This window comes from Streptomyces natalensis ATCC 27448 (assembly GCF_000935125.1).
Lineage (GTDB): Bacteria > Actinomycetota > Actinomycetes > Streptomycetales > Streptomycetaceae > Streptomyces > Streptomyces natalensis.
In genome coordinates, this window is the sequence record NZ_JRKI01000017.1 from 1 (window position 1) to 114,983 (window position 114,983).

Consider the following 114,983-nt stretch of genomic DNA (forward strand, 5'->3'; position numbering starts at 1 on the left):
CCATCAGTCTCGGTGGCCGGCACGGAACATCTCCGCGTGCGCGGAGCGGACACAATGCCGTCCCCCATGGTCTGGGCGTTGGGCGGAACATCTCCGCGTGCGCGGAGCGGACCTCTCGAAGCCCCAGATGCCGTTGGTGGTGAGCGGAACACCTCCGCGTGCGCGGAGCGGACTCGACGGGGAGCTGCGGCATGCACCCGTCGGGCGGAACATCTCCGCGTGCGCGGAGCGGACCTCGCACAGTTGAAGAAGGGGCTGGCCGGCAACGGAACATCTCCGCGCGCGCGGAGCGGACAGCGGCGAGCCGGAGGGCCCGGCGAACGTGTCCGGAACATCTCCGCGTGCGCGGAGCGGACATGAGCGCGGCGCCCATCGCCGGGATGCGCCGCGGACCATCTCCGCGTGCGCGGAGCGGACCCGTCTGCCCTCCACGCGGTCTCGGCGGCGTTCGGACCATCTCCGCGTGCGCGGAGCGGACACGGTCACGTAGACCGTGGCGCCCGTGCTGTCCGGACCATCTCCGCGTGCGCGGAGCGGACGACCGCGCGGGCTGCCTGACCCTGAACTCGTATGGACCATCTCCGCGTGCGCGGAGCGGACCCTTCGCGACCTGCACCATTGGGGGCACTTTGCCCATTCTTTACTTATTGAGGCGGGCGAGGGTGAGGAGTCCGCAGCCGTAGGCGCGGCCTTGGCCGATGCCGGTGGTGAGGAGGGCGCGGAGGGCTTGGGGGTCGGTGACGTCGAGGGCTCCTTCGTAGGTGGCGGTGGTGAGGGCGACCCGGATGGGCTTGTCCTTGTGGTCGCGTTTGCCGAAGGTGTTTTTGCCGCGGTGGCGGAGCTGGAGTCGGAGGGGGACTTCGCCGTCGGGGCCGATGTCGTCGGGTGCGCCGGCTGGGGGGATGGTGAAGCCGTGTTTGAGGGCTTTGTCGGTGAGCCAGCGCAGTTGGTGGCGTGCGGTGGTGTGGGGGAGGCGTCGTCCGCGCTGGTCGGGTGCGGGGGATGCTGTGCGGTAGGTGGGGGATGCAGTGAGGCGGAAGGCGTAGCGCTGGCCTGTTTCGATGCGGTCGAGGAGAGGGGTGTAGGGCTTGCTTTCCCACTGCGGGGTCTGGGCAGCGGGCCAGCCCGCGTCTTCGATGAGCTGGGTGTAGTCGGGGCGGGTGGGTGAGACGGTCCACAGGACCGGGCGGCGGACGTCGTCGGCGTCCAGGCGCCACAGGACGCGTGGGGGTGTCTGGCCTGGGGGTGTGGGCGGTTGGTCGGGGAAGCAGCCCATGATCAGTGCGTGGAGGGCGCGGGGGTTGCCCAGGAGTTTGATGGCGCCTTGGCGGCGGGGGTTGAGGTAGGCGCGGGTGAGGTACATAGGGCGGTCCTGTCAGCCGAGCAGGTCGAAGGGGTCGTGGGTGGCGCTATCCGGTAACAGGGGCAGGGTGATGTGCCCGTGCCGGATAGAGCGTTTGGTGTAGCGGTGGCGGAACGGCGGCGCGGAGGCGAGGGGCTGGTCCTGGAGGACGTCGGTGCCGGCCGGGTCCTCGGTAACCGTTTCCAGTAGGACGCTGGACTGTCCCCGTGTGCGGTGGCGGGCGATCTCGTGTGCACCGGCCTGCCAGGTGGTGGTGCGCAGGGCGTGGTCGAGGTCGCTGTCACGCTCGACGCTGAGGAACAGGGGTTTGCTGGGTGGGCAGGAGCGGCGGCCGAGGAAGAGCGGGAAGCGGGGCCGGCGCAGGGCGTGGGCGGCCTTGGCCAGCAAGTCGGTGTCGCCTTCGAGGTAGGCGGTGAAGACAGCGTCGGTGCGGTAGTGCCGACGGGTGATCTTCGTGGAGTCTTTGACCTGCAGGCTTCCGTCATCTGCGGTCGGCAGGCGTTGGCGCGCTGGCTCGGTCGGGGCGTGGGAGGCGCCGCTGACGGTGTGGTAGTCGACCAGCAGCTGTCCGGGCTGGTCCGCGCGGACCGCCAGGCGCAGGGCGGCCAGCTGCGCCAGGGTGACGTCGGTCGTTTCCGAGCGGGTGCCGTCGCGTGGGATGCCGCAGGCGGCGGCCAGGAGTCCGACGATGCCGGACTTGCTGGGGTAGGGCAGTGTGGTGCGGATGTTGTGCCGGCTACTCACTGCCCAGGACTGCAGCGGCCCGGCCAGCCGCATGGTCAGGACGCTCACTTCGCCTGCGCCTCCGGGAGGGCCTTCGCCAGAGCCTCTTCCGCCTGCCCCAGGGCCGTCTTCCAGGTGACGCGCTGCGGGAGCTTCGAATCGCTGCCGTCGGTGGGCTGGTGTGCCAGGACGGAGGGGTAGATGGCGGCGGTCCAGGCCGGGGTGTCGCCCCACTGCTCGTCGGCGTCAGTGATGTGTGTGAAGAGTGCGGTGGCGGAGGCTGCGAGGTATCCGTCACTGGTGCGCGGGACGGGGCGTTCGAAGGCGTCGATGTGGCTGACGGGGCGGTCCTTGCGCAGGCTCAGGACGATGACTTCGGGCCTGGTGTGGTGGGCGAAGGTGTTGGCCTTGCCTGTGGGCATGCTGGCGGCGAAGGCGCGGATGAAGCCGATCGCGGACTTCAGGGTGCTCTCGTCGTGATGATCGTGGTTGCTGTGCAGGGTGCGCAGGTCGATCGTGGCGTAGCGGTAGAGGGTGGCGGAGTTGAATTCGAGCGAGCCGATCATGCCGGCGCCCTTGTTCTCGTCCTTCTGCTCGTCGTCGACGGCGGTGAAGTAGTCGAATTCCGTGATGGCCTCGTGGGTGGAGATGGCGTGCGCGACCTGGCAGCCGGCATCCACCCCGGTGTCGGGGGAGTTGGCGACCATCCGTCCGAACAGCGCCACGGAACCGGGGTGAGCGGTCACCCCCAGCTCCTTAAGGCCCAGCCCTGCCAAGAGGTCGACCAGGTCCTTGTCGGTCTCCGCGTCGGCCAGCGATTGGCTGTGCGCCGCGAGCGTGTCGACGACCTTGTTGATCTGCGTGCGGCCGAGGAAGAGCAGGTATTCGGTGACCGGGCGCTCCTCGACCGGCTTGCCGTCCTCGCCCTTCTTCTTGGGCTTCTTGGCTGCGACCTTGAACATCGCGGTGGCTGCCGCCATACCGATGGCATCGGCCTTGCCCTCAAGGTCCGGGACGCGCTCGGCGAGCTGGTCGGCGATCATCTGGGGCAGGTGGCGAGTACGGACGGCGTCCTCGCCCGCCAGGGCACCGTCGGCCTCGAAGGCGGTGCGGGTGGCCCGCTTCCATGCCTGAGAGGAGACGCGGGCGCGCTTGACGCCACCGAAACGGGCGGTTTTGGGGCTTCCGTCCTGGTCGCGGTTGATGTTGGAGGGCGGAACGTTCTGCAGGATGTGGATGTCGAGGAAGGCCATGGTGCTACTCCTTGGGCGATTCGGTCGTGTTGCTGTCGGTGGTCTTGGACGGGGTGCGGCGGAAGTCCATACCCCAGTGGCGTACCAATCCCCGGCGTCGTTCGGGCTGCTCCCAGGTCGCAAGGCCGTCGGCGAGGGCGACGTAGTCCAGCGCGATGTCATAGGTGCGCAGCAGAGAGACCAAGAAGCGCAGGTGGCTGGTGAGTTCGGTCATCGAGTCGGCGCTGATCGCGGCGCGGAAGCGTTGGGCGGCGCCGTCTTTGGACGGCATCGCCGTCTGGAGTTTGCGGGCGGCGGTGCCCAGGGAGATGCCGCGCCGGTGCATAGGGGCGGACTTCGACTGCATGTGGCAGGCGTAGAGCGCCAGGCTGTGATGCACGGCCGCGGTCACCGCCTCGCGCTGCCCGAGCGGGACGTACTCCGAGAGCGTGGTGTCTTCGTCGCCTTCGAGCACGTAGGTGATCGGCGCGTGCATGTCGATTTCGTCCAGCGGCTCGGTGTTGCGGCCTCGCCGGCACGCCGCGGCCAGGGCAGGGTCGCGGTCGATCTTCTTGAGCTGCTCGGCGAGGCGGGTGTGCCAGGCAGGCGGGCCGCTCTCTGTGCGCCGCTCAGCGACGGTGGTCGTCATTCGGGGTGCTCCAGGTCGGTGGGATCGTCGTCGGGGCCGTCGGTGTCGGTGTCGGTGTCGAAGAGTTCGCGCAGGGCCTTGTGCAGGGCGCGGTGGAAGAAGATCTCGGCGAGGAAGGCGTCCATGACCTGGGCGTCATCGCCCGCGCCCGATGCCTGGCCGTGGAAGGCTGCTGGGGATGTGGAGGCGAGTAGTTCGCGGGCCTGGCTGCGGATGATCTGCTGCACCTCGTGTGCCCATCGATCCAGAGCCTCGTCAGGATCGGCGTCGTCGGCGAGGAGGGCGAGCCAGCGCCTGAAGGGAGCGTCCAGCTCGGCGTAGGCCGTCTCGCGGGCCCGTTCACGATGGCCGGCCAGCAAGCCCTCCTCCGAGGGGCGACAGCCCGAGGCCACCGCGAGGTTCTCCGCCAGATATGCCAGGGCACGCACGGCACCTTCAGCTGCCGCCACGGCGTCCAGTACAGCGTTGCGCCAGTCGTCGTCCTGGGCCGAGAGAACAGCGATGGGCAGCGGCAGCTCATCGCCGTAAGCTTCGTCGATCACCGCGCTCTGATTGCCGTATTCGAAGCCGACCGCCAAGACCCGCAGCGGCATCCCCTTCAGCGCCGACAGCCGTTCCCGAGTGCCCAGCTGGGCCAACACGGCGGGACCCCGCAGCGTGGGGGCGTCTTTCCCGGCCGCGGTGGACGGTAGCTCGGCTCGGGCCAGCAGGGGAGCGAGCCCGCGCCACAGTTGCCGCTCGACGCGGTGGCGCACCGGCCAGTACACCAGCGGGAACTTGCGCTTGCGCTCCAGGTTCTCGCTGCGCTTCCACGCCGAATGCGGCTCGCTGCTCATCCAGCCACGCAGCTCCTGGCCGGTGGTGAGCGCGATCCGGTCCCCGCCGCACACCACCACCTTCCGCACCGCGACCCCACCGGGCAACCCGGCGTCCGGCTCAGGGATCAGCCGGATGCGGCGCGCAGGCCAGGTGTACAGCTCCAGCCGCCCCTTGGGCATCCGCTCCGCCCACTGGCCCGTCAACGGCGGGCGCTCCCACACCGGCAGGTCGCCCCCGGCTGCCGCCTCCGTGGGTAGCAGGTTGCACATGAGGGTGTGCCACAGGGTCGGGCCCATGGGCATGATCACGCCCAGCTGGCCCAGCGCTCCGACGGGGTTACCGGTCGTCTTGCCGGCCTTGGCCTTCTTGTCGCCGACGGCACCGGTCTTGATCGCCGCGGTGTCCCAGGCATGGGCGTGCAGCAGCCACCGCGCTGCCTGAGCCGGACTCAATGCATCGGGCCGGGCATCACGTTCGGCGGAGAACAGCGGCACGTTGTTGCCGCTGGCCACGTGTGGCACGAGCAGGGCCGCGGTCTTCGTCTTCCCGTTCAACGCCTGCAGCCCACCGCCCTGCATGAACGGGGCCTGCGCGTCGAACAACCCGAACCGTGAACGGTACTCATCCAGATAGGAGTTGATCACCGTCTCGTTGAAGGCGGCCTCGTCCCACCAGGTCCGCCACTGCTTCTCATCCGTCGGCCCCGCAAGGGCACGATGCGCGACAGCAAGCAACAACCGCACCACCGGCGGTACTTGCGACGGCACATCCAAGGCCAGGCTGCGTACCTCGTGGGCGCGCACCAGCACCTCGCGCAGCGAGAGCTCCCCTGGGCTGCCGTCCGTGAAGACAACCGGGAGCCAGTCGTCGTCGACCAGATTGAATTCCATAATGCTCCACCACGTAGGCATGACGGGTCACCCGGCGCCGCGCAGCGGTTGGTGCCCGGCTCCGACTCCATACCTACAGCCCCCCACTGACAACGCACGCTGACCTTGACAAATCTCCTGCGCCACGGCTGCGCCGTTGAGCGCCACGAAGGGTGACCCTCAACGGCAGCTATGAGGCACCAGCTCTATTCGCCCAACCACCGGTGCAGAGAGCCGATCGAGACGAGGGTGGAGGTGAGGCCAGCGCCCAGGCCCCACGATTGGGCAGTCAGGGCACCAGCGCCACCTGCCAGGAGCAGAATGACCAGCCCTCGGACCCCCACTACGGCTCGATGAGCAGTCGTCCCTGCAGGCGGCGGTGACTGTCGATTCATGGAACCTCCTCGCGCGTCGATGCTGGGTGGATAGCCAACCAGATCGAACCTCTGAATACTTGGAAGGAGCGTAGCGAGCCGAACACCTCGGCCCGCTCTCACTCAGCTCAACTGACCGCAACTTGGCTGGACTTATTCCATGTGGCCGAAACCGGAGGCCCTGGTGGCATGCTGGTTAGGATTGATCACGCGGGTTCGCTCCGCGCACGGGAGATGCTTCCGCCGCACAGACGTGGCACATTCACCCTGAACAGTTCGCTCCGCGCACGCGGAGATGCCTCTTATTCAGAGGTCCGACTCGGGTAAGTTGCACATTTCGCTCCGCGCACGCGGAGATCACCCGCGCAGACTGTCCCTGCGCCTCGTCCACGCACGAGCGAAGGGCATCAAACCTTTCTGCATCTCGGGGCATTTGTTGGTCAAACAACCGTGAGGCCCTCCCGCGAGCAGTACGTGAGGCTCTGTCCTCCCAGTCGCAAAGCCCGACCGTCGGCGGGCAGCAGCAGGACTCGGACCGAGCCGAGCCAGGCGGAGTCCTTCCACGCCTCTGGCGTGAAAGCGGCCTCCTGGGCTGCGTCCGTCAGCTTCTCTGACCAGCCCGGGAGCCGGATCGCCTGATCCAGGACCGTCTCGACCATCGCCGCATCTGGCAGCCGGTCCAACGGCACCGGGGCATCTGCGCCCTGGGAGACGGAGAATGTCGTCCCGTCCGTGTCTCCGGCGCGCAGCAAGATGACCTCCAACGACGGCTGTCCGAGTCGGACCAGCGCCTGCACCTGTGGCGTGTTCTCGTCGTCATCGCCGCTCAGCGCGCCAACATCGTGCAACTCCGCGAGGGTCTCCACCTCGTGCGGATTCTTCAGCGCAATGTGTCGGGCCTGGCCGGCCATCCGCTCCCGTTTGTCCTCGTCCGCCCGTGCCGCGGCGACTAGCTCCTCCTGCCAGGAGTCCGGCCCCAGCGTCTCGGTGCCATAGACGCGGTTGACGAGCTCCGGAATGTCCCCGGGCAACTCCAATGTCGCGTAGTCGGGCAGTGCCGCCGCGGTACGCCACAGCAGATGCTCCCCGTAGACCGTGCGCGATCCCCTGGGCACCTGCGGCGGTGCGTCCGGGCGGTTCTGGAAACCGGTCACCACGACCTGAGCATCCTTCATCAACTTCGGCCGGTTGATGGCCGGATGGCGGTGTTCGCGGCCGATCCGCTGGAACAGCAGGTCGATCGGGCACAGGTCGGTGATCAGCGCGTCGAAGGAGACATCGAGCGACTGCTCGACCACCTGGGTGGCCACCACGACGTGCGGCATCGGCCGCGCACCCCCAGGCCCGAACTGCTCCACCAACCATGTCTCCAGGCGCCGGCGGTCCGCCACCGTGAACCGGGCATGCATGAGCGTGACCGCCTCATCGCCCAACGCTTGCCTCAGCTGCTCAGCCAGTTCCTGTGCGCGGGCGACCGTGTTGCGGATGACCAGCAGGCAGCCGCCGTCCGCCAGCAGCTTCTTCGCCTCGTCGGCGACGGTGGTCACGTCCGGCTCCGGCAGCATCGTCACCTTCACCGGCAGACGGCGGTCCGTCGTCGCCGCAACGACCCGAGGCGCCTCCCCCTTTCCTGCCGGGCCGGGCGCGTCCGTCCAGGTCAGACGTGGGTAGGCGGCATCGTCCTTCAGCTCCGCAGGCCGCCCGGCATACGCTTGCACCAGTTCAGCGCGCTGCTTGGCCGGGAGCGTCGCCGACAGCAGGACCACCGGCACGCCGCAGGCCCCCAGCCACGCCAGCACCCCGTGCAGCAGTCCCGACATGTAGGCGTCGTAGGCGTGCACCTCGTCCAGGACCACGACCTTGCCAGCCAGGCCCAGCATCCGCACCGACACATAGCGCGAAGCCAGGCCCGCCAGCAGCAGCTGGTCGACGGTGGCAACCACCACCGGCGCCAGTAGCGCCCGATAGCGCCCAAGAATCCACTTCGAGCCGACCGCGCCCCCGCCACACTCGTCCGCCCCCGCAGCGGCGTGCAGCAACGCCCGGTAGTCCTCCTGCCGGGCCGCCTTGCCGTGCGCAAGGGCCACCGTCGTATCGGCGCCCTGCCGCTTCAGCCACTTCAGCACCCGGCGGAAGATCTGGTTCGCCGTGGCCTGCGTCGGAAGACCGAAGAAGACGCCATTACCACCCAGGCGGGCGGCAAGCACCTCCGCCGCCCCCAGAGCGGCCTCGGTCTTGCCCTCCCCCATCGGTGCCTCGATCAGCATCAGTCCCGGCCCGGTCACCGAGCACGCCAGGTCATAAACCGCCGTCTGCACATCCCGCGGTGCCTCCACCCCGAAGCGTGAGCCGAACAACCCCTGGGCGCCCATCCAGGCACTACCGGAGTCCGGTGTCCAGGCCGCCCGTACGCCCATGACTTCGCCTGCGCGCCCCACGCGGACCGCGGATGTGTCCAGGTAGCCGTCCTGCAGCGGGCCCTCGTAGGGGAAGAGATCCTCGTTGCTGGCCAGCCAGTCCGCCAAGGTCACCGCGCCGGCCTGCACCAACTGCGCCGCCACCGACGGCAGGCTCTTGCTCCACTCCCTCTGGTACAGCGCCGCTCCACTGCCCACCACAGCCGCCTCGTGGACCTCGGCCTGCAACGGCTTCCACGCCCCCGTCCCACGACGCTTCGCCTTCACCCTGTCCCCCAGCCACCCCACACCGGGGAAGATGCCGTGATGTCCGGCCAAGGTCAGGGCCACGAACTCGGCTGCAGCAGGATCCCAACCCCCGTCGCAGAGGAACTCGTACACCAGGCGCCCTGACAACCAGCCGTGCGGGAGCACACCCTTCACTGACAGGTCGACGGTCAGCCCTGCGGCCACCAGATCAGCACGTCGCTGCACATCCAACCCGGCGAAGGGAGGCGTCGCCTTGCCCAGGTCGTGATCAGCCGCCAGCCACGACAAACGCGCCCGCGCCGACTCCCCGCACCCGCCCAGATCATCGGCCAGAAGCCTTCGTACCCGCTCCGCCAGCAGGTGATCCCACAGCCATCCCCCCGCATGCCCGCTGTCCCACACATGCGCGATCAGCGAATGCCACGACGCACCAGGAGGCACCTCCCGCCCCCACCCCTTACGCCAAGTCTTGGCCCACAACAGCCGCGCCAACTCCGAAACCACCAACACCGCCAGCCTCCTCCCACACTCCCCACAGTCCTACCGGCCACCACTGACAATCCGCCCTCGAAAGCAGCACACGTGACAACCAGGCCAGCAGAGAGCGCTACCGTGAACAAGCCAACCGATGCCACACAGCACCCGGCACAGAACCACACGCACCTTGATAACGACACAGTAAAGACCCCACAAAAGCGCAGGCCGTGAAGGGTCCGCTCCGCGCAGGCGGAGATGCGCCGAAACGTGATCAGTTGGCCAGTCAGCAGGACAAGTCCGCTCCGCGCAGGCGGAGATGCGCCGGGCCGGGACGGCCGGGGGCGTACGTCTCGGCGGTCCACTCCGCGCAGGCGGAGATGCGCCCTCCCGGATGAGCGTGGGGCCGATGTAGCAGGCGTCCGCTCCGCGCAGGCGGAGATGCGCCGACTCGGGCCGCGCAGATGGTCCGCCGTACCCTGTCCGCTCCGCGCGGGCGGAGATGCGCCGATGGCCGACACCATCGTCATCTACAGCATGAAGTCAGCTCCGCGCAGGCGGAGATGTGCCGGGTTCAGGTCACCGCCACCCTGTCCGTCCGCGTTCGCTCCGGGCATGCGGAGATGAACCGGTGCACCGCTTGCCGTTGTACTGGGACAGGATGTCCGCTCCGCGCACGCAGAGATGTACCGATCCCGGGCATGGACGGCCCGGTCTCCGAAATGTGCGCCCCGCGTACGCGGAGCTGTTCCGTAGTTCGACAGCGCCCACTCCAGCTGCGCGCCGTGCGCTCCGCGCAGGCGGAGATGCTCCGAAGGTCGTCGGCCACACCCACGCGATGTCCGCGTACGCCCCCACTGACGCGGAGATGTTCCGGGGCACAGGATTGAGGGATGACTTCGCCGTCATCCGCTCCGCGTCCGTGGAGATGCTCCGGGGTTCTTCACTCCGTCGTCGCTGACCAAGTCGTCCGCTCCACGTCCGCGGAGATATTTCACGGCCGTGGTACTCCAGCTGGACGTTAAGGATGTCCGCTTCGCGCATGCGGAGATGTTCCGCCGTTCGTCTTCGGATAGAAGGTGTCGAGAGGGTCCTCTCCGCGATGCGGAGATGTTCCGGCGAACGGCGACCTCACCGGCCCCGAGCACACGTCCGCTCCGCGCATGCGGAGATGTTCCAGCGGGGGACTGGCACGACCGGTACGCCCCGACGTCCGCTCCGCACATGCGGAGATGTTCCGTTGATCGGCATGCCGTGACCGAGGGCGAGGATGTCCACTCCGCGCATGCGGAGATGCTCCTCGGATGTGTGAGTACGTCGGCATCGCTCGCCGGTCCGCTCCGCGCAGGCGGAGATGTTCCGGTCATTCCTGCCGCGGGCAGAATCGGGATCCGGTCCGCTCAGCGCACGCGGAGATGATCCGGTGGGTGGCAGCCCGCTGATCCTCGCCGTCGTGTCCCGCCTCTCGACCAAGTCCCCGGCACTGCCCAGGCGTCCGCGCCGCGCAGGCGGAGAGGCTCCGGAGGACCAGGACCCCAAGGGGAGTGTGGACTCGTCCGCTCCGCTCAGGCGGAGATGATCCGTTGAACGTGCCGAAGACGGGTACGCTCACCTCGTCTGCTCCGCGTACGCGGAGATTCTCCGCTGCGCCTGCGACCCAGTCCCCCGGCAGGCGGTCCGCCCGCTCACGCGGAGATGTTCCCAGCGGCCACAACCTGGCCAAGATCTTCCCGCGGTCCGCTCCGCGTGGGCGGAGATGTGCCGTCGCCCCGACACAGACCCGGCTGAAAGCAAACGTCCGCTCCGCGCAGGCGGAGATGCGCCGTGGAACCTGAACGACACTACTGACCTCACGGCGTCCGCTCAGCGCAGACGGAGATGGGCCGACGAGGTCACGGATCCGCTCGACGGTGACGCCGTCCGCTCCGCGCAGGCGGAGATATTTCGCTGCCCGAAAGCGAGTGGAGCTTCACCAGCTCGTCCGCTCCGCGCTGGCGGAGGTGTTTCGTACGCGGTTCCGCCGGGGGTCACCTTGGGGCTGTCCGCTCCGCGCAGGCGGAGATGTTCCGCAGTACGGCACCGTCACCGGACGGTTCAGCTCGTCCGCTCCGCGCATGCGGAGATGTTCCGTTCACGGTGCTGTTGCACCTCTGCTCGCCGTTGTCCGCTCCGCGCATGCAGAGATGTTCCGACGCCGTGGTACGTACGAATCCCGAGTGACCTGTCCGCTCCGCTCACGCGGAGATGGTCCGTTCTCCAGCGTGCGAGCCAGGCGGTCCCACGCGTCCGCTCCGCGCGTGCGGAGATGTTCCCTGCACGAACTGCGGGGCGGCGGTCACACAGGGGTCCACTCCGCGCAGGCGGAGATGCTCCGTACGGGGCGGCCGCCTTAGCCGCGAGCTCGTTGTCCGCTCCGCGCAGGCGGAGATGCTCCGAACTCGACGCGGATGCCGCCGAGTTCATCCGCGTCTGCTCCGCGCATGCGGAGATGCTCCGTACGCGATCCAGCACATCAAGGATGATCGAGCGTCCGCTCCGCGCAGGCGGAGATGTTCCGGCCCGGCGCAGTGAACCAGTCACCGTCTACGCGTCCGCTCCGCGCAGGCGGAGATGCGCCCGGTGTGGGTCGGTGGTTCCAGCGCAGGAGGTAGTCCGCTCCGCACAGGTGGAGATGCGCCGCACTAACTCGCTGTCGGCATCTACCGACCCCAGTCCGCTCCGCGAATGCGGAAATGCCCGTTCGGCTTCGGCATCCGGTTCGCCGGCTTGTCGTCTGCTCCGCGTAGGTGGAGAGGTGCCGGGCTCCAGGTCGCCGCCACCCTTTCCGTCCACGTTCGCTCCGGGCAGCCGGAGATGAACCGGTGTACCACTTGCCCTTGTACTGAGACAGGATGCCGCTCCGCTTACGCGGAGATGCTCCGTCGACCTTCGGATCGATCGCCACGCACTGGGTGTCTGCTCCGCGTAAGCGGAGATGCTCGGATGTCCCACGGTTCTCCACGCACGGACCAATGGCCTGCTCCGCGTACGAGGCGATGCTCCCGGGTACGAGCACATCCGCGAGGAGTACGGCGTGTCCGCTCCACGTATCCGCGGCGGTGATCCCGACAACGCTCTTGCACGGTAAGTCCGTGTACCGCCTGCTCGCGTAAGCGGAGATATTCCGCCCCACAGGTACCGCTCGGTTAAGGAGCGGATGTCCGCTCCTCGCATGCGGAGATGTTCCGGAGTCGCACCTCCTCCTTCCCCTGTCCGTCTAGGGCGTGTACCGAAAGTCGATCTTCGTCGTGAATGATCACGCGGTGTGGTGCGTGGTGACCTGACGAGCGACTAGTGGGCACGACTGAGGCCGCGTTGTTGCTGTACAGCATCAAGTCAGGCCGTTCACTGGATGTCAGTACCGCGTGGTAGCCATGCGTGCATGACGGATACGACGTACGACGAATGGCTGGCAATCATCGATGAGTTCGCCGAAAGGCTTGACCCTCGGGAACGGTTGGCCTGCCTGTTTGGCCTGATGGCTCCCTTGCTCAACCGCATCGAGCGAGAGGACGAGGAGCTGAGCGACAACCCCGTCCTGTCGACCCCGGACGCGGTGCATGACCTGCGCAAGGCTGCCGCAGGAGAGCCGGTCGACGCCGACGCGGTGTACGAGCAGTTGACCGAGGTGGGTCTGTGCTACTCCGAGGACCAGGCCCCGGAGCGGCACCTCGTGTCCCAGTCGGCCTATGCGGCGGCGGCCTGGCTGCAACTGCTGGCAGGGCGGAAGCTGCGTGCCACGGCATACCTCGAGGGCGACAATGAGGATCCGGTCCCGCCATTTGCCCCGTCGGCGTTCACGCGGATCGTCGACCTTCTGGCCTGGACCCGGTCGGACCAGATCTATTTTCACTGGGAGGACGCCATTGCCTATCCCGAGGACTGTGATCTTCCGGCCGCGATACGCGAACTTCGGGCGATGCACGTGGAGATCAGCGGCTTCGGCAGGGAGCGGTACTCAGGTGACGTGTCTTCACCGGCCGAGTGATCGCGTGGCGTGGGCCGTGACGTATTACTTCGTCACCGTGCCGGACGCGGAGTCCGTCGACATCCGGGAGGTCGCGGCGTTGCCACGACGTGGCCGTGACGATGTCCGTCCACATCTGGAGTCTTTTGGGAAAGCGCTGATCACAGCCACTCGTTGATGGCCGCGACGAGGACGGTCGCCTCGTAGCGGACCGCGAGTTTGTCGTACCGCGTGGCCACGGCCCGATGCCTCTTGAGGCGGTTGATCCCGCACTCGACCGCGTGGCGCTCGCGGTAGTCGGCCGGGTCGAAATGCGGCGGCCGTCCGCCTCGGGAGCCAAGCTTTCTGCGGTTGCGCGCCTGATCGGCCTTGTCCGGGATGGTGCAGCGGATCCCGCGCCGGCGCAGGTAGGCGCGGTTCCTGCGGGAGGCGTACGCCTTGTCCGCTCGGACCCGATCAGGACGGACGCGTGGACGGCCCGTCCCAATGCGGGGCACGCGGACCTTCTTGAGTATGGGTTCGAACTGCGGCGAGTCGCCGCGCTGCCCGGCCGTGATCACGATTGACATGGGCTTCTGGCCCTGCTCGACGGCCAGGTGCAGCTTGGTGGTGAACCCGCCGCGTGAACGTCCCAGCCCGTGATCGCCCGGCTCGGCGAACGCCCCGCCCGGTAATTCTTTCTGCAGGTCACCCCGCTTGCGGGCCCCGGCCGCATGCTGATGGGCGCGGCACACCGTGGAGTCGATGCTTAGGTCCCACGTGATCGCACCCTTGGCGTCGGCCAGGGACTGGAGTCGGGTGAGGACCTCGTGCCAGGTGCCGTTCCGCTGCCATCGGCGGAACAGGTCGTAGACCCGGCCCCACGGCCCGTACTCGACGGGCACGTCCCGCCACGGCACACCGGTCCGGACCCGGAACCGTATGCCGTTGATCAACTGCCGCCGAGACCAGACAGGCGGCCGTCCCGCTCTCGTGCCCTTCGGCAACAACGGCGTCAACAGCGCCCACTGGTCATCCGTGAGATCTCCCCGCCCCATGAACCGTGATCATTCACAGCTCCAGATCCACTTTCGATACACGCCCTAGCTTGATCTTTAACCTGTGCGGCGGGGTCGTGGGGTGGCTGACTTCTGCGTTGGCTGCTTCGCCGCCGGTGTTTTGCGGGGTGTGTGCACGTCGTGGCGGGGTGTGGGTCGGGTGTTCTTTCTGCCTGGAGGTCGTCCGGGGCCGGGGCGGGAGGGTTTCGGTGCTTGGGCTGGGCAGCTGGCCTTGGGGCGGATGTGCCGGAAGTCGCGGCGGACGCGGGCGGGGGTGAGCCTGTCCGGCGGGGTTGGTCTCTCCCAGGGCCGACGCAGGTCGGCTGCCAGCGTTCGGGCGAGCCGCAGTTGGGTGTAGGCGGCGAGGATCAGCCAGGTCCACCGGTCGGCTGCCTCGGGGGTGCGGATCTTCGGGGAGGTCCAGCCGAGGGTCTGCTTGAAGAGGCGGAAGGTGTGCTCGATGTCGAAGCGCCGCAGGTATGCCTGCCAGAGACGGTCGGCGTCCGCCGAAGTGGCATCGGTGCCTGACCACCACAGCCAGACCGGCTTCGGTGTTGCTCCGCTGGGCAGGTGGCTGATGCCCAGGCGGATCACCGTCCCTTCGACGATCGGGAGGATGCCGTCGGCAGCTGCCCAGGAAGAGCGATGGGTCAGCTTGGGGTGCAGCCGGTCCCAGGAGCGGGCTCGGGCGGTGCCGTAGAGGCGGGTGTCGGTGACCGTTTCGGTGTCTGGGGTGCCCCAGGTGTCGGGTTGCCCGAAGACGAACTCGCCGCCGTGCCGGGGCGGTCGGCCCTGGGTGTGCGGGAGGCGGGGTGGGACAGCCCTGCGCAGGACGCGGTCGGATCGCATCCTGGCCAGCACCTGGACCGGCAGGTCTTTGAGGAGGAAGCCGAGGCGGGGTGCGTCGTATCCGGCGTCCGCGACGATGAGGATGTCCGGGTCACCCGGCTGCCACTGCCCCGCGGTGATCAGTCGCTGAATCAGATTGCGCAGCTGCCGGGCGGTGATGGTGGCGGTGTCGTCGCCGGGTGTCAGACGCAGTGCGTCCAGCGGGGCGGTCCATGAGCTGCGGCCCGGCTCGAGCGCGCAGATGATCGAGTAGGGCCAGCCAGGGACCGGGATGTGCTGGTCCTTGCCCCGACCGTAGGTGTGACACAGGATCCGGTCCGGTGAGGTGTGGGCGTCGGGCCGCAGCCAGCAGGTGACATCGACAGCAAGGACCAGCCGGCCGTCGGCAGCCCGCGGCAGCGGCACTTCGGCCAGTGCCCGCCGCAGCCGGCAGGCATCAACGCGTCCACGGGCCAAAGCCGCATAGAGCCCTCCATGGCCGCGACGGTGTTCACCCACCAGCGACAACTCGGCCAGCGATCTCACCGGCCCGTCACTGCACAGAACAGCATCAGCAAGCTCGAACAGCGCGTCCGAACGACTGGTCAGACAGGCGTAGAACTCGCCTCGGAAGCATGACAGTTGCTCCAACGGCTCTCGCCGGGCGTAGTGATGCAGCAGACTCATCCTCACGGCCTTCGTGCTGAACGTGTGTGTTCCTTGGTCGGAGCACATGTTCAGCCGAAGGCCGCTTCCGAGTACGGCGGTTACCGGACCAGGTGATCAAGTTCGACACACCATTCGACGCCGGACGTTAAAGATCAAGCTAGTCCGCTCCGCGTATGCAGAGATGATCCGGCTTGGAGTTCGGCGGGGCCGTAGAAAACTACGTCCGCTCCGCTCAAGCGGAGTTGTTCCGGTGCCCTCAGCCCATGCCTGGTACAGGATGGCGTCCGCTCCGCGCAGGCGGAGATGTTCCCTTCTTGAGGACCCTGGACGAGGCCACGGGGGTTCGGCTTCGGGTGTCAGGCGTGACCGCCGACGCCCCGTGCGTACATCAACGTCCCCGTGCCGTAGGCCAGGTGCGCCGTTCCGTCGGAGCCGAACGCCAGGGACGGCCAACCACCACCGGGGGCGACTTGTTGGCTGCTCCAGGAGTGATCGGGCGCGCGCTGGGCGAGCATGATCCGGCCGTTGTCGAGGTAGGCGACGAAGGCTCGCTCGCCGGGACCCGTGGCAGCCGATGGGCGGCGCGGGCTGGCGCCGCCGTTGCCCTGGACGACCGACTCGATGGTCGGGCCTGGCTGTCCGAACTTGCTGATCCACGCTCTGACATAGCCCTCTTTGTGGTCGGCGTACGCGATGAGGGAGGTGGAGGAGGTGTTGCGGGCCATGGAGACGGTCTCGACGGCGCGCACGTCATGGTCGATGACGTTGGTGAAGAACTCCGGCGGCGGCCAGGGCGGATCGCCTTCCACGACGGTGGGTTTCACCTCCGCGAGCTTGAGCCGTTCGGGGAAGGGATCGGTGCCGTCGTTTACGCCGATAACGTAGGCGATCCTGAGCGAGTCGCTGGAGTCGTAGGCCAGCGAGACGCCGTCGAGGGCGTCAGTGCTCGACGGATCGGCCGTGCTGAACTGCCATGAGCCGCCGCCGGGCTTCAGGGCGACGGTCAGCTGGTCGTGGTTGTTCGAGTCGCGGTACGCCACGGCTGGCATGTCGATGTCAGGATCGCCTCCCCACCACAGGCGCCGGTAGAGCTGCATGGAGACGGTGGCGACGTCGTAAACGACGACGCCGCCGCCCGTGGGGATCTCCTCGGCGGACCAGGCGGCACCGTCGCTGACGGCGTAGATGGCATGGGAGCCAGCGCCCCTGTAGGCGAGGTGGGGAAGATCGTGGGAGTCGATCCCGATGCTGATCGGCACGCCATCGGCCAGGCCGGCGCCGCCGGTGTCCTCATGGCTCCAATGGCCGTTCCTTCTTCGCGCCACCATGACGGCGCGCCGGTTGCCCTGCTGGGCCTGGTACGCGATGGCGGGCTCGCCGGCGCCGTTCAGGGTGAGGAACGACTGGCCGAGGACGGTGCCGGAATCGTCGACGGTTTCCAAAGTGAACTGTGTTACCTGGGTAGTCATGACAAGCCCCTTCGCACATTGGCTGGGGTCGGGGCCATCGCGCCACGAGAGGGCGCGGTCCTGCCGGATCGGCTCCTTCCAGGCTATCCGCGCCCCCAGTGTCCGTCCTGCCGACCAGCAGCAGCGGCGCCGGCCACTGCTGTCCGCCCTGATCTCACTTCCTGCCGACGTCCCGTCCATCGATGAGGACGGAAGGACTACCCACGTCGGGGCGTCGGCCCCCTCCGGTCCGCTGCAACCGGGCCACCAGCCAGCCCGTCACCCGCTCACTGATCGCCTACGACCACTGACCGACTTCGGACTTACTCGTCTAGGGGATGTCGGCCCCCTGCCGCCGTGACGGTGGATGGCCCCTTAGAAGGTCCGGCCCTGCGTGCTTGAGCCCGAGGAGGTACGCCTCGTCGTAAGCGGCCTCGGCCGCGCGGCGTCTCTGGATGATGACGAGCATTGGCGCGGTGCCCGTGCCGAGGGCGATGCCTGCCCAGATGAGCAGGGTCTGCTCGCCAGGTACGACCACCGCGACTACCACCATGATCCAAGCCACGCAGAGGGATGCGAGCAGTGCTGCCGCCGCGATCCCTTGCCGAGTCCTCATAACGCTGTCCTCCCGTTGTGCTGACCTCGCTCCGGTGGTGCCGGGTCGAGGTCGTTGGTTGTTGCCGAGCAGGGGCTGCACTCGTGGGGAAGCGCGGTCCGAGCCGTAACGGAACCGGTGGGGCGGATGGCGCGGCAGGGGTGTCCCGGCCTGGCCTGGCCTGGCGGCTTCTCTGCTCCTAGTTGTGGCCGGCGGCTGCGCTGCGCTGCCGCTCGGCCTGTTGGGTCTGCATCTGCTTGGTCATCGTGACGAACAAGGCGACCAAGTCCGGGTCGTGGATGCCTAGGTGGGTGGCCAGGGCTTCGGCGAAGTCGGTTGTTGTCCGTTTCGTGATCACGTAAGGCCGAGGAGCGCGAGGGGCCGGCGTGGGTCGCGGGCATTTCGGCGGAGGCCGGCGGCGATGTTCGTGACGCCGCCCAGCCGTAGGGCTCCGACATGGTGCAGGGCCTCGATCGCCCAGTGACCGCGCGCGAGTGCCGCGAGCTGGGTCGCGGTGGCCTGCTCTGCAGTCAAACTGGTAACGGCGTAGGCGGTCTTGATGGTGGTCTTACCAGTCTTGCGGTCAGTGCGCCGGCGCTTGATCTGGACGGGCCTACTTTCGCCGAAGCCCTGGCTCACCGACCTGACGAAAAGGCTCGGGCAGTGGACCGAGCACCCCTACCTGAGCCCGGATGCCGGTTACGACCACCCGCCCTATCGTCGAAGGTGAACACCGAACTGGTGACGAGGATGGTGTGACAATGGCTTTAGGGGATGGGGTACGCAGGAACATCGCTGACGTCGATCCTGTCGAGCGAGCTCTACTTCGTGATGCGTTCATGGAGCTGAACAGGCGTCGGTATCCTGGCAGTCGCGATGACCGACCTGACTCGAGCCGACCTTCCCTAGTAGTGCCTGGCGGGGTGAGTTGGTGGTTCAAGCAGGACGAGATTCACCAGGCCACGCACGTACACGGAGGGCCTGAGTTCCTCCCATGGCATCGCGAGATCGTGAATCGGCTCGAGGAGCTACTGCGGAGCGTCAACCCGAAACTCTCCTTGCATTACTGGGATTGGACTCAAGACCCCCGAGCGATCACTAGCGCCAACCTGGGCAACGGGAATCGTGGAACACTGAACCTCTTCACCGCTGACTTCATGGGCTATGGCGGACCGACGCAACAGCCGATAGGCGAGCCGTGGCTCAGTGCCGGGTTCTACGTGCCGACCGCGAATCCGAATCGAGACTCCAACGACGGGACTGCCGCCGATCCGCCCGCCTTGGTGACGCGCGCGGTCGGTCCACAGGGAAATCCGTCTCAGGCCAGCAAAGCTGAAGACGCAGCTATTGTGGCCCAAGGCGACTACGCTGCAATGCGGGCTCTCCTCGAGCGGCTTCACGATCGTATGCACGGATTTGCGGCGATGGGTGGGCGGCATATCTCGTTCCGCGATCCTTTCGTATTCCTGCTTCACTCCAACGTTGATCGACTCTTTGCGCTCTGGCAGACTCAGCGCGGTCATCCGGAACGACTGGATGCCGACCATGTCTACGGCTCGGAAAGCAACGATCCTCGCCTCAATCGCGACATCGAGCCGTGGTCGACGGGACATTCGATCGATTCATTCGGTGATGAACACTTTAGCCGGCCATGGTACATCCCCGAGCGTATGGGTGAACCGAAGAATTACAAGCATCGTTCCGTAGCGCAACCGCCGCTGTACGACACCAACGTCACCACCCCGCCGACGGTTGTCTCGTGGGGACCGGGCCGGCTCGATGTCTTCGGCCTCGGGCCCGGCACCCAGATGCTCCACAGAGCCTGGAGCGCCGACGGGAAATGGTGGCCCGAGAACGACTGGCACGATCTCGGCGGCAATTTCACCACCCCGCCGACGGTTGTCTCGTGGGGACCGGACCGGCTCGATGTCTTCGGCCTCGGGCCCGGCACCCAGATGCTCCACAGAGCCTGGAGCGGCGACGGGAAATGGTGGCCCGAGAACGACTGGCACGATCTCGGCGGCAAATTCACCACCCCATGACTGCTGCTGGGCTGGAAGGACGCACGGCGGCCTGCCCCCCACCCCGGCGGGGCGTGGGGGGCAGGGCTTCGGCGGGGCGTCTGTTCGTGACGATACTCAGGGGCGCCTTGGAAGCCGAACAGGCACAGCCTTCCAAGATCATGGAGTTCTCGACGCCCCGTGACTTGCCTGGAAGACTGTGCCAGCCGACGCATCATCACCGATCCCACCTGCTCTTGATCAACTCCGTGAGCACCCACAGGTCGCGCCCGAGGACGTGTCAGGGCTGTTGGAGCGCCTGGCCGAGGTGCCCGATCCCCGTGACCCACGCGGAGTGCGGCATTCCCTGGTCGTCGTTCTCGCCCTGACCGCCTGCGCCGTGCTGGCTGGTGCGACGTCGCTGCTGGCAGTCGGCGAGTGGATCGCCGACACCCCCTCGCACGTGCTGGAACAGGTCGGCGTGCGCATCGACCCCCTGACCCCGCGTCGGTGCCTGCCGGCGGAGACGACCGTTCGGCGCCTGCTCGCCCGGATCGACGGCGACGCGTTGGACCGGTCGGTGGGCCGCTGGCTCGCCGACCGTCGCCCCGAGACGACTGGTACTGCCGGGCTGCGAGGACTGGCCGTGGACGGCAAGAGCCTGCGCGGCGCGGCCAAGGCCAGGGGCCGCAAGATCCACCTGCGCGCCGCTGGACCACACCACCGGCCTTGTCCTGGCCCAGCTGGACGTAGAGGAGAAAACGAACGAGATCACCTGCTTCCAGCCGCTGCTAGACACGGTTGCCAGCCTCACCGGCACCGTGGTCACCAGCGACGCGATGCACACTCAGCGCGAGCACGCCGCCTACCTCCTGGGCCGCGGCACCGACTACATCGTGATCGTTAAGGGCAACCAGAAGAAGCTCCGTAAGCAGCTCAAGTCCCTTCCCTGGCGGGAGATCCCGCTCCAGGGCCACACCAAGGGCACCAGCCACGGACGCTCTGAGATCCGCCGCATCAAAGTCGCCACCGTGCACAACCTGCTCTTCCCCGGCGCCCGGCAGGCCGTCCAGATCAAGCGCCGGCGCACTGACCGCAAGACTGGTAAGGCCACCATCAAGACCGTCTACGCCGTTACCAGTTTGACTGCAGAGCAGGCCCCCGCGACCCAGCTCGCGGCACTCGCGCGCGGTCACTGGGCGATCGAGGCCCTGCACCATGTCCGGGACACCACGTTCGCCGAGGACGCCTCCCAGCTGCGGACCGGCAACGCGCCCCGCGTCATGGCCACCTGGCGCAACCTCGCCATCGGAGCCCTACGGCTGGGCGGCGTCACGAACATCGCCGCCGGCCTCCGCCGAAATGCCCGCGACCCACGCCGGCCCCTCGCGCTCCTCGGCCTTACGTGATCACGAAACGGACAACAACCGACTTCGCCGAAGCCCTGGGTGGGTGGCTGCTTCCTCGGGGGTGGAGCGCCGGCCGACGGGCGGCGGTGCGGCGGCCCGGTCGATCTCCAGTTGTGTCGCCTTGCCCGCAAGCAGGCTCTCGCTCAGCTTGCCGGGACGGCCGAAGAGGTTGCCGAACAGGATGGGCACGCAACGGGCACGCAGGACGGAGCGAAGATCATCGAGTTTCGGCCCGCCGAGTCCAGACAAAAGAAAAACCCAGGTCACGGCGAGTGAGTCCTGGGGTTAATCCGAGCCGCCTTCGGGATTCGAACCCGAGACCTACGCATTACGAGTACAAAGGAAAACCATCTCGGCAGATAGCGGGCTGGGACCGTACCTATTCACCATCCACACCTGGCACCTCGCCCAGCGAGTGTATATCGAGGCTTCCACATGTATCGCCCCTCTGCGGGTTCACCATCGCCGAGGTAGACGCCGGTCCTGGCTCACGGCAGTTCGCCTACGGCAGACGCCCACGACTGGAGACCTGTTCGGAGACCATGTCAACGTACGGGTACTGGCAAAACCGCAGCTCAACGAGAGGATGGACGAGCGCCATGGAGTGCTATGCCCGAGAGCAAGAGCCGCATCTCAGCACCTTCCGAGGCCCCCAGTAGACGCGCTACCAGAATTTCCCGGCCTCACCAAACCCGAACTTCTCCGGATCATGGCGTGCATCGATGCTTCGCACCCTGGAGACCGGAATGCACGACCAGATCACGTCCACGTATGAAGCCGCGTTCCTGAATCTGAACCAGGCAGCCAAACATCTCGGAATTTCGCCGAACACCCTGTACGTCTGGCGCCACCGAAGGCAGGGTCCGCCGAGCTTCCGCATGGGGGGCCGCGTTATGTACCGGATCTCCGCGCTCAATGAATGGGTCATAGAGCAGGAGCAGGCGGATTCACGTTCCAACGCTGCTCGCAACCCCCTCCGTCAGAAGCCGGAGCAGCGCGCAGTTCGCACTCATTGAAGGCTGTGCATAAGTCCGAAGGTAGCACCTCGACCTTTCGGCGTGCCGACGCGCAGATTCCCACCATGCCATACAAAAATTCGTATTGAGACTGCAGGAGAACTTTCCCTTGGCGGGGTACATAGAAGACCGCTGGCTCAAGAAGAAGCCCAGCAAGGACACCGGGAAGCGGGAGCGAACAGCCCTGTGGGGCAAGGGCAAGCGCTACCGGGTGAAGGGTATTCCGGGCGTCCGGGACCGCTCGTTCGACACGAGCGAGGACGCGAAGCAGTGGCTCGCGAATGCGCGAACCGACACCACACGTGGCGAGTTCGTCGACCCCCGCGACGGAACGCTCCCCCTCGGCCAGTACATCGAGAAGCACTGGTGGCCGAACCGGTCGGATGAACCATCGACCGCCGCCCCGATGCGCAGCAAGATCTGGAACCACATCATGCCGTTGCTGGGAACAACAGCGCTCCGGGAGATCGACGCTGCCACCCTGCGCGCCTGGACGGCCCAGCTGCTGACGCGGGTCGAGGCATCCACAGCCCAGGTGATCTGGATTCACCTCTCCACGATCCTCGAAGCTGCCGTCGACGACGGACGACTGATCAAGAACCCCTGCAAGGCTCACCGGACGGTCAAAGCGCCCAAGCCCTCGCAGAAGAGGGCCAAGGCGTGGTCCAGGTCAACCGTGGATGCTGTCCGGGCTGGCCTTCAGGAGCGATACCACATCGCGGTGGACCTCGGCGTCGGCCTCGGCCTGCGCCAAGGCGAGGCGTTCGGCCTCAGCGAAGAGGACTTCGATTTCGATGCCGGCCTCGTACACATCCGCCGACAGCTGCGGTGGGACTCCAAGGGAAGGCCGTACTTCTGCCTGCCGAAGGGCGGGAAGACGCGATCTGTTCCCCTCTCCCCCAACCTCGCAAAGCGCGTCCAGGACCACCTGCGCCGCTTCCCTTCGGTCTCCTTCACGCTCCCGTGGCGCGACCCCGAGCCGCCGACGACCGAGCTGGAAGCGCGACAGCGCAAACCGATCACCGTCCGGCTGGTCCTGAGCACCTCCCAGGGCAATCGCATCAACTACGCGACGTGGAACAAGCGAAGCTGGCAGCCCGCACTCGCGGCGGCCGGTTGCCTGAAGAAGGCCGGCGAGAAGGTCGGAACGCACGGAGGCCGCACCCGTAGGTACCCCGTCTACGAACTCTCCCGCGCCGACATGTTCCACGTCCTCCGGCACACGTACGCGAGTACCCAGCTCGAAGCCGGCGAGTCGCTCGTCAGCGTGTCGGAGTGGCTCGGGCACGCCTCGCCGCAGACCACGCTGAAGCACTACGCTCACTTCATGCCCGACGCGGGCAAGCGGGGCCTCGCCGCCATGGACGAGTGGTTCGATCAAGATCCGCAACCGAATGTCCCTGAGAAGTCCCTGGACGCCCCGAAGACCCCGAGCGGGCCCTGAAACCGCAGGTGAGAGCGGTATCCGCGCACGGTGACACCATGTACGAGGAGTACAAGGAGCCCCTGTACGCCGCTCCCCCGCTGCTCGCGCGGATGGTGGACGCGGGGCGGCTCGGCCGCAAGTCGGGGTCGGGGTTCTACCCTTACTAGATGCGCGCGGCGGCGCCGCCAAGTGGCATTGTTTCAGGGGGAGTTCACTCCGGAGCAGGGCCAACAGCGGTGCCGCGCCCGGCGGCTCACACCACCATGTCGCCCCCGGCCCTGCCGGCCGACAGGCCGCGTAACAGGGCGGGCACCAGGGCCTTCAGCGCAGCGAACCGCGCTTCCCACGGGGCATGACGGCAACGGGAGTTGGCGTACGCGGCGACGGCTGCTGCGCCGGCACCCGCGCCGGGTCGTTGCGCAGTACCACCAGCGCCACGTCATCGGTCAGCCGCCCGCCGCAGTGCCGCAGCAGCGCCTCCCGTACGCCGGCGACCACCAGCGACGGCGCGCCGCCCGCCGCTCGCACGGCCGCGGCCAGTTCGTGCTCCAGGGGGAAGAACTCGCCCGCGCCGTTGCGTGCATCGGCCGCGCCGTCGGTGTGCAGGAACAGCGCCTCGCCGGGCCCCAGTCGGCCGCAGCCGACGGTGGGCAGTGCGTCGGGCAGCGGGAAGAGCCCCAGTGGCGGCAGCGGCTCCACGGACGCCAGCGGGGCGACCGCCGGGCCCGGCCGCGGCTCCCCGCCGCCGATCCGGTACGGCCACGGGTGCCCGCAGTTCAGCGCCGTCACCGCGCCGTCCTGGGCCACCTCCACCAACAGCAGCGTGACAAACTCCTCCGCGGCGCCGTCCGCCGCCTGCCCGCTGTCCGCCCGCTCGCACAGCTGCCGACGCTGCGACCGCTCCAACTTGCGCAGCACACCGGTCAGTTCGGGCTCGTCGTGCACCACCTCGCGAAAGCTGCCGAGCAGCGCCGCGACGGAGCCGAGGGCCGGCAGGCCGTGCCCGCGGACGTCCCCGATCACCGCCCGTACGCCGTGCCGGGTCGCCGTCACCTCGTACAGATCCCCGCCGACGACGGCTCCCTCGCTCGCGGAGAGATGGCCGGCGGCCAGCGTCAGCCCCTCGATACGGGACGGCAGCGGCCGCAGCAGCACCCGCTGTGTGGCGGTGGCGACCTCCCGGCTGCGCGCCAGCTCACGCAGCAGCCGCCGGCGGCGTCCCGCCGTCAGGTAACTGGCGCCGACCACGGCGAGGATCGCCCCGCAGGTCGTGGCCCGGGTGCCGAGCGGGGCCGCGGGCTCCACCGCGCCGAACGGCAGCATCGCGAGCAGCGCGCACACCCCGCCGAGCAGGACGCACTGGCGGCGGCCGGTGCCGGCGCAGGCGATGGCGGGCGCGGCGGCCAGCAGCTGGAGCAGCTGACCACTGCTCGGCCGGCACAGCTCCCAGAGCACCACACCGAGGACCCACACACCGGGCAGGACCAGGACGACGGCCCGTCGGACGCGCACCGCACCCGTGGACTGCCCGCCCCTCGCCCAGGCCCGGATCATGGCGATGGTCCCCCTAGTTCGACCGCCACGATTCTTACGGCGTCCGGGGCCGGTGCGGCGGGCCTGTCCGGTATCCCACTCGAACGGGTGAGGGCGTACGGGCCCGGAAACGGCTCCGGGGGCCGTGCGCGGTATGCGCACGGCCCCCGGGTCTCACGGCGGATCTGCGCTAGCCGCGCAGCACGGCCCCCGTGCGCTCCACCGCCGCCGCGACCGCCGCATCGCGGGCCGCCGAGGCTTCCTCGGCGGTCAGCGTGCGGTCCTCGGCGCGGAAGCGCAGCGCGTAGGCCAGGGACTTCTTGCCCTCGCCGAGCTGGTCGCCGGTGAAGACGTCGAACAGCCGCAGCGATTCGAGGAGTGCGCCGGCGCCGTCGCGCAGCGCGGACTCGACATCCGCCGACGGGACGCTGTCGTCCACGATCAGCGCCACGTCCTGGGTCGCGACCGGGAAGGCCGAGATCCGCGGGGCGCGCCGCGGCCCGGCGGCGGCCCGCTCGATGTGGTCCAGGTCGATCTCCATCGCGCAGGTGCGCTCGGGCAGGGCCAGGGTCTTGATGACCCGCGGGTGCAGCTCACCGGCGTGGCCGGCGAGGACCTCCTCGCCGTCGACGAGGACGAGCAGCGCCGCGCAGCGGCCCGGGTGGAACGGCGCGTGCTGGTCCTGACGCACGATCAGCTCGACGCCCGCCTCACGGGCGACGATACGGCCCGCCTCGACGGCGTCCGCCCAGATCGCCGGGCGACCCTCGTCCCACCAGCCGGCCTGCTCGCGGCCGCCGGCCAGGACCACGGCGGCGCGCCGCGGCTGGTCCGGGAGGGAGGCGTCCAGCGACGCGATGTCGTCGTCGCTCGGCCGGCGTTCGACCACCAGCCGGGCGGCCGGCTTCTCGTCGCCGGTCGGCCGGAAGACCGGGCCGGTCTCGAACAGCGCGAGGTCGTGCGTGCCCCGGCCCTGGTTGCGGCGCAGCGCGCCCAGCAGCCCCGGGAGCAGGGTCGTGCGCAGGTCCGGCTCCTCGTCGCTCAGCGGGTTGACGAGGGTGACGGCGACCCGGCGCGGGTCGTCCGGCTCGATGCCCAGCTGGTCGAGGATCTGCGGGCCGGTGAACGGGTAGTTCAGCGCCTCGACATAGCCCGCACCGGCCAGCGCGCGGCCGACCCGGCGGTGCAGCCGCTGACGCTCGGTCAGCCCGCGGCCGGCCGGCGGCTTCGGCAGGGTGGAGGGGAGGTTCTCGTAGCCCTCCAGCCGGATGACCTCTTCGGCCAGGTCGTTGGGGTCGGAGAGGTCCGGCCGCCAGGACGGCACGGTGACGACCAGTTCGTCCTGCCCGTAGACGTCGCAGCCGACCTGCTGGAGGCGGCGGACGACGGTCTCCCGGCCGTATTCCACACCGGCGACCTTGTCGGGGTGGTTGGCGGCCACGGAGATCGTGCGCGGTCCGCGGGGCGAGACGATCTCGGTGACGCCGTCCTCGGCGGTGCCGCCGCCGAGCAGCACCAGCAGATCGACGGTGCGCTGCGCCGCGGCGGAGGCGGCCTCGGGGTCGACCCCGCGCTCGAAGCGCTTGGCGGCCTCCGAGGAGAGCTTGTGCCGGCGAGCCGTACGGGCGATGGTGATCGCGTCGAAGTGCGCGGCCTCCACCACGATGTCGGTGGTGCCGCGCAGCTGTCCGGTCTCCGGGTCGGCCACCGCACCGGCGATCTCGGTGTTGGCGCCGCCCATGACACCCGCGAGGCCGATGGGGCCGCGGTTGTCGGTGATGACCAGGTCCTCGGCGTCCAGCACCCGCTTGGTGCCGTCCAGAGTGGTCAGCTTCTCGCCGGGCGTGGCGCGGCGGACGCCGATGGGGCCGTCGACCGTGGCGCGGTCGTAGGCGTGCAGCGGCTGGCCGAGCTCCAGCATCACGTAGTTGGTGATGTCGACGGCGAGCGAGATCGGGCGCATGCCCGCCTTCTGGAGGCGGCGCTGGAGCCAGATCGGGGAGCGGGCCTCGACGTTCAGACCGGTGATCGTACGGGCGGTGAAGCGGTCGCAGCCGATCGGGTCGGCGACCTTGACGGGGTAGCCGCCGGCGTTGGGCGGCGGGACGTCCAGCAGCGCCGGGTCGCGCAGCGGCAGCCCGTAGGCGGTGGCGGTCTCGCGGGCCACACCGCGCATCGACAGGCAGTAGCCGCGGTCCGGGGTGACGGCGATGTCCAGCACCTCGTCGACGAGCTCCAGCAGCTCGATGGCGTCGGTGCCGACCTCGTACTCGGGCGGCAGCACGATGATGCCGTGCGTGCCGTCGTCGCCCATGCCCAGCTCGTCGCCGGAGCAGATCATGCCGTGCGACTTCTTGCCGTAGGTCTTGCGCGCGGCGATCTTGAAGTCACCGGGCAGGACGGCGCCGGGGAGCACGACCACGACCTTGTCGCCGACCGCGAAGTTCCGCGCGCCGCAGACGATTTCCTGGGGCTCGCCGGTGCCGTTGGCGTCGCCGACGTCGACGGTGCAGAAGCGGATCGGCTTCTTGAAGCCCTCCAGCTCCTCGATGGTCAGCACCTGGCCGACGACGAGCGGGCCCTTGAGGCCCTCGCCGAGGCGCTCGACGGTCTCGACCTCCAGGCCCACCGCGATGAGCTTTTCCTGTACGTCACGACCGGTTGCCGTGGCCGGCAGGTCGACGTACTCCCGCAGCCAAGAAAGCGGGACCCGCATCAGATCTCCATCCCGAACGGCCGGGTGAACCGGACGTCGCCTTCGAACATGTCACGCATGTCTTCCACGTTGTGCCGGAACATCAGCATCCGGTCGATGCCGAACCCGAAAGCGAAACCGCTGTACTTCTCCGGGTCCACACCACAGGCGATGAGCACCTTGGGGTTGACCATGCCGCAGCCGCCGAGCTCGATCCAGCCCTCGCTGGAGCAGGTGCGGCAGGGCCGGTCGGGGTTGCCCACGGACTCGCCACGGCAGACGTAGCAGACCATGTCCATCTCGGCGGACGGCTCGGTGAACGGGAAGTAGTTCGGCCGCAGCCGGGTCTTCATGTCCGGGCCGAACAGCGCCCGGACCATGTGGTCGAGGGTGCCCTTGAGGTCGGCCATGGTCAGGCCCTCGTCGACGGCGAGCAGCTCGATCTGGTGGAAGACCGGGGAGTGCGTGGCGTCCAGCTCGTCGGTGCGGTAGACCCGCCCCGGGCAGACGACGTAGACCGGCGGCTCGCGGTCGACGAGCGTACGGGCCTGCACCGGCGAGGTGTGGGTGCGCAGGACGACGCCGGACTCATCGCCCTTCTTGCCGTTGCCCTGGACGAAGAAGGTGTCCTGCATCTGGCGCGCCGGGTGGTCCGGCAGGAAGTTCAGGGCGTCGAAGTTGAACCACTCGGCCTCGACCTCGGGGCCCTCGGCGACCTCGTAGCCCATCGCGACGAAGACGTCGGCGACCCGCTCCATGAAGGTGGTCAGCGGGTGCCGGGCGCCGCCCGGGGTGCGGTCGTAGGGCAGCGTGACGTCCACCGCCTCCTCGACCAGCACGCGGGCGTCGCGCTCCGCCTCCAGCTCCTCCTGGCGGGCCTTGAGGGCCTGGTTCACGCGGCCGCGGGCCTGGCCGACGCGCTTGCCGGCGTCCGCCTTGGCGTGCGGGGGCAGGGCGCCGATCTCGCGGTTGGCCAGGGCGAGCGGCGAGCGGTCGCCGGCGTGCGCGGCCTTCACCTCACGCAGTGCCTCCAGAGAGTCCGCGGCGGCGATGGCGGCCAGCGCCTCGTCCAGCCGGGCGGCGATCTCTTCCGGTTTCAGGGCTTCGACCTCGACAGGGTCGTACGACTTATTGGGTGCGGACATCTCTTCCCGTGCTTCCGGTGGACTGGCTTGGCTTGGCTCGCGTCGCCTCGGCTCGCCCGCGATGCTGGTGCGCCAAAGGTGCCAAAGGTCAAGTCTAAGGGGGACGGCCGACGCGGCAGGTCCGAGCCCCGTCACTGGGGACGCCCGCCGCCGTCTCCGTCAGCCCATGAAGGCCGGAGCCGCGACGGGCAGGCTGAATCGGAACTGTGCGCCGCCGGCGGGGGCCCGGCCGACCGTGATCGTGCCGCCGTGTGCCTCGACGATGCCCTTGACGATGTACAGGCCCAGGCCGGTGCCGCCGCGCTTGCTGCCCCGCCAGAAGCGGGTGAAGACACGGCTCATCGACTCCTCCGGGATGCCGGGGCCCTCGTCGCTCACGGTGACGGTCGTCCCCTCCGTGCTCGTCGCCTCCGATGCTGGTCCGACCTCGATGGTGACGGTTCCCTCGCCGTGGCGCACCGCATTTTCCAGCAGGTTGCCCAGCACCTGGTCGACCTTGTCCGGGTCCGCCCACAGATCGGGCAGCGGCTCCAGCATCCGGATCAGGAAGCGGTCGGGCTGCTGGCCTGCGGTGGTCTGCGCCTGGACGTGCCGGCGCACGGCGGCGATCATGTCCACCCGCTGGCGGCGCACCTCCAGCCGCCCGGAGTCGATCCGGGAGATGTCCAGCAGTTCGGCGATCAGCCGGGTGACCCGGTTGGCGTCGGCGTCGACCGTCTCCAGCATCAGCCGCTTCTGGTCGTCGGTGAAGCGTTCCCACTTCTGGAGGAGGGTGGCGGTGAAGCCCTTGACGGAGGTCAGCGGCGAACGCAGTTCGTGGGCGACGGTGGCGATCAGCTCGGCGTGGCTGAGCTCCGTACGCCGCCGGGCCTCGGTGCCGCGCAGCCCGATCACCAGCCGCTGGACGGGCCCCGTGGGACCGCTGCGGACATAACGGGCGGAGACCAGCACCTCGCGCCCGCCGAGCAGCAGATTGCGCTCGGGCTGCCCGCGCCGGATGGCGAGCCCGCCGTACGGGGAGGTCAGCTGCCACCAGGCGCGGCCTTCGAGGTCCTGGAGGGGCAGGGCTCTTTCCAGGGGGTGGCCGAGGGCGCGCCGGGGGTCGATGCCGGTGATCCGGGCGGCCGCGGCGTTGAAGGTGACCACCCGCCCGGTCTCATCGGCGACCACCAGGCCGTCGGGCAGGTCGTCCGGGTCGAGCCCGGGGCCCGCGGCGGCCGACGGTCCCTCGGCGGCCGACGGCCCGTTGTCCTTGGTGACTGTGCTGCCGGAAGTCCTCACACCCATCCCCGTTACCCCCTTCCGGGCCCCCGAGCACGCCACCCTACTAGCTCGGATCTCCTGTGCCAGGAGATCCGCCGGACACCCCTCAGGCGGGTGACACCGCGCGGCAGCCGCCGGCCGAGCGCTGGGCCCGCGCGGAGGCGTAGAGGCAGACCGCGGCGGCGGTGGCGAGGTTGAGGCTCTCGGCCCTGCCGTGGATGGGGACGCGGACGACGGCATCGGCCAGGGCCCGGGTCTCCTCCGGCAGGCCCCACGCCTCGTTGCCGAAGACCCAGGCGGTGGGGCCGCCCATGGAACCGGCGTCCAGCTCGCCGTCCAGGTCGCGGTCGCCCGCGCCGTCGGCGGCCAGAATCCGTACGCCCGCCCCCTTGAGCCCGTCGACCACGCGCTCCACGGGGACGCCGACCGCGACCGGGAGGTGGAAGAGCGAACCGACCGAGGCCCGTACGGACTTGGGGTTGTACAGGTCCACCGAGGCGTCGGTCAGCACGACGGCGTCGGCGCCCGCGGCGTCCGCGCAGCGCAGCACCGTCCCCGCGTTGCCCGGGTCGCGGACGTGGGCGAGCACCGCGATCAGCTGCGGGCGGGCGGCGAGGATGTCCTCGAACGGCGAGTCCAGGAAGCGGCAGACGCCGAGCAGGCCCTGCGGGGTGACGGTCTGGGAGATCTCGGCGACGGTCCTGTCGTCGGCGAAGTGCACCCGCACCCCGGCCGCGCGGGCCGCCTCGACGATCTCGGCGTGCCGCTCGGCCGCCTCGACGGTGGCGAACAGCTCGATGAGCGTGGGGACGCCGTCCGTGCGGTGCGCGATGGCCTCCCGTACGGCCTGCGGGCCCTCGGCGATGAACCGGCGCTCCTTGCCGCGAAAGGCGCGGCGCGCCAGCCGCCGGGCGGCGGAGACACGCGGGGAACGCGGGGAGATCAGCTCGGGGGTGCCCATGGGCGGCGGCTCGCTTCTTTTCGCTCGGTACGGGGGCCGGGCCGTGGCTGCCCGGTCCGGAAACACGGCGGACCCGCAGGCCGGGCCTGCGGGTCCGTATCACGACGGCGTCGTCACCACGTCGTCATCGCGACGTGGTCATCGCCGCGTCGTCACCACGTCTTCGGGCTGAGGATCAGGCAGCCTTCGGGGCGTTGACGTCGCTCGGCAGCGCCTTCTGCGCGACCTCGACCAGCGCGGCGAACGCGTTGGCGTCCGTCACCGCGAGGTCGGCCAGGATCTTGCGGTCCACCTCGATGTTGGCGGCCTTGAGACCCTGGATGAAGCGGTTGTAGGTCATGCCGTTGGCGCGGGCAGCGGCGTTGATGCGCTGGATCCACAGCTGACGGAAGTCGCCCTTGCGCTTCTTGCGGTCGTTGTAGTTGTAGACGAACGAGTGGGTGACCTGCTCCTTCGCCTTGCGGTAGAGGCGGGAGCGCTGGCCGCGGTAGCCGCTGGCCTGCTCGAGGATCGCCCGGCGCTTCTTGTGGGCGTTGACTGCCCGCTTGACGCGTGCCACTTGTTAACTCCTTGTAGCGGGGCCGCGGATGTATTCACGCGGCCCGAGTCGATTGAGTCCCGGTCCGAGTCGCGCGCCCCGGGTCTTCGGGGCGCCGCGGCTCACTTGCCGAGAAGCTTCTTGATCTTCGCGGCGTCGCCCGGGGCCATCTCGGCGTTGCCGGTGAGGCGACGCGTCACGCGGGACGACTTGTGCTCGAGCAGGTGGCGCTTGCCTGCGCGCTCGCGCAGCACCTTGCCGGAGCCAGTGATCTTGAACCGCTTGCTGGCACCGCTGTGCGTCTTGTTCTTCGGCATGCGCCGTTCTCTCCTCGTCAGTGGCGCTCCCACCGGGCACGGGGCGGCCCGCGGGAGCGTCAGATGTATCGGTTGGTGTCCGGGGCGGGTGCCCCGGCTTTCATCCGGGGCGCACGCCCGCGAATCACGCCTCGGCGGGCTCCCCGGCGGGCTCCTCGGCGTGCTCCTCCGCGGGAGCTCCGCCCTGGCGCTCCGCCTTGCGGGCGGCCTGCGCCTCACGGGCCTCGGCCATCGCCTCGGTCTTCTTCTTGTGCGGACCGAGGACCATGATCATGTTGCGGCCGTCCTGCTTGGGGTTCGACTCGATGAAGCCGAGCTCCTGGACGTCCTCCGCGAGCCGCTGGAGCAGACGGAAACCGAGCTCCGGGCGGGACTGCTCGCGACCACGGAACATGATCGTGATCTTGACCTTGTCACCCTGCTTGAGGAACCGGACGACGTGACCCTTTTTGGTGTCGTAGTCGTGCGGGTCGATCTTCGGCCGGAGCTTCATTTCCTTGATGACCGTGTGCGCCTGGTTCTTGCGCGCCTCACGGGCCTTCATGGCCGACTCGTACTTGAACTTGCCGTAATCCATGAGCTTGCAGACCGGCGGACGTGCACTCGCCGCCACCTCGACCAGGTCGAGGTCGTACTCCTGAGCAAGCTCCAGGGCCTTGGCAAGCGGAACAATCCCGACCTGCTCGCCGCTGGGACCGACAAGTCGCACTTCGGGAACGCGAATCCGGTCGTTGATGCGGGGCTCGGTGCTGATGGATCCTCCTCGGTAGCACCACGCGACGGCCTGGCGGACTGCCGCGCATATGTCTGTTTAGGTGTGACCAACCGCGCCGGTACATGCAAAACGCCCCGGACGGGACACAGGCGGGGCTCCGGAACTGAACCAGGAGCACCGCCGCGAAGTCTCCGCGGGGCGCAGCCGGACCATTGACCCGCCAACCTGAGGTCGGCCGGGTGGGAGATCGGAGCCTCCACTTGTGGGCCGGTCACATAGGTGTCCGGCCGGTCGCTCACCCAGAATACACGAGTCAAGGGGGGAACCCCACTTCTCGCCCCGCGCTTCCGCGCCCGCACTCCCGGCCGCGGGGTCCGGCGGCGGGCGTCCTAGGCTGGAGGCATTCCCCTCAGCAGGAAGTGAAGCACCAGGACATGAGCGAGACGACCCCGCAGCAGCCCGAGCAACCCGCCGCGCACCCGGCGGATCCGGCCGGCCCGTCGGGCCCCGGCTTCGAGGACATGACCCGCGATATCGCGGAGGTGCCGGCGGTCGAGGTGATCACGACGGTCGCGGTGCATCTGATGAGTTCGGCGGCGGTCAACCTCGGGCTCGCCGAGGGCGGCGAGGACCACAAGGACCTGGACGAGGCCCGCAAGCTCATCCATGCGCTGGCCGGACTGGTCACGGCCAGCGCCACCGAGATCGGCTCGTACCACGCCGCGCCGCTGCGGGACGGGCTCAAATCGCTCCAGCTGGCCTTCCGGGAGGCGTCGGTGGTGCCGGACGAGCCGGGGCAGGGTCCCGGGGAGAAGTTCACCGGTCCCGTCCACGGCTGACCGCCACGACGCCGTGTGCACCCCGACGAGCCCCGGCCGCTGTGGCCGGGGCTCGTCGTCGTACGAGGGCATCGTCGTACGAGGGCGTCGTCGTACGAGGGCGGAAGGATGTGCCGGTGGCCGCTCTAGACGCGTTCGCCCGGCGCGGACTCGTCGGTGGCCGCCTCGTCCGCGATCTGACGGGGCTCGTGGGGCGGGTGGGTGATCTGGTGCACCACGGCCGCCAGTGCGCCGCCGATCAGCGGGGCGAGGATGAACAGCCACAGCTGCGCGATGGCGCCGCCGCCCGCGAACAGGGCCGGGCCGATGCTGCGGGCCGGGTTGACGGAGGTGCCGTCCAGCGGGACGCCGATCAGGTGAACGGTGCCCAGCGCCAGGCCGATCGCCAGGCCGCCGAAGCCGAGCACGGCCACCCGGTGTGTGACCGACAGCACCACGAAGACGAACAGGAACGTCATCACGATCTCGGCGACGAACGCACCGCCCAGGTTGAGGTGCACCGCCGAGCGGTCGCCCCAGCCGTTGGTGCCGAAGGCGTCGTGGGTCCCCAGGCCCGGCACCTGCTTGGCGACCAGGAAGAGCAGGGCGGAGCCGACGATCGCGCCGAGCAGCTGGGCGATCCAGTACTCGGCGGCCGTACGGACGCCGATCCGGCGGGCCAGCAGCATGCCGAGGGTGACGGCCGGATTGATGTGGCAGCCCGAGATCGGGCCGAGGGCATAGGCCAGCGCCAGCATGACGAAGCCGAAGGCCAGCGCGATGCCGAAGGTGCCGATGTATTCGCCCGCCAGCACGGCCGCGCCGACGCCGAAGAACACCAGGAGCAGCGTGCCGAGGAATTCGGCCACGAGGGTCCGGGTCTGCGTGGTCTCCATGGGCTCTCCTCCCGCGGATCAAGAGCTCTGCGATCTTGAGCTCTTCTCATGGTGAGCCCGGGGAGGCGGATGCGCCCGTCGGAGGGAGCGCGGCCGGCCGGTGTCAGCGGCGGTAGAGCGGGGTGTCGGCGCCGTCTGTACCCGGTGGCAGAAGGGCCAGGTCGAGGCCGCGGACCAGGCGTGCGCGCAGCACCTCGTCGGTGGCCAGCGCTTGCGCCAGCCGCTGGGCGACCTCGGCGGTGGGCGCGTCCGGCGTCAGGCCGAGGGCGAGGGTCGCGTCCGTCTCGTCGGACGGCAGGAGACGGGCGAGCGCAACGGCCGGTTCGGCGGCCAGCAGGGTGCGCAGCGCGCCGGTGACGGCCGGATCGGCCAGCGGGTCGGCGGTGGTGCGGCCCTCGGCCAGGGCGCGCAGGGCGGCGCCGGTGAGCTGGTAGGTCACCGGGCCGGCGAGGTCGATGACGACGGTGTCGGCCTTCTCGTGGGCGGCGGCCAGGAGGGCCTGGCGCATCGGCACCGCCACCGGGCGGGCGTCGGCGCGCCAGCGAACGAGGGTCTCCATGGAGGTGAAGGCGGGCAGGGCGCGGCGGCCGTCGGGGGCGGTGAGGGTGGGCACGGCCATATCGCTGGTCTTCTCGCGCTTGAGCCCGTCCGCCCCGGTCTCCACCTCGCCGAGCACGGCGACGACGGGCACCAGGACGCGCGCGCCGGCCAGCGCCGACAGCAGACCGGGCTCGGTGCTCCGGTCCCGGTCGTAGGCGGCCAGCGCCTCGGTCACCGCCGGATCGGCGGAGCCGTCGTCGTCGCCGAAGCCGGGGTCGGGGATGTTTTTCTGCACGCCGGTGAGCGTATCGGCTGGGGTTCGTGCGCCCGCCGCGCGGGGCCGCCGGGTGCCGGTCAGGTGCGGGGGCGGGTGCGCCACAGGACGGTGCCGGCGGTCACGAGGAGGACGCCGATGCCGCCCGCGGTCCAGGGGATCCAGGACGCGGGGCTGCCGATGCCGTCGGGCTCGGGGGTGGGGCCGGGGCCGAAGTAGCGCCTGGCGTAGGCGGCGGGGGCCGGTTTCTCGGGCGCGGGCTTGAGGCCGGCGGCCCGTTCGAGGGCGGCGGAGGCGTCCGCCAGACCGGCGCCGAACGCGTCGTCGCGGCCGCCCTGGGGGGTGTCCTGGGCGGTGGCGGCCAGGAGCTGTTTGATCTGGGCCGGGCTCAGGTGGGGGTATTGGGCGCGGATCAGGGCGATGGTGCCGGAGACCAGGGCGGCGGCGGGGCTGGTGCCGTTGCCGTTGTAGTAGGTGCGGTCCGGGTTGGACATGATGATGGTGTCGCCGGGTGCGCAGACCGTCGCGTACCAGTGGCGGGTGGAGAACGGGGTGCGCCGGCGCTGCTGGTCGATGGCGGTGACGGCGATGACGCCCGGGTAGGCGGCGGGGTAGGAGATGTGGTCGCCCTTCTCGCCGCCGTTGCCCGCGGAGGCGACGACGGGGATGCCCTTGCCGAGGGCGTACTGGATCGCGGCGTCCTCGCGCGGCTCGGGGTGGGCGGTCTCGCTGTCGTCGCCCAGGGACATGTTGATCACATCGGCGCCGTGGTCGGCGGCCCAGCGGATGCCGTCGGCGAGGGCCCCGGCCTTTTCGGTACGGGCCCGGTCGCGCTGGGGGTCCTTGTCCTCCAGGATGACGCGGACGGGGAGGATCTTGGCCTCGGGGGCGATGCCGAGGACGCCGTCCTGGCGGCCCGCGCCGTGGCCGTGGCCGGCGATGACGCTGGCCATACCGGTGCCGTGGTCGGCCCACTGCCGGTCGCCGGGCCCGGCGCCGAAGCCGACCAGGTCCTTCTCGGGCAGCACCTGGCCGGTGAGGTCGGGCTGGGTGGCGTCGACTCCGGTGTCCAGGACCGCGACGGTGATCCCCGCGCCCTTGGTCGCGCGCCATGCGTCCTGGGCGTGCATCGCCTGCAACGCCCATTCCTGGGCGCGGACGGTGTCGGCGCGGGCGGACAGCGACGGCAGGACGGTCAGGGCGGCCGAGGCGAGGGCGAGAGCGGCGGCGCGCCGCACGGTCGGACGGCTCACGGCTCCTCCGTGGTCTGGCCGGGGATGCCCGCCGCCTTGCGCAGGATGGCTTCGGTGCGGTCGGCGAGCGCCTTGGCGTCGTTGCCGAGCCCGGACTCGGCGGGCGCGGTGGTGGTGCCGGGGCGGACCGCGGACTCTGCGGGCTGCGGGTCGGTGACGGTGCGGCCGTCGGCGAAGCCGGAGACGGCGTAGACGACGACCGGGACGTCGGTGAGGATGCGGACCGTCCAGCTCGCGCGCTGGGCGCGGCCGAAGCCGGCGGCCGGGGTGCCCTTGGCGGCATAGGGCAGCGGCAGCATGGTGGTGCGGGCGCCGAGATTGTCGGTGCTGAAGCGGGAGTTGAGCTTCAGCATGCCCGGTGCGTCGGACTTGGTGGTCAGGGCGCCGACGGTGATGACGCTGGAGCGGGTGGCGTCGGTATAGGTGGCGCGCATCAGCCGGGTGCAGCCCGCCGGGGCGAGCGCCTTGGCCAGGGCCGGGTCGAGGGCCTGCGCGCAGCCGCCGTCAGGGGCGACGGCGATCCGGGTCCAGCGCCGGTCGGAGCCGCCGGGGCCGACGCCCAGGCCGTCGATGGTGCGCGGGAAGAGGGTGTCGACGGGGGTGTCGTGCCACAGGTCGCGGCCCTTGGCGAAGGAGTCCGCGGGGGTGGGGGCCGCGTCGGCGGCGCCGGTGAGCCAACTCCCGGCCGCGGCACCGCCGATCAGACCCATGCCGAGAACCAGGCAGGCGGCGATGGCCAGCCGGCGACGGCGGGACCGGGGCGCTCGCGCTCCAGGTGCGGCCGACGGGCCGGCGGCGCCCCGATACGGTCCGGTGGCCGCGCCAACCGGCCGGGAGGGGCGGGGAGTCGGCGGCGCGGCGGGGGTACGGCCGCGGGCCCGGCCGCCGTTCCAGAGCGCCTGGCTGTTGGCGAGGTGGAAGGCGGCCGTGTCCTGGAAGGACGCGGAGCGCCTGGGCGGGGGTGGCGTTGCCGGAGCGGCCGGCGGAGCCTGGCGCGGGGGCGGCGGCGCGGCCTGCGGGGCCTGGCGCGGGGGCGCGGGCGGGGCGGGCGGGGCGGCCGGGTGGGGCGGCGTCCGCGGAGCGGCCGGCGGCTGCGTACGGGGGCGCAGCGGCGCGGGCGGCGGGATCGCGGGGCGCGGCGGGGCCTGCGGGGGCAGCGGGGTGGCGGCCGGGCGCCCGGGCTGGTGTGGCGTTGCCGGTGCGGGCGGCGCGTCCTGGCGCGGCGGCACGGACGGGTCGGCGGGCACCGCGCGCAGCACGGTGGTCCGTGGATCCGCGTCGGGTGAGGCGGGCCGGCGCCTGGGCCGGGGCGGCGGCGCCGGTGCGGCCGGCGCGTCCTGGCGCGGCGGCTGCGGGGGTATGGGAGGGGTGTGCTGCGTGCCCGCGCAGTCGGCATCGGTACCCACCCGCGCTCCCCCTTGCGCCGCTTCGGCCCGGCCCCGATCCGCAATCGGGGCACGGTGGTTCGTATCCGGACATGATGCCGCTGACCTGCTGGTTGCGGCGTGCCGACACTGTAAGGGCTGCGGCCGTCGACGCTCCAACCTGTGTCCGCTCTGTCGCAATCTCTCCCCTACCCAGTGGTAGTCGACTCTGGCAGGCTGCGGCCATGCCCCACTACCCCGCCGCCGCAGATGCGGTATATGGCGACAAAGCCTCTTACGACCGGGCGACCGCCCACCTGGACGCGCCGCTGGCCGTCGTCGATCTGCGGGCCTTTGACGCCAACGCGGCCGATCTGGTGCGCCGTTCGCAGGGCAAGCCGATCCGGGTGGCGAGCAAGTCGGTGCGCTGCCGGGCCCTGCTGGAGCGGGTGCTGGCGCGGGACGGCTTCGCCGGGATCATGAGCTTCACGCTGGAGGAGTCGCTGTGGCTGGCCCGTTCGGGCTTCCCGGACGTCCTGCTGGCGTATCCGTCGGCGGACCGGGCCGGATTCGCCGAGCTGACGGCCGATCCCAAGCTCGCGGCGGCGGTGACGGTGACGGCCGACGACCCGGCGCAGCTGGATCTGATCGATGCGGCGCGGCCGGCGGGCGGTGCCGGCGAGGAGATCCGGGTGTGCCTGGAGCTGGACACCTCGTACCAGGTGCTGGGCGGGAAGGTGCGGATCGGTGCGCGGCGCTCGCCGCTGCGGGATCCGGGGCGGATCGCGGAGCTGGCGCGGCTGGTGGTGCGCCGTCCGGGGTTCCGGCTGGTGGGGCTGATGGCGTACGAGGGGCATGTGGCGGGGGTGGGCGACGAGGTCGCCGGGAAGCCGGTGTTCTCGCGGACGGTCCGGGTGATGCAGGCGGCGGCGCGCAAGGAGCTGGCGCGGCGGCGCTGGGAGGCCGTGCGGGCGGTGCGGGCGGTGGCGCCGCGGCTGGAGTTCGTCAACGGCGGCGGGACCGGCAGTGTGCAGCACACCGCGGCGGAGGCTGCGGTCACCGAGGTCGCGGCCGGATCGGGGCTGTACGTGCCGCGGCTGTTCGACAACTTCCGCTCGTTCCGCGGGCGTCCGGCGGCGCTGTTCGCCCAGCCGGTGGTGCGCCGGCCGGGCCCGGGGGTCGTCACGGTGCTGGGCGGCGGCTATCCGGCGTCGGGGGTGGCGGGCGCGGACCGGCTGCCCGAGCCGTATCTGCCGGCGGGGCTGCGCTACGACCCGCAGGAGGGGCCCGGCGAGGTGCAGACGCCGCTGCTGGGGGCGGCCGCGGACGGGCTGGCGCTCGGGGACAAGGTGTGGTTCCGGCACGCCAAGGCGGGCGAGCTGTGCGAGCGGTTCGCGGAGCTGCACCTCGTCGACGGGGACCGGGTGGTCGCGACGGTGCCGACGTACCGGGGCGAGGGCCGCACCTTCCTGTGACGGTACGGCCCCGGCTCCGGCCGGCCCTGGGTGCGGTCAGCCGTGGATGCGGTCGCTCTGGTCGGGTACGACGGTGCCGTCGGCGCGGCGCAGCGGGCCCAGGCTGCCGTCGGGGCGGGTGGCGCCCTCGGTGGAGCAGGGGTAGCTCCCGGACTTGCGGGGCAGCGGTGCGATGAACATCGGGTTGACCACCCAGCGGCCGTCGGCGTTGTCGTAGCCGCGGCACATCAGCTCGTTCTTGTTGCGGTTGAGGGCCAGATGGGCGCCGGTGGCGTCGCCGACGAAGGTGACATCGGTGTCGGCGTCGCCGCCGCCGAGCGCGATCCGGTGCGCCCGGTCCTGCTGCCGCCAGGCGGCGGCGCCCTTGACGTGGAAGATCTCCTGGTTGATCCAGCAGCGTTTGCCGTCGATGTAGGGGATCACCTCGCCATGGCCGTCCCTGACGTCGCCGCAGCCGCGGATGCCGGTGGTCAGCCTGCCGTCGCGGACGATGCTGCGGACGCCGAGGGTGTGTGCCGGGTCCACGCCGACCCCGCCCGACCATGCCTCGGCGACCGTCTCCGCGGTGGCCGAGACGATGTAGACGTCGAATCCGGCGGCCTTGAGGGTGCGGATCAGGTCCTTCTGCTGATCGTAGTAGCGGATGTAGCCGGCCAGCTTGTGGGTGCCGACGGTCTGTTGGGCGCCGACGGGTGCGGCGAGGTTCTCGGCGCGGGCCTGGCGGGCGTAGGCGGTGAGCTGCCCGGGGGTCAGCCCGGCGAACAGCTGGGGCACCCAGGCGTATTCGGGTTTGGTGCGGCGGTGGTTCCAGCTGCCGGCGAAGGCGTCCGCGCCGTCCATCGTCCTGGCCTCGCCGCGGATCTCCAGGATCTCGTCGGTGCAGGGGGCGTTCCCGGCGGTGGGCAGCGGCCGGCCGGGCGGGACGGCGGTGCCGCACGCCTTGGTCAGCGCGCGGTCGGCGGCGTCGGTGAGCCAGGGGCTGGTGTTCTTCCAGCTCCGGGGCCGCAGGATCTTGTCGTGGCGCAGCGCCCAGGCGAGCGTGGCATCCGAGATGTCGTTCTTGACGACGGTGTTGTCCCAGTCGAAGGCGGCTACGGGGCGCGGGCCGTGGTGGCCCGAGCAGGTGCCGCGCTCGTCGATCATTTTCTGGAGGCGGGCGCGGTTGTCGCCGTACCAGGGGATCGTCGTCGAGAGCTGCGGGCAGCGTTCGGGTGCGCGGGGGTGTGCCGCGGCGGTGGCGGGGAGGGTGGTGGCGGCCAGCACGGTGGCCGCCGTCAGGCCCGTGGCGAGGCTGTGGGGGATGCGCATTCGTCCTCCAGATGCCGGACAGGAAGACCGGGACCGGCACGTGGTGGTGCCGGTCCCGGTGACCGAAGGCGGAAGGTGACGGGGTTTCAGAAAGTGAGATTACAGCGGGGTGACGTATGCGCCCGCGATTCCGCCGTCGACGAGGAATTCCGCGGCGTTGACGAACGAGGAGTCGTCACTGGCGAGGAAGGCGACGGCGGAGGCGATCTCCTCGGGCTCGGCGAACCGTCCTACCGGGACGTGCACCAGGCGGCGCGCGGCGCGCTCGGGGTCCTTGGCGAACAGCTCCTTGAGCAGCGGGGTGTTGACCGGCCCCGGGCACAGCGCGTTCACCCGGATGCCCTCGCGGGCGAACTGCACGCCCAGCTCGCGGGACATCGACAGCACGCCGCCCTTGGAGGCGGTGTAGCTGATCTGGGAGGTGGCGGCGCCCATGACGGCGACGAAGGAGGCGGTGTTGATGATGGAGCCCCTGCCCTGGCGCTGCATATAGGGCAGGGCGTGCTTGCAGCACAGGTAGACGGAGGTGAGGTTGACCTCCTGGACGCGCTTCCAGGCGTCGAGTCCGGTGGTGAGGATGGAGTCGTCGTCGGGCGGCGAGATACCGGCGTTGTTGAAGGCGATGTCGACCGAGCCGTAGGTGTCGAAGGCGGCCTTGTAGAGCGCCTCGACCTCGTCGGAGTCGGTCACGTCGACCTTGACGAAGAGCCCGCCGACCTCTTCGGCGGCCTTCTTGCCGGCCGTCTCGTCGATGTCCGCGCACACGACGTTGGCGCCTTCGGAGGCCAGCCGGCGGGCGGTGGCCAGGCCGATGCCGCTGCCGGCTCCGGTGATCACGGCGGTACGGCCGACGAGGCGGCGGCACACTGCGGTCTGGTCGTCACTCACGAGGACTCCTCTGTGCTGATGAAGATGTTCTTGGTCTCGGTGAAGGTGCGCAGCGCGTCCGGGCCCAGCTCGCGGCCGAGGCCGGACTGCTTGAACCCGCCGAAGGGGGTCCAGTAGCGCACGCTGCTGTGGGAGTTGACGGAGAGATTGCCCGCCGCGACGGCCCGGGAGACGCGCAGGGCGCGGCCGACGTCGCGGGTCCACAGGGAGCCGGAGAGGCCGTAGTCGGTGGCGTTGGCCAGGCGTACGGCGTCGGCCTCGTCGTCGAAGGGCATGACGACGGCGACCGGGCCGAAGATCTCCTCGACCGCGCTGCGGTCCTCGGGGCGGCCCTCCAGAACGGTGGCCGGGTACCAGAAGCCCTTGCCGGCCGGGGCCTCGCCGCGGATGGCGGCCGGGGCGTCCTCGGGGACGTAGGACCGTACCCGCTCACGCTGGGCGGCGGAGATCAGCGGGCCCATCCTGGTGGCCGGGTCGGCCGGGTCGCCGGCGGTGAAGGCCAGGACGGCGGGCTCCAGCAGCTCCATGAAGCGGTCGTAGACGCTCCGCTGGACGAGGATGCGGCTGCGGGCGCAGCAGTCCTGGCCGGTGTTGTCGAGGAAGGAGCCGGGGGCGGCGGCCGCGGCGGCCTCCAGGTCGGCGTCGGCGAAGACGATGTTGGGGCTCTTGCCGCCGAGTTCCAGGGTGAGGCGTTTGGTCTGTTCGGCGCAGCGGGCGGCGATCTGGCGGCCGGTGGCGGTGGAGCCGGTGAAGACGACCTTGGCGACGCCGGGGTGGTCGACCAGTGCGGTGCCGGTCACGGGGCCCTCACCGGGCAGGACCTGGAAGAGGCCCTCGGGCAGCCCGGCCTCCAGGGCGAGCGCGGCGAGTCTGAGCGCGGTGAGCGGGGTGGTCTCGGCGGGTTTGAGCAGGACGGCGTTGCCCGCGGCGAGCGCGGGGGCGGTGCCCCAGGCGGCGATCGGCATCGGGAAGTTCCAGGGGGCGATGACCGCGACGACGCCGAGCGGCTCCTGGACGGTGATGTTCAGTCCGCCCGCGACCGGGATCTGGGTGCCGGTCAGGCGCTCGGCTCCCCCGGCGGCGTAGTGCAGCAGATCGCGGACGTTGCCGGCCTCCCATTCGGCGTTGCCCAGGGGGTGGCCCGCCTCGGTCAGCTCCAGTTCGGCGAGCTGCGGGATCTGGGCGTCGACGGCGTCGGCGAAGCGGCGCAGGAGGCGGGCGCGGTCGCCGGGGGCCACGGCGGCCCAGGCTTCCTGGGCGGCGGCGGCCCGGCGGACGGCGGCGTCGACCTCGGCGGGCGAGGGGGGGGGGACGGTGGCCACCACTTCCTCGGTGGCCGGGTTGAGGATGTTCAGCTCGTGCAGACCATGGGACACGGTGGTTCCTTACATGCGCTCGAAGGAGCGGAAACGCTCCCAGTCCGTGACGGCGGCGTCGTAGGCGTCCTGCTCGACGCGGGCCATGTGGCGGTAGTGCGCGACGACCTCGTCACCGAAGGCGGCGCGGGCGATCGGGCTGGCCTCCCACAGCTCGGCGGCCTCGCGCAGCGTGGTCGGGACGTGCGCGGCGTCGCCCGCGTAGGCGTTGCCGGTGGTGGCCTCGGGCAGCTCCAGCTCGTTCTCTATGCCGTACAGCCCGGCGGCGACCATGGCGGCGACGGCGAGATAGGGGTTCACATCGCCGCCGGGCAGGCGGTTCTCCAGGCGGTGGGCGCGGCCGTGGCCGACGACCCGCAGCGCGCAGGTGCGGTTGTCCGGGCCCCAGGCGACTGCGGTGGGGGCGAAGGAGCCGGGGCGGAAGCGCTTGTAGGAGTTGATGTTGGGGGCGTAGAAGAGCGTGAAATCGCGCATCGCGGCGATCTGGCCTGCGAGGAAGTGCCGCATGGTCTTCGACATGCCGTACGGGCCACCGTCGTCGGCCATGACGGGCCGGCCGTCCTCGTCCCGGAGCGAGAGGTGGATATGACAGGAGTTGCCCTCGCGCTCGTCGTACTTCGCCATGAAGGTGAGCGCCATGCCCTCCTGAGCTGCGATCTCCTTGGCGCCGGTCTTGTAGATGCTGTGCTGGTCGCAGGTGGTGAGGGCGTCGTCGTAGACGAACACGATCTCGTGCTGGCCGAGGTTGCACTCGCCCTTGGCGGACTCGACGGTCATCCCGGCCGCGCCCATTTCGTTGCGGATACGGCGCAGGACGGGCTCGATGCGGCCGGTGCCGAGGACGGAGTAGTCGCCGTTCCACTGGTTGGCGGGGTTCATGTCGCGGTAGCCGCGTGACCAGGCGTCCTCGTAGGTGTCCTTGAAGAGCATGAATTCCAGCTCGGTGCCGGCGTAGGCGGTCCAGCCGCGCTCGGCGAGCCGGTCGAGCTGGCGGCGCAGGATCTGGCGGGGCGAGGCGACGACCGGGGAGCCGTCGTGCCAGGCGAGGTCGGCGGTGATCAGGGCGGTGCCCGCGTTCCAGGGGGTGCGGCGCAGGGTGGCGGTGTCGCCGTGCATGGCGAAGTCGCCGTAGCCGCGCTCCCAGGAGGACATCTGGTAGCCGTCGACGGTGTTCAGGTCGACGTCGACGGCGAGGAGGTAGTTGCAGCCCTCCGTGCCGTGGTCGAGAACGGTGTCGAGGAAATAGCGGGCGGCGAACCGCTTGCCCTGGAGCCTGCCTTGCATATCGGTGAAGGCGAGGACGACAGTGTCGATCTCCCCGGTGTCGACGAGGACCCTGAGCTCCTCGACGGAGAGCGGGGGCGTGCGGTCTGCCACGGTATTGCCTCCTGTCACTGCATCCGGAGGTCATAAGGTAGGCACACGAACCATTGATTGGGAAGGGGTGACGATGGACGGGACATCCGACCGGCTGACGCCGGTGCTGCGACCGGTGCGGGCGGGCAACGGTTTCGAGGAGGCGCTGGAGCAGATACTCCAGATCGTCCGGCTGGGACTGGTGGGGCAGGGCGAACGGCTTCCCGCGGAGCGGGAGTTGGCCGAGCGGCTGCACATCAGCCGGGTCACCCTGCGCGAGGTGCTCAAGGTCCTCCAGGACGAGGGCCTGGTGGAGAGCCGGCGCGGGCGCTACGGCGGCACCTTCGTCCGCGTCCGTACGGAGAACCCGGGCGAGGCCGAGCTGCGCCGCCGCATCGAGAAGATCGACGTCGAGGACACCCTGCGCTTCCGGGAGGTGCTGGAGGTGGGCGCGGCCGGGCTGTGCGCCACCCACGGGCTGTCGGACGAGGCGGCCGGCCGGCTGCGCGGGGCGCTGGCGGCGACCCAGGAGGCCCCGCTGGCGGACTACCGCCGGCGCGACACCCTGCTCCATCTCACCCTCGCCGAGCTGTCCGGATCCCCGTCGCTGGCCGCCCAGTACGCGGCGGTACGGGCGAACGTGAACGACCTGCTGGACTGCATCCCGCTGCTCGTACGCAATCTGGAGCACTCCCAGACCCAGCACGCCGCGCTGGTGGAGGCCGTGCTGGACGGCGATGCGGACGGGGCGCGCGAGGTGATGCGGGAGCACTGCTGCGGGACGGCGGCGCTGCTGCGCGGGTTCCTTTCGTGAGACTTGCCGGGCTCGTGAGGCTCGGGAAACCTGCCTGTTACGAGATTTTCCCGCCGGGGTCTTGCGCTCGGCCAACCCGAAGACAAAGGTATCGGCTCATACCTTTTTTGCGGGGCTGGTAGCGGTTCGCCGACGGCCGTACCTGCCGCGGATCATCGAAGCCCTCGGAGGCGTGATGTCCATCAACGAGCACGCGACGAACCCGGACCAGGAAGACCGACCCCCTGAGCTGTCCAGCGACGAACAGCGCCTCCACGAGCTCGGATACGCCCAGGAGCTGGCGCGCTCGATGTCGGCGTTCTCGAACTTCGCCGTCTCGTTCACGATCATCTCGGTCCTCTCCGGGTGTCTGACGCTGTACGGCTTCGGCATGAACACCGGAGGGCCCGCCATGATCACCTGGGGCTGGCCGCTGGTCGGCCTCATGACGCTGTTCGTGGGCATGGCCATGGCCGAGGTCTGTTCCAGCTACCCGACGGCGGGCGGCCTGTACTACTGGGCGGCGAAGCTGGCCCCCTCGCACGGCCCGGCGTGGTCCTGGTTCACCGGCTGGTTCAACTTCCTCGGCCAGGTAGCGGTGACCGCGGGGGTCGACTTCGGCGCCGCGTCCTTCATGAACGCGCTGCTGGACCTCCAGTTCGGCTTCGCCGCCACCCCGGTGCACACGATCATGCTGTTCGGCATCGTGCTGCTGGCCCACGGTCTGCTCAACACCCTCGGCGTGAAGCTGGCCTCCCTCCTGAGCAACGTCAGCGTGTGGTGGCACGTCTTCGGCGTGCTGGTCATCGTGGGCGCCCTGGTCGTGGTGCCCGCGAAGCACCAGTCGGCCTCCTTCGTCTTCACCCACTTCACCAACAACACCGGCTGGCACTCCGGCCTCTACGTCGGACTGCTGGGACTGCTGCTCGCGCAGTACACCTTCACCGGCTATGACGCCTCGGCGCACATGACCGAGGAGACGGTCGACGCGGCCAAGGCCGGCCCGCGCGGCATCGTGATGTCGATCCTGGTCTCCCTGGTCGCCGGCTGGGTGCTGCTGGTCGGCATCACCTTCGCCATCCAGAACTACGACGGCGCGCTGGCCAGCAAGACCGGCGTGCCCCCGGCGCAGATCTTCATCGACGCGCTGGGCGCCACCGGCGGCAAACTGCTCCTCCTGGTCGCCATCGGCGCCCAGTTCTTCTGCGGCATGTCCTCGGTCACCGCCAACTCCCGCATGATCTACGCCTTCTCGCGGGACGGCGCACTGCCCGGCTCGCAGCTGTGGCACCGCATCAACAAGCGGACGAAGACCCCGACCAACGCGGTGTGGCTGGCCGCCGGCGGCGCCTTCCTGCTGGGCCTGCCGTACCTGTGGAACGCCACGGCGTACGCGGCCGTCACCTCGATCGCCGTGATCGGCCTCTACATCGCCTACGTCCTGCCGGTCATCCTCCGCCTGCTCCAGGGCGACCGCTTCCAGCGCGGCCCCTGGCACCTCGGCCGCTGGAGCAAGCCCGTCGGCGTCATCGCCGTCGCCTGGACGCTGGTCATCTCGGTCCTCTTCATGCTCCCGACCACCGGCCCGGTCACGGCGGAGAACTTCAACTACACCCCGCTCGCCGTCCTCCTGGTCCTCGGCTTCGCCGGCGCCTGGTGGCTGGTGTCGGCCCGCGAATGGTTCACCGGCCCGAAGGTCCAGGGCTCGCAGGAGGAGCTGGCCGCCATCGAGCACGAACTGGAATTCTGAAAAACCGCGCCGGAACGCACCAGCACCCCACCGGAGGATTCGTGTCCCAGCCCCTCATCGGCATCAGCACCTACCAGCAGGAGGCCCGATGGGGGGTCTGGACACTGCCCGCCGCGCTGGTGCCGGCCGGATATCCCCGGCTCGTCCAGCGCTCGGGCGGCCTGCCGGCGCTGCTGCCGCCCGGCGATCCGGACACCGCCGCCGCGGTGGTCGCCCGGCTGGACGGGGTGGTGATCGCGGGCGGCGCGGACGTCCAGCCGGCGCGCTACGGGGCCCAGCCGCACCCCCGCACCGGTCCGCCCTCGCTGGACCGGGACGCCTGGGAACTGGCCCTGATCGAGGCCGCGTTGGCGGCCCGGGTGCCGCTGCTGGGCATCTGCCGCGGGCTCCAGCTGCTGAACGTGGCGCTGGGCGGCACCCTCATCCAGCACCTCGACGGCCATGCGGGCCCGGACGGCGTCTTCGACCACCACCCCGTCAAACCGGTCCCCGGCACCCTGCTGGCCCGGGCCCTGCCGGAGCCGGTCACCGTACCGACGTACCACCACCAGGCGGTGGACCGGCTCGGGCGCGGGCTGCTGGCCTCGGCCCATGCGGAGGACGGCACCATCGAGGCGGTGGAACTCCCGGCCGCGGACGGCTTCGCCCTGGCCGTGCAGTGGCACCCGGAGGCCGGGGACGATCCACGTGTCATGGACGCGCTGGTGGCGGCTGCTGGGGGCGCCTCCCCGCGGTAGCCGGGGAGCGTGGGGCGGCGCCGGGGTGTGACCGGCCGCCGGGGGTGTGACCGGCCGCCGGGGGTCGGCGCGATCCCCGCTCCACACGCTCTGCGCCCGGTGCGGCCCCCGCTCCGTACGATCCCCGCTCCGCACGAACCCGCTCAGTGCGTGAGCGGATACGACGCCCGGCCCGACGCCGAGTCGATCTCGTCATGCGCCTTGGTCAGCAGCTTCATCGCCATCTCGTTGAGCGCCCGGGCCCCGGCGACCTCCTCGCCGACCCTGGGCTGGTCCGAATCGGCGGGGTGGCGGCTGGCATAGCCGTGCGCGCGCACCTCGTTGCCGTCGGGAAGCCGCAGCAGCGCGGCCGCCCGGGTGCGGTGATGATCCTCCTCGAATTCCATCTCGACATGCCATCCCACAGCGGTCTGCATCTTCACCATGACGATCACCTCCGGAACCGCTGTTACCAGAGTGCGTCAGCTCCCGCATCCGCGCACCACATGCCCGGGCGGGCGGAGCGGGCGGGCGCCTACGGCCGGAAGTCGTCCGCCACGCCGACCAGCAGGACCCGGCTCTCCGGCACCAGAGAGCGCCAGCGGTGGGTGACGCCGCCGGAGCAGTAGAAGGTGTCGCCCGGTCCGAGCTGATGGCGGTGGCCCTCGGCCTCGGCCTCCACGAAGCCCTCGATGACGTACATCAACTCATCGTGCGGATGCCGGAATTCGCGCTGCCAGTCGTGGCGTCCGGTGAACTCCAGCGCATGCAGCTGCTGCCGGCCGCGGACCAGGGGGCGGACCCGGCCCTGGTCACCGTCCTCGGGGACGGCCGCGGAGTCGGCGCGGACGACATCGACCGTGCGGGGGCCGTCGGCGGCGGCCAGCAGCGTCACCGCGGTGGTCTCCAGCGCATCGGCGATCTTCTGGAGGGAGCGCATGCTGGGGCGGGCGCGGTCGTTCTCGACCTGGCTGAGGAAGGGGACGGACAGGCCGGTGCGGCGGGCCAGTTCGGCCAGGGTGAGCTCCAGGGCGCGGCGGCGCCTGCGCACCCCGGCACCGACCCGCGGAGTCTCTGCCGCCGCCTCGCTCATCTCTGTTCCCTTCGCTTCCGTTGCCCGTGCCCACCCGCGGGCCCCTTGGCCGCCACCGGCCTGTCGATGGGCTCACCGAGGTGCTCATCGAGGGGCTTATTGATGCGTTCACAGCTCTGCAACACGACGTCCCTAGCGTCTACGCTGTTTGATCCCATCAAACAAAGTTTGACGTACTCAAGCTCGGCGACAGCCGACACCACCGTTTGACCAGGGGAATCACCATGACCGCAGTCGATCACACCACACGCCGCCGCCGCGGCACCGGCCTGATCGCCCTCGACGAACAGGCCGCCCACCCCGGCTACACCCTCTACGCACCGCTGACCGGCGGCGGCGAGGTGGTGCTCATCGATCTGCGCGGCGAGGTGGCGCACCGCTGGCGGCTGCCGCACCGCCCCGGACGCCACGCCCGCATCCTGCCCAACGGCAACCTCGCCTACAACGCCACGCTCCCCGGCCAGGACGCGCTGTTCCCTATGTGGCACAAGTACCGCGGCGGGCTGATGCAGGAGATCGACCCGGAAGGAACCGTACTGCGGGAGTTCACCGATCCGCTCCAGCACCACGATGCACACCACTACGGCGACGGGCGGATCCTCTACAGCGCGCTGGAGCCGCTCACCGGCGCGCGCGCGGCGGCCGTGCGCGGCGGGGTGGCGGGCTCGGAGCCGGAGGGCGGCACGGTCTACGCCGACACCCTCCGCGAGGTCGACGCCCGGGGCAGGCTGCTGTGGTCCTGGCGGGCCGCCGACCACCTGGACCGCGCGGAGTACGCCCTGCACCCGCACTACTCCCGGGAACACTGGCCGCTGATCAACTCCGTCCTCCCGCTCGCCGACGGCAATGTCCTGGCCAGCCTGCGCAGCGTCTCCGCGGTGGTCGTCATCGGCCGCGAGACCGGGGAGATCCTGTGGCGTACCCGGCCGGGGCTGGTCTCCCAGCAGCACCACCCCACCGAACTGCCGGACGGCAACCTCCTCATCTTCGACAACGGCGTCTTCCGGCCCGGCTGCGATGTGCCGTACTCCCGGGTCATCGAGGTGGCACGGCCGTCGGGGACGGTGGTGTGGGAGTACCACGACCCGGCGCGCGAGGCGTTCTTCGCGCCCTTCATGGGCAGCGCCCAGCGGCTGCCGAACGGCAACACCCTGATCACCGACTCCCCCGCCGGACGGCTCTTCGAGGTGACGGCGCAGGGGCTGGTGTGCTGGGAGTATGTCGTACCGCAGTTCGGCAGCTATCGCGAGCCCGAGGTCGGGGCGCTCTTTCCGTCGCTCAACAACGCCGTATTCCGCGCCTATCGCTACGACGCCGAGCAGCTGCCGTGGCTGAAGCGGCGGGTGTGAACGATGACGACGCCCCCGCGGACCGCCGCGCCCGCCACCTCCGGACCGCCCGCCGTGGACGAACGGCTCCCCCTGCCGCGGCTGCTGCCGCTCGCCGCCCAGCATGTCCTCGCCATGATCGCGTCGCCCCTCTCCTCGGTCTTCCTGATCGCGGCCGGACTGCATCTTTCGCCCGGCGGCACGGCGTCCCTGCTCAGCGCCACCCTGGTGGTGTGCGGGGCGGGCGCGCTGCTCCAGTCCTTCGGGGTGCTGCGGACCGGTGCCCGGCTGCCGTTCATGATGCTGCCGGGCGGGGCGGCGGTTGCCCTCTTCCTGGAGACCGCCCGCGCGCACGGCGCGGCCACCGCCTCGGGGTCCGTCCTGCTCGCGGCCGCGCTGCTGCTGGCCGTACTGCCGGTGTACGGGCGGCTCGTACGGTTCTTCCCACCGCTGGTGATGGGGGCGACGGTGCTGGTCATCGGCGTCAACATGATCCATGTCGCGGCGCCGGCGGCGCTCGCGGGGCGGGGACCGGCGCTGGTCACCATCGCCGCGGCCGCCCTGTGTTTCCTGCTGCTGCGCGGGGTGTGGCGGCAGCTGTCGGTGCTCATCGGCATGGCGGCGGGGACGGCCACGGTCGCGCTCACCGGCGGCGCGGCCTTCCGCGGCGTCCCGGGCGACGCGGTGCTGGCGCTGCCGCGGCCGTTCCCGTACGGCGTCCCGCATCTCGATCTGCTCGCCGCGCTGCCCCTGATGGTCTTCGCCCTCGCCTCGCTGGCCGAGGCGACCGGCCAGACGGTGCTCACCAGCGAGGCGGTGGGCCGCAGTCCCGACCCGGCGCGCGATGTACCGCGCACCGCCCGCGCGGACGCCGTCGCCTCGCTGGCCTCCGGACTGCTCGGCGGGACGATGATGGTGACCAGCGCGGAGAACATCGGCATCGTCCAACTCACCGGCGTCCGCAGCCGGTTCGTGACCGCCGGGGCCGGAGTGCTGCTCCTCGTGAGCGGACTGCTCGCGCCCGTCACCCGGGTGCTCGCCGCCCTGCCCACCCCGGTGGTCGGCGGCGCGGCCCTGGTGATCTACGCGGTGATCGCCACGATGGGCATCGAGATGCTCCGCCGCACCGCACCCGCCGACCGCGCCACCACCACGGTCCTCGCCCTCACCCTGCTCGCGGGCCTGCTGCCCATCCTGGCCCCGCAGTTGTACGCACCCCTGCCGGGCTGGGCCCGCACCCTGTTCGGCAGCGGCGTACCGGCCGCCGCCCTGACGGCCATCGCGCTGTCGGCGCTCCTGGGGCTGCGCTCCGGGACCGGCTCTAGGCGCCCCGCGTAAGCCCCAGCAGTTCCCGGGCCGGGCCCGCCGGGCGGTGGCCGGCCGGCCAGACGGCCCGCAGATCGCGGACCAGCCGCAGACCGGCCACCGGAATCTCCACCAGGCGACGGGCGGCGAGCTCCTCCCGCACGGCGAGTTCGCTGATCACCGTGGGGGCGGCGGCCTCGCTGACCGCGGCCGCCTTGACCGCTGTGGTGGAGGCGAGTTCCAGCAGCGGATCGGCCAGGCCGCCGTGCCCGGCCAGGGCGGCGTCGAGGACCTGGCGGGTGCCGGAGCCGCGTTCGCGCAGGATCAGCGGGGTGGCGGCCAGTTCGGCGGCGGTCAGCTCCGTGCGGCGCCGGGTCCAGCGGTGGGAGGGGGCGGCGACCACGATCAGCCGGTCGTGGCCGATGACGGTGCCGTCCAGCCCGGCCGGTATGTCCAGCCCCTCGACGAAGCCGAGGTCCGCCTCGCCCGCCAGCAGCCGTTCGGCGGCCGCGCCGGAGTTGCCCGCGAGCAGCGAGACGGCGGTTGCCGGGCGCCGGGCGCGCAGGGCGATCAGCCAGCCCGGCAGCAGATACTCGGCGATCGTCATGCTGGCGGCGACCCGCAGCCGGGAGTCGCGGTGGCCGCGCAGCGCCTGCGCGCCCGCATCGAACGCCTCGGCCGCCTCCACCACATGCCGCGCCCAGTCCGTGACCAGCACCCCGGCATCCGTGAGCCGGGAGCCGCGCGGGGAGCGCTCCACCAGGGCCACCCCGAGCTGCCGCTCCATCGAGCGGATCCGGCTGCTGGCGGCGGGCTGGGTGATGCCCAGGGCGCGGGCGGCCCGCCCCAGGCTGCCGAGCCGGGCGACGGCGAGCAGCAGCTCCAGCGCACCGAGGTCGGGGACCCGGTGCGCGAGCGGGACGTAGTCACCGGCCTGGGTGTCACCGCCGGACTGGGCGCTGGGCATAAGCCCAGTTTATGCCCCCATAGACACAAGGCCCCTGGTGGGGGCGGTCGCACCACAGGACCCTCGTTCCATGACGCTCCTTACGCACGCACCGTCGCGCGCAACACCGGCCACACCCGCCGCGCCCGCCACCGTCACCGGCACCGGCACCGGCCCCTCGCTCCGCCATCTCGGCCCCAACTGGTACGCCGTCGTGATGGGCACCGCGATCGTCGCCAACGCCGGTGCCGCCCTGCCGCTCGCCGTCCCCGGGCTGCGGCGGGCCTGCGACGTCGCCTGGGCCCTGTCGGCGGTGCTGCTGGTGGCGCTGCTGGGCGCGCGCAGCGTGCACTGGATACGGCACGGCGACCATGCCCGGCGGCAGCTGGGGGATCCGCGGATCGCGCCGTTCTACGGATGTCTGTCGATGGCGCTGCTCGCGGTCGGCGCCGGCACCCTCACCGTGGGGCCGGACCTGATCGGCGCCGGGGCCGCGCTGACGGCCGACGCCGCGCTGTGGACCGCAGGCACTCTGGTCGGCCTGACGGCCGCCGCCGGGATCCCGTATCTGATGGTCACCCGGCACCGCATCGCGGCCGACGGCGCCTCTCCGGTGTGGCTGCTGCCACTGGTCAGCCCCATGGTGGCGGCGGCCAACGGCCCGGCCCTGGCGGTGCATCTGCCGGCCGGGCCGATGCCGGCGACGCTGCTGACGGCCTGTTACGCGATGTTCGGGATGTCGCTGCTGATGACGCTGCTGGTGCTGCCGCTCGTCCTGGGGCGGCTCTTCCACCACGGCCCACTGCCGCTCGCGCTGACCCCGACGCTGTTCCTGGTCCTCGGGCCGCTCGGCCAGTCCACCACGGCCGTGCACCACCTCGCCGTCGCCGCCGGGACCCTCGCCGTGCCCTCCGCGCCCGTGCTCGCCGCCTTCGCCGTGCTCTACGGCGTGCCGGTGATGGGCTTCGCGCTGCTGTGGCTGGCGTTCGCCACCGCGATGACGGTGCGGGCGGTCCGCGGCGGGATGGGCTTTGCGATGACCTGGTGGGCCTTCACCTTCCCGATCGGCACCTGTGTCACGGGGGCGGCGGGCCTGGCCCGGCAGACCGGGCTCGCCGCCTTCGGCGACCTGGCGGTGGCGCTGTTCGCCGTCCTGGTGGCGGCGGTCGCGGTGGCCGGTACACGCACCGCGCTGGGCCTGGTGCGCGGCGAGCTCCTGGCGCCGCCCGCGGGCTGATCAGCGGGCCGCGGCCAACGCCGCCGCCAGCACCTGCGGTGTCTGCACCAACGACGGTCCGTACCAGGTCTTCGCCTCGGTAAGGGAGGGCACCAGGGACACCACACGCCGGGGCGGGCCGATTCGGGTCATTCCCCCACCGTACGCCCGCGGCCAACTCCCGCCTCAGGAACGGGCGGTGGTGTTGCGGCGGAGCAGATACGCCGCCCCGCCCGCCAGCGCCAGAAGGGTCAGCCCGCCGGCCGCCTGGCTGGCGTCGACCCCCTCGGCGCGGCCGTCCCGTACGGTCACGGTCTCGCTGAAGCGCGCGCCGCCGGATCCGCCGCAGGCGATGGTGACGCGGTAGTGGCCGGGCGTCGCGCCGCGGGCGACCGTCGTATCGGCGGCCATCCCGCGCGCCGCCGGCTCCAGCACCACCGACCCGAACAGCGTCGAGTCCGCCGTGGCCCCCCGGTCCGCCGGGCACCGCCGGCCGTCGCTGACCGTCACCCGCTGTCCGGCCGCCATCGGGTCCGGTTCGACCAGCGCCGCCGCGGCGGGCGCGCCCAGTCCCAGGGTCAGGGCGCCGAGCACGGCGACGGCGGCTGTACGGGCAGCGTTCACGGTCGCCTCCTCCTGCACCGGCCACGGCCCGGCGGCCGCACGGACGACCGGCACTCTGGGAGCGAATCACCGCACGGGCTGCGGCGCGATGCGGGCGCGGCCGGTAGGTGGAGCCGGTACTCCATCAGGGCGGCGGGCCGTCAGGGTGCGGCTGCGTCAAGGGAGACGGCTCGGCGGGGCGGCGGGGCGGCCGCGCGCCTGCCCGTCCTTATGTGGCGCAATCAGACGGTGCGCCAGATCACCTCCCTGCGACTCCCTCCTACTCCCTCCGACTCCGTCCGACTCCCTCCGACTCCGTCTGGCTCCGTCTGACGTAAGGGGCATACGGCATCATGCGGGGTGTGACTCGACGCCTGATGCTCCTCGACACCGCCTCGCTCTACTTCCGCGCCTATTTCGGGGTACCGGAATCGGTCAAATCCCCGGACGGCATTCCGGTCAACGCGGTGCGCGGACTGCTGGACTTCATCGCCCGGCTCGTCCACGACCACCATCCCGACGAGCTGGTCGCCTGTATGGACGCCGACTGGCGTCCCCAGTGGCGGGTCGACCTGATCCCCTCGTACAAGGCGCACCGGGTCGCCGAGGAGGCCCCCGCCGGGTCCGCCGAGCCCGATGAGGAAGAGATCCCCGACACCCTCTCCCCGCAGGTCCCGGTCATCGAGGACGTGCTGGACGCGCTCGGCATCGCCCGGATCGGCGCCGCGGGCTACGAGGCCGACGACATCATCGGCACCCTCACCGCCCGGGCGCGGGGCCCGGTCGACATCGTCACCGGCGACCGCGACCTCTTCCAGCTGGTCGACGACGACCGCGGCATCCGCATCCTGTATCCGGTGAAGGGGGTCGGCACCCTCCAGATCACCGACGCCGCACTGCTGCGCGAGAAGTACGGGGTGGACGGCTCCGGCTACGCCGATCTGGCCCTGCTGCGCGGCGACCCCAGCGACGGCCTGCCCGGCGTCCCGGGCATCGGCGAGAAGACCGCCGCCAAACTGCTCGACGCCTACGGTGACCTGGCGGGCATCATGGCTGCCGCCGCCGACCCCGCCTCGAAGCTGACCCCGGCCCAGCGCAAACGCCTCCTGGAGGCGCGCCCGTACGTCGAAGTCGCGCCCAAGGTCGTACGGGTGGCCACCGATGCGCCGGTCCCCGACGCCGACCACACGCTGCCCACGGAACCGGCCGACCCGGAGTGGCTGGAAGCGCTCGCCGACCGGTGGGGGCTGGGCGGATCTTTGCAGCGATTGCTCGCCACCCTGCACGGATGACCTGTTAGGTTAGCCATACCTAATTCGTTCATCCGTTCCGTTCGTTTCGCTCGTTACGTTTGGTTGATTGGTTCATTCATTCATTCGGCGATCAGGTCAGGGGAATGTCGTGGCAGCAGAGCGTCCGGCCCGTAAACAGCCCACACTGCATCGCGGCCGCGTGGTGCGCACCGAGCAGCTGACCCCGCACATGATGCGGGTGGTGCTGGGCGGCGACGGCCTGGGGAACTTCGTCGCGGGCGAGTACACCGACCACTACGTCAAGCTGGTCTTCCCGCTGCCCGGCGTCGCCTACCCGGAGCCGTTCGACATGGCCCGGATCCGCGCCGATCTGCCCCGCGACCAGTGGCCCCGGACGCGTACGTACACCGTGCGCTCCTGGGACGCCGCGGCCCGCGAGCTGACCCTCGACTTCGTGGTGCACGGCGACGAGGGGCTGGCCGGTCCGTGGGCGGTCGCGGCGAAGCCGGGCGACGAGATCCTCTTCCTCGGCCCCGGCGGCGCCTACGCCCCGGCCGCGGACGCCGACTGGCATCTGCTGGCGGGGGACGAGAGCGCACTTCCGGCCATCGCGGCCGCCCTCGCGCGGATGCCCGCGGGCGTACCGGTGCACGCCTTCATCGAGGTCGCAGACCCGAAGGAGCGCCAGGAGCTGACCGCCCCGGCGGGCGCCGAGATCACCTGGCTGTACCGCGGCGCCGCACCGGTCGGCCGTGAACTCCTCGCCGCCGTACGGGAGTTGACCTTCCCGGCCGGCCGGGTCCACGCCTTCGTCCACGGCGAGGCCGGCTTCGTCAAGGAGCTGCGCCGCCTGCTCCGCATCGATCACAACGTCCCCCGCGAGGACCTCTCCATCTCCGGCTACTGGCGCACCGGCCATGACGAGGACGGCTGGCAGGCGTCCAAGCGCGACTGGAACCAGCGGGTGGAGGCGGAACAGGAGACGGCGGGGGCCGGAGCGGAAGCCGGGGCCGGGGCTTCGGCGGGGGCTGCCTGAAGCGCGTCAACCCCAGGTATGACGCCCGCATTCAACCCCTGCGGCGACGCCGACGCACCACGCCCGACCTACCGTCGCTTGCATGAACACATCGCTGATCACCACACTGACCACCACGCTGACGACACATCATCCGGCCACCACACCCCGCACGGCCATGACCGCACTCCCCCGCCCGGCCCGACACCGGCGGGCTGTCGATCCCCCCGGGCGGGTGCGCTCAGCCCTCGTACTGCCGCGCCGAGCCGTCCACATGCGCCAGCCGCCGCATCGCACTGAGCACCGCATCGCCGAGTACGGTCCCCACCACCACGCTCTCCACCAGCGAGTCGACGTCCACCTGGCGCCCCACGTACGCCAGATCGGCAGCGGCGATCCGCTCACATGCCACGGCGTAGTCGTCCAGCACCTCCTCGAACGCGCCATGGCCGATCCCCCGGAAGGTGGCCAGCGCCACCGCCAGCGCCTCGGCGGAGACATGCCCCGGATCCACCCGCCAGCCCCGGCGCCGGATGAACTCCGCAACCGCGCGCCGGGCCTCGTCGAGCCCGTCCGGCTCCCCCACCGTCGGCGGTGTGATGGCCTCCTGCGCCGCACCCAGCACCTTGTGCACCGGCTCCTCCGGCGCATCGACCGCCGCCAGCACCTCACGCACAACGGAGACCGACAGCCCGCCAACGTCCATCAGCCCACGGATCAGCCGCAGCCGGCGGATATGGCTGTCGTCATAGTCCGCCTGATTCGGACTGGTCAGCCGCCCCGCGGGCAACAACCCCTCGCGCACGTAGTACTTGATGGTCGGCACCGCCACACCCGTCCGCCGACTCAGTTCCCCGATCCGCATCCGCCGCCCTTTCCTCGCCCTTGCCCCGCCGGTGCACCGGCCATGATAGATAGCCTGGCTATCCGGTCAGCCGACCGGATCACCCGGAGCCCCGGGCGCGCCTTGGCGATGGCGCACTCCGACGAGCCGCCCACGTCAACCTGCCTACGGACGACGGTGGTTGACGGAGTCTGCCTCCGCCTGTTCCACTGAGCGCATGCGTCCTCGGCAGCGGCTGGTCACCCGTGACCACATCGACTTCGGTCGGGTGTGGTCGGCGTCCTGTTGCCGCTGACTTCTCCGTAGCGCGGACCCGCTCCGCCTTCCCTGTGCACAGCCCTACGAGAAGACGAGGCCACACCCATGCCTGTCGAGTTCCTCGGCATTGCCGCGACCCACGACGGATCCGAAGTCAGCCCCCGCTCCGGCGCGTCCTTCGACAAGGACTACACGCTGAAGCTGGCCCGCGCCCACCAGGACTACGGCTGGGACCGGGTGCTGTTCGCCTATTCCTCCGGGTCGCCCGACCCCTCCCCGGCCGCCGCCTATATCGCCGCCCGCACCGAAACGCTCCAGCTTCTGGTGGCGCACCGCCCCAACGTCTCGTATCCGACGTTCGCCGCGAAGACCTTCGCCACGCTGGACCGGATCAGCGACGGACGGCTCGCCGTGCACTTCATCACCGGCGGCAACGACCACGAACAGGGCCGCGAGGGCGACACGCTCGGCAAGGACGAGCGCTACGACCGCACCCGCGAATACATCCGCATCGTCAAGAAGGTCTGGACCAGCCACGAGCCCTTCGACCACGAGGGCGCCCACTACCGCTTCCACGACTTCGTCTCGGACACCTTCCCCGTCCAGCGGCCGCATCCGCTGGTGTCGTTCGGCGGGTCGTCGGCCGCGGCGTATGCAGCGGGCGGCGCCGAGGCGGACATCTACTGCCTGTGGGGCGAACCGCTGGCGCAGACCGCCGAGCAGATCGCCTCGGTCAAGGCCGTGGCACGGGCGGCGGGCCGCACCGACGTGCCCCGGATACAGGTCGCCTTCCGGCCGATCCTGGCGCCCACCGAGGAGCTGGCGCGGGAGAAGGCACACCGCACCCTGGAGCGGATCAGGGCCCGTAAGGCGGGCGCGCCGCTCACCCGCCACCACGGGCTGACGAACCCGCAGAACGCCGGCTCGCAGCGGCTGCTCGCGGCCGCCGCCGCGGGCGAGCGGCACGACCGGGCCCTGTGGACGCCGACCGCCGCGGCCACCGGCGGCGCGGGCAACTCCACCGCGCTGGTCGGCACCCCGGAGACCGTGGCGCAGGCGCTGCTGGACTACTACGACCTGGGCGTGGACATCATCTCCGCCCGGGGCTACGACCTGCTCGACGACGCCATCGACTTCGGCCGCCAGGTCATCCCGATCGTCCGCGAGGAGGTCGCCAAACGGGACGCGGCACGGGCGGACACGTCGGCCGAATCGGCGGCCGGGCAGGCGGACGACCGGCCGGACAACAGGGCCGATGGCCGGGCATCGGCGCGGCAGCTGCCGCAGCCGGTGGCGTAACCGGTGCCGCAGCCCGTGGCGTAACGCAGCCGGCGGTGCCGGTTCCCCGGGAACACCCCAGGGGAACGGGCACCGCCGACCCACTCGTCAGCCCACGGGCTACCAGCCACTAGCCACTAGCCCACCGACGAATACGCCACAACCCCCCGCAGCACACCGTCCACGGCCTTCCGGGCCGCCCGGGCGACCGTCCCGTCGGCCGGAGCCGCGGCCGCGATCTGGCCGAGGATGTCGATCAGCTGCTTGCACCAGCGGACGAAATCGCCGGCCGGCATCTCCGCCTCGCGCAGCACCTCGTCCAGGCCGAAGCCCGACGCCCAGCGGTAGGCGGCCCAGGCGAAGCCCAGATCGGGCTCGCGCTGGCCGACACCCTCGGCCTGGTTGATCTTGTGGTCCTCCTCCAGGGCATCGAGCCGGCCCCAGATCCGCACCATCTCGCCCAGCGCGTCCCGCGCCTTGCCGGAGGGCAGTTTGGGCGCCACCGCATCGTCCGCCTGCCGCGCCTCGTACACCAGCGCCGAGGCGCAGGCCGCCAGCTCCGCCGGGCCCAGCCCCTCCCAGACGCCGTCCCGCAGGCATTCGCTGGCCAGCAGGTCCAGCTCGCCGTAGAGCCGCGCCAGCCGCTTGCCCTCTTCGGTGACGGTGTCGCCCTCCAGGTAGTCCAGTTCGGTCAGCAGCGCACAGATCCGGTCGAAGGTGCGGGCGATGGTGTTCGTCCGACCCTCGATCCGGCGCTCCAGCTGGCGGGTGTCGCGCAGCAGCCGGTGATAGCGCTCCGCCCAGCGGGCATGGTCCTCGCGCTCATCGCAGCCATGGCAGGGGTGCGCGCGCAACTCCGTACGCAGCCTGGCGATCTCGCGGTCGTCGACCGCCGCCGAGCGCGGTTTGCGGTGCCTGGACGGTACGAGATGACCGGCCTTGGTGCGCAGCGCGGACGCCAGATCGCGGCGGGACTGCGGGCTGCGGGCATTGAAGGACCTGGGGATGCGCATCCGGTCCAGGGCCTCGACCGGCACCGGGAAGTCGATCGACGCCAGCCGCTTGACCTGCCGTTCGGCTGTCAGGACCAGCGGCCGCGGGCCGTCCTGCATCTCGAAGCCGCGGTGCCGGTCCGTACGGCCCGAGGGCATACCCGGGTCCAGGACCAGCGCCAGGCCCGCGTACTTGCCGGTCGGGACATGGATGACATCGCCCGGCTTGAGCTTCTCCAGCGCCGCCGCGGCCGCCACCCTCCGCTGCACCGCGCCCTGTTTGGCGAGCTCCGTCTCGCGGTCCTTGAGCTCGCGCCGCAGCCGGGAGTACTCCTCGAAGTCGCCGAGATGGCAGGTCATCGAGCCGCGGTAACCCGCCAGGCCCTCTTCGTTCTTCTGCACCTGCCGGGTGATCCCGACCACCGACTTATCGGCCTGGAACTGCGCGAAGGACATCTCCAGCAGCTCCCGCGAACGGTGCCGGCCGAACTGCGAGACGAGATTGACCGCCATGTTGTACGACGGCTTGAAGGAGGACCGCAGCGGGTACGTCCGCGTCCCGGCCAGGCCCGCCAGGGCGCCCGGGTTCATCCCCCGCTGCCACAGCACCACCGCATGGCCCTCGATGTCGATGCCGCGGCGCCCGGCCCGGCCGGTCAGCTGGGTGTACTCGCCGGGGGTGATGTCGGCGTGCTGCTCGCCGTTCCACTTGACGAGCTTCTCCAACACCACCGAACGGGCGGGCATGTTGATGCCCAGCGCCAGCGTCTCGGTCGCGAAGACGGCCTTGACCAGCCCCTGGACGAACAGCTCCTCGACGACCTCCTTGAACGTCGGCAGCATGCCGGCGTGGTGCGCCGCGATGCCCCGCTCCAGGCCCTCCAGCCATTCGAAGTAGCCCAGCACATGCAGATCGTCGTCCGGGATGCCGGCCGTACGGGCCTCGACTATGCGGCGGACCCGTTCGCGGGCCTCGGTGTCGTTGAGCCGCAGGCCGGAGTGCAGGCACTGCTGGACGGCGGCCTCGCAGCCGGCCCGGCTGAAGATGAAGGTGATCGCGGGCAGCAGGCCCTCGCTGTCGAGACGGTCGATCACCTCGGGCCGGCTGGGTGTCCAGATCCGGGCCCGCTGGCGCCGCTCGCGCTCACGGTCCGCCTCGCGCATGGTGCGGCCGCGCCGCTTGTCCCGGCCGAACGTCGGGCGGCTGTTCTCCATCCGCGCCAGCCGTTCCAGGTCCGGGTTGACCTCGCGGCGGCCGCCGCCCTGGCCCCCGTCACGCTCCTCGAAGAGGTCGTACATCCGCCGGCCCGCCAGGACGTGCTGCCACAGCGGCACCGGCCGGTGCTCGGCGACGATCACCTCGGTGTCCCCGCGGACCGTGTCCAGCCAGTCGCCGAACTCCTCGGCGTTGGAGACCGTGGCCGACAGGGACACCAGCGTCACCGACTCGGGGAGGTGGATGATCACCTCTTCCCAGACGGCACCCCGGAAGCGGTCGGAGAGGTAGTGGACCTCGTCCATGACCACATAGCCGAGACCTATCAGGGACTGCGAACCGGAATAGAGCATGTTCCGCAGCACCTCGGTGGTCATCACGATCACCGGGGCCTCGGAGTTGACGCTGTTGTCGCCGGTCAGCAGGCCGACCTTCTCGGGGCCGTACCGCTTGACCAGGTCCAGGTACTTCTGGTTGGACAGCGCCTTGATCGGGGTGGTGTAGAAGCATTTACGGCCCTGTTCCAGGGCCAGGTGCACGGCGAATTCGCCGACGATCGTCTTGCCGGATCCGGTGGGGGCCGCGACCAGCACTCCCTTGCCGGCCTCCAGGGCCTGGCACGCCTCGATCTGGAAGGGATCCAGACCGAAGTCGTACATCTCTCGGAAAGGGGCGAGTGCGGTGGCCTGCTCGGCCGCCCGGAGCTTGGCGGCGGCATAGCGCTCAGCAGGGGACATGTCCTCGGTCATCGTGCTTACGAGCCTACCGGCCACCTCTGACAACGACCCGATCTTTATGAGCGCCCTTTACCCTCCCGCTTGCCCTCCGGTGCCCTCGGCCCGGAGATCATTGCGCCCTCACCCACGGGATCCGGCACGTCACGCCCCTGACCGGCCCGGACACGGCAAAGGAGACGGGGAGCCCCGAGAGCTCCCCGCCTCCTTGTCGTTTCCGTCGCCGCGCCGAGGGTCTCAGGTGACGTCGTCGTAGCCGCCGCGCCCGTCGGCGTCGCGGCTCTCGGCGTCGCTGCCGTCGGTCAGCGCGCGGGGCGCCACCACCGGCTCCAGCTCACCGATGTCCTCGGGCGTCAGATCCAGCTCGGAGGCCTCGTCATCGGCGGGCCCGGCCTCCTCCCGGCGCCTGCGGCGCGCGTCGTTGGAGAGCGCGATGCCGACGGCGATGAAGTAGAGCACCGCGATGGGCACGGCCAGCGCGAGCATGGTGAGCGGGTCCGTACTGGGCGTGGCGATGGCGGCGAAGACCGTGATGCCCATGACCATCCCGCGCCACCAGCCCAGCATCCGCTTGCCGGTGATCACCCCGGCGAAGTTGAGCATCATCAGCAGCAGCGGCAGCTCGAAGGACAGCCCGAAGACGATCACCATGCGGGTGATCAGGTCGAGCAGGATGTCCAGCTGGAGGAGGTTGCCGACGCCGGCGGGCGTGAAGCTGGTCAGGACCTTCGCCGTGGTCGGCAGCGTCCAGTACGCGAAGTAGGCGCCCGCCGCGAACAGCGGGAATCCGGCGGCGACGAAGCTCAGCGTGTACTTCTTCTCGTGCCGGTGCAGACCGGGCGCGAGGAAGGCCCACAGCTGGTACAGCCAGATCGGGGAGGACAGCACCACGCCCGCCACCAGCGACACCTTCAGCGCCAGGGTGAACGGGCCGAGCAGGTCCAGCATCACGATGTTGGCGCAGCGCTGGCCCTTGCCCAGCTTTGCGATGTCGGTGAACTGCGTATGGCAGCCGACCGAGTGCAGCACCGGCTTGGTGAAGAAGTTGATGATCGCTTCGTAGAAGAACGCCGCAATGATCGTCGCGATGACGATGGCGAGCACTGCCTTGGCGAGCCGGTTGCGCAGCTCACGCAGATGCTCCACGAGCGGCATACGCCCCTCGGGGTCCTTCTCCTTGGCCGGCTTCTTGGGGGCAGACTTGCGCAACCCACGTCCTCATCTCATGCCACCGGCGGCGGTCCAGGCCGCCGCCGCAAGTAGGGGGCCCTCGGTCAGCGCTGCGCGGTGTGCTCGGGATCGGCGACCGGGCGCGCGCTGGTCACATCCCCCGGGGCGGCCTTGATGGTCTTGCGCTCGGCGTCGGCCTCGTCCTTCGGCGGGTCGGCGGGCGCGTCCTCCTTCTGCGCCTCGGCCTTCATCGCCTTGGCCTCGCTCTTCAGGATCCGGGCGGACTTGCCCAGCGAGCGCGCCATGTCGGGAAGCTTCTTCGCACCGAACAGAAGGAAGAGGACGACGACGATGAGGATGAGCTCAGGAACGCCGATCTTTCCACCGAACATAAGTCTTTACCTTCTCACCGAGGCGGCTGGGGATGGAACGAGCTGACCAGGCCGGACATCATCCGTCCGCCCGCCGTACTTGCAGCGATCGTAGCGCTCACGGGTGAATGGGGAGCAACCCCTGTGCGCACTCCCGATTGCGGGGCCGCGCCTCGTCACTCGGCCCTGGGCACCAGCGTACCGCCCGGGGTGAGCGGCGGGCCCGGACCGTACGCCCGGCGTCACTTCTTCGTCAGATCCAAGGAGGAGGCGAGCGGCGTGGCCGCCCGTTCGAGATCCTCGGCGGCCCGCTGGATCCGCTCCGACGCCACGCCAACCTGCCGGGCCAGGCGCCGTACCTCGGCGAAGACACGGACGGCGAGGACGCCGAGCACGGCGATCCCCAGGAAGCCGAGGGCGACAGCGATCATGGGCCAGAGCATGGGACGAGCCTATCGGGCAGCGGTGTCAGCGGGTGTGCAGCCGCAGGGTGCGCACCCCGCCGCCGGTCAGCAGCTCCACGATCCGCTCCCCCGCCGGCCGGCGCGCCGCGCGGCCGCAGTCGGGGCAGGTGAAGGAGTAGAAGGTGGTACGGCGGCTGGCGCCGATGGCCAGCCGGAAGGCGTCCGAGGCCAGCTCGAAACGACCCCGGCAGTGCGGGCAGGCCGCCTTGAACAGCACCGTGGTGGCCGCCCTCGTGGGCCTCGCCGTCGTGATCGTCATCCTTCGCTGCCTCCTCCTTACGGTGTCCGCGCTGCCGCGCCCGTCCGACGTCCGCCGGATTCCCCCGCCGTGCGCCGCGTCACTCGCCGTACGCCGCCAGCGCCGCGCCCGCCGCCCGCCGGGCATTGTCGGCCAGTGCCTGCGGCGCCACGATCCGCCCGTCCCGCCCCAGCCGCAGCGCGAGCCGCCGCAGCGACGCCGGGTCCGGGGTGCGCAGGGTGATGCGCAGGCCGCCGTCGGGCAGTTCCTCGGCGCTGTCGTGCGGGTAGTACTCGGCGACCCAGCGGCCGCCGGGCCCGACCTCGATGACGACCTCGGGGTCCTCCGCGGCGGGCTGCACCAGGCCCTCCGACAGATCGCGCAGCTCGACGGGCGGCGGGTCGGCGGGCGCGTCCAGCAGCTTGATCTCGGCGACCCGGTCGAGCCGGAAGGTGCGGCGCGCCTCCGAGAGCCGGCACCACGCCTCGACGTAGGTGTGGCCGACGGCGAAGAGCCGGATCGGGTCGACCTCGCGCTCGGTGAGCTCGTCGCGGGCCGGCGAGTAGTAGCGCAGCCACAGCCGCCGCCGCTCGGCGATGGCCCGGTCGACGTCGGCGAAGACGCCGCCCTCGGATTCGAAGGTCACCGACAGCCGGGAGCTGGCACCGGCCGCCTCGCCCGCCGCCGCCTCCAGCTTGGCGGTGGCCCGCAGCAGCGCCTGCCGGTCGCCCTCGCGCAGTCCGGGCAGCGTGGCCACCGCGCGGGCGGCGACCAGCAGCGCGGTCGCCTCGTCGGCGGCCAGCCGCAGCGGCTCGGCCACATCGTCGGGGTTGTGCCACCAGATGCGGTCGCCGTCGGTGTCGATGTCCAGCAGATCGCCGCCGCGGAAGCTCGTCCCGCACATCGGCAGCACGTCCAGGTCGGCGATCAGCTCGTCCTCGGAGATGCCGAAGGCGCGGGCGACGTCGCTGACGCGGGCGCCGGGGCGCTCGCGCAGATAGGTCACCAGGGACAGCATCCGGCGGGTCTGGTCGATCGCGTTCGTCGCCATGGGTCGTCGTCTCCCTCTCAGCCCTTGGCCACGGCGCGCAGCCGGTCGATGACCTCGGCCCGCAGTTCGGCCGGCTCCAGCACCACCACATCGGGCCCGAACTCCACCAGCCAGGCGTCGAGTCCGTGCCCGTTGGGGATCTCCAGCTCGTCCCAGCCGTCCCCCAGGTCCCGTACGGACCGTGCGCGGGCCCGCAGCGGATAGCCGTGGTCGGCGCGGAGCCGGATCCGGGCGGTGCCGGTGGCGGTCTCCCCGGCCCAGCTCTCGACGGTCTCCCGTACGGTGACGTGGTCGGGCACCGGCGCGGTGAACGCCCCTTGCCGGGAACGGACCTTGCCGGTGATCCGGGACAGCCTGAAGACCCGCTCGGCCTGGCGGCCGCGGTCCCAGCCGGCGACGTACCAGTGGCCGCGCCAGCACTCCAGGATCCACGGTTCGACATGCCGCTGCTCGGGGCGGGCGGCATTGGCCTTGCGGTAGTCGAAGACCACCGGGCGGCGGTCGCGGCAGGCCAGCATCAGCGGTTCGAAGGCGGCTTCATGCGCCGGGATACGGGGCTCCAGCGCGCTGTGCGGCGTGCGGTCCTCGTAGTCCGCGCCGTCCTGGGCCAGCGGCATCCCGGCCGCCCGCAGCTTTTGCAGTGCCCCGCTGGCCGCGCCGGCCAGCCGCGCCTGCTGCCAGATCTTGGCGGCGAGCCCCAGGGCCGCGGCCTCCTCGGCGTCCAGGGTGATCGGCGGGAGGCGGTTGCTGTCGCGGCGGGCGAGATAGCCGACCTCGCCGTCGAAGGCGTCCACCGTCTCGATGACCAGCCCGAGCTCGCGCAGATCGTCCTTGTCCCGCTCGAACATGCGGTTGAAGGAGTCGTCGCTGCCCGCCTCGATATAGGCCTCGATGGACGAGCGCAGCTCGCGCTTGGCCAGCGGGCGTCGCGTCCCCAGCAGGCACAGCGCCAGATTCATCAGCCGCTCGGCCTTGGCAATGGCCATCGACGCCCTTTCTCGTGGAACTCCCGAGCGCTGACCGTACCGCTCGGGGTCCCCGGGGCAAAGCCGAGGGCCCGTGCCGCAGACGGCACGGGCCCTCGGTTCGCGTCGGACGCGGCCTCAGACGGAGACCAGGTCGCAGACGAAGATCAGCGTCTCACCCGGGGCGATCTTGCCGCCGGCGCCGCGGTCGCCGTACGCCAGGTGCGCGGGGATGGTCAGCCGGCGGCGGCCGCCGACCTTCATGCCCTGCACGCCCTGGTCCCAGCCGGCGATGACCTTGCCGGCGCCCAGCTCGAACTCCAGCGGCGTACCGCGGTTCCAGCTCGCGTCGAACTCCTCGCCGGTGCTGAAGGAGACGCCGACGTAGTGGACCTTCACGAAGTCCCCGGCCTTGGCGACCGGCCCGTCGCCCTCCCACAGGTCCACGATCTGGAGCTCCTGGGGAGCCGGACCCTCGGGGAAGTCGATCTCGGGCTTGTCGATGTTCACGAAGTGTGCTCCTACTTACGAATCTTTACGATTACCGCGCCAGTCTTGCAGATCGCGATCAGGCCGTGCCCAGGATGTCGACCGTGAAGATCAGCGCGTCGCCCTTGGCCAGACCGCTGTTCTGCGGCGGGGTGTCCCCGTAGGCGAGATCGGCCGGGATGGACAGCACCACGCGGTCACCCACGTGCTTGCCCACCAGGCCCTTGTCCCAGCCCTGGACGACGCTGCCGGTACCGATCTGGAAGGCGGTCGCACCGCCGTGGTCCCAGGACGAGTCGAACTTCTTGCCGTCCCGCCACTTCACACCGGTGTACTGCGCGATCAGCCCCTGGCCGGCCTTGACCTCCGGCCCCTTGCCCTTGATCAGCACCTGCTCGCCGAGCTTGGTGGGCGCCTTCTCCCCCTTGGGAACGGTGATCGTCGCGGCCTTCCCGGCCTCGGCCTTCACCTCGGGCATACCGCTCTCGGACGCGGCCTGCTTGCCCTCGGCCGCCGCCTTCTTGTCCACCTTGGTCGCGGCGGCCACATCGACGACCCACACCAGGCCCTCGTCCGGCTGCAGCCCGATCCGCTGGGCGATGTCCGCGCCGTACGCCGCCTTGGCACTGGCCTCGACCTCGACACGGCTGCCGACCTTCTTACCCGCCAGCGCGTTCAGCACCTTCGGCGGCATCGTCGGCTGGGTCAGCTGGTCGGTGACCTCGGCGACCACCTGCCGGTGCGCCGAACCCACCGTCTTCTGCCCCGGCACCGGCTCCCACGTGTTGTCCAGACGCTGGCCCTTGAGCGTCTGCGCCACGACGTCGAGCCGGACCACATCACCCTTCTTGACGGCCGCCCCCTTCCCGGTGACCAGCGACTTCGTGACGACCGCATCGGCCACCTTGGCGTTCTTCGGCGCAGTGATCTTGGGCTGCGCCCCCGCCTTCCCGGTCACCTTGGCCACGGGCTCGCCCGACGAGGCGGCCTTGCCGTCATCGGACCCGCAGGCGGCGGCGAACAGCATGATGGGCACGGTCAACGCAGCCGCGGCGGCGCGACGGGTGTTCTTCGTGAGGTTCATCAGTCCAACTCGGGCTCGGGGGGTGGGTGGGCAATGTCCGCCACTCTACGACCCTTCTCTGTGCACGTAGAGCGCCACAACACACCGGGTCCGCACACGCCGCGGTGCCGGAAGCCCGCGCTCCCGGCACCGCGCCGAACGTGTCCGCGCTCACATCCCGGCGATCAGTTTCTCCACCCGATCGTCCACCGAACGGAACGGGTCCTTGCACAGCACCGTGCGCTGCGCCTGGTCATTGAGCTTGAGATGCACCCAGTCGACCGTGAAATCCCGGCGCTGTTCCTGGGCCCGCCGGATGAAATCGCCCCGCAAACGCGCACGGGTGGTCTGCGGCGGCACCGACTTGCCCTCGAAGATCTTCAGATCGTTGCAGATCCGCGCGGCCTGACCCTTGCGTTCCAGGAGGTAATACAGCCCCCGGCGACGGTGAATGTCGTGATACGCGAGGTCTATCTGCGCCACCCTCGGGTGGGACATCGTCATGTTGTTCTTGCTGCGATACCGCTCGATGAGCTGATATTTCATCACCCAGTCGATTTCGGTCGCAATGAGGTCCAGATTCTCGTCCCGCACCGCCTCCAGCGTGCGGCCCCACAGCTCAAGGACCCGCTCGACGGTACCCGTACGGATTCCGCGGCGCTCACAGAAGTCGACGGCCTTTTCGTAGTACTCCTGCTGCACCTCCAGCGCCGAGGCCTCCCGGCCGCTGGCCAGCCGCACCTTGCGCCGGCCGGTGATGTCATGGCTGACCTCACGGATGGCGCGGATCGGGTTCTCCAGCGTCAGATCCCGCATGACCGTGCCCGCCTCGATCATGCGCAGGACGAGATCGGTGGCACCGACCTTCAGCAGCATGGTCGTCTCGGACATATTGGAGTCGCCGACGATGACATGCAGCCGGCGGTAACGCTCGGCGTCGGCATGCGGCTCGTCGCGGGTGTTGATGATCGGCCGGGAACGGGTCGTCGCCGACGAGACGCCCTCCCAGATGTGCTCCGCGCGCTGGCTGACGCAGTAGACGGCGCCGCGCGGGGTCTGCAGCACCTTGCCCGCACCGCACAGCAGCTGACGGGTGACGAGGAAGGGAATGAGAATGTCCGCGAGCCGGGAGAACTCACCGTGCCGGGCGACGAGATAGTTCTCGTGGCAGCCGTAGGAGTTTCCCGCCGAATCGGTGTTGTTCTTGAAGAGATAGACGTCGCCCGCGATTCCCTCCTCGTGCAGGCGGCGTTCGGCGTCGACCAGCAGGCCCTCGAGAATACGCTCGCCCGACTTGTCGTGGGTGACCAGCTCGGTCACGTTGTCGCACTCGGGAGTTGCATATTCCGGGTGCGAACCCACGTCCAAGTACAGCCGGGCGCCGTTCCGCAGAAAGACATTGCTGCTGCGGCCCCATGACACGACACGGCGGAAGAGGTACCGCGCCACTTCGTCAGGCGACAGTCGGCGCTGTCCCCTGAACGTGCACGTGACGCCGTACTCGTTCTCCAGCCCGAAAATGCGGCGGTCCATGACTGAACATTACGCCTGATGGCGTGTTCTGAAACCGGGATCGTCGGCATCGTTTCGATCATTTTCCGCCGCGGCCGGGCCCGTGGCCACCGTCATCGTCGGCGCCGCGAGCGGCGGCAGGAAGCGCCGGGCCGTCAGCATGACGGCCAGCGCGGCGAGCCCGCCCGCACCCGCGACGGCGAAGCCCGCCGCCGCGCCGCCCGCCTCCACCGCGGGCCCCTCCACCGTCATCCCCACCGACGACCCGACGACGAAGGCCGTCACCAGCCACGAAAACGCCTCGGTGACCGTGCCCTTGGGCGCATGCCGGTCCACCACCACGAACGCACACGCCAGCGACGGCGCGAAGAACAGCCCCGCCAGCCCCGCCAGCAGCGTCATCCCGAGGACCCCCGGCACCAGCGCCAGCGGCACGAACCCCAGCGCGACCAGCACGATCAGCACCCGCAGCCGGTTCTCCGGCTCACCGGGCCACTCCCGCGCCCCGTACACCACCCCGCCCAGCAGCGCGCCCGCGCCCAGCGCCGAGAGCAGAGCGCTGGCGACCATGCCGCCGCCGTGCTCGTCGGCGTAGGCGACCGCGGCGACCGCGATCGACCCCAGCGCGATCCCGACGAAGAAGTACGTCCCGAGCACCACCAGCATGCCGCCCGAGCGCAGCGCCCCCAGCCAGTGCGCCTCGCGCGGCGCGCTGCGCCACCGCCGGGACGGCGGCGAGACGACGACGGACAGCGCGCCGAGCACCCCGAGCAGGTTGATCACCAGCAGCGCGGCGCGCTCCGACCAGACCGCCACGCACAGCGTGACCAGCAACGGCCCCACCGTGAACATGACTTCCTGCGCCGCCGCATCCAGCGCATAGGCCGCGTGTATCCGGTCCGCCCGCCCCAGCACCCCCGGCCACAGGGCCCGCAGCCCGCCCTCCAGCGGCGGGGTGAAGAAACCGGCCATCGCCACCGCCGCATACGCGACCGGCAGCGGGTCCAGCCCCACCGCGGCCAGCAGCACCATGCCCAGCGCGGAGAGCACGGCCGCGGGGAGCATGACCCGCGGCTGCCCGTAGACGTCCACCGCGCGGCCGAGCAGCGGCTGGCCGACGGCGTTGCACAGTCCGTAGACGGCCGAGAGCGCACCGGCCAGCGCATAACTGCCGCCCTCGGCGCGGGCGAAGAGCACCACCGCCAGCGGGCCGGTCGCATTCGGCAGCCGGCCGACGAGCGTGCCCGCCAGCAGCCGCGCGGCGTACCGCGTCCTGAGGAGCTGCCCATATCCCGCGGCCATCCCGGCCCCCCTCTCCGCCCGGCAGCGCCGGGAAGTGTTACGTATAACGTCCGAGGTCATACGTACCATGGGCCACGCCCACGGGTCCACCCCGCGGCGGACGGAGCAAGGAGAGCACACGGTGACCAGCAACGAGGCCACGGCGGGCGCACGCCGCCCGGCCACCGCCCGCACCACCAGCCGCGACGTGGCCCGCGCCGCCGGGGTCTCCCAGGCCACCGTCTCCCTCGTGCTCGGCGACAAATGGCGCGGCCGGGTCTCGCAGAGCAAGGCCGAAGCCGTACGCACCGCTGCCCGAGAGCTCGGCTACCGCCCCAACCTCGCCGCCCGCAGCCTGCGCATGGGCCGCACCCGCACCGTCCTCCTCGTCGTCCCCGCCCTCACCACCGAATTCTTCGCCCGCGTCTACACCGGAGCCGCCCGCACCGCCGCCGACCACGGCTTCGGCGTCGTCCTCTACCCCTCCCCCGAAGGAATCGGCCCATCCCGCCCGTCGCCCTCCACCACCCACAGCGGAAGGCCCGTTCGGGCCCCTTTGATTCCCGACCCCTTCGACTCCGCCGCCGCCACCCTGGACGGAGTGATCGCCTCCTCCATGGCCGCCGACGCCCTCAGCGGCCTGCGCACCGCCGGTCTGCCCCTGGTGATGCTCGACAGCGACCCCGACGACCCGCGCGCCACCGCCACCGTCAACCTCGATATCGCCGACGGCGCACGCCAGTTGGCCACCCACCTCACCACCCTGGGCCACCGCCGCATCACCCACCTCGCGGCCGACGTCGACTCCTGGACCTTCGCCCTGCGCTCCCGCGCCGTCACCGAGGCGCTCGCCGACGTCCCCGGCACCCACCTGCGCCGCGAGCCGTCCACCCTCGCCGTCGATGCCGGCCTGCGCGCCGCGCACACCGCACTGACCGCCCCCGGCCCCCGCCCCACCGCCCTCCTGTGCGACGACGACATCATCGCCGCCGGCGCCTGCAAGGCCGTACGCCGCCTGGGCCTGCGCATCCCCGAGGACATCTCCGTCACCGGCTTCGACGATCTGGCCCTGGCGGTGGCGGTCGAACCGGAACTGACGACCGTACGGCTGCCCGCCGAGGACTTCGGCGAAGCCGGCATGCGGTCCCTGATGGCCGTACTCGACGGCGGCCGCCCCCCGGCCCCCACCCTTCCCGTCGAACTGATCGCCCGCGGCTCCACGGCCCCGCCGCCCGCCGACGCCCCCAACGCCGCGCGCCCCGGCGGGCAATGACCCGCCGGGGCGCGTGAGAAGCGGCGCTCGGCCCCTCGGGGCCGCCACCGCCTTCCTAATCCTCCGACGTCTCCGTCCCCTTCGAGGAACCGGAATCGTCCTTACCGGAATCGTCCTTGCCGGACGTGGCCTCGGCATCGGAAGCCCCCGAGGCTCCCGAGGACTCCCCGGCAGCACCGCCCGCCGCCTCGTCCGACGCATCCTCATCGCCGTCCGCGGACTTCCCGGCCTCCGCGCCCACGTGCTCATCCAGCAGCCGCGACAGCTGACGCCCCAGGATCCGCTTGAACTTGCGCTGCTGCGGCCGCGTACGGTCCAGCGTCGCCACCTCGAGCTGCTCCGCGGTCAGCGTGCGCTCCGCGCCCGCCGTGTCCCGCGACAGCGACTCCACGGCAAGCTTCAACGCCTCGCCCAGCGTCATGCCCTCACGGTGCCGCTGATCGAGATAACTGCTGATCTGGTCGGCATTGCCGCCCACCGCGACCGAACCGTGCTCATCCACGATCGAGCCGTCATGCGGAAGCCGGTAGATCTGGTCGTCCTCGGGCGCATTGCCCACTTCGGCGACGATCAGCTCGACCTCATACGGCTTTTCCGCGGCGCTGGAGAAAATCGTGCCGAGCGTCTGCGCATAGACGTTCGCCAGCCCGCGGGCCGTCACATCCTCCCGGTCGTAGGTGTAACCCCGCAGATCGGCGTACCGCACACCGCCGATCCGCAGATTCTCGAACTCGTTGTATTTGCCCACGGCCGCAAAGGCGATGCGGTCATAGATCTCGCTGACCTTGTGCAGGGCCCGGGAGGGATTCTCGGCGACGAAGACCACGCCGTCGATGTACTGCAGCACCACGACACTGCGGCCGCGTGCGATGCCCTTGCGGGCGTACTCGGCGCGGTCGGCCATGGCCTGCTGGGGTGAGACATAGAACGGCGTCGACACCGGCTATCCGTCCCTTCCTGTCAATGACTTTCTCACTGGCTGGGGGCACCCCTAGCGTTAGCCGGGGGAGCATCACGGAACCACCGTCCCGTCAGAGCAGTGCGGCCCGCGGGCCGTCGGGCTGCTCGAGGCGCCGCTCGTGAATGGCACGGGCGATGTCCGACACCTCTGCCTCGGTCAGCTTCTTGAAGCCGTCCTCGGTGATCACCGTCACGATCGGATAGATCCGCCGGGCCAGATCCGGGCCGCCCGTCGCCGAGTCGTCGTCCGCCGCGTCGTACAGCGCCTGGACGACGGCCGTGGCTGCCTGATTCTCCGTGAAGTCGTCGCGGTAGAGCTTCTTGAGGGCACCGCGCGCAAACACCGAACCCGAACCCGTCGACGCGAAACCGTGCTCCTCGGAGCGGCCACCGGTCACGTCGTACGAGAAGATCCGGCCCTTCTGGCGGTCCACGTCCCAGCCGGCGAACAGCGGCACGATCGCCAGCCCCTGCATCGCCATCCCGAGATTGCCGCGGATCATCGTCGACAGGCGGTTCGCCTTGCCCTCCAAGGAGAGTTGGGCGCCTTCCACCTTCTCGAAATGCTCCAGCTCCAGCTGGAACAGCTTGACCATCTCGACGGCGAGCCCGGCCGTGCCGGCAATACCGACCGCCGAGTACTCGTCCGCCGGGAAGACCTTCTCGATGTCCCGCTGCGCGATGACATTCCCCATCGTCGCCCGACGGTCACCGGCGAGCACCACGCCGCCGGGGAACGACGCCGCCACGATGGTCGTCCCGTGCGGCGCCTCGATGGCCCCCTGCACGGGCGGCAGCGGGCGGTTGCCCGGCAGCAGGTCGGGCGAGTGCGCCCCGAGAAAATCCATGAACGAAGACGATCCGGGCGTCAGGAAGGCTGCTGGCAGTCGCCCGGTGCTACGAGTGTTGGCTTCCACGCGTTTCCTTCCAGGTAGGCGATGGCCCGTCGTATGGCGTCGGGGTCATCTCTCAACTTGCCGAGTGCCGAGTTGCAGTTGAAGCACAGTACGCCTCGGACCTTACCCGTCTTGTGATCGTGATCCACATGCGCGGGGTCGGGCGTGAGGCAGATCGGGCAGAGGCCCTTCTGCTCTGCGACCATCGCATCACGTTCGGCTTCGGTGATGCCGTACTGGCGCTTGAGATGGCCTGCCCTGCCTTCAGCGGCTCGGCACACCTTGCAACGAGTCGAGAAGCCGTCCGAGGCTCGCCGGTTCCGATCCCATTCGCTGTGTGGCTTGACCGTCTTGCAACGTCGGCAGTACTTGTGCCCATCAGGCGCGGGCACCTTTGGGCGGATGTTCCTCCCCTTGGCCAGTTGCCGCTGCTGGTGATACGCGGACCAGCATTCCCGGCAATAAGCCTGCAGACCATCACCCATCGACTTATTGCGAGCGAAGGCGGCTCGCGGCTTGTCTACATGACACCGCGAGCAGCGCTTCGACTTCGATTCTGACTCTTCCACCGCGCACCCCCCGTTTCACCTTCGTTTCGAAGGCTACTGCCCGCCCTTCTGAACGAAACTTCGAACGAAGTCCTCCGCGTTCTCCTCGAGGACATCGTCGATTTCGTCCAGGACGGAATCGACATCGTCCGACAGCTTCTCCTGCCGTTCCTTGAGATCCTCCGAAACCTGCGCATCCTGCGCCTGCTCCTCGACCTCTTCCGTGGAACGCGTGGCCTTCTGCTGCCCGCCGCCGCTGTCCTTGGTCGCCATATCCCTCACCCCGCTCGGTTTGACCGCTCGATGTGACCTTCAAGATCCGACCCTACAAGCAGGGTCCGACATCGGCCCTGCACATGGTGCAACGTCCGGGAGTCCCCAGGATCATTCCCGCGCCACGGCCATTTCAGCCCCGGATCGGCCCTCGATCGCGGGAAGATCCCTCCCGGACGCGTCCCCGCGTCCGCCGCGCACCGGCCGCGCCTCAGCGCCCGGAGAGCGTCCTGACCAGGTCCTCCGCCGTGCGGCAGCGGTCCAGGAGTTCCTTGACGTGTTTACGGGTCCCGCGCAGCGGCTCCAGTGTGGGCACCCGCTGCAACGAGTCACGGCCCGGGAGGTCGAAGATGACCGAATCCCACGAGGCGGCCGCGACGTCGTCGGCGTACTGCTCCAGGCAGCGGCCGCGGAAGTAGGCCCTGGTGTCCTCCGGCGGCTTCAGCTGGGCCCGTGCGACGTCGGCGTCGTCCAGGAGCCGCTTCATCTTGCCGCGGGCCGCCAGACGGTTGTACAGGCCCTTTTCGGGGCGTACGTCGGCGTACTGGAGGTCGATGAGGTGCAGCCGGGCGGCGTCCCATTCGAGGCCGTCGCGGCGGCGGTAGCCCTCCATCAGCTCCCGCTTGGCGACCCAGTCCAGCTCGCCCGACAGGCTCATCGGGTCGTTCTCCAGCCGGCCGAGCACGTCTTCCCACCTGGTCAGCACGTCCTTGGTCTGCTCGTCCGCATCCGCGCCGTAGCGGTCCTCGACGTATTTGCGAGCCAGCTCGAAATACTCCATCTGGAGCTGTACGGCGGTGAGCGTGCGGCCGCTGCGCAGCGTGATCAGATGGCGCAGGGTGGGGTCGTGCGAGACGTGGTGGAGGGTGCGTACGGGCTGGTCGACGGCGAGGTCGATGGCGATGAAGCCGTCCTCGATCATGGACAGGACCAGCGACGTCGTGCCGAGCTTGAGGTAGGTCGAGATCTCGGAGAGGTTGGCGTCGCCGATGATCACATGGAGGCGGCGGTATTTCTCCGCGTCGGCGTGCGGCTCGTCCCGGGTGTTGATGATGGGCCGCTTGAGGGTCGTCTCCAGCCCGACCTCCACCTCGAAGTAGTCGGCGCGCTGGCTGAGCTGGAAGCCGTGCTCGTGGCCGTCCTGGCCGATTCCGACGCGGCCGGCGCCGGTGACGACCTGGCGGGAGACGAAGAACGGCGTCAGGTGGCGCACGATGTCCGAGAAGGGGGTCTCCCGCTTCATCAGGTAGTTCTCGTGCGTGCCGTAGGAGGCGCCCTTGTTGTCGGTGTTGTTCTTGTAGAGGTGGATCGGCTGGGCGCCGGGGACCTGTGCGGCCCGCTGGGCGGCCTCGGCCATGATCCGCTCGCCGGCCTTGTCCCACAGGACGGCGTCGCGGGGGTTGGTGACCTCGGGGGCGCTGTATTCGGGGTGGGCGTGGTCGACGTAGAGGCGTGCCCCGTTGGTGAGGATCACATTGGCCAGGCCGATGTCCTCGTCGGTGAGCTGGCTGGAGTCGGCGGCCTCGCGGGCGAGGTCGAAGCCGCGGGCGTCCCGCAGCGGGTTTTCTTCCTCGAAGTCCCAGCGCGCCCGTCGTGCCTGGTGCATCGCGGCCGCGTAGGCGTTGACGACCTGGGACGAGGTGAGCATGGCATTGGCATTCGGGTGGCCCGGAACGGAGATCCCGTACTCCGTCTCGATCCCCATTACTCGCCGTACGGTCATGCGGCCCTCCTTGCCCGGCGGCGCCCCCGGGTGGGGTCGGCGCTCAAGTACCGCTGCGCTTCCGGTGCGTGTACGTTCCCCGCTCCCGCACACCGATTCGCGGCGGTATGGACGAGCCTAGAACGCCTTTGCGGTGCTGGGGAGATCATTACAGTCATTGCTCCAGTCCGGTTTTCCCTGGTCCATCGCCCTCTTACGGGGGCCGATCACTGCGGCTCCCGGAAAAGCGTCCGGCTGCGGACGCCCCGTGCAGGACATCCGCAGCCGGAGTGCGGTGTTACAGGTATTGGCCGGTATTCGCCACCGTGTCGATGGAGCGGCCGGTGTCGGCGCCCTGCTTTCCGGTGACCAGCGTACGGATGTACACGATCCGCTCGCCCTTCTTGCCGGAGATCCGGGCCCAGTCGTCCGGGTTCGTGGTGTTGGGCAGGTCCTCGTTCTCCTTGAACTCGTCCACGCATGCCTGGAGGAGGTGGGAGACCCGCAGACCCTTTTGATTGTGCTCGAGGAAGGCCTTGATGGCCATTTTCTTCGCACGTCCGACGATATTTTCGATCATGGCTCCGGAGTTGAAGTCCTTGAAGTAGAGGACTTCCTTGTCACCATTGGCGTAGGTGACCTCCAGGAATCGATTTTCCTCGGATTCCGCATACATCTGCTCGACGACCGACTGGATCATCGCGCTGACCGCGGCCTTACGGGAATCGCCGTGCTCGGAGAGATCGTCTGCGTGCAGCGGCAGATTTTCCGTGAGGTACTTCGAGAAGATGTCCTTGGCGGCCTCGGCGTCCGGACGCTCGATCTTGATTTTCACGTCGAGGCGGCCGGGGCGCAGGATCGCGGGGTCGATCATGTCCTCGCGGTTCGAGGCGCCGATCACGATGACGTTCTCGAGGCCCTCCACACCGTCGATCTCGGAGAGCAGCTGGGGGACGATGGTGTTCTCCACGTCCGAGCTGACGCCGGAGCCGCGGGTGCGGAAGAGGGAGTCCATCTCGTCGAAGAAGACGATGACGGGGGTGCCCTCGCTGGCCTTTTCCCTCGCCCGCTGGAAGACCAGCCGGATGTGGCGCTCCGTCTCGCCCACGTACTTGTTGAGCAGCTCGGGGCCCTTGATGTTGAGGAAGAAGCTCTTCCCCGCGGGCTGGCCGGTCACCTCGGCGACCTTCTTGGCAAGGGAGTTGGCGACCGCCTTGGCGATGAGTGTCTTGCCGCAGCCGGGCGGGCCGTAGAGCAAGACGCCCTTGGGCGGGCGCAGTTCGTGCTCTTTGAAGAGGTCGGGGTAGAGGTACGGAAGCTCGACCGCGTCCCTGATCAGTTCGATCTGGCCGCCCAGACCGCCGATCTTGGTGTAGTCGATGTCCGGGACCTCTTCGAGGACGAGCTCCTCGACCTCGCTCTTCGGGATGACTTCGTAGACGTAGCCGGAGCGGGGTTCGAGCAGCAGGGCGTCGCCGGGGCGGATGGTGATGTCCAGCAGCGGCTCGGCGAGCCGCACCACCCGTTCCTCGTCGGTGTGCCCGATGACCAGCGCACGCTCGCCGTCCTCAAGGATTTCCTTGAGGGTGACGATGTCGCCGGCGCTCTCGAACTCCATGGCGTCGACCACATTGAGCGCCTCGTTGAGCATAACCTCCTGGCCGCGCCGGAGGTCGTCGAGCTCGACGCTGGGGCTGACGTTCACCCGGAGTTTTCTGCCTCCGGTGAAGATGTCGGCGGTGTCGTCCTCGTTCGCCTTCAGGAAGACACCGAAGCCGGCCGGGGGCTGTGCCAGGCGGTCGACTTCCTCCTTGAGCGCGACGATCTGGTCGCGGGCCTCGCGGAGCGTATTGGCGAGTCGCTCGTTCTGGGCGGAAACGCCGGCCAGGTTGGTCTGCAGCTCGACGATCCGCTCTTCGAGAATCCTCGTATGCCGCGGAGAGTCGGCGAGCTTGCGTCGCAGGACGGCGATCTCCTGCTCAAGATAGGCAACCTGGCCGGCCGGATCTTCAGACCCGCGCCCCGGCCGGATGCCGCGGTTGATGTCGTCGTCGTGGGCTGCCACGGTCCTCACCTCCTCCAAGGAGCTGGACGCTTCCTGACCCTACCTGGGCCGGTGCAGGTTGAAACCCCTAGATCGAAAAGACTGTCGGGGCGTGTCCGATCTTCACCCTTGCGCACGTCCTCACGCCAAGGGAATACCCACCCAACAACATCGGAAAGCGAGCGGTTGTATCGTCGAGTCGGTCAACACCCGTCAGGGCTGGTGTCACTGAGACAAAAACGGTTCACGTACGCAGGAACGGCAGGCGAGATGACCGCGCAGGATGAAGCCTCTCCGGAGCTCGAAGTCTGGATCGATCAGGACCTGTGCACGGGCGACGGGATCTGCGTGCAGTATGCGCCCGAGGTATTCGAGCTCGACATCGACGGCCTGGCCTATGTGAAGAGCACGGACGACGAGCTGTTGCAGGACAAGGGGGCCACAACGCCCGTTCCGCTGCCGCTGCTCAACGATGTCCGCGATTCCGCCAAGGAATGCCCCGGCGACTGCATCCATGTGCGCAGGGTCACGGACCGGGTCGAGGTCTACGGGCCGGACGCGGAGTAGTCGCCACGCACAGTGGCCAGAGGGCGGCGTTGCCGCAACGCGCCGTAGCGGCCGCGCATGTCGGGGCGACGCAGCGTAGACATGCCACAGACAGGGCGTAGGCGGAGCGTAGGAATCGCTCCGCCTACGCGCATATCAGGTGACGGTGACGGATCAGGCACCCTCGGTAGTGCCTTCGGCGGGAAGTTCGGTCTGGAGGAACTTCCCGTCCCGCCATTGCCATTTGGTGTTCTTGCGCACATCCGGGCAGCAGCGCGGCACATCGAGGGTGGAGTAGCCCAGGAGCGTCGCGGAGATCTCGCCGCCCTGGAGGGTGAGGGCCTGGACGCTGAGCTTCTGGGAGGGCGCGAGAAGGGTCGCCACGACGCGCGGCGGGGCCTTGGGGTCGGTCGGCCGGGCCAGGACGAAGACGCCACTGGGCGGGGTTCCGGTCTCGGTGTGGCAGCGGACCACGGCGACGGTCTCGGTGGTGCCGTCCAGATCGAGGTCGCCGGAGACCTTGTGCACCACGTCGAGGCGGTTGGGTCCGCAGTCGACCGGGAAGGTCACACGGCGCGGGTCGGGCGCGGCCGCGGGGCGGGCGGCGGACTTGGTCTCGTAGGTGGCCTTGCCGGCGCGGGCGGTCGTGGCGGTGGCATCGGGGGGCTGGACGAAGGACGCGGCCGCCACGACGCCCGAGACGGCGGTGGCGGTGGCGAGCCAGTGCATGAGGCGCGGCTGGGTGTGCGTAAGGTCCTGGCCGACCAAGGGCTGCACGCGGGGTAACTCCTGTGAAGAGCTGTGGCGGTGGGGTGCCCAGCATCGTTCCACAGGAGCAGGCGGCGCGGAACCGTTGGTACCGGAGTTTCGCGGCCCGTTACCGGACCTTCAAAAGCGGCGGCGCCGCCGACGGTTCCGTGGAGAACTCGTCGGCGGCGCCGGGTGGTTCGACGGCCGGATCAGGGCCGGATGTGTGGTGGGATGTCCGACCCCTTCTACAGGGTCAGTCGCGCTCCGCTGCGGCTTCGGGGCCCGCGGAAGCCGCGTCCTCGGTGCTCTTCGCGGAGGCCGTTTTCTCCCGCCCGCCCGGCTCTGCCTTCTCCCGCCCGCCCGGCTCTGCCTTTTCCCGCCCGCCCGGCCCGGTGTAGTCCTCGCCGTACGCGCCCTTGGCCGGCCGGCGGCGGCGCAGCGGGGGCTCGACGCCGTCGGCGAGACGGCGGGCGGTGAGCAGGAAGCCGGTGTGGCCGATCATGCGGTGGTCGGGGCGGACCGCCAGGCCCTCGACGTGCCAGGTGCGGACCATGGTCTCCCAGGCCGACGGCTCGTTGAAGGTGCCGTGTTCGCGGATCGCCTCGACGGTGCGGGCCAGCTGCGTGGTCGTGGCGACGTACGCGCAGAGGATGCCGCCGGGGACCAGGGCCTTGGAGACGGCCTCCAGGCACTCCCAGGGGGCGAGCATGTCGAGGATGACGCGGTCGACGTCGGTGTCGGACAGGTTGTCCTGGAGGTCACCGACGGTGAGCGTCCATGCGGGGTGCGGACCGCCGAAGTAGCGCTCGACGTTCTGCGTGGCGATCTCGGCGAAGTCGGCGCGGCGCTCGTAGGAGTGCAGCATGCCGTCGTCGCCGATGGCGCGGAGCAGGAAGCTGCTGAGCGAGCCGGATCCCACACCTGCCTCGACGACGCGGGCGCCGGGGAAGATGTCGGCCATCGCCAGGATCTGCCCCGCGTCCTTGGGGTAGACCACGGCGGCACCGCGGGGCATGGACAGGACGTAGTCGGGGAGCAGCGGGCGCAGCGCAAGGTAGGCGACGTTCCCGGTGGTACGGACAACACTGCCCTCGGGAGCACCGATCAGCTCGTCGTGGGGGAAGGCTCCCTTGTGGGTGTGGAAGCTCTTGCCCTCTTCGAGCGTGAAGGTGTAGTGGCGTCCCTTGGGGTCGGTGAGCTGGACCTGGTCCCCGACCTTGAAGGGCCCGCGACGGCGGGCGGCACCGGTCGGTTCGGACATGTGACCAGCCTACCGGCCGATCGGGGCGCGGCGGACCAGTGGGCGGGGGCGCAGCCCGCCGGGCGGGGCGGCGCGGGTGCGGCCGGGGCGGGCCGCTATCCGGCCGTTCGAACATGCACGACCCCCCGGCTGGGGGCTACCCGGAGGGGGCGGGTGCGAAGCCCGCCGGGGCCGGAGCGGGTCAGGACGGGCGGGCCATTGCGGAGACGAAGGCGCGTTCCACGTCGGCGGTGGACAGGACGCCGTAGATCTCGCCGGTCTCCTCGACCACGAGGTACTCGGTGGCGGGGGTGGCGCGCAGATACTCCAGGAGGTCCTCGCCGGCCAGTTCGGCGGAGACGCGCATGCCGTCCTTGAGGTCCTGGGCGAGGGTGCCGACGGGGACCCAGGGGCGGCGGTGTTCGGGGACGCCGACGATGGCGGCCTCGCGGACCAGGGCGGTGGGGCTGCCCTGGCCGTCGACCACGACGAGGGCGCGCGCACCGGCGTCGTTGGCGCGGCGCAGCGCCTCGGAGAGCGGGGTGTCGGTCTCCACCGGGACGGCGCGGCGGGGGAGGGTGCGGGCGGTCAGGTCGGGGAGGCGTTCGCGCAGCCGGGCCATGCGCAGGCTGTTGCCGGCGCCGGTCCAGATGATGGCGGCGAGGATCGCGGCGAGCAGGGCGTCGGTGAGCGAGTCGGTGCCGCCGATCTCTTCGGGGGCGGTCCCGAGGGCTCCGGTGTGGGTGAGCAGCGGGAGGCCGATGAGGACGGTGACGGCGAGCGCGCGGCCGACCCAGGCGGCGGCGATGGTGCCGGTCATGGGCTTGCCGGTGATTTTCCAGACGACGGCGCGCAGCATCCGGCCGCCGTCCAGGGGGAGGCCCGGCAGCAGGTTGAAGACGGCGACGATGAGGTTGGAGATCATCAGGCCGGCGAGCAGCACGCCGGGGACGGTGTCCGGTTCGGCCATGTGCATGCCGAGGGAGAAGACGCCGGCCAGTACGAGGGAGAGCAGCGGGCCGACGAAGGCGAGGATGAATTCCCGGCCGGGGGTCTCGCTCTCCTTCTCGATCTCCGAGACGCCGCCGAAGAACTGGAGCTGGATGCGGCGTACGGGGAGCTTGAAGCGCAGGGCGGCGACGGTGTGGGCGAGCTCGTGGACGAGGACGGAGCCGTAGAAGGCGACGGCGAAGAAGAGGGAGACGAGGTAGCGGGCCGCGCCGAGCTCGGGCAGGACGCGTTCGAGCTGGCCGCCGAAGACCCAGGTGATCAGGGCGGCGACGACGAACCAGCTGGGGGCGACGTAGACGGGCACGCCGAAGGGGCGGCCCATGAGGATGCCGCCGCCCTTCTTGGCGTCCGGGGCCTCGGGCTTGGGGGCGTTGGCCGGGGCGGTGGCCCGCGGCGCCTCGCTGTCCGGAGCGCCGCCCGTCGGCTCGTCCGCCGGCGTCGCCCCGCGCTCCTCGGTCTCCGTGGATGGCTCGGGCGGTCGGTGCTGCACAGACTCCTGGGGGTCCTGCGGCTTCCCGCTGTCGTCCACGGCGTCCCCTCGTCGAATGCGGCCTTTGTACCTGCGTGGTGTGATCTCCCGATCATGCAGGGCAAAGGGGTCTGACGTCGATGGTATGCGGAGCGTTCGGGCCGTATCCGCTGTGGGTGTCCCGGTCTTGGCCGCTCGTACGCCGTTGTCAGTGGCGGGCCGTAGGGTCTGGGGCATGGGAATGAGCAGCGAGAGGGCCGAGGCGGCCAGGCAGGACGGTCACAGCGCGCAGCTCACCGCGGGCGGGCCCGGGGCCCCGCGCGTGGCGCCGGAGGCGGAGCGGGCGGCAGGCGGGGCGCAGCCGCCGGTGGCGCTGTCGCCGTCGCGGGCGAGCGATTTCCAGCAGTGCCCGCTGCTGTACCGCTTCCGGGTGATCGACAAGCTGCCGGAGAAGCCGAGCGCCGCGGCGACCCGGGGCACGGTGGTGCATGCGGTGCTGGAGCGGCTCTTCGACGCGCCGGCGGCGGAGCGTACGGCTCCGGGGGCGCGGGCGATGGTGCCGGGCGAATGGGAGAGGCTGCTGGCCAAGCGGCCGGAGCTGGCGGAGCTGTTCGCGGACGATGCGGACGGCGAGCGGCTGGCGGCGTGGCTGGCGGAGGCCGAGGCGCTGGTGGAGCGGTGGTTCTCGCTGGAGGACCCGACGCGGCTGGAGCCCGCCGAGCGCGAGCTGTACGTGGAGACGGTGCTGGAGTCCGGGTTGCAGCTGCGCGGCTTCATCGACCGGGTCGACATCGCGCCGACGGGCGAGGTGCGGATCGTCGACTACAAGACGGGCAAGGCGCCGCGGCCGCAGTTCGCCGAGGGTGCGCTGTTCCAGATGAAGTTCTATGCGCTGGTGGTGTGGCGGCGCAGCGGTGCGGTGCCGCGGCGGCTTCAGCTGGTGTATCTGGGCAGCGGCGATGTGGTGACGTACGACCCGACCGAGGCCGATCTGCGGGGTGTGGAGCGGAAGTTGCTGGCGCTGTGGGACGCGATCCAGCTGGCGACGCGGACGGGCGACTGGCGGCCGCGGCCGACCAAACTGTGCGGCTGGTGCGACCACCAGGCGCACTGTCCGGAATTCGGCGGCACTCCCCCGGTGTATCCGCTCCAGGTGCGCCCGGCGGACGCCGGAGGGGAGCCGCAGGGCAGAATGGAGGCGATCTAGGCCCAGTTTGGGCGGAACGAAGGAGAGCTCGTGGCCATCCGCGTCCTGCTGGTCGACGACCAGCCCCTGCTGCGTACGGGATTCCGGATGATTCTGGAGGCCGAGCAGGACTTGGCGGTCGTCGGCGAGGCCGGTGACGGTTTGCAGGCGCTGGAACAGGTCCGTGCGCTCCAGCCCGATGTGGTGCTGATGGACATCCGGATGCCCCGGATGGACGGCGTCGAGGCGACCCGGCAGATCACCGGCCCGGCGAAGGACGGTCCGGCGAAGGTGCTGGTGCTGACGACGTTCGATCTGGACGAGTACGTCGTCGAGGCGCTGCGGGCCGGGGCCAGCGGGTTTCTGCTCAAGGACGCACCGGCCAATGAGCTGGTGCAGGCGATCCGTGTGGTGGCCGCGGGCGAGGCGATGCTGGCGCCGAGCATCACCCGGCGGCTGCTGGACAAGTACGCCGGGCATCTGCCCTCGGGCGAGGAGTCGGTGCCGGACACCCTGCACACCCTCGCCGAGCGCGAGGTGGAGGTGCTGAAGCTGGTGGCGCGCGGGCTGTCGAATGCGGAGATCGCCGCGGATCTGTTCGTCAGCGAGACGACGGTCAAAACGCATGTGGGGCATGTGCTGACGAAGCTGGGGCTGCGCGACCGGGTGCAGGCGGCGGTGTACGCGTACGAGAGCGGGCTGGTGCGCCCCGGCGCGCAGTAGCCGAGCGGCTCGGCCGTGCGGCGGTGAGCGGCGGGGCGCCCGCGGTGGCGTCCGGTGTGACATGCAGGCCGGTGTGACATGCAGGAGGGCGGGGCCGGTGCGGCCCCGCCCTTCGTGCCGTACGGGCCCGGTCAGCTGTCGTCGGTGGCCTTGCTGATCTCCCAGAAGCGGAAGACGGTCGAGGAGTCCAGCGTCCATTCCAGGCCGGAGACCCCGTCGCGGGCGATAGCGTACTGCTTGCCCTGCCACAGCGGGATGACCGGCAGATCGTGGGCGACGATGTCCTGGACCTGGCGGAAGGCGTCCTTGGTGGCGCTGCGGTCGGGCTGGTCGGAGGTCTTGGGCAGGAGCCGGCCGGCGATGTCCGGCGAGCTGTAGTGGTTGTCCAGCACGCTGTTCTTGCCGAAGAACGGCTGGGTGAAGTTGTCCGGGTCCGGGTAGTCGGGGATCCAGCCCTTGACGTAGACGCCGAAGCGGCCGTCGGCCATGCCCTGCTCGTACTCCTTGGTGGGCACGCTGCGCACCTTGGCGTCGAACAGGCCGCCGGCGTTGAGCTGTTGGGCGATTTCCCGGACGGCGGGGACGGTGCCCTGGCCGTAGCGGTCGGGGGTGGCCCACAGGGTGAGCGGGACCTTGCCCTTGACGCCGGCGGCGCGCAGGGCAGCGGCCGCCTTGTCGGGCTGCGGCCGGTCGCCGTAGGTGTTGAAGAAGGAAGTGGTGTGGCCGGTGATGCCCGCGGGGACGACGGAGTACAGCGGTTCGGCGGTGTGCCGGTAGACGTCGCGGACGAGCGTGGAGCGGTCCAGGAGGTAGGCGATGGCCTTGCGGACGCCGAGCTTGCCGGCGACGGGGTCCTTGAGGTTGAAGACCAGGTGCATGATCTCGGCGCTGCTGCCCTCGACGACCTGGGTGCCGTGCTGCTGCTGGAGCGAGGCGTCGGAGAGCGCGGCGGTGTCCTGCATGCTCAGCCCGCGGTAGGCCACGTCGACGCTGCCGCCGCGGACGGCCTTCTTGAGCGTGGCGGGGCTGCTGAAGAACTTCAGCGTCATGCCGGAGTTCTTGGTCTGGGCGGGGCCCTTGTAGGAGGGGTTGACGTGGAAGACGGCCTTGTCGGAGCCGTAGCTGTTCAGGGTGTAGACGCCGGAGCCGACGGCCTTGCCGTCGGTGCGCAGCTTGTCGGCCGGGTAGGCGGTGTGGTCGACGATCGAGCCGGCGCCGGAGGCGATCTTCATGGGGAAGGTCGCGTCGGGCGTCTTGAGGCGGAAGACGACCGTCCTGGCGTCAGGGGTGTCGACCCCGTCGAGGGCGGAGAGCATCACGCCGGGGCCGTTGCTGTCCTTGATGCGCAGGATGCGGTCGAAGGAGAATTTGACGTCCTTCGAGGTCAGCTTGTCACCGTTGCTGAAGGTGAGGCCCTTTTTGAGGGTGCAGCGGTAGACCTTGCTGTGGCTGTCGGTGAACGTGCAGCTCTCGGCGGCCTCCGGCTGGGGGTTGGTGCCGCCCTTGGGGAAGCTCAGCAGTGACTGGAAGACGTTGTTGAACAGCAGCCAGGAGCCCGGGTCATAGCCGCCGGCGGGGTCGGTGGCGACGACCTTCTCGGTCGTGCCCATGACGACTGGCGCGCCGTGGCCCGCCGTTCCCGAGTCGTCGGTGCTGCATCCCGCGAGCGCCAGCAGGGCTGTCGCGAGCCCTGCTCCGATCGGGGCGGCCAGCCGCTGGTCACGCTGCCTCACTGGGTGGTTCCTCACAGTCGGTGTCGCATTGGTGCGGTGTCGCAGAGGTGCGGTGGTGCAAGGGGCGGTGGTGCAAGGGGCGGTCGCGGCCGGTCCGTCGCGGCCGCCCCGGTGTCGTACGGGCGGTGCCGGGTCAGTCCGCGACGCCGCGGCCCAGCTCCCAGATCTGCAGCGCCGAGGAGGAGTTGAGCGCCCACTCCACACCGGTGACGTCGTCGCGGGCGGCGACATAGGTCTTGCCCTGCCACAGCGGCAGCATCGGGACGTCCTCGGCGAGGATGTCCTGTGCCTGCTTGAAGCCCGCCGCGGCCGCGTTGCGGTCGGTCTCCTGGCGGGTGGCGGGGATCAGCTGCGACTCGATCTTGGCGTTGCGGTAAGGGGTGTTGAGGAAGTTCCCCTTGCCGATGAACGGCGCGATGTAGTTGTCCGCGTCCGGGATGTCGGCGAACCAGCCCATCCCGTAGGCGCTGAACTTCCCGGCCCGGGAGTCGGCCCGGTACTGCTGCCAGCTGTCGACGCCCTTGATGGCGACGTCGAACAGGCCGCTGTCGTTGAGCTGCTTTTGCAGCGTACGGATCTCCTTGGCGGTGCTGGAGCCGTAGTGGTTCGTGGTGAACGCGAGGGTGAACTTCACCGGGGTGGTGATGTTCGCCTGCTGCAAGGTCTTGCGGGCGGCGGCGACGCTGGGGTCGCCGTACTTGTTGAAGAACGAGTTGGTGTGGCCGGTCAGGCCGGTGGGGACGATCGAGTAGAGCGGGTCGCCGGTGTAGGAGTAGACGTCACGCACCAGCTGCGAGCGGTCGACGATCTGCGCAATCGCCTGCCGCACGGCCTTGTTGGAGACCTTGGAATCCTTGGTGTTGAAGGCGAGGTAGCGGATCTCCTGGCCGGGCATCTCCTGGAGCGTGAGGTGCTTGTCGCGGGCGTTTTGCAGGCCCTTGATCTGGTCCGGCGACAGGCCGCGGTTCATCACATCGATATCGCCCTTGCCCAGCGCCTTCTCCATGAGCTCGGAGTCGTCGAAGAAGCGCATCTCGACCTTGTCGTTCCGGACCGTGATACCCCCCTTGTAGTCGGGGTTCTTGGTGAAGACGGCCTGGGTGATGCGGCCCCCGCTGTGCTCGGCCTTGAGGGTGTACGGGCCGGATCCCATCAGGTCGAAGCCGGTGTAGAGGTGGTCCTTGGGGTACACCTCGGGGTCGACGATGGCCGCGGCAGGGGTGGCAAGCTTTTGCGGGAAGGTTGCGTCGGGCTTCTTCAGGTGGAAGACGACCTCGGTGCCGCTGAGCGTCTCGACCTTGTCGATGTCGTCGAGCAGCGACACGGGGCCGCTGGTGTTGTTGATGCGGAGCATCCGGTCGATGGAGAACTTGACGTCCTGCGCGGTCAGCGCATGGCCGTTGGAGAACTTCAGCCCCTTGCGCAGGGTGCAGCGGTACTGCTCGTTCTGCGTGTCGACGAACCCGCACGACTCCGCCGCCTCGGGCACCGGGGCGGTACCGGTCCGGGGCAGCCGCATCAGCGTCTGGAGCGTGCCGCGCAGCATGTTCCAGGCGTCGACGTCGTAGGCCTGCGCCGGGTCGAGGGGGGCGGGCGCCGCTTTGGTGGCCTCGATCTGTGAGGCGACCCCGACGACGATCGGCGCTCCGCCGTCGCCCGCTCCGTCCGAGCTACCGCAGGCAGCGAGTACGGGGGTGATCAGACCGGCCACGACCGGCAGCACCAAGGTCTTGCGGTTCATCGTCGGCAGGTTCCTTATCAGCGCAGAGGTGTTGCTCGCGACGACATTAGTAGGAATGGTCAGCCGGTCCGGGACACAACGGAGTTGAATCAATGAAGGGCCGGGATGAGTGCGACGGCGTGACCGATATCCGGACGGCGGAACGATTCGCACGTTGCCCCACCAATCCGGACACTTACCCCCGCAGAAAACCCCACACAGACCCCCTGGAACAGCTCTTACCCCAACTGTCGACGCCGCGGCACGTGAGAAACGTCACGCATCCCGCCGTCGGCGGTTCCGTAGGAATTCGGCCGCCGCATTCCCCGCGGATTCATCACGGATTCGTCACGGAAAATAAGCGCGCCGCTCCCCTGAGTTCCCGGCCTTATCCCGGCGGCCACGGTCGGTACGCTCGGTGGCGGATTCCTTTGCTTTCCGTGAGGGCCGCGGGCTTTCCGTGATGAGCGCGCGCAGAAATGCCAGATCGATGTCTTTCAGCGAGCCCACGACCGTACGGCCGGGACCTGGCGGAATCGGTGTCACCGACGGCACCGCGACGACCCGGCAGCCCGCGGCCTCCCCCGCCGTCACCCCGGTCAGGGTGTCCTCGACCACGGCGCAGTACGCCGGGTCGACGCCCAGCCGGGCGGCGGCCAGCAGATACGGGTCGGGGTGCGGTTTGGTGCGCTCCAGCTCGTCGCCGGCCAGCGTCAGATCGAAGTTCTCCCGGCCCAGCCAGTGCAGCATCGAGTCGATGATGCTGCGGTGCGAGGCGGAGACCAGGGCGGTCGGCACCTGGTGGGACCGCAGCTCGGCCAGCAGTCGGCGCGCGCCCGGCATCAGCGGGACCCCGCTGGCGATCCGGGCGGCGAAGCGGGCGTTGAGCAGCCCGCTCAGCTCGGCGAGGCCGATCCGGGCGCCGGTGGCCTCGATGAGATAGCCGGCACTGCGGGTCATCGGCCCGCCGACGACGACCTCCCGGTGACCGTCGTGCAGGATGTGGCCCAGTTCGGCGAAGACCTCGGCCTCGGCCTCCCACCAGAAGCCCTCGGTGTCGACGAGGGTGCCGTCCAGGTCGAGGAAGACGGCCTGGAGGGTGGCGGGCTCGGCCGTGCGGGTGCCGACTACGGGGATGCTGCTGGTCATCCATCCACCTCCGTGGGGGACGTCCCCGAAGGGACGAAAGGGCCGGTCGCCGCCCCCGGTGGGGGGCTGCGACCGGCCTCTACCGGACCGACAAGTGTACGACGCCGCGGCCGGAAGTGCGCGGTGTGGCGGAAGGAAGCGGATGGAAGTCCTCCGGGAACGGCCCCGGGGCGGCCCCCGGCCCCCCCGCCGCCACAGCCACAGCCACAGCCACAGCCGCGCTACCGCGCTACCGCGCGTTGAAGTACTTCGCCTCCGGGTGGTGGATGACGATGGCGTCGGTGGACTGCTCGGGGTGCAGCTGGAACTCCTCGGAGAGCTGGACGCCGATCCGTTCCGGCTGGAGCAGGTCCGCGATCTTGGCGCGGTCCTCCAGATCGGGGCAGGCGCCGTAGCCCAGCGAGAAGCGCGCACCGCGGTACTTCAGCGCGAACATGTCCTCGACGTCGGCCGGGTCCTCGCCGGCGAAGCCCAGCTCCGAGCGGACCCGGGCGTGCCAGTACTCGGCCAGTGCTTCGGCCAACTGGACGGACAGGCCGTGCAGTTCGAGGTAGTCGCGGTAGGAGTTGGCCTCGAAGAGCTTGGCCGTCTCCGTGCCGATCTTCGAGCCGACGGTGACGACCTGGAGGCCGACGACATCGGGCTCGCCGGACTCCTCCGGGCGGAAGAAGTCCGCCAGGCACAGCCGGCGGCCGCGGCGCTGGCGCGGGAAGGTGAAGCGGGTGCGTTCGGTGCCGTCCTCGTTGAGCAGGATGAGGTCGTCGCCCTTGGAGTGGCAGGGGAAGTAGCCGTGCACCACCGCGGCTTCCAGCAGGTTCTCGGTCTGGAGCTTGTCCAGCCAGCCGCGCAGCCGGGGGCGGCCCTCGGTCTCCACCAACTCCTCGTAGGTGGGGCCCTCGCCCGTACGGGCCTGCTTGAGGCCCCACTGGCCCTTGAAGAGCGCACCCTCGTCCAGCCAGGAGGCGTAGTCGGCGAGCTGGATGCCCTTGACGACGCGGGTGCCCCAGAACGGCGGGGTGGGGACGGGATTGTCGGTGGCGACGTCGGAGCGCACCGAGCCCTCGGGCTCGGCGACCTCCAGGACGGGGGTGTCCTTCTTGGCCACGCGGCGCTGCTTGAGCTCGGGCAGCGCCGCGCCGGGCACGCCGCGCTTGACGGCGATGAGGGCGTCCATCAGGCGCAGGCCCTCGAAGGCGTCCCGGGCGTAGCGGACTTCGCCCTCGTAGATCTCGTGGAGGTCCTGCTCGACATAGGCGCGGGTGAGGGCCGCGCCGCCGAGGATGACGGGGAAGTCGGCGGCCATCTTGCGCTGGTTGAGCTCTTCCAGGTTCTCCTTCATGATCACGGTGGACTTGACCAGGAGCCCGGACATGCCGATGACGTCGGCCCGGTGTTCCTCGGCGGCTTCCAGGATCGCGGAGACCGGCTGCTTGATGCCGAGGTTGACGACGTTGTAGCCGTTGTTGGACAGGATGATGTCGACGAGGTTCTTGCCGATGTCGTGGACGTCGCCGCGGACGGTGGCGAGCACGATGGTGCCCTTGCCCTCCGCGTCCGACTTCTCCATGTGCGGCTCCAGATAGGCCACCGCGGACTTCATGACCTCGGCGGACTGGAGGACGAACGGCAGCTGCATCTGGCCGGAGCCGAACAGCTCGCCGACGACCTTCATGCCCTCCAGGAGGGTGTCGTTGACGATCTCCAGCGCGGGGCGCTCGGCCAGCGCCGTGTCCAGGTCGGCCTCCAGGCCGTTCTTCTCGCCGTCGATGATGCGGCGCTTGAGGCGCTCCTCCAGCGGCAGGGCGAGCAGTTCCTCGGCCTTGCCGGCCTTCATCGACTTCATGTTGACGCCCTCGAACAGCGCCATCAGCTTCTGGAGGGGGTCATAGCCTTCGGCGCGCCGGTCGTAGACCAGATCGAGGGCGGCCTTGACCTGCTCCTCCTCCAGGCGCGCGATCGGCAGGATCTTGGAGGCGTGCACGATCGCCGAGTCCAGACCAGCCTTCACGCACTCGTCGAGGAAGACGGAGTTGAGGACGACGCGGGCGGCCGGGTTGAGGCCGAAGGAGATGTTGGACAGGCCCAGCGTGGTCTGCACGTCCGGATGGCGGTGCTTCAGCTCGCGGATCGCCTCGATGGTGGCGATGCCGTCGCCCCGGGACTCCTCCTGGCCCGTGCAGATGGTGAAGGTCAGGCAGTCGATGAGGATGTCCGACTCGTGGATGCCCCAGTTCGTCGTCAGGTCCTCGATGAGGCGCTCGGCGATAGCGACCTTGTGCTCGACGGTGCGGGCCTGGCCCTCCTCGTCGATGGTCAGCGCGATCAGCGCGGCACCGTGCTCCTTGGCCAGCGTCGTGACCTTCGCAAAACGCGACTCGGGGCCGTCGCCGTCCTCGTAGTTGACGGAATTGATCACCGCGCGCCCGCCGAGCTTCTCCAGCCCCGCCTGGATCACCGGGACCTCGGTGGAGTCCAGCACGATGGGCAGGGTGGAGGCGGTGGCGAAGCGGCCCGCCAGCTCCTGCATATCGGCGACGCCGTCCCGGCCGACGTAGTCCACGCACAGGTCGAGCATGTGCGCGCCCTCGCGGATCTGGTCGCGGGCCATCTCCACACAGTCGTCCCAGCGGGCATCCAGCATGGCCTCGCGGAACTTCTTCGAACCGTTGGCGTTGGTGCGCTCACCGATCGCCATGTACGAGGTGACCTGACGGAACGGCACGGTCTGGTAGAGGGAGGCGGCGCCGGGCTCGGGGCGCGGGGCACGCTGCGGCGGCTGCATGTCACGCACGCGCTCGACGACCTGACGCAGATGCTCGGGCGTGGAACCACAGCAGCCACCGACCAGGGAGAGGCCGTAGCTGTTGATGAAGTTCTCCTGCGCGTCCGCCATCTCCGGCGGGGTCAGCGGGAAGTGCGCGCCGTCCTTGGTCAGGACCGGCAGGCCGGCGTTCGGCATGCACATCAGCGGCGTCTGCGAGTGCTGGGCGAGATAGCGCAGGTGCTCACTCATCTCGGCCGGGCCCGTCGAACAGTTCAGGCCGATCAGGTCGATGCCCAGCGGCTCCAGGGCGGTCAGCGCCGCGCCGATCTCCGAGCCGAGCAGCATGACGCCGGTGGTCTCGAAGGCAAGGGAGCAGATCAGCGGTACGGAAACGCCGAGGGCGTCCATCGCCCGGCGGGCGCCGATCAGGCTGGACTTGGTCTGGAGCAGGTCCTGGGTGGTCTCGACGATCAGCGCGTCGGCGCCGCCGGCGAGCAGGCCCTCGGCGTTCTGCTGGTAGCCGTCGCGGATCGTGGCGTAGTCGATGTGGCCGAGCGAGGGCAGCTTGGTACCGGGGCCGATCGAGCCGAGCACCCAGCGCTGCCGGCCGTCCTTCGCGGCGAACTCGTCGGCGACCTCGCGGGCGATCCGGGCTCCGGCCTCGGACAGCTCCACGATCCGGTCGGCGATCTCGTACTCGCTGGAAGCGGTGTAGTTGGAGCCGAAGGTGTTGGTCTCGACGCAGTCCACACCGACGGCGTAGTACTCCTCGTGGACCGAGCGGACGATGTCGGGGCGGGTGACGTTGAGGATCTCGTTGCAGCCCTCCAGCTGCTGAAAGTCCTCGAGAGTGGGGTCCTGCGCCTGCAGCATCGTCCCCATCGCGCCGTCGGCGACCACCACGCGCGAGGCGAGGGCCTCACGCAGTGATTCGGCTCGGGACGGGCTGGTGGACGATGGCGTGTACGAGGCCATGGAGATGCTCCCTGGTTGCGACGGCTGTCGGCTTTGCGTCCTCCCTGAGAGGGCGCACCCGGCCAGCGTAGCTGCCGGTCCCGTACAGGGGTTCCCCATTCCACGCCGTGGACAGCGGGGCCGGGTGGGGGGTCCCTGGACTATTCATGATCATTGGCAGACCCTGTCTTCTGCCCATGAGTCGGCATGGACCGATATCGTTTGGCATTGTCGAACCACATACCTCGGAGGTTGCCCGATGGCTCGCACCATCCAGTCGCTGGAGCGAGCGGCCGCAATGCTGCGGCTGCTCGCAGGAGGGGAGCGGCGACTGGGGCTCTCCGACATCTCCTCGTCGCTGGGGCTGGCCAAGGGCACCGCCCACGGAATACTGCGCACGCTCCAGCAGGAGGGCTTCGTCGAACAGGACGCGGTCTCGGGCCGCTACCAGTTGGGCGCGGAGCTGCTGCGCCTGGGCAACAGCTATCTGGACGTGCACGAGCTGCGCGCCCGCGCCCTGGTGTGGACCGACGATCTGGCCCGGTCCAGCGGGGAGGCGGTCTATCTGGGCGTGCTGCACCAGCAGGGCGTCCTGATCGTGCACCACGTCTTCCGGCCCGACGACAGCCGGCAGGTGCTGGAGGTCGGGGCGATGCATCCGCTGCACTGCACGGCGCTGGGCAAGGTGCTCTCGGCGTACGACCCGGTGGCGCACAGCGAGGCCGCGGAGGCGGAGCGGCAGGCACTCACCCCGCGCACGGTGACGGACCTGGCCGACTTCGAGAAGCTGCTGGACCTGGCCCGTGCGCGCGGCTGGGCCGCGGACGTGGAGGAGACCTGGGACGGCGTCGCCTCGGTGGCCGCGCCGATCCATGACCGGCGGCGGATGCCGGTTGGTGCGGTGGGTGTCACAGGGGCCGTCGAGCGGGTCTGCCGGGAGGGTGAACTGCGGCCGGAAATCATCGCTGCGGTGAGGGATTGTGCACGCGCGGTGTCAAGGGATCTTGGCGCAGGACGCTTTTGACCGAAACGCACCGCTTTGTTCACGTAATTATTTCGCCACGGAAGTCTTGACGGGGTCCTTACGGTGAACAAAACTGCCGTTCGTCGGTCGGCATTGTCGAACACCTAACGACAATATTCGCTATGGTGGGCGCTGCCGCCGGTCGACCACCGCCCTCTCGGAGGGCGCGGACCACCGGAGGGACCCGGGGTTCGCCTTCCCCTGGACGAAGGACAAAGGAGTCGCCGGTGTCCAGCTCCGACATCTTCCTCAGCGAAACAATCGGTACTGCCGTACTGCTCTTGATGGGTGGTGGCGTCTGCGCCGCCGTCACGTTCAAGCGCTCCAAGGCACACAACGCCGGATGGGTGGCCATCGCCTTCGGGTGGGGCTTCGCCGTCCTGACGGGCGCGTACATCGCCGCGAAGTCCGGCGCCCACCTCAACCCCGCGGTCACCGTCGCCGTAGCCATCACCGGCGGCATCAAGTGGAGCCAGGCGCCCGTCTACTTCGCGGGCGAAATGCTCGGCGCCATGATCGGCGCCGTCCTGGTCTACCTCGCGTACTACGGACAGTTCCGGGCGCATCTGACCGACCCCGAGGTGCTGGCGGACCACTCCAGCGAAGAGGGCCTGGTCGACCCGAAGGCCGCGCCCAAGGCCGGCCCGGTGCTCGGCATCTTCTCCACCGGCCCGGAGATCCGGAACACGGTGCAGAACCTCGTCACGGAGATCATCGCCACCATCGTGCTCGTGCTGGCGATCCTCTGCCTCGGCCTGACCAAGGGCATCGCCCTCTCCGGCATCGGTGTGCTGCTCGTGGCCCTGGTGGTCACCGGCATCGGTCTGTCGCTCGGCGGCCCGACCGGATACGCCATCAACCCGGTCCGCGACCTCGGTCCGCGCATCGTGCACGCACTGCTGCCGCTGCCGAACAAGGGCGGTTCAGACTGGGGCTACGCCTGGATCCCGGTCGTCGGCCCGCTCATCGGCGGAGCCATCGCCGGTGGCATCTACCAGGTGGCGTTCGCATAAGCCGCCTGACCGCCCCGACTCCGCCCGCACAGACTTCTTGGAGCACACCATGAGCGACACCCCCAGCACCTCCTCGCACGGCCACGGCCCCTTCATCGCGGCGATCGACCAGGGCACGACCTCCAGCCGCTGCATCGTCTTCGACAAGGACGGCCGGATCGTGTCGGTCGACCAGAAGGAGCACGAGCAGATCTTCCCGAAGCCCGGGTGGGTCGAGCACAACGCGACCGAGATCTGGACCAACGTCCAGCAGGTCGTCGACAGCGCCGTCGAGAAGGCGGGCATCACGGCCAAGGACGTCAAGGCCATCGGCATCACCAACCAGCGCGAGACCACCGTGCTGTGGGACAAGAACACCGGTGAGCCCGTCCACAACGCCATCGTCTGGCAGGACACCCGCACCGACGCGCTCTGCCGGGAGCTCGGCCGCAACGTCGGCCAGGACCGCTTCCGCCGCGAGACCGGCCTGCCGCTGGCCTCCTACTTCGCCGGCCCGAAGATCCGCTGGCTGCTCGACAACGTCGAGGGCCTGCGCGAGCGCGCCGAGCGCGGCGACATCCTCTTCGGCACGATGGACTCCTGGGTCATCTGGAACCTCACCGGCGGCGTCAACGGCGGCCACCACGTCACCGACGTGACCAACGCCTCGCGCACCATGCTGATGAACCTCCACAACCTGGAGTGGGACGAGAAGATCCTCGCGTCCATGGACATCCCGGCCGCCGTGCTGCCGGAGATCAAGTCCTCCGCCGAGGTCTACGGCACCAGCGCGTCCGGCGTCCTCGCCGGCGTCCCGGTCGCCTCCGCGCTCGGCGACCAGCAGGCCGCGCTCTTCGGCCAGACCTGTTTCGCGCAGGGCGAGGCCAAGTCCACGTACGGCACCGGCACCTTCATGCTGATGAACACCGGGCATGAGCCGGTCAACTCGTACAACGGCCTGCTGACCACCGTCGGTTACCGCATCGGCGACCAGCAGCCGGTCTACGCCCTGGAAGGCTCCATCGCCGTCACCGGCTCGCTGGTGCAGTGGATGCGCGACCAGATGGGCCTGATCAACTCCGCGGCCGAGATCGAGACGCTGGCCAGCACCGTCGAGGACAACGGCGGCGCCTACTTCGTCCCGGCCTTCTCCGGCCTGTTCGCCCCCTACTGGCGCTCCGATGCGCGCGGTGTGATCGCGGGCCTGACCCGCTACGTCACCAAGGCGCACATCGCCCGCGCCGTCCTCGAGGCCACCGCCTGGCAGACCCGTGAGATCACCGACGCCATGACCAAGGACTCCGGCGTCGAACTGACCGCACTCAAGGTCGACGGCGGTATGACCTCCAACAACCTGCTGATGCAGACCATCTCGGACTTCCTGGACGCCCCAGTGGTGCGCCCGATGGTCGCCGAGACGACCTGCCTCGGCGCTGCCTATGCGGCCGGACTGGCCGTCGGCTTCTGGTCCAGCACCGACGAACTGCGCGCCAACTGGCGCCGGGCCGCCGAATGGACCCCCCGGATGGACGCGGCCACCCGTGACCGCGAATACAAGAGCTGGCTCAAGGCCGTCGAGCGGACCATGGGCTGGCTCGACGACGACGAGAGCTGACGAGGAGCACATCATGAGCACCCTGCAGAGCGTCCCGGCCCTCGGGACGCACCCGGCCAGCGGTTCCACCGCGAGCCGTGCCGAGACCCGGGAGCAGCTTTCCAAGGCGACGTACGACCTCCTGGTGATCGGCGGCGGCATCCTGGGCATCTCCACCGCCTGGCATGCCGCGCAGGCCGGGCTGCGGGTGGCCCTGGTGGACGCCGGTGACTTCGCCGGCGCCACCTCCTCCGCCTCCTCCAAGCTGCTGCACGGCGGTCTGCGCTACCTGCAGACCGGCGCGGTCAAGCTGGTGGCGGAGAACCACTTCGAGCGACGTGCGGTGTCCCGCCAGGTGGCACCGCACCTCGCCAACCCCCTGACCTTCTACCTGCCCGTCTACAAGGGCGGCCCGCACGGCGCGGCCAAGCTCGGCGCGGGCGTCTTCGCCTACTCCGCACTGTCCGCGTTCGGCGACGGCGTCGGCCACGTCATAAGCCCGGCCAAGGCCGCACGCGACGTGCCCGAACTGCGCACCGACAACCTCAAGGCCGTGGCCGTCTACGGCGACGACCAGATGAACGACTCGCGCATGGCCCTGATGACCGTCCGTGCCGCCGTCGCGGCCGGCGCCACGGTCCTCAACCACGCCGAGGTCACCGGCCTGCGCTTCACCCAGGGCCGGGTCACCGGCGCCGAACTCAAGGACCGCCTCGACGGCACCGAGTTCGGCGTCAGCGCCCGCCTGGTCCTCAACGCCACCGGCCCCTGGGTCGACCACCTGCGCAAGATGGAGGACCCGAACGCGGCCCCCTCCATCCGCCTGTCCAAGGGCGCGCACCTGGTCCTCAAGCGCACCGCCCCCTGGAAGGCCGCGCTGGCCACCCCGATCGACAAGTACCGCATCACCTTCGCCCTCCCCTGGGAGGACATGCTGCTGCTCGGCACCACCGACGAGGAGTACGAGGGCGACCCGGCCGACGTCGCCGTCAACGAGAAGGACACCGCCCAGATCCTGGACGAGGCCGCCTTCTCCATCCGCGACCAGCAGCTCTCCCGCGACCTGATCACGTACTCCTTCGCGGGTCTGCGGGTCCTGCCCGGCGGCCCCGGCGACACCTCCAAGGCCAAGCGCGAAACCGTCGTCACCGAAGGCAGCGGCGGAATGCTGTCCGTCGCCGGCGGCAAGTGGACGACCTTCCGGCACATCGGCCGCACGGTGATGAACAAGCTCGCCGCGCTGCCCGGCCACCCGCTGGCCGAGGACATGGAGCCGATCTCCCGTCTGCCGAAGAAGCTTCCGCTGCCCGGTATCGCCAACCCGAACGCGGTGGCCCACCGGCTGCTGGTCGACGGCGGCACCCCCGGCCCGCACATGGCCCCCGACACCGCCCGGCACCTGGCCACCCACTACGGGTCGCTGTCCTTCGACATCGCCCGGCTGGCCAACGAGAACCCCGCGCTCGCCGAGCGGATCCACCCCGACGCGCCGGAGATCTGGGCACAGGTCGCCTACGCCCGCGACCACGAGTGGGCCGAGACCGTCGATGACGTGCTGCGCCGCCGTACGACGCTGATGATCCGCGGCCTGGACACGGAGGACGTCCGGGCCCGGGTGAAGGGCATGCTGACCGACTGACGCCAGGTCAGGCCGGAAGGCGGCGACGAGGGGGCGGTCCACGGGGCCGCCCCCTCGTCGTCTGTGTGCACCCCGCCGTGCCCGGGGAGGCCATAATGACCGCAGACATCGGATGTCTGTACGGGGAGGGCGGCCATGGCGGTCACCGACGAGGCCATCGAGAAGATCAAGGGCATGATCCTCTCCGGCGCGCTGCGGCCGGGCGACCGGCTGCCGAAGGAGAGCGAGCTGGCGGCCGAGCTGGGCCTGTCGCGCAATTCGCTGCGCGAGGCGGTGCGCGCGCTCTCCCTCATCCGCATCCTGGACGTCCGCCAGGGCGACGGCACCTATGTCACCAGTCTCGACCCCCAGCTGCTCCTGGAGGCCATGAGCTTCGTGGTGGACTTCCACCGCGACGACACGGTGCTGGAGTTCCTGGCCGTGCGCCGGATCCTGGAGCCGGCCGCGACGGCGATGGCGGCCGGCCGGATCACCCCGGAGCAACTGGACGCGCTGGAGGGGCAGTTGACCGCGCCGGGACCCGAGCCGTCCGTGGAGGATCTGGTCGCCGGCGATCTGGAGTTCCATCGCACGATCGTCGCCGCCTCCGGCAACTCCGTCCTGTGCTCGCTGCTGGAGGGCCTGTCGGGCCCCACCACCCGGGCCCGGATCTGGCGCGGTCTGACCCAGAAGGACGCGGTGGCCCGTACGCTCACCGAGCACCGGGCGATCCTCGGCGCCCTGCGCGACCGGGACGCACAGGCGGCGCAGGCGTGGGCGACGGTGCATATCGCCAGCGTGGAGCAGTGGCTGCGCGCATCGCTGTGACCCGGGGCGGCTGCCGCGCCCGCTCCCCCGCCCCGCTCGCCTGCCGTGCTCAGGCCGCGAAGCCGCCGTCGACGGTGAGGGCGGCGCCCGATCCGTTTGACCACCTGCTCCGCAAGGTCCTCGCGGCTGCGGTACGTCAGCGCCACCGCGGCCCCGTCGGCGGCCGGCCGCACCGCGATCTCCGCGCCGATCCCCCGGCTGCCGCCGGTCACCAACGCCACCTTGCCGCCGAGCGGCCGCCCCTGGGCAGCCGTCTCCGCACTCGTCACCGCACTCGTCACCGCACACGTCATCGTCCTCACCTCGTATGTCAGGAGTCCGTCCCGTGGACCGCACCGCCCCCGGTGGCGGCGGTACGGCTCCATCGTCCGGCGGCCCGCACAGCGGGGCTCGCGGAATCCGGACGGGAACCCGCCCGGCCGTGCGGCGGTCCGCCCTCACCTCCCGCGCGGCGCCCCGACCCCGTACACCCGCCCCGCGGTCCCCCCGAACACCGCCGCCCGCTCGGCCGGGGTGAGGCGGGCGGTGGCGGACTCGGCGAGGGCGAGGACGTCGTCGTAGTCCGCGGCCAGGGTGCACACCGGCCAGTCGGAGCCGAAGAGGAGACGGTCGGGGCCGAAGGCGTCCAGGACGTGGCGGGCGTAGGGCAGGATCTGCTGCGGGCGCCAGGCGGCGTGGTCGGCCTCGGTGACCAGGCCGGAGAGTTTGCCGCTGACGTTCGGGTGGCGGGCGAGGGCGGCGGTCCGATCGGCCCAGGGCTGCCAGTCGCCCCGGGCGACGGCGGGTTTGCCGGCGTGGTCGAGGACGAAGGACAGACCGGGCAGGGCGCGTACGGCGGCCTCGGCGGCGGGCAGTTCGCGCGGGGTGACCAGGAGGTCGTAGACCAGGCCCGCCTCGGCCACCTCACCCAGGCCGCGCAGCACCTCGGGGCGGGTCAGCCAGTCGGGATCCGGTTCGTCCTGGACCTGGTGACGGATGCCCACCAGACCGCCCGGCCCCCGGGGCTGCGCCGCCAGCACGTCCGCGAGGCCGGGGTCGGTGAGGTCGGCCCAGCCGACGACGCCCCGTACCGGCCCGTCCGCGGCGGCGAGGGCGAGCAGTTCGGCGGTCTCCGCGTACGAGGCGGAGGACTGGACGAGGACCGTTCCCGCGAAGCCGTGCGCGGTCAGCTGCGGGGTGAGGTCGGACAGTGCGTAGCTGCGGCGGATCGGGTCGGCCCACGGCCCGTCCATCCACGGCTGGTCGCGGCGGCCGAGGTCCCACAGATGGTGGTGGGCGTCGATGCGCATCAGGCTCCCGGGGCGGTGAGGGGCAGCGGCAGGTCCGGGCCGAGCAGACCACGGGCGACGAGGGTGTGCCAGAGGGCGTCGGGGATCTCCCAGGCGAACAGCGCGGCGTTCTCCGCGGCCTCCTGCGGTCCGGCGGCGCCGACGACGGCCGAGTCGACGGCGGGGTGGCCGAACGGGAAGCGCAGCGCGGCGGCCTTCAGCGGGACGGCGAACTCCGCGCAGATTTCGCCCGGTTGGCGGGCGCGCGCCAGGAGGGCGGGCGCCGCGGGCGCGTAGCTGTACGGGGCGCCGGGCGACGGATCGGCCAGCAGGCCGGAGTTGTAGACGCCGCCGACGACCACCGAGGTGCCGCGGCGCTCGCACACCGGCAGAAGGTCGTCGAAGGCGGTGCGTTCCAGCAGGGTCCAGCGCCCCGCGCACAGGACGACGTCCACGTCGAGGTCGGCCACCAGGCGGGCCAGGACGTCGCTGTGGTTCATGCCGAAGCCGACGGCGCGCACCGCCTTCTGGTCGCGCAGTTCGGCGAGGGCCGGAAAGCCCGTCGCGTACACCTCGGGAAGCCGGTCCTCGACGTCATGGAGAAGGACGATGTCGACCGCGTCCACGCCGAGCCGGGCCAGGGAGGCATCGAGGCCGGCGCGGATGCCGGCGCGGGTCAGGTCCCAGACCCGGGCGCGTGCGGGGGTGTCCACAAAGCCCTGGCCGTCGGCCTCCTCCCCCGGCACGAGCGGGCGCAGCCGGCGGCCGGCCTTGGTGACCAGCGCAGCCAGCCGGGCGAGGTGGTGTACGCGGGGTAGCCCTCGGCCCGCAGGCGGGCGGCGCGGGCGGCGCGGCCGGGTGCGGCGGCGCGCAGCAGGTCCAGCGCCTCGCCGGGCGTCAGGGCGTCGGTCAGATAGCGGAAGTCGACCAGCGAGACGAGTTCCTCCGGGCGCATCGCGGCGAGGAACTCCCAGACGGGCAGCCCCGCGCGGGTGGCCGCCAGATCCCAGGCCGCGTTGACCACCGCGCCCGCCGCCATCTGCATCACGCCCTTCTCCGGGCCGAGCCAGCGCAGTTGGGAGTCGTGGGTCAGCTCGCGGTGCAGTGCGGCGAGACCGGCGGCCGTGGCGGGCACCGGGCGGCCGGTGAGATACGGCGCCAGCGCCCGGATCGCGGCCGCCATGACCTCGGTGCCGCGGCCGAGGGTGAAGCACAGGCCGTGGCCCGGTGGGCCGCCGTCGGTGCGCAGCACCACGTAGGCGGCGGAGTAGTCGGGGTCGGGGTGCATGGCGTCCGAGCCGTCGAGCCGCCGCGAGGTGGGGAAACGGACGTCGTGGACCTCCAGCCCGGTGACGGTGTCGGTTACGGCCATGGGCGCGCCCCCTTGCTGTCGCTGAGGACCGGCCGGAGGCTGCCCTCACCCGGTTGCTCCGTGCCGGAAATCCGGCCGGAACTTCGGCCGGATCACCACAGGCAACTGCCTGCCCGGAACATCGGACCTTTCCGGGTCATCCGATGTATAGACCCGGGGCCGAGACCGCGTCCAGACCCCCTACCCGCACCCAGCCCAGCCCCCGTACCACACGCCACCCTCCGCCCGCGCCGCATCCGTACCGCGTCCGCTCCCCCGGACCACGGACGGAAGTCGAGCGACCAGCAGTGATCATCTTCGCAATAGGTCGGATGAAACAGGACCCGTTCCTGCACAGGGGCTGCGGGCGGGCGCGCCGGACGCCGTAGGCTGGGGGACGCACGTAATGGAACGGCAACCGGTGACCGCCGCGGGGCGGCCCCACCGGTCGGAAGGAGGCGCGGGTGATCGAGCTCGAGGGGGTTCCCGAGCTGATCGACCCGGTCATGGTGGCCGCGTTCGAAGGCTGGAACGACGCCGGTGACGCCGCCTCCGCCGCGGTCGCGCACCTGGACCGGGAATGGAAGGGCGAGGTCTTCGCCGCGCTGGACGCGGAGGACTACTACGACTTCCAGGTGAACCGCCCGACCGTCTTCCTGGACGGCGGCGTTCGCAAGATCACATGGCCCACGACCCGGCTGTCCGTCGTCCGCGTCGGTGACAACGGCGGCAAGGGTCGGCGGCGCGATCTCGTCCTGGTCCGCGGCATCGAGCCCAGCATGCGCTGGCGCTCGTTCTGCAACGAAATCATGGGCTTCGCCCATGAGTTGGGCGTGGAGATGGTGGTGGTGCTGGGCGCGCTGCTCGGCGACACCCCGCACACCCGGCCGGTTCCGGTCACCGGCGTCACCTCCGACGCGGACCTGGCCACCCGGCTCGATCTGGAGGAGTCGCGCTACGAAGGCCCCACGGGCATCGTCGGCATCCTCCAGGAGGCGTGCACCCACGCGGGCGTCCCGGCGGTGAGCCTGTGGGCGGCGGTGCCGCACTACGTCTCCCAGCCGCCCAACCCCAAGGCCAGCCTGGCGCTGCTCAACCGGCTGGAGGACCTGCTCGACATCAGCATCCCGCTCGGCGAGCTGAGCGAGGACGCCCGCGCCTGGCAGCTGGGCGTGGACCAGCTGGCTGCCGAGGACAGCGAGGTCGCCGAGTACGTCCAGTCGCTGGAGGAGGCCCGGGACACCGCCGAGCTGCCGGAGGCGTCCGGTGAGGCCATCGCCCGCGAATTCGAGCGCTATCTGCGGCGCCGCGATCCGCAGGCCGGACCGGGCCTGGCGTCGGAGGGCGGGGTCGCGGACGGCCGCGACCGCGATGCCTCGTATCTGCGCGACACCGCCAGCGGCCGTACGCGCCCGCCGCGGCCGGTGTCCAAGGAGCCGCGGGAGCCACGGGAGTCGCCCGAGCCGAGGGAGCCGCACGGGCCCAAGTCCGGTGAGGACAAGGGCAGGGGCACCGGGGCCGGGGGCGCGGACACCGAGGGCACCACGGACACCTCCGGCGGCGCCGATCCGGACGCCGGCGGCCCCGAGGACACCGAGCACTGACCCGCAGGACCACGCGCACCGCCTTCACCCGAGGCCCCGAACCACCGCCCGCCGGGCCGGTGTTCGGGGCCTTCGCCTACCCGCCCCCGTACGGGAAAGGGGCGCCCCCACCGCCCGGTGGAGGCGCCCCGAAGGACGGACAGATGTCGGCGCGCGGCCCTCAGGAGGCCGTCACGGCGCTCGCGCGGCCCGTCAGAGCGCCACGCCCAGGAGCGCGTCGACGGTACGGGAGACGAGGCCCGGCGCGCCCTCGTCGGTGCCGCCGCCGTCCTGCTGCGCGGCGGCCCAGCGGTCCACCGCGGCGAGGGCGGCCGGGGAGTCCAGGTCGTCGGCGAGAGCCGTACGGATCTCCTCCAGGAGGGCCTCGGCGGGCGGACCGTCGGGGCGGGAGACCGCGGCGCGCCAGCGCCCGAGCCGTTCCACGGCCTCGTCCAGCACCGCGTCGGTCCACTCCCAGTCGGCGCGGTAGTGGTGGGCGAGCAGGGCCAGGCGGATCGCGGCCGGATCGACACCGTCACGGCGCACCGTGGAGACGAAGACCAGATTGCCCTTGGACTTGGACATCTTCGCGCCGTTCAGGGCCACCATCCCGGCGTGGACGTACGCCTTGGCGAACGGGTGCTCGCCGGTGAGGGCCTGGGCGTGCGAGGCGCCCATCTCGTGGTGCGGGAAGGCGAGGTCGGAGCCGCCGCCCTGGACGTCGAAGCCCATGCCCAGGTGCTCCAGGGCGATGGCGACGCACTCGATGTGCCAGCCGGGGCGGCCGCGGCCGAGCGAGCCGCCGTCCCAGCTCGGCTCCCCGTCGCGGGCGGCCATCCACAGCATCGGGTCGAGGGGGTTCTTCTTGCCCTCGCGCTCCGGGTCGCCGCCGCGTTCGGCCGACAGCAGCCGCATCGCGTCGGCGTCCAGGCCGGAGACCTCACCGAAGTGGGCGTCGGACTCGACGGAGAAGTAGGTGTCGCCGTCCAGCTCGTAGGCGGCACCGGCGTCACGCAGCCGCTCCACCAGCGGGACGATGCCCGGTATCGACTCGACGGCTCCTATGTAGTGGCGGGGCGGCAGCATCCGCAGGGCCGTCATGTCCTCGCGGAACAGGGCGGTCTCGCGCTCGGCGAGCGCCGTCCAGTCGTCGCCCGTGGCCACGGCCCGCTCCAGCAGCGGATCGTCGACGTCGGTGACGTTCTGCACGTAGTGAACCTGGCGCTTCGTGTCGAGCCACACGCGCTGAACGAGGTCGAACGCGTTGTAGGTCGCCGCGTGCCCCATGTGGGTGGCGTCGTAGGGCGTGATGCCGCAGACGTAGATACGGGCGACGGGACCGGGGTCGAGGGTCACCCGTCCGCCGGTCGCGGTGTCGTGGATCCTCAGGTCGCGGCCCTGGCCAGGCAGGGCGGGGACCTCAGAAGCGGGCCATGCATGCATGCCTTGAGCGTAACCGGACGCATGTTCCGCATACGAACCGGACCGGCGGTCTTGGCCGAATTCGGGGTCTTGTGTTCCGGGCCGAAGCGTGCTCCCGGCTCCGGTCAGACCGGCGGCCAGGGAATCGCGGGCCACTGCCCGCTGGGCTCGGGGTGCTTGCCGGTGCGCAGCAGCTCCGCCACCCGCTCCCGCAGCGCCGCGATCTCGGCGCCGGTGATCAGCTCGGCCAGTCGGGCGGCGAGCGGCGCACCGTCCGCCAGCGCCTCCCGGAGCCCGCGCAGGACCTCGACCGCCTCCTCGGTCAGCGGCTCGCCCGCCCAGCCCCACAGCAGGGTGCGCAGTTTGTCCTCGGCGTTGAAGGTGACGCCGTGGTCGATGGCGAAGAGCCGCCCGCCGGCACCGGGCAGCAGGTGCCCGCCCTTGCGGTCGCCGTTGTTGATCACCGCGTCGAGCACCGCGAGCCGCCGCAGCCAGGGGTGATCGGCGTGCACCAGCAGCGCGGTACGGCCCTCGCCGATGTCCGCGTACCCGACGGCCTTCCAGCCCGGCCCCGGCTCGGCATCCTCGATCAGCGCCAGCAGCTCGGGCACCGCACGCTCGCCGTCGCCGTCGTCCGCACCGCCGCCCTCGCCGTCGTCCGCCCCGTCGGGCGCCTCGATCCACTCCTGGACCATGCCGGTGCCGTACGGCCCGTCCCGCAGCACCGTCGCCGGGATCAGGTCCCAGCCGGTGGCCCGGGAGACCTCGTAGGCGGCGACCTCCCGCTGGGCGAGCGTGCCGTCGGGGAAGTCCCACAGCGGGCGCTCGCCCGCGACCGGCTTGTAGACGCAGGAGGCGGTGCGCCCGTCGCGCTCGACGGTGCAGTAGAGCACCGCGTTGGACGCCTCGCGGATCTGCCCGCGGACCGTCAGCTCACCGTCGGCGAGGAAGGCGTCCATACGGGCCGCCGCAGACTCCTCGGCAGCCGGTCCCGGCCGGTCCGCGGGCTCGGCGGCCGGTGCGGCGGCGGGCTCCACGGCGCTCAGGCGTCCCGCCGGTATCCGTTCTGGCGCGGGCATACATGTCCCTCCGGGTCGAGCGGCAGGCTGCACAGCGGGCACGGCGGACGGCCCGCGTTGACGACTTCCAGGGCCCGCTTGGCGAAGGCCCGGGCCATCGTGCCGGTCAGGCGCACCCGAAGCATCGGCGGGCCGTTCTCGTCGTCCTGGAGGAGCCGCTCCTCGGCATCGGCGAGGTCCTCGTCGCTGTCGGCCTCCAGCTCGACCAGCGCCTGTGCCTCGACGATCATCCGCTCGTCCTCGCCGTCCCAGGCCAGCGCCATGGTGCCGACCCGGAACTCCTCCTCGACCGGCGACTCCAGCGGCGCGGTGTCGGCCACCTCGGGCGGCGAGACGGCGGGCACCGGGGCACTGCCGCCGCTGCGCCGCACGACCTCGTCCAGCAGCTCGTCGATGCGCTCGGCGAGCGCGGCGACCTGGGTCTTCTCCAGAGCGACGCTGGTGGTGCGGCCGGCCGCGGTGGCCTGAAGATAGAAGCTACGGCGTCCGGGCAGCCCGACCGTACCGGCGACGAAGCGGTCCGGCGCGTCGTAGAAGAACACCTGACGGGACAACGTCCTGCTCCGTTTGCTCGACTTCGGGGGCACTGCGGTCGCTGCGCGGTCCTGCGGTGACTGCACTGTTCACAGGGGCACGGCAGAGCAGCGCCGTCGCACCACCCTACTGCGCCGACTGATCACCGTGCTCAGGAAGCCGGGGGATCACGAGGTCACGGCGCTCCGGCCCCGCCCCCCAGGGCCGCATCGCGCTCCGCGGCCGGTCCGGCGCCTTCCTCCGGGGGCACCAGGGAGGCGAAGTCACCGGTGTCGCCGAGCCGTACGACATAGGGCCGCAGCCGGGTGTAGCGGATCACCGTGACCGAGCAGGGCTCGGCCGAGATCCGCTGGAAGAGGTCGAGGTGCATCCCGAGGGCGTCGGCGACCAGGGCCTTGATGATGTCCCCGTGCGAGCACATCAGATAGACGGCCTCGGCGCCGTACTGCTCCTCGATGCGCGCGTTCCACTCCCGTACGGCGTCGACCGCGCGGCCCTGCATGGCCCGCATCGACTCGCCACCGGGGAAGCCGGCCGCCGAGGGGTGCTGCTGGACGACCTCCATGAGCGGCTCGTCGTTCAGCTCGGCCAGCTTGCGCCCGGCCCAGTCCCCGTAGTCGCATTCGCTGATCCGCTCCTCGACGTGCAGCGGCAGCCCGGGGCGCGCGGCCAGCAGCGGCCGCAGCGTCTCCTGGCACCGCTGGAGCGGGCTGGACACCGCCGCGGCCAGCGGAATTCCCGCCAGGCGCGCGGGCAGCCGGGCGGCCTGCGCGGCGCCCCGATCGTCGAGCCCGACACCTGGCAGCCGTCCGGCGAGCACACCGGAGGTGTTGGCGGTGGAGCGGCCGTGCCGGAGCAGAATCAGCGTGGGCATGGCCGCCAGCCTACGTTCCCGGGGGCGGGGGCCACGAGGGGTGCCGTCCCCGGGCCGTACGTCACCCGGTGCCCATTCCTGGCAGGCCGCCGGAGGAGGGGCGAGAATGCCAGGTGTGATCGTGGATTGCGCCACCTACCGGGAGGGCCGCCGGATCGACTGCGCGGCCGACTTCGGCCGCGCCCTCCAGGAGGCACGCGCCGAGGGCCACTCCTTCCTGTGGCTGGGCATGTACGAGCCCACCCAGGAGGAGTTCGACATGGTCACCTCCGAATTCTCCCTGCACCCCCTGGCCGTCGAGGACGCCCTCAACGCCCACCAGCGGCCCAAGCTGGAGGTCTACGACGACTCGCTCTTCGTCGTCCTCAAGCCGATCACCTACGACATCGGCGCGGACACCGTCACCGCCTCGGAACTGATGCTCTTCGTCGGCGACTCGTTCGTGGTGACCGTCCGGCACGGCGCGGCCAGCCCGCTGCGCGCGGTCCGCAGGCGGCTGGAGCAGCAGCCCAAGATCCTGCGGCACGGGCCGACGGCGGTGCTCTACGCGGTCAGCGACGCGGTGGTCGACCACTACATCGACGTCGCCGGTGAACTCCAGCTGGACCTGGAGGGGTTGGAGGCCGAGGTGTTCTCCCCGGACCGCGGCGACACCAAGAACACCGCGGCCCGCATCTACGCCTTCAAGCGCGAGGTGATGGAATTCCGGCGCGCCACCGCCCCGTTGGCCGATCCGATGACCCGTCTCCAGAACCCCGGGGTGCCGTTCGTGCACGACCATGCCCGGCCGTTCTTCCGCGATGTGGACGACCATCTCACCCGCGCCAACGAGTCGGTGGAGGGCCTCGACCGGCTGCTCTCGGACATTCTCGCCGCCCATCTGGCGCAGATGGGCGTACGGCAGAACGACGACATGCGCAAGATCTCGGCGTGGGCGGCGCTGGCCGCCGTACCCACCCTGATCGCCGGCGTCTACGGCATGAACTTCCACCGCATGCCCGAGCTGGACTGGCGCTACGGCTACGAGGCGGTCCTGCTGGTCATGGTCGTCATCGAGGTGTGCCTGTACCGGCTGTTCAAGCGGCGCGGGTGGCTGTGAGGGCACGGGGCGACGGCTCTGTCACCGTCCCTCGGGCATCCGCCCGTCGGCCGTCGCCCCCGGGCCTCAGGCGAACTCCGGCGCCGACGTCGCCGGCCCGCCCAGCGCATTGCGCCGCTCCGGCATCCGCAAGGTGACCATCCGCCGCCAGCCGACCGTCCGTTCATACGCGTACATCCCCCAGATCGCGGCGGCGAGCACCCGGGACTTGGCCGCGGGCCAGCGCAGGATACGGCCCATATGAGCCGTCACCGCCAGGCTCACGTCCCGGTAGATGCCGACCTCGGCGAGCGCGCACTCGTGCAGGATCCGCTGGATGGTGCGGCCGTGCCCCGCGCGGGCCAGCCGCAGCAGTTCCTCGTGGCAGTAGGCGAGGTGGTTGTCCTCGTCCTGGGAGATCATCCGGACCGCCTTGCCGACCTCGGGGTGGTCGCCGAAGAAGGTCTTGAGCATCTCCATCTGGTCGGCGGCGCGCTGCTCGGTGACCCGGCTGTGCGCGAGGTAGGTGATGACGTCGATGACGGCCAGCGGCTCGTCGCGGCGCAGTTTGTCGTGGGCCAGTCCGATGCCGCGCCGCTCCAGCAGCATGGTGTAGTCGGTTTCCGCCGGGACGTCGGTGGGGGTCAGACCGCGCTTGCGCAGCAGGGCGTTGAAGATACGGCCGTGTTTGTCCTCGTCGGCGCCGTGCCGGGCGACCTTGGGGGCGAGCTCCCGCTGCGAGGCGGGCAGCAGCGCGGCGATCCGGCCGTTCTCCCAGCCGCCCTGGGACTCTCCGCTGGCCGCGATGGAACAGAACAAACGGTACGCATCGTCGCTGTCGACGATCTCCTGGAACACGCTTCGGGCCGAGAGCATCCGCACCACCTTCCGCAGGACCCGTCATGGCAAGTCAAATGCGGCCTCCTGGGTGCGGCAACCGCAGCGACGGCCGGTGCGCCCGTTGGTGCCCGGGCATGCGCCCGTTCGAACGACTCCCCCCGGTGGCGGCGGGGCGTAACCCGCACGCCACCGGAACGTTGTGCTGCGTGACGGCCGTGGCGGGGAAGACCCCCGAGCCCCCACCACGGCCGCAGCCCCGAGCGGCCCGGCGCCCACGCGCCGGGCCTTTGCGTGGGTGGGCCTGCCGGGTGCGTGGGCGGGCCTGCCGGGCCTCGGTGGCGTACGGCGGCCGGGACCGGCCCCCGCCGCCTCAGGCCACTCCGGCCCGCTCCACCGCCTCGATCCCGGCCCGCAGCGACGCCAGCCGCTCCTCCCTCGTGAAGCCCGCCGGGGCGAGCGACAGCGTGGTGACCCCGGCCGCCGCGTACGCCTGCATCCGCTCCGCGATCCGCTCGACCGAGCCGAGCAGCGTGGTCTGGTCGATCAGCCGCTCCGGGATGGCCGCGGCCGCGCCCTCCTTGTCGCCGGACAGGTACTTGTCCTGGATCTCGGCGGCCTCCTTCTCGTAGCCCATCCGCTGCGCGAGCTGGTTGTAGAAGTTCTGCTTGCGGCTGCCCATGCCGCCCACGTACAGCGCGGTGTACGGCCGGAACATATCGGCCAGCGCGCTGACATCCTTGTCCTGGCCGACCGCGAGCGGCAGCGTCGGACACACATCGAACCCGTCCAGCGTCTTGCCCGCCTGCTCGCGGCCCGCCCGGAGGTGCGCGACGGCGGTCTCCTCCAGATGTTCGGCCGACGGGAAGATCAGCAGCGCGCCGTCGGCGATCTCACCGGTCTGCCGGAGGTTCTTCGGGCCGATCGCCGCGATGTAGACGGGGATGTGCGCACGCTCCGGATGGACGGTGAGCTTCAGCGGCTTGCCGGGCCCGCCGGGCAGCGGCAGCGTCCAGTGCTCGCCCTCGTACGACAGCCGCTCACGGCTCATCGCCTTCCGTACGATCTCGACGTACTCACGGGTGCGCGACAGCGGCTTGTCGAACTTGACGCCGTACCAGCCCTCGGACACCTGCGGGCCGGACACCCCCAGCCCCAGCCGGAACCGGCCGCCGGAGAGCGAGTCGAGGGTCGCGGCCGTCATGGCGGTCGCCGCGGGCGTACGGGCGGGGATCTGGAAGATGCCCGACCCGATGTCGATCCGCTCGGTCTGGGCGGCGACCCAGGACAGTACGGTGGCGGCGTCCGATCCGTAGGCCTCGGCGGCCCAGCACACGGAATAACCGAGGCGGTCGGCCTCCTGCGCCACCGCGAGATTGTCCGCGTCCATCCCGGCGCCCCAGTAGCCGAGGTTGATGCCAAGCCTCATGCCCATGCCGCTCCCCTTACTCGTCAGTAACGTCTCTCCTGCGGGGGACTGTAGCGCGCACGCCGCACGCGCGTCAGCGACTGTTCCCCTCCGATCCGCACCACTCGGCCAACCGGCCCTCAGGCCCCCTCTCCCGGGGCCTCCATTGGGGCCTCTCCCGGGGCCTCTTCTGCCGGTTGTCCACAGGTTCCCTGATCGCGGCGCGCGGCGCGTAACCTCAGGGCCCATGGAGCAAAGGCACCTCGGCCGTACGGGCCTTCGCGTGTCCCGCCTCGGCCTGGGCACCCTCAACTGGGCACGCGACACCGACGAGCAGGAAGCCGCCGACCAGCTCAAGACCTTCTGGGAGGCGGGCGGCACGCTCGTCGACACCGCCGACATCTACGCCGACGGCGGCGCCGAATACCTCCTCGGCCGACTGACGGACGGCCTCATTCCGCGCGACGACCTGGTGATCGCCACCAAGGCGGGCAGCGTCCTGGAAACGGACCGCCGCGTCGACGGCTCCAGACGCCATCTCCTCGCCGCCCTCGACGCCTCCCTGGAGCGCCTGGACACCGATTACGCCGACCTGTGGCAGCTGCACGCCTTCGACCCGCACACCCCGCTGGAGGAGACGCTCGGGGCCCTCGACCTCGCGGTCACCAGCGGCCGGGCCCGCTATGTGGGGCTGGCGAACTTCTCCGGCTGGCAGCTCGCCAAGGCCGCCACCTGGCAGCTGTCCGCACCCGGCGTCCGCACCCGCCTGGCCAGTACGCAGATGGAATACTCCCTGCTCCAGCGCGGCGTGGAGCGCGAGGTGCTGCCCGCAGCCCTCGACCTGGGCATCGGCCTGCTGCCCTCCTCACCGCTCGGCCGCGGCGTCCTCACCGGCAAGTACCGCAACGCCACCCCCGCCGATTCCCGCGGTGCCTCGCAACATCTGGCGCCCTTCGTCGCCCCCTACCTGGACGAGACCGCGGGCCGCGTCGTGGAGGCCGTCAGCACCGCCGCCGACGGCCTCGCCGTCACCCCGCTCCAGGTCGCCCTCTCCTGGGTCCGCGACCGCCCCGGCGTCACCGCCCCGATCGTGGGCGCCCGCACAGCGCAGCAGCTCAGAGCGGCATTGTCAGTGGAGACCCTTAGTCTTCCTGACGAGATCCGCCGGGCGCTGGACGATGTATCGGCTCCGGTGCACCACTACCCCGACCACGACTGGAGCACGCTGTGACCACCGACCACCTCGCCGGCGACAACCCGCTCGAGCCGGAGGCCACAGGCGAGCGCGAGCCGGCGGCCACAGCCGAGGAGCGGACGGCCACCGCGGGCGGAACGGCTGAGGCGGATCAGGCCGGAACGGCTGAGGCGGGCGAGGCCGGGGCGGCTGAGACGAACGAGGCCCGGGCGGCTGAGACAGACGAGGCCGGGGCCGCTCAGGCGGACGAGCCGGCAGCGACACCCGCGGGCCTGGCGGACGAGGGGGCAGCGACACCCGCGGGCCTGGCGGGCGAGGGGGCAGGAGCAGCCGCGAGCCAGGGGAGCGAGGGACCAGCGGCAAGCACGGGTCAGGGGAGCGATCGGGCGGGGGAAGGCACCACAGCGAGCGCCGCGCCGGCTGCCGTGGCCAACCCCCCGGCTGCCACGTCCGGGGCGGCCCCGACGGCCGCGCAGCTGGCGGCGGCCGTACGGGCCGTGGAGAGCGGTGCACGCCCGGCCGCCTCGTTCTTCACCGGGCCCTCGCGCCCGACCGGACCGACGACCGCGAAGCGTCCCGCGGCAAAGCCGGAGGGTGCCCCGGCGGAGCGCAGCCGCCCGGGACCGGAGGTGACCGCGCAGCGCACGGCCACCCCACCGAGCGCTCCGCCCGCCGGTCCGGTATCCGCCTCGCAGTCGCCCGCCGCTCCCGCTGCGGCTCCCCGGCCCATCCCACCGACGGCAGCCGGGCTCGAAGGCGTACGGCAGATCCTGACCGAGGGCGGCGCCCCGGCGGCGCTGGCCGAAAAGACCGCGCAGGTACTGGGCGAGCGTGCCGCCGAGGCGCTGCGCGCCGACCCCTGGCAGCTGCTCGCCGTACCGGGCGTACGCCCCGACCAGGCCGACGGCTTCGCCCGCGCCCTCCTCGGCCCCGCCTGCGGCCCGGACGACGAGCGGCGCGCCCAGGCCCTGGTCCTGTGGCTGCTGGAACAGGCCGCCGTCGCGGGCCACTCCGCCCTTGAGGCATCCGCGCTGCGCGCCGCGCTCTCCCAGCGGGCCGTACCCGACCCCGACGCCGCCCTCGAAACAGCCATCACCGAAGGCGCGGTGCTGGTCTTCCAGGACGAGCTCGACACCCCGGGCCGCCCCCGCCCCACGGCCGACAGCGACGAGGAGGGCGAGGAAGAGCGCCCCGTCCAGATCCTGCTGGGCCTCGACCGCTTCGCAATGGCCGAGGAAAGCGTGGCCGACGGCCTGGCGCGGCTGCTCAACACCTTCGAAGCACCGTCCGACTTCGAGGCACCGTCCGACCAGGAAGCCCCGGGCATTGACGGGGAAACCCCGAGCGACGCGGAATCCCTGAGTACCCCGCACAGCTTGGGCACCCCTGACAGGCAGACGGCCGCCGAAGACACCGGAGACGCCGAGGCCGCCGGGGACGCCGGGGAGACACCCGACGCCGCCACTCCGCCCCACGACTCCGCAACCCCGCCAACCAACGACCACCACATCGGGGGCAACCACCACACCGAGGGCGGCCTCCCCACAACCCCATCCCGCACCTCCATCTCCCCTTCCCCCTCCCTCACCGCCTGGACGACCGCGGCGGCCGCCGCCCCGTCTCCCTCCGCCACCGCGCTGATCCGGGCCGCCGCAACCAGCGGCCTGGTGACGCACACCGGCGCCGAGGCGGCCCGCGCCGAACCGGCCGCCCTGATCGCCGCCGCCCGCTCCCTGGGACTTGCGGCCTACGGCGCCACCCACACCGAAAACGGCCGCCGCCGACTGGCCACCCATCTGGCCGAGGCCGCCCCCGGCGCACCTGCCGAGAGCCTCGACGCGGCATCGGTGACCGTTTCCGGGCTGCTGTCCGGCCAGGAAGGACCGGGCCGGGACGCCGAAGGCGCCCTCGCCCTCGACCTCCTGGTGGTCCTGGACGCCCCGCAACTGGACCTGGAATCCGCCGCCATGCTCGTCGAGTCGCTGGCCGACGGCACCCGGCTGATCCTCAGCGGCGACCCCGCCGTCCTGTGGTCCGGCGGCCCCGGCCGCCTCTTCGCCGACCTCCTCGCGGCCCGCTTCTGCCCCCAGGTGACCTCCCGCACCCCGGACTTCGACCCGATCGGCGAGCTGGCGTCGGGCATCGGCATCGGCGAGCTCAACGAGGTCGAGGCGCCCGGCAAGGAGGTGGTGATCGTCCCGGTGCACAACGCCGGCGAGGCGGTCCACCGCACGGTCCAGCTGGTCGCCGACTCCGTCCCCCGAGCGCTGGGCATCCCTGCCGACCAGACCCAGGTCATCACGGTTGGCCACGGAGGCGCGGCCGGCACCCGCGCGCTGAACGCCGCCCTGAAGGAACGCCTCAACCCCGGCCCCGGCCGCTTCGCCGGCTTCGACTCCGGCGACCGCATCGCCTACACCCCGGCACCCGGCCGTACGCTCCCCGGCACCATCACCGGCGCCGACGCCTCCGGCCTCCACCTCGACTGCGACGGCACCGCGCTCACCGTCCCCCGCGAACAGGTGGAGGCCGGCGCACTACGCCACGGCTGGGCCCTCACCGCCCACCAGGCGGTCGGCCGACGCTGGCCCGCCGCCGTGGTCGTCCTGCCCGGCGACGCGGCCGCCGGCCTGACCCGCGCCTGGGTCTACACCGCCTTCAGCCGGGGCGAACGCCATCTCTCCGTGGTCCAGGGCGCCGACCAGGCCCTCCCCCGCGCCGTCACCGAGATCCCCGCAAAGGACCGCACCACCCGCCTCCGCACCCTCCTCCGCCTCCAAAACCCCACCCCGGAATCACTCAGCGAAGGGAATTAATCACACTCCGTAAACGTTGCCGTAAAAAGGAAGGAACGCAGGCGGAAGGAAGGCAGGCGGCCCACAAGGCCAACCAATCAACCAACTCAACCAATCAACGCCTGCCAAGGCCCCAGCCACCCGCCGGTCACCGCGCACAACCCACCCCTACGGGACCCCACGGGAAACGCACCCCTACAGGCCGACCCCCAGCGGGTGGTGTGCCGCTTCGACCAGGTACAGGCGGGTTCGACCAGGTACAGGCGGGAAACGCACCCCGACGGGCAACGGCCGCCTCACATCACCGCTCCCCGTCACCCCGTCGGCACCCCGTCAACGTCACCGCTTCCCGGGTGCCGATCACCACCCTCACCGCTCCCGATCAAGCGGCTCCAGAAAGTCATCCTCGTCGCCCAGCTCTTCGTCGAAGACCGAGCTGACGTCGAAGCGGCACACCACCCGCTGGGGGTCGGCCTGGTCGAACGGCGCGGACAGCCATTCTCCCGGCTCGGCCGGATCGTCGGCGGCCGCCACCCACAGCGTGGAGTCGCCCTCCTCCAGGCCGAACTCCTTGTGCCGGGAGGCGATCTCGTCCGGTTCGAACTCCCCGAACAGCACCCCCAGCGCCGCATGCACGCTGGTGCCGACCACCCCCGCGGCCTCGCCCGAGCCGTTCGACGTCGCTTCGTCGACAGCGTCCGGGTCGAGATCGGCGATGCGCTGCGCCTGATGCAGCAGCCGCTGAGGGTGGGCGACGGTGTAGTCGCGCCGGATCAGCACGCTGAGCGCGTTCGGTTCCTCGGGGCCCGCGTAGGCGGGCAGGGTCTCGTTCCCGGGGATCTCGAAGGGGGTGACCTCGTCGTGGGCGTCGTAGAGCAGCTCGTCATAGGCCTCAGCCGCCGCGGCGAGCTCGTCGAACGCGGCGTAGACGGCCGGGTCGTCCGGCCCCGAGCGGCGTTCGACCGCGTCGAGGTGACGGTCCAGCGCGGCTTTTACCGCCTCTGCGGCGGCACGTACCTCGGCAGCGGAAGGCTGCGCAGCATCAGACATAGTGCAGACGCTATCCGTACCGGGGCCGGTCCCGCACAATAGATGCGATGCCGGAATACGAATTCTGCGATGTGTATGTGCCCCGGGGGGTCTCCCGGTCGGCCGCCACACGCCTGCTGACCGACCATGCCGAGTACGGGCACTGGGAGTTGGACCGCCTCCGCCTGAACCCCGACGGCAGCCGCAAGGTGCGGCTGCGCCGCCGGATCATCCGACAGCTCCGCGCCACGTGGTGATCACTCACCCGCGC

Annotated in this window: 96 protein-coding genes, 5 pseudogenes and 1 CRISPR repeat array; of the genes and pseudogenes, 32 read left to right on the top strand and 69 right to left on the bottom strand. The window is 70.6% G+C overall.

Translation table 11 applies throughout. The features are described from left to right. Positions 1-22 precede the first annotated feature (22 nt). Positions 23-600: direct repeats of the CRISPR family, unit length 29 nt; unit sequence CGGACCATCTCCGCGTGCGCGGAGCGGAC. Positions 601-640: 40 nt separating this feature from the next. The 6 genes from cas6e to SNA_RS11220 all read right to left on the bottom strand — a co-directional run bounded on the left by cas6e (position 641) and on the right by SNA_RS11220 (position 9,205). After that, positions 641-1,363: a type I-E CRISPR-associated protein Cas6/Cse3/CasE gene (gene cas6e, locus SNA_RS11195; protein ID WP_030063888.1), complete on the bottom strand. Its 723-nt coding sequence runs from the start codon at positions 1,361-1,363 to the stop codon at positions 641-643. A 12-nt stretch (positions 1,364-1,375) separates the two neighbouring features. Then, positions 1,376-2,155, bottom strand: coding sequence for a type I-E CRISPR-associated protein Cas5/CasD (gene cas5e / locus SNA_RS11200; protein WP_051877132.1), 780 nt, complete (start codon positions 2,153-2,155; stop codon positions 1,376-1,378). Then, a complete protein-coding gene (gene cas7e, locus SNA_RS11205; RefSeq protein ID WP_037788709.1) occupies positions 2,152-3,339 on the bottom strand; it encodes a type I-E CRISPR-associated protein Cas7/Cse4/CasC in 1,188 nt (395 codons plus the stop codon). Before cas7e ends, cas5e begins: the two co-directional genes overlap by 4 nt. Positions 3,340-3,343: 4 nt before the next feature. Beyond that, positions 3,344-3,967: a type I-E CRISPR-associated protein Cse2/CasB gene (gene casB, locus SNA_RS38255; protein WP_052808896.1), complete on the bottom strand. Its 624-nt coding sequence runs from the start codon at positions 3,965-3,967 to the stop codon at positions 3,344-3,346. Next, positions 3,964-5,676 carry a type I-E CRISPR-associated protein Cse1/CasA gene (gene casA / locus SNA_RS11215; protein ID WP_051877130.1) on the bottom strand — a complete coding sequence of 571 codons (1,713 nt, stop codon included), beginning with the start codon at positions 5,674-5,676 and terminating at the stop codon, positions 3,964-3,966. The genes casB and casA overlap by 4 nt, the downstream gene beginning before the upstream one ends. A 793-nt stretch (positions 5,677-6,469) precedes the next feature. Next, positions 6,470-9,205, bottom strand: a complete 2,736-nt coding sequence (locus SNA_RS11220) for a CRISPR-associated helicase/endonuclease Cas3 (protein WP_051877129.1) — start codon at positions 9,203-9,205, stop codon at positions 6,470-6,472. 3,385 nt (positions 9,206-12,590) lie between these two features. On the opposite strand from SNA_RS11220, the gene SNA_RS11225 reads away from it, so the two are divergent. Next, positions 12,591-13,196 carry a hypothetical protein gene (locus SNA_RS11225; RefSeq protein WP_030063882.1) on the top strand — a complete coding sequence of 202 codons (606 nt, stop codon included), beginning with the start codon at positions 12,591-12,593 and terminating at the stop codon, positions 13,194-13,196. A gap of 140 nt (positions 13,197-13,336) precedes the next feature. Here SNA_RS11225 and SNA_RS11230 read toward each other — a convergent pair whose 3' ends face one another. The 5 genes from SNA_RS11230 to SNA_RS11250 all read right to left on the bottom strand — a co-directional run bounded on the left by SNA_RS11230 (position 13,337) and on the right by SNA_RS11250 (position 18,391). After that, complete coding sequence (locus SNA_RS11230; RefSeq protein WP_030063881.1) at positions 13,337-14,212, bottom strand: IS5 family transposase; 876 nt, start codon at positions 14,210-14,212, stop codon at positions 13,337-13,339. 57 nt (positions 14,213-14,269) lie between these two features. Then, entirely contained in the window at positions 14,270-15,727 is a 1,458-nt protein-coding gene (locus SNA_RS11235; RefSeq protein WP_030063880.1) for an NF041680 family putative transposase, read from the bottom strand. A gap of 338 nt (positions 15,728-16,065) precedes the next feature. Continuing rightward, positions 16,066-17,178, bottom strand: a complete 1,113-nt coding sequence (locus SNA_RS11240; RefSeq protein ID WP_157879887.1) for a hypothetical protein — start codon at positions 17,176-17,178, stop codon at positions 16,066-16,068. Positions 17,179-17,951: 773 nt separating this feature from the next. Continuing rightward, positions 17,952-18,110 carry a hypothetical protein gene (locus SNA_RS42195; RefSeq protein WP_157879888.1) on the bottom strand — a complete coding sequence of 53 codons (159 nt, stop codon included), beginning with the start codon at positions 18,108-18,110 and terminating at the stop codon, positions 17,952-17,954. Continuing rightward, the gene (locus SNA_RS11250; protein ID WP_078969839.1) at positions 18,107-18,391 is read right to left on the bottom strand and encodes a hypothetical protein; all 285 of its coding nucleotides are present in this window, start codon (positions 18,389-18,391) and stop codon (positions 18,107-18,109) included. The genes SNA_RS42195 and SNA_RS11250 overlap by 4 nt, the downstream gene beginning before the upstream one ends. Positions 18,392-18,591: 200 nt before the next feature. Here SNA_RS11250 and SNA_RS39370 point away from each other — a divergent pair, with 200 nt between their 5' ends. The 3 genes and pseudogenes from SNA_RS39370 to SNA_RS43755 all read left to right on the top strand — a co-directional run. Continuing rightward, positions 18,592-19,794, top strand: coding sequence for a tyrosinase family protein (locus tag SNA_RS39370; RefSeq protein WP_241779617.1), 1,203 nt, complete (start codon positions 18,592-18,594; stop codon positions 19,792-19,794). Between the two features lie 313 nt (positions 19,795-20,107). Further along, positions 20,108-20,287 (top strand): annotated as a pseudogene (locus SNA_RS43750) (transposase family protein); the annotation flags it as partial. Between the two features lie 208 nt (positions 20,288-20,495). Beyond that, positions 20,496-21,002 (top strand): annotated as a pseudogene (locus SNA_RS43755) (ISAs1 family transposase); the annotation flags it as partial. Between the two features lie 159 nt (positions 21,003-21,161). Here the strand turns inward: SNA_RS43755 and SNA_RS42200 are convergent. Beyond that, positions 21,162-21,428 (bottom strand): hypothetical protein, encoded by a 267-nt coding sequence (locus tag SNA_RS42200; protein ID WP_157879889.1) that lies wholly within the window; start codon positions 21,426-21,428, stop codon positions 21,162-21,164. A gap of 479 nt (positions 21,429-21,907) precedes the next feature. Between SNA_RS42200 and SNA_RS39380 the strand changes: the two genes are divergently transcribed. The 3 genes and pseudogenes from SNA_RS39380 to SNA_RS39385 form a co-directional block, all read left to right on the top strand. Beyond that, positions 21,908-22,177: a helix-turn-helix transcriptional regulator gene (locus tag SNA_RS39380; RefSeq protein ID WP_078969841.1), complete on the top strand. Its 270-nt coding sequence runs from the start codon at positions 21,908-21,910 to the stop codon at positions 22,175-22,177. A gap of 109 nt (positions 22,178-22,286) precedes the next feature. Beyond that, on the top strand, positions 22,287-23,621 hold the full coding sequence (locus tag SNA_RS11270) for a tyrosine-type recombinase/integrase (RefSeq protein WP_063894076.1): 1,335 nt from the start codon (positions 22,287-22,289) through the stop codon (positions 23,619-23,621). Between the two features lie 32 nt (positions 23,622-23,653). After that, positions 23,654-23,770, top strand: a pseudogene (locus tag SNA_RS39385) (3-hydroxyacyl-CoA dehydrogenase family protein); the annotation flags it as partial. A gap of 154 nt (positions 23,771-23,924) precedes the next feature. On the opposite strand, the gene SNA_RS11275 reads toward SNA_RS39385, so the two are convergent. From SNA_RS11275 to infC, 8 genes are all read right to left on the bottom strand, one after another. Continuing rightward, positions 23,925-25,157, bottom strand: coding sequence for a PP2C family protein-serine/threonine phosphatase (locus SNA_RS11275; RefSeq protein ID WP_044364627.1), 1,233 nt, complete (start codon positions 25,155-25,157; stop codon positions 23,925-23,927). Between the two features lie 169 nt (positions 25,158-25,326). Continuing rightward, positions 25,327-27,852, bottom strand: coding sequence for a phenylalanine--tRNA ligase subunit beta (gene pheT, locus SNA_RS11280; protein WP_044364629.1), 2,526 nt, complete (start codon positions 27,850-27,852; stop codon positions 25,327-25,329). Next, positions 27,852-28,976, bottom strand: coding sequence for a phenylalanine--tRNA ligase subunit alpha (pheS, locus tag SNA_RS11285; protein WP_030073551.1), 1,125 nt, complete (start codon positions 28,974-28,976; stop codon positions 27,852-27,854). The genes pheT and pheS overlap by 1 nt, the downstream gene beginning before the upstream one ends. Before the next feature lie 159 nt (positions 28,977-29,135). Next, a complete protein-coding gene (locus SNA_RS11290) occupies positions 29,136-30,263 on the bottom strand; it encodes a sensor histidine kinase (RefSeq protein ID WP_030073550.1) in 1,128 nt (375 codons plus the stop codon). Between the two features lie 82 nt (positions 30,264-30,345). Further along, entirely contained in the window at positions 30,346-31,200 is an 855-nt protein-coding gene (locus SNA_RS11295) for a TrmH family RNA methyltransferase (protein WP_030073548.1), read from the bottom strand. 175 nt (positions 31,201-31,375) lie between these two features. Continuing rightward, on the bottom strand, positions 31,376-31,759 hold the full coding sequence (gene rplT, locus SNA_RS11300; RefSeq protein ID WP_044364631.1) for a 50S ribosomal protein L20: 384 nt from the start codon (positions 31,757-31,759) through the stop codon (positions 31,376-31,378). A gap of 101 nt (positions 31,760-31,860) precedes the next feature. Next, the gene (rpmI, locus tag SNA_RS11305) at positions 31,861-32,055 is read right to left on the bottom strand and encodes a 50S ribosomal protein L35 (RefSeq protein ID WP_006607578.1); all 195 of its coding nucleotides are present in this window, start codon (positions 32,053-32,055) and stop codon (positions 31,861-31,863) included. Positions 32,056-32,179: 124 nt separating this feature from the next. After that, entirely contained in the window at positions 32,180-32,860 is a 681-nt protein-coding gene (infC, locus tag SNA_RS11310; protein WP_078969842.1) for a translation initiation factor IF-3, read from the bottom strand. A 344-nt stretch (positions 32,861-33,204) separates the two neighbouring features. Between infC and SNA_RS11315 the strand changes: the two genes are divergently transcribed. After that, positions 33,205-33,609 (top strand): DUF1844 domain-containing protein, encoded by a 405-nt coding sequence (locus SNA_RS11315; protein WP_044364867.1) that lies wholly within the window; start codon positions 33,205-33,207, stop codon positions 33,607-33,609. Between the two features lie 125 nt (positions 33,610-33,734). On the opposite strand, the gene SNA_RS11320 is transcribed toward SNA_RS11315, so the two are convergent. From SNA_RS11320 to SNA_RS39390, 4 genes are all read right to left on the bottom strand, one after another. Next, the gene (locus SNA_RS11320) at positions 33,735-34,484 is read right to left on the bottom strand and encodes an aquaporin (protein WP_030073536.1); all 750 of its coding nucleotides are present in this window, start codon (positions 34,482-34,484) and stop codon (positions 33,735-33,737) included. A gap of 103 nt (positions 34,485-34,587) precedes the next feature. Further along, positions 34,588-35,319 carry an SseB family protein gene (locus tag SNA_RS11325; RefSeq protein ID WP_030073534.1) on the bottom strand — a complete coding sequence of 244 codons (732 nt, stop codon included), beginning with the start codon at positions 35,317-35,319 and terminating at the stop codon, positions 34,588-34,590. A 59-nt stretch (positions 35,320-35,378) separates the two neighbouring features. Beyond that, entirely contained in the window at positions 35,379-36,551 is a 1,173-nt protein-coding gene (gene mycP, locus SNA_RS11330) for a type VII secretion-associated serine protease mycosin (protein ID WP_044364636.1), read from the bottom strand. Then, positions 36,548-37,957, bottom strand: a complete 1,410-nt coding sequence (locus tag SNA_RS39390) for a hypothetical protein (protein WP_241779612.1) — start codon at positions 37,955-37,957, stop codon at positions 36,548-36,550. The genes mycP and SNA_RS39390 overlap by 4 nt, the downstream gene beginning before the upstream one ends. A 203-nt stretch (positions 37,958-38,160) precedes the next feature. Here SNA_RS39390 and SNA_RS11340 point away from each other — a divergent pair, with 203 nt between their 5' ends. Continuing rightward, positions 38,161-39,390, top strand: a complete 1,230-nt coding sequence (locus SNA_RS11340) for an amino acid deaminase/aldolase (protein ID WP_044364640.1) — start codon at positions 38,161-38,163, stop codon at positions 39,388-39,390. 36 nt (positions 39,391-39,426) lie between these two features. On the opposite strand, the gene SNA_RS11345 is transcribed toward SNA_RS11340, so the two are convergent. The 4 genes from SNA_RS11345 to SNA_RS11360 form a co-directional block, all read right to left on the bottom strand. Beyond that, complete coding sequence (locus SNA_RS11345) at positions 39,427-40,698, bottom strand: HAD family hydrolase (protein WP_030066732.1); 1,272 nt, start codon at positions 40,696-40,698, stop codon at positions 39,427-39,429. A gap of 99 nt (positions 40,699-40,797) precedes the next feature. After that, positions 40,798-41,586 carry a 3-oxoacyl-ACP reductase gene (locus SNA_RS11350; RefSeq protein ID WP_030066731.1) on the bottom strand — a complete coding sequence of 263 codons (789 nt, stop codon included), beginning with the start codon at positions 41,584-41,586 and terminating at the stop codon, positions 40,798-40,800. Beyond that, positions 41,583-42,962 (bottom strand): aldehyde dehydrogenase family protein, encoded by a 1,380-nt coding sequence (locus SNA_RS11355; protein WP_044364644.1) that lies wholly within the window; start codon positions 42,960-42,962, stop codon positions 41,583-41,585. Before SNA_RS11355 ends, SNA_RS11350 begins: the two co-directional genes overlap by 4 nt. 9 nt (positions 42,963-42,971) lie before the next feature. Beyond that, positions 42,972-44,339 (bottom strand): glutamine synthetase family protein, encoded by a 1,368-nt coding sequence (locus SNA_RS11360; RefSeq protein WP_030066729.1) that lies wholly within the window; start codon positions 44,337-44,339, stop codon positions 42,972-42,974. A gap of 73 nt (positions 44,340-44,412) precedes the next feature. Between SNA_RS11360 and SNA_RS11365 the strand changes: the two genes are divergently transcribed. The 3 genes from SNA_RS11365 (at position 44,413) to SNA_RS11375 (ending at position 47,598) form a co-directional block, all read left to right on the top strand. Then, positions 44,413-45,132, top strand: a complete 720-nt coding sequence (locus tag SNA_RS11365; RefSeq protein WP_030066728.1) for a FadR/GntR family transcriptional regulator — start codon at positions 44,413-44,415, stop codon at positions 45,130-45,132. A gap of 175 nt (positions 45,133-45,307) precedes the next feature. Further along, the gene (locus tag SNA_RS11370) at positions 45,308-46,861 is read left to right on the top strand and encodes an amino acid permease (RefSeq protein WP_044364648.1); all 1,554 of its coding nucleotides are present in this window, start codon (positions 45,308-45,310) and stop codon (positions 46,859-46,861) included. Positions 46,862-46,902: 41 nt separating this feature from the next. Beyond that, positions 46,903-47,598, top strand: a complete 696-nt coding sequence (locus SNA_RS11375) for a gamma-glutamyl-gamma-aminobutyrate hydrolase family protein (RefSeq protein ID WP_044364650.1) — start codon at positions 46,903-46,905, stop codon at positions 47,596-47,598. Positions 47,599-47,741: 143 nt separating this feature from the next. On the opposite strand, the gene SNA_RS11380 is transcribed toward SNA_RS11375, so the two are convergent. Further along, entirely contained in the window at positions 47,742-48,023 is a 282-nt protein-coding gene (locus SNA_RS11380) for a DUF1876 domain-containing protein (RefSeq protein ID WP_030066726.1), read from the bottom strand. An 89-nt stretch (positions 48,024-48,112) separates the two neighbouring features. After that, complete coding sequence (locus SNA_RS11385) at positions 48,113-48,670, bottom strand: helix-turn-helix domain-containing protein (protein WP_030066725.1); 558 nt, start codon at positions 48,668-48,670, stop codon at positions 48,113-48,115. A gap of 224 nt (positions 48,671-48,894) precedes the next feature. Here SNA_RS11385 and SNA_RS11390 point away from each other — a divergent pair, with 224 nt between their 5' ends. Then, complete coding sequence (locus SNA_RS11390) at positions 48,895-50,019, top strand: aryl-sulfate sulfotransferase (RefSeq protein ID WP_030066724.1); 1,125 nt, start codon at positions 48,895-48,897, stop codon at positions 50,017-50,019. 3 nt (positions 50,020-50,022) lie between these two features. Further along, on the top strand, positions 50,023-51,336 hold the full coding sequence (locus tag SNA_RS11395; RefSeq protein ID WP_044364653.1) for a solute carrier family 23 protein: 1,314 nt from the start codon (positions 50,023-50,025) through the stop codon (positions 51,334-51,336). Here the strand turns inward: SNA_RS11395 and SNA_RS11400 are convergent. Beyond that, positions 51,320-52,270: a LysR family transcriptional regulator gene (locus SNA_RS11400; protein WP_044364655.1), complete on the bottom strand. Its 951-nt coding sequence runs from the start codon at positions 52,268-52,270 to the stop codon at positions 51,320-51,322. The two genes, SNA_RS11395 and SNA_RS11400, sit on opposite strands and share 17 nt — an antisense overlap. A 70-nt stretch (positions 52,271-52,340) precedes the next feature. Here SNA_RS11400 and SNA_RS11405 point away from each other — a divergent pair, with 70 nt between their 5' ends. Beyond that, positions 52,341-53,486 carry a TDT family transporter gene (locus SNA_RS11405; protein WP_044364658.1) on the top strand — a complete coding sequence of 382 codons (1,146 nt, stop codon included), beginning with the start codon at positions 52,341-52,343 and terminating at the stop codon, positions 53,484-53,486. Here SNA_RS11405 and SNA_RS44695 read toward each other — a convergent pair whose 3' ends face one another. Further along, positions 53,487-53,618 (bottom strand): hypothetical protein, encoded by a 132-nt coding sequence (locus SNA_RS44695; RefSeq protein WP_275041997.1) that lies wholly within the window; start codon positions 53,616-53,618, stop codon positions 53,487-53,489. A gap of 33 nt (positions 53,619-53,651) precedes the next feature. Further along, the gene (locus tag SNA_RS11410; RefSeq protein WP_030066718.1) at positions 53,652-54,089 is read right to left on the bottom strand and encodes a hypothetical protein; all 438 of its coding nucleotides are present in this window, start codon (positions 54,087-54,089) and stop codon (positions 53,652-53,654) included. A gap of 356 nt (positions 54,090-54,445) precedes the next feature. On the opposite strand from SNA_RS11410, the gene SNA_RS11415 reads away from it, so the two are divergent. Both SNA_RS11415 and SNA_RS11420 read left to right on the top strand, forming a co-directional pair. Continuing rightward, a complete protein-coding gene (locus tag SNA_RS11415; protein WP_044364660.1) occupies positions 54,446-55,360 on the top strand; it encodes a 5'-3' exonuclease in 915 nt (304 codons plus the stop codon). Positions 55,361-55,469: 109 nt separating this feature from the next. Continuing rightward, positions 55,470-56,357, top strand: coding sequence for a siderophore-interacting protein (locus SNA_RS11420; RefSeq protein WP_030066715.1), 888 nt, complete (start codon positions 55,470-55,472; stop codon positions 56,355-56,357). 220 nt (positions 56,358-56,577) lie between these two features. On the opposite strand, the gene SNA_RS11425 is transcribed toward SNA_RS11420, so the two are convergent. After that, on the bottom strand, positions 56,578-57,201 hold the full coding sequence (locus SNA_RS11425) for a MerR family transcriptional regulator (RefSeq protein ID WP_030066714.1): 624 nt from the start codon (positions 57,199-57,201) through the stop codon (positions 56,578-56,580). A 342-nt stretch (positions 57,202-57,543) separates the two neighbouring features. On the opposite strand from SNA_RS11425, the gene SNA_RS11430 reads away from it, so the two are divergent. Beyond that, the gene (locus tag SNA_RS11430) at positions 57,544-58,737 is read left to right on the top strand and encodes an LLM class flavin-dependent oxidoreductase (protein WP_078969844.1); all 1,194 of its coding nucleotides are present in this window, start codon (positions 57,544-57,546) and stop codon (positions 58,735-58,737) included. A 116-nt stretch (positions 58,738-58,853) separates the two neighbouring features. Here SNA_RS11430 and SNA_RS11435 read toward each other — a convergent pair whose 3' ends face one another. The 11 genes from SNA_RS11435 to SNA_RS11485 form a co-directional block, all read right to left on the bottom strand. Further along, positions 58,854-61,673, bottom strand: coding sequence for a DEAD/DEAH box helicase (locus SNA_RS11435; RefSeq protein ID WP_030066713.1), 2,820 nt, complete (start codon positions 61,671-61,673; stop codon positions 58,854-58,856). A 222-nt stretch (positions 61,674-61,895) separates the two neighbouring features. Continuing rightward, positions 61,896-62,867 (bottom strand): twin-arginine translocase subunit TatC, encoded by a 972-nt coding sequence (gene tatC, locus SNA_RS11440; protein WP_030066712.1) that lies wholly within the window; start codon positions 62,865-62,867, stop codon positions 61,896-61,898. A gap of 65 nt (positions 62,868-62,932) precedes the next feature. Further along, complete coding sequence (gene tatA / locus SNA_RS11445; protein ID WP_030066711.1) at positions 62,933-63,220, bottom strand: Sec-independent protein translocase subunit TatA; 288 nt, start codon at positions 63,218-63,220, stop codon at positions 62,933-62,935. A 221-nt stretch (positions 63,221-63,441) separates the two neighbouring features. Then, positions 63,442-63,642 (bottom strand): hypothetical protein, encoded by a 201-nt coding sequence (locus SNA_RS11450; RefSeq protein WP_030066710.1) that lies wholly within the window; start codon positions 63,640-63,642, stop codon positions 63,442-63,444. Between the two features lie 25 nt (positions 63,643-63,667). Continuing rightward, on the bottom strand, positions 63,668-63,922 hold the full coding sequence (locus SNA_RS11455; protein ID WP_030066709.1) for a hypothetical protein: 255 nt from the start codon (positions 63,920-63,922) through the stop codon (positions 63,668-63,670). 79 nt (positions 63,923-64,001) lie between these two features. Then, entirely contained in the window at positions 64,002-64,952 is a 951-nt protein-coding gene (locus SNA_RS11460; protein ID WP_044364663.1) for a helix-turn-helix transcriptional regulator, read from the bottom strand. A 17-nt stretch (positions 64,953-64,969) separates the two neighbouring features. Then, entirely contained in the window at positions 64,970-65,938 is a 969-nt protein-coding gene (locus SNA_RS11465) for a helix-turn-helix transcriptional regulator (RefSeq protein WP_030066706.1), read from the bottom strand. 117 nt (positions 65,939-66,055) lie between these two features. Then, complete coding sequence (locus SNA_RS11470; RefSeq protein ID WP_030066705.1) at positions 66,056-66,427, bottom strand: FKBP-type peptidyl-prolyl cis-trans isomerase; 372 nt, start codon at positions 66,425-66,427, stop codon at positions 66,056-66,058. Between the two features lie 58 nt (positions 66,428-66,485). Next, entirely contained in the window at positions 66,486-67,490 is a 1,005-nt protein-coding gene (locus SNA_RS11475) for an FKBP-type peptidyl-prolyl cis-trans isomerase (RefSeq protein ID WP_030066704.1), read from the bottom strand. Positions 67,491-67,640: 150 nt separating this feature from the next. Further along, positions 67,641-69,002 (bottom strand): Pup--protein ligase, encoded by a 1,362-nt coding sequence (gene pafA / locus SNA_RS11480; RefSeq protein ID WP_030066703.1) that lies wholly within the window; start codon positions 69,000-69,002, stop codon positions 67,641-67,643. Positions 69,003-69,011: 9 nt separating this feature from the next. Continuing rightward, a complete protein-coding gene (locus tag SNA_RS11485) occupies positions 69,012-70,283 on the bottom strand; it encodes an MFS transporter (RefSeq protein ID WP_044364665.1) in 1,272 nt (423 codons plus the stop codon). 121 nt (positions 70,284-70,404) lie between these two features. On the opposite strand from SNA_RS11485, the gene SNA_RS11490 reads away from it, so the two are divergent. Beyond that, on the top strand, positions 70,405-71,535 hold the full coding sequence (locus SNA_RS11490) for a LacI family DNA-binding transcriptional regulator (RefSeq protein WP_044364668.1): 1,131 nt from the start codon (positions 70,405-70,407) through the stop codon (positions 71,533-71,535). Positions 71,536-71,590: 55 nt separating this feature from the next. Here the strand turns inward: SNA_RS11490 and prcA are convergent, their stop codons facing one another. From prcA to arc, 6 genes are all read right to left on the bottom strand, one after another. Next, positions 71,591-72,475: a proteasome subunit alpha gene (prcA, locus tag SNA_RS11495; RefSeq protein WP_030066700.1), complete on the bottom strand. Its 885-nt coding sequence runs from the start codon at positions 72,473-72,475 to the stop codon at positions 71,591-71,593. Positions 72,476-72,566: 91 nt separating this feature from the next. Further along, positions 72,567-73,412: a proteasome subunit beta gene (gene prcB / locus SNA_RS11500; RefSeq protein ID WP_030066699.1), complete on the bottom strand. Its 846-nt coding sequence runs from the start codon at positions 73,410-73,412 to the stop codon at positions 72,567-72,569. Beyond that, positions 73,364-73,876: an endonuclease VII domain-containing protein gene (locus tag SNA_RS39395; protein ID WP_078969846.1), complete on the bottom strand. Its 513-nt coding sequence runs from the start codon at positions 73,874-73,876 to the stop codon at positions 73,364-73,366. The genes prcB and SNA_RS39395 overlap by 49 nt, the downstream gene beginning before the upstream one ends. A 117-nt stretch (positions 73,877-73,993) precedes the next feature. Next, positions 73,994-74,212 carry a ubiquitin-like protein Pup gene (locus tag SNA_RS11510; RefSeq protein WP_030066697.1) on the bottom strand — a complete coding sequence of 73 codons (219 nt, stop codon included), beginning with the start codon at positions 74,210-74,212 and terminating at the stop codon, positions 73,994-73,996. Between the two features lie 211 nt (positions 74,213-74,423). Continuing rightward, entirely contained in the window at positions 74,424-75,935 is a 1,512-nt protein-coding gene (dop, locus tag SNA_RS11515) for a depupylase/deamidase Dop (RefSeq protein ID WP_030066696.1), read from the bottom strand. A gap of 277 nt (positions 75,936-76,212) precedes the next feature. Further along, positions 76,213-77,979, bottom strand: coding sequence for a proteasome ATPase (gene arc, locus SNA_RS11520; RefSeq protein WP_044364876.1), 1,767 nt, complete (start codon positions 77,977-77,979; stop codon positions 76,213-76,215). 249 nt (positions 77,980-78,228) lie between these two features. Here arc and SNA_RS11525 point away from each other — a divergent pair, with 249 nt between their 5' ends. Further along, positions 78,229-78,525 carry a ferredoxin gene (locus tag SNA_RS11525; protein WP_030066693.1) on the top strand — a complete coding sequence of 99 codons (297 nt, stop codon included), beginning with the start codon at positions 78,229-78,231 and terminating at the stop codon, positions 78,523-78,525. A 153-nt stretch (positions 78,526-78,678) separates the two neighbouring features. Here SNA_RS11525 and SNA_RS11530 read toward each other — a convergent pair whose 3' ends face one another. The 3 genes from SNA_RS11530 to SNA_RS11540 all read right to left on the bottom strand — a co-directional run bounded on the left by SNA_RS11530 (position 78,679) and on the right by SNA_RS11540 (position 82,034). Further along, complete coding sequence (locus SNA_RS11530) at positions 78,679-79,281, bottom strand: hypothetical protein (RefSeq protein ID WP_044364671.1); 603 nt, start codon at positions 79,279-79,281, stop codon at positions 78,679-78,681. A 226-nt stretch (positions 79,282-79,507) separates the two neighbouring features. Next, entirely contained in the window at positions 79,508-80,515 is a 1,008-nt protein-coding gene (locus tag SNA_RS11535) for a tRNA (adenine-N1)-methyltransferase (protein WP_030066691.1), read from the bottom strand. Between the two features lie 181 nt (positions 80,516-80,696). Beyond that, positions 80,697-82,034, bottom strand: a complete 1,338-nt coding sequence (locus tag SNA_RS11540; RefSeq protein WP_044364675.1) for a site-2 protease family protein — start codon at positions 82,032-82,034, stop codon at positions 80,697-80,699. Between the two features lie 175 nt (positions 82,035-82,209). Here SNA_RS11540 and SNA_RS11545 point away from each other — a divergent pair, with 175 nt between their 5' ends. Together SNA_RS11545 and SNA_RS11550 are read left to right on the top strand one after the other, a co-directional pair. After that, positions 82,210-83,181: a RecB family exonuclease gene (locus SNA_RS11545; RefSeq protein ID WP_241779613.1), complete on the top strand. Its 972-nt coding sequence runs from the start codon at positions 82,210-82,212 to the stop codon at positions 83,179-83,181. A 30-nt stretch (positions 83,182-83,211) separates the two neighbouring features. Beyond that, on the top strand, positions 83,212-83,883 hold the full coding sequence (locus SNA_RS11550; RefSeq protein WP_044364678.1) for a response regulator: 672 nt from the start codon (positions 83,212-83,214) through the stop codon (positions 83,881-83,883). A 131-nt stretch (positions 83,884-84,014) separates the two neighbouring features. Here SNA_RS11550 and SNA_RS11555 read toward each other — a convergent pair whose 3' ends face one another. The 4 genes from SNA_RS11555 to metH all read right to left on the bottom strand — a co-directional run bounded on the left by SNA_RS11555 (position 84,015) and on the right by metH (position 92,224). Beyond that, a complete protein-coding gene (locus tag SNA_RS11555) occupies positions 84,015-85,616 on the bottom strand; it encodes an ABC transporter substrate-binding protein (RefSeq protein WP_030066687.1) in 1,602 nt (533 codons plus the stop codon). Between the two features lie 133 nt (positions 85,617-85,749). Then, a complete protein-coding gene (locus tag SNA_RS11560) occupies positions 85,750-87,357 on the bottom strand; it encodes an ABC transporter substrate-binding protein (RefSeq protein WP_030066686.1) in 1,608 nt (535 codons plus the stop codon). A gap of 327 nt (positions 87,358-87,684) precedes the next feature. Next, positions 87,685-88,485, bottom strand: coding sequence for an HAD family hydrolase (locus SNA_RS11565; RefSeq protein ID WP_078969847.1), 801 nt, complete (start codon positions 88,483-88,485; stop codon positions 87,685-87,687). Between the two features lie 229 nt (positions 88,486-88,714). Next, complete coding sequence (gene metH / locus SNA_RS11570) at positions 88,715-92,224, bottom strand: methionine synthase (RefSeq protein WP_044364681.1); 3,510 nt, start codon at positions 92,222-92,224, stop codon at positions 88,715-88,717. Positions 92,225-92,462: 238 nt separating this feature from the next. On the opposite strand from metH, the gene SNA_RS11575 reads away from it, so the two are divergent. The 5 genes from SNA_RS11575 (at position 92,463) to SNA_RS11595 (ending at position 98,259) form a co-directional block, all read left to right on the top strand. Beyond that, positions 92,463-93,227, top strand: coding sequence for an IclR family transcriptional regulator (locus SNA_RS11575; protein ID WP_030066683.1), 765 nt, complete (start codon positions 92,463-92,465; stop codon positions 93,225-93,227). A 227-nt stretch (positions 93,228-93,454) separates the two neighbouring features. Then, the gene (locus tag SNA_RS11580) at positions 93,455-94,240 is read left to right on the top strand and encodes an MIP/aquaporin family protein (RefSeq protein ID WP_030066682.1); all 786 of its coding nucleotides are present in this window, start codon (positions 93,455-93,457) and stop codon (positions 94,238-94,240) included. A 49-nt stretch (positions 94,241-94,289) separates the two neighbouring features. Then, positions 94,290-95,834 carry a glycerol kinase GlpK gene (gene glpK / locus SNA_RS11585; RefSeq protein WP_030066681.1) on the top strand — a complete coding sequence of 515 codons (1,545 nt, stop codon included), beginning with the start codon at positions 94,290-94,292 and terminating at the stop codon, positions 95,832-95,834. Between the two features lie 13 nt (positions 95,835-95,847). Continuing rightward, complete coding sequence (locus SNA_RS11590; protein ID WP_030066680.1) at positions 95,848-97,452, top strand: glycerol-3-phosphate dehydrogenase/oxidase; 1,605 nt, start codon at positions 95,848-95,850, stop codon at positions 97,450-97,452. 135 nt (positions 97,453-97,587) lie between these two features. After that, on the top strand, positions 97,588-98,259 hold the full coding sequence (locus SNA_RS11595; RefSeq protein ID WP_030066679.1) for a FadR/GntR family transcriptional regulator: 672 nt from the start codon (positions 97,588-97,590) through the stop codon (positions 98,257-98,259). 92 nt (positions 98,260-98,351) lie between these two features. Here SNA_RS11595 and SNA_RS39405 read toward each other — a convergent pair. The 4 genes and pseudogenes from SNA_RS39405 to SNA_RS45130 all read right to left on the bottom strand — a co-directional run. Next, positions 98,352-98,624: pseudogene (locus SNA_RS39405) on the bottom strand (SDR family NAD(P)-dependent oxidoreductase); the annotation flags it as partial. A gap of 72 nt (positions 98,625-98,696) precedes the next feature. Further along, positions 98,697-99,548, bottom strand: coding sequence for an amidohydrolase family protein (locus SNA_RS11600; RefSeq protein WP_198535022.1), 852 nt, complete (start codon positions 99,546-99,548; stop codon positions 98,697-98,699). Next, positions 99,548-100,537, bottom strand: a complete 990-nt coding sequence (locus SNA_RS11605; RefSeq protein WP_420823471.1) for an aldo/keto reductase — start codon at positions 100,535-100,537, stop codon at positions 99,548-99,550. The genes SNA_RS11600 and SNA_RS11605 overlap by 1 nt, the downstream gene beginning before the upstream one ends. Positions 100,538-100,548: 11 nt before the next feature. Next, a pseudogene (locus SNA_RS45130) lies at positions 100,549-100,899 on the bottom strand (fuconate dehydratase); the annotation flags it as partial. A 443-nt stretch (positions 100,900-101,342) separates the two neighbouring features. Between SNA_RS45130 and SNA_RS11615 the strand changes: the two are divergent. After that, positions 101,343-102,482: a PAC2 family protein gene (locus SNA_RS11615; RefSeq protein WP_078969848.1), complete on the top strand. Its 1,140-nt coding sequence runs from the start codon at positions 101,343-101,345 to the stop codon at positions 102,480-102,482. A 192-nt stretch (positions 102,483-102,674) separates the two neighbouring features. Here the strand turns inward: SNA_RS11615 and mshC are convergent, their stop codons facing one another. The 4 genes from mshC to SNA_RS11635 form a co-directional block, all read right to left on the bottom strand. After that, positions 102,675-103,904, bottom strand: a complete 1,230-nt coding sequence (mshC, locus tag SNA_RS11620; RefSeq protein ID WP_044364683.1) for a cysteine--1-D-myo-inosityl 2-amino-2-deoxy-alpha-D-glucopyranoside ligase — start codon at positions 103,902-103,904, stop codon at positions 102,675-102,677. A 104-nt stretch (positions 103,905-104,008) separates the two neighbouring features. Continuing rightward, on the bottom strand, positions 104,009-104,962 hold the full coding sequence (locus SNA_RS11625) for an SCO1664 family protein (protein ID WP_044364685.1): 954 nt from the start codon (positions 104,960-104,962) through the stop codon (positions 104,009-104,011). After that, positions 104,926-105,516 carry a DUF3090 domain-containing protein gene (locus SNA_RS11630; protein WP_030066672.1) on the bottom strand — a complete coding sequence of 197 codons (591 nt, stop codon included), beginning with the start codon at positions 105,514-105,516 and terminating at the stop codon, positions 104,926-104,928. Before SNA_RS11630 ends, SNA_RS11625 begins: the two co-directional genes overlap by 37 nt. A 155-nt stretch (positions 105,517-105,671) precedes the next feature. Continuing rightward, a complete protein-coding gene (locus SNA_RS11635) occupies positions 105,672-106,370 on the bottom strand; it encodes a histidine phosphatase family protein (RefSeq protein ID WP_030066671.1) in 699 nt (232 codons plus the stop codon). A gap of 106 nt (positions 106,371-106,476) precedes the next feature. Between SNA_RS11635 and corA the strand changes: the two genes are divergently transcribed. After that, on the top strand, positions 106,477-107,469 hold the full coding sequence (gene corA, locus SNA_RS11640; protein WP_030066670.1) for a magnesium/cobalt transporter CorA: 993 nt from the start codon (positions 106,477-106,479) through the stop codon (positions 107,467-107,469). 66 nt (positions 107,470-107,535) lie between these two features. Here the strand turns inward: corA and SNA_RS11645 are convergent, their stop codons facing one another. Both SNA_RS11645 and SNA_RS11650 read right to left on the bottom strand, forming a co-directional pair. After that, complete coding sequence (locus SNA_RS11645) at positions 107,536-108,324, bottom strand: hypothetical protein (RefSeq protein ID WP_030066669.1); 789 nt, start codon at positions 108,322-108,324, stop codon at positions 107,536-107,538. A 334-nt stretch (positions 108,325-108,658) separates the two neighbouring features. Next, entirely contained in the window at positions 108,659-109,714 is a 1,056-nt protein-coding gene (locus tag SNA_RS11650) for an LLM class F420-dependent oxidoreductase (RefSeq protein ID WP_044364886.1), read from the bottom strand. Positions 109,715-109,940: 226 nt separating this feature from the next. Between SNA_RS11650 and SNA_RS11655 the strand changes: the two genes are divergently transcribed. Beyond that, positions 109,941-110,924 (top strand): aldo/keto reductase, encoded by a 984-nt coding sequence (locus tag SNA_RS11655; RefSeq protein WP_030066666.1) that lies wholly within the window; start codon positions 109,941-109,943, stop codon positions 110,922-110,924. Next, positions 110,921-113,704, top strand: coding sequence for a helix-hairpin-helix domain-containing protein (locus SNA_RS11660; RefSeq protein ID WP_044364689.1), 2,784 nt, complete (start codon positions 110,921-110,923; stop codon positions 113,702-113,704). Before SNA_RS11655 ends, SNA_RS11660 begins: the two co-directional genes overlap by 4 nt. Positions 113,705-114,052: 348 nt before the next feature. On the opposite strand, the gene SNA_RS11665 is transcribed toward SNA_RS11660, so the two are convergent. After that, complete coding sequence (locus SNA_RS11665) at positions 114,053-114,733, bottom strand: hypothetical protein (protein WP_044364690.1); 681 nt, start codon at positions 114,731-114,733, stop codon at positions 114,053-114,055. Positions 114,734-114,780: 47 nt separating this feature from the next. Between SNA_RS11665 and SNA_RS11670 the strand changes: the two genes are divergently transcribed. Further along, positions 114,781-114,969, top strand: coding sequence for a DUF5703 family protein (locus SNA_RS11670; protein WP_030066661.1), 189 nt, complete (start codon positions 114,781-114,783; stop codon positions 114,967-114,969). Positions 114,970-114,983: the final 14 nt, after the last annotated feature.

Bases quoted from the DNA above. Each gene is read 5' to 3' on its own strand.
- SNA_RS11400 (WP_044364655.1), bottom strand. From the start codon at position 52,270: ATGCCCAGCGCCCAGTCCGGCGGTGACACCCAGGCCGGTGACTACGTC.
- SNA_RS11475 (WP_030066704.1), bottom strand. From the start codon at position 67,490: ATGAACCTCACGAAGAACACCCGTCGCGCCGCCGCGGCTGCGTTGACC.
- SNA_RS11450 (WP_030066710.1), bottom strand. From the start codon at position 63,642: ATGCTCTGGCCCATGATCGCTGTCGCCCTCGGCTTCCTGGGGATCGCC.
- rpmI (WP_006607578.1), bottom strand. From the start codon at position 32,055: ATGCCGAAGAACAAGACGCACAGCGGTGCCAGCAAGCGGTTCAAGATC.
- cas6e (WP_030063888.1), bottom strand. From the start codon at position 1,363: ATGTACCTCACCCGCGCCTACCTCAACCCCCGCCGCCAAGGCGCCATC.
- casA (WP_051877130.1), bottom strand. From the start codon at position 5,676: ATGGAATTCAATCTGGTCGACGACGACTGGCTCCCGGTTGTCTTCACG.
- SNA_RS11230 (WP_030063881.1), bottom strand. From the start codon at position 14,212: ATGGGGCGGGGAGATCTCACGGATGACCAGTGGGCGCTGTTGACGCCG.
- SNA_RS11415 (WP_044364660.1), top strand. From the start codon at position 54,446: ATGCTCCTCGACACCGCCTCGCTCTACTTCCGCGCCTATTTCGGGGTA.
- SNA_RS11485 (WP_044364665.1), bottom strand. From the start codon at position 70,283: ATGGCCGCGGGATATGGGCAGCTCCTCAGGACGCGGTACGCCGCGCGG.
- SNA_RS11595 (WP_030066679.1), top strand. From the start codon at position 97,588: ATGGCGGTCACCGACGAGGCCATCGAGAAGATCAAGGGCATGATCCTC.
- SNA_RS11665 (WP_044364690.1), bottom strand. From the start codon at position 114,733: ATGTCTGATGCTGCGCAGCCTTCCGCTGCCGAGGTACGTGCCGCCGCA.
- SNA_RS39380 (WP_078969841.1), top strand. From the start codon at position 21,908: ATGCACGACCAGATCACGTCCACGTATGAAGCCGCGTTCCTGAATCTG.
- SNA_RS11460 (WP_044364663.1), bottom strand. From the start codon at position 64,952: ATGGCGACGAACGCGATCGACCAGACCCGCCGGATGCTGTCCCTGGTG.
- SNA_RS11380 (WP_030066726.1), bottom strand. From the start codon at position 48,023: ATGGTGAAGATGCAGACCGCTGTGGGATGGCATGTCGAGATGGAATTC.
- SNA_RS11575 (WP_030066683.1), top strand. From the start codon at position 92,463: ATGGCTCGCACCATCCAGTCGCTGGAGCGAGCGGCCGCAATGCTGCGG.
- corA (WP_030066670.1), top strand. From the start codon at position 106,477: ATGCCAGGTGTGATCGTGGATTGCGCCACCTACCGGGAGGGCCGCCGG.
- SNA_RS11455 (WP_030066709.1), bottom strand. From the start codon at position 63,922: ATGACGATCACGACGGCGAGGCCCACGAGGGCGGCCACCACGGTGCTG.
- SNA_RS44695 (WP_275041997.1), bottom strand. From the start codon at position 53,618: ATGACCCGAATCGGCCCGCCCCGGCGTGTGGTGTCCCTGGTGCCCTCC.
- SNA_RS11655 (WP_030066666.1), top strand. From the start codon at position 109,941: ATGGAGCAAAGGCACCTCGGCCGTACGGGCCTTCGCGTGTCCCGCCTC.
- SNA_RS11370 (WP_044364648.1), top strand. From the start codon at position 45,308: ATGTCCATCAACGAGCACGCGACGAACCCGGACCAGGAAGACCGACCC.
- SNA_RS11560 (WP_030066686.1), bottom strand. From the start codon at position 87,357: ATGAACCGCAAGACCTTGGTGCTGCCGGTCGTGGCCGGTCTGATCACC.
- SNA_RS11315 (WP_044364867.1), top strand. From the start codon at position 33,205: ATGAGCGAGACGACCCCGCAGCAGCCCGAGCAACCCGCCGCGCACCCG.
- dop (WP_030066696.1), bottom strand. From the start codon at position 75,935: ATGACCGTACGGCGAGTAATGGGGATCGAGACGGAGTACGGGATCTCC.
- SNA_RS11465 (WP_030066706.1), bottom strand. From the start codon at position 65,938: ATGGCCATTGCCAAGGCCGAGCGGCTGATGAATCTGGCGCTGTGCCTG.
- pheS (WP_030073551.1), bottom strand. From the start codon at position 28,976: ATGTCCGCACCCAATAAGTCGTACGACCCTGTCGAGGTCGAAGCCCTG.
- SNA_RS11345 (WP_030066732.1), bottom strand. From the start codon at position 40,698: ATGCGCATCCCCCACAGCCTCGCCACGGGCCTGACGGCGGCCACCGTG.
- SNA_RS11670 (WP_030066661.1), top strand. From the start codon at position 114,781: ATGCCGGAATACGAATTCTGCGATGTGTATGTGCCCCGGGGGGTCTCC.
- SNA_RS11525 (WP_030066693.1), top strand. From the start codon at position 78,229: ATGACCGCGCAGGATGAAGCCTCTCCGGAGCTCGAAGTCTGGATCGAT.
- SNA_RS11590 (WP_030066680.1), top strand. From the start codon at position 95,848: ATGAGCACCCTGCAGAGCGTCCCGGCCCTCGGGACGCACCCGGCCAGC.
- mshC (WP_044364683.1), bottom strand. From the start codon at position 103,904: ATGCATGCATGGCCCGCTTCTGAGGTCCCCGCCCTGCCTGGCCAGGGC.
- SNA_RS11290 (WP_030073550.1), bottom strand. From the start codon at position 30,263: ATGGGTGTGAGGACTTCCGGCAGCACAGTCACCAAGGACAACGGGCCG.
- SNA_RS11430 (WP_078969844.1), top strand. From the start codon at position 57,544: ATGCCTGTCGAGTTCCTCGGCATTGCCGCGACCCACGACGGATCCGAA.
- SNA_RS11600 (WP_198535022.1), bottom strand. From the start codon at position 99,548: ATGCGCATCGACGCCCACCACCATCTGTGGGACCTCGGCCGCCGCGAC.
- SNA_RS11635 (WP_030066671.1), bottom strand. From the start codon at position 106,370: ATGCCCACGCTGATTCTGCTCCGGCACGGCCGCTCCACCGCCAACACC.
- SNA_RS11240 (WP_157879887.1), bottom strand. From the start codon at position 17,178: ATGACTACCCAGGTAACACAGTTCACTTTGGAAACCGTCGACGATTCC.
- casB (WP_052808896.1), bottom strand. From the start codon at position 3,967: ATGACGACCACCGTCGCTGAGCGGCGCACAGAGAGCGGCCCGCCTGCC.
- SNA_RS11225 (WP_030063882.1), top strand. From the start codon at position 12,591: ATGACGGATACGACGTACGACGAATGGCTGGCAATCATCGATGAGTTC.
- SNA_RS11295 (WP_030073548.1), bottom strand. From the start codon at position 31,200: ATGGGCACCCCCGAGCTGATCTCCCCGCGTTCCCCGCGTGTCTCCGCC.
- SNA_RS11235 (WP_030063880.1), bottom strand. From the start codon at position 15,727: ATGAGTCTGCTGCATCACTACGCCCGGCGAGAGCCGTTGGAGCAACTG.
- SNA_RS39370 (WP_241779617.1), top strand. From the start codon at position 18,592: ATGGAGCTGAACAGGCGTCGGTATCCTGGCAGTCGCGATGACCGACCT.
- SNA_RS11535 (WP_030066691.1), bottom strand. From the start codon at position 80,515: ATGTCCGAACCGACCGGTGCCGCCCGCCGTCGCGGGCCCTTCAAGGTC.
- tatA (WP_030066711.1), bottom strand. From the start codon at position 63,220: ATGTTCGGTGGAAAGATCGGCGTTCCTGAGCTCATCCTCATCGTCGTC.
- metH (WP_044364681.1), bottom strand. From the start codon at position 92,224: ATGGCCTCGTACACGCCATCGTCCACCAGCCCGTCCCGAGCCGAATCA.
- SNA_RS11565 (WP_078969847.1), bottom strand. From the start codon at position 88,485: ATGACCAGCAGCATCCCCGTAGTCGGCACCCGCACGGCCGAGCCCGCC.
- SNA_RS11425 (WP_030066714.1), bottom strand. From the start codon at position 57,201: ATGCGGATCGGGGAACTGAGTCGGCGGACGGGTGTGGCGGTGCCGACC.
- SNA_RS11435 (WP_030066713.1), bottom strand. From the start codon at position 61,673: ATGACCGAGGACATGTCCCCTGCTGAGCGCTATGCCGCCGCCAAGCTC.
- SNA_RS11320 (WP_030073536.1), bottom strand. From the start codon at position 34,484: ATGGAGACCACGCAGACCCGGACCCTCGTGGCCGAATTCCTCGGCACG.
- SNA_RS39395 (WP_078969846.1), bottom strand. From the start codon at position 73,876: ATGGGTGATGGTCTGCAGGCTTATTGCCGGGAATGCTGGTCCGCGTAT.
- SNA_RS11385 (WP_030066725.1), bottom strand. From the start codon at position 48,670: ATGAGCGAGGCGGCGGCAGAGACTCCGCGGGTCGGTGCCGGGGTGCGC.
- glpK (WP_030066681.1), top strand. From the start codon at position 94,290: ATGAGCGACACCCCCAGCACCTCCTCGCACGGCCACGGCCCCTTCATC.
- SNA_RS11625 (WP_044364685.1), bottom strand. From the start codon at position 104,962: ATGCCCGCGCCAGAACGGATACCGGCGGGACGCCTGAGCGCCGTGGAG.
- pheT (WP_044364629.1), bottom strand. From the start codon at position 27,852: ATGCGGGTCCCGCTTTCTTGGCTGCGGGAGTACGTCGACCTGCCGGCC.
- pafA (WP_030066703.1), bottom strand. From the start codon at position 69,002: ATGGACCGCCGCATTTTCGGGCTGGAGAACGAGTACGGCGTCACGTGC.
- cas7e (WP_037788709.1), bottom strand. From the start codon at position 3,339: ATGGCCTTCCTCGACATCCACATCCTGCAGAACGTTCCGCCCTCCAAC.
- SNA_RS11645 (WP_030066669.1), bottom strand. From the start codon at position 108,324: ATGCTCTCGGCCCGAAGCGTGTTCCAGGAGATCGTCGACAGCGACGAT.
- SNA_RS11275 (WP_044364627.1), bottom strand. From the start codon at position 25,157: ATGATCCGGGCCTGGGCGAGGGGCGGGCAGTCCACGGGTGCGGTGCGC.
- SNA_RS11340 (WP_044364640.1), top strand. From the start codon at position 38,161: ATGCCCCACTACCCCGCCGCCGCAGATGCGGTATATGGCGACAAAGCC.
- SNA_RS11650 (WP_044364886.1), bottom strand. From the start codon at position 109,714: ATGAGGCTTGGCATCAACCTCGGCTACTGGGGCGCCGGGATGGACGCG.
- SNA_RS11510 (WP_030066697.1), bottom strand. From the start codon at position 74,212: ATGGCGACCAAGGACAGCGGCGGCGGGCAGCAGAAGGCCACGCGTTCC.
- SNA_RS11545 (WP_241779613.1), top strand. From the start codon at position 82,210: ATGGGAATGAGCAGCGAGAGGGCCGAGGCGGCCAGGCAGGACGGTCAC.
- SNA_RS11405 (WP_044364658.1), top strand. From the start codon at position 52,341: ATGACGCTCCTTACGCACGCACCGTCGCGCGCAACACCGGCCACACCC.
- SNA_RS11395 (WP_044364653.1), top strand. From the start codon at position 50,023: ATGACGACGCCCCCGCGGACCGCCGCGCCCGCCACCTCCGGACCGCCC.
- SNA_RS11390 (WP_030066724.1), top strand. From the start codon at position 48,895: ATGACCGCAGTCGATCACACCACACGCCGCCGCCGCGGCACCGGCCTG.
- SNA_RS11365 (WP_030066728.1), top strand. From the start codon at position 44,413: ATGGACGGGACATCCGACCGGCTGACGCCGGTGCTGCGACCGGTGCGG.